Raw genomic sequence first — 115,343 nt, forward strand, 5'->3', positions numbered from 1 at the left:
ATGGCGCCCGTGACCTTGTCGGCGGTGTCGAGCCGCTTCACGCCTTTGCCGATCAGGGTCCAATCCTTCGGATCCTTCAGCTTGACGTCTGCCGGCGGCGAAAGCTTCGCGGCAGCTTCGGCGACCTTGCCGTAGGTCGTGCTCCTCTTTGAGGGCGTGTGGGAGATGATGCTGTTGGCGGCGGCGCATTCGGAGGCCGGCACCTTCCATTCGTTTGCCGCGGCCTGGATCAGCATCATGCGTGCGGCGGCGCCGCCCTTGCGGACATAATCCTGCGAAGCGCGGATGCCGCGGCTGCCGCCGGTCGAGAAGTCGCCCCAGACCCGCTTGCGGGCGACGTTCTGTCCGGGCGTCGGATATTCGGTCGTCACCTTGCTCCAGTCGCAGGCGAGTTCTTCGGCGACGAGCTGCGCGAGGCCGGTCAAGGTGCCCTGGCCCATCTCGGAGCGGGCGATCCGGATCACGACGGTGTCGTCAGGCCGGATCACGACCCAGGCGTTGACCTCCGGCGCGCCGTCGGCGGCGCGTGCCATTTGAGGTCCCCCGAAGGGGATGTCGAGCCCGAGTGCGAAGCCACCGCCGAGTGCGGCCGTGCCGATCACGAAAGCGCGACGATTGAGCCGAGGCGTCACGTGCTGGTTCATGATCGCCTCCTTATGCGTTCGCCGCGGCATGGATCGCCTCGCGGACTTGCTGGAAGGTGCCGCAGCGGCAGATGTTGGTGATGTTGTCGTTGATGTCCTGGTCGGTCGGCTTCGGATTGTCCTTGAGCAGCGCCGCCACCGCCATGATCATGCCGGTCTGGCAATAGCCGCATTGCGGCACGTCGTTGTCGAGCCAAGCCTGCTGCACCCGGTGCAGGGCGCCCTCGCTCGCCAGACCTTCGATGGTGGTGATCTGTTTGCCATCCGCTTCTGAAACGGTGACTCCACAGGAGCGCACCGCGGCGCCATCCAGATGCACGGTGCAGGCGCCGCATTGTGCGATGCCGCAGCCATATTTGGTTCCGGTCAGTCCGGCGTTCTCGCGGATCGCCCAGAGCAGCGGCGTATCGGGCTCGACATCGAGCGTGTAGGATTTTCCATTGATCGTGAGGTTTGCCATCGCATGTCCCCGGTTCGTTCAACGCGCCCGTTGAACTAATGGCGGCACTGTGGCCCGAAGCCTGGAATCCTTCAAATCAAGAATACGCGTTTGAGTCGCGGAAGAGACGTGATCGTGCGGTGTTCGCAATCACGTTGAGCCGTTGTGTGCGTGCGAGCAGCGACCGCCTATGCGTTCCGCGGCGGTGTCACGGCAAGCCGCAGGAAGCTCATGGCGCTGCCGAGCGCGGCAAATCCGGCGCCCAGCGCCAGGGCCAGCGTTGCGCCTTGGTGGCCCGCCAGGCTGAAGCAGAGCGCAGCGAGCGCCGCCCCTGTGGTCTGGCCAGTGAGCCGGGCGGTTGCGACGATGCTGCTTGCGCTGCCGCTGCGGTGCGGCGGTGCGCTCGACATGATGGCCTTCATGTTGGGAGCCTGGAAGAAGCCGAAACCGATGCCGCAGATCAGCATGCGCCAGACGATGTTTGGGATGCTTGGGTTCTCAGGTAAGAGCGCGAGCAGCGCCATGCCAAGGCCGAGCAGGACGAGGCCGATGCCGCCGAGCAGACCGGCCGGGAAGCGGTCGGAGAGCCGGCCGGCGATCGGCGCCATGATCGCAACCGCCAGCGGCCACGGCGTCATGAAGAAGCCGGTCTCGACCTGCGAGCGATGCAGGATGTCCTCGAAATAGAAGGGCAGCGACACGAAGCCGAGACCCTGGACCGAGAACGAGCAGACCGCGGTTGCCGCCGACAGCGCGAACATCCCGCGGCGGAACAGATCGATCGGCAGCATCGGCGCCGGATGCTCGGCATGGCGCCGGTTCAGGATCAAGCCGAGCACGACCGCGCCGGCGAGTTCGATCACGACCGCGAGCGGAGCCGCGCCGTGAGCGGCGCTGCCGATGGCGGTGATGAAGAGGCCAAGGCAGCCGGCCGCCAAGGCGGCGCCAAGAAAATCGAAGCCGTGCGCGGCGCGCGGCGTCCGCGGTAGCATCCTCAAGCCGATGATGATGGCGACCAGGCCGAACGGCAGGTTGACCGCGAACAGCCAGGGCCAGGAGCCGAGCGCGAGAATGCCTGAAGCGATCGTCGGCCCGAAGGTGAAGGCGATCCCGACCACCAGCGCATTATGGCCGAGGCCGCGCCCCAGCATCTTGCCGGGATAGACATAGCGCACCAGCGCCGTGTTCACGCTCATGATGCCGCTGGCCCCCAAGCCCTGCAGCGCGCGGGCCACGACCAGGCTCGGCAATGACCAGGCGAGTGCGCAGCCGACCGACGCCAGGGTGAACAGCACCAGCCCGCCCAGATAGATGCGTTGATGGCCGACGATCTCGCCGAGTGCACCCAACGGCAGCAGGGTTGCGACCAGCGCGATCTGATAGATATTGACCACCCAGACGACATCAGCAGCGCTGACGCGCAGGTCCGACGAGATGGCGGGCAGGGCGATATTGGCGATCGCGGTGTCGAGCGAGGCCATTGCCAGCGCGGTGAAGATGGCGGCGATCGCCCAGCGCCTCCGTCCTTCCGGCAAGCCGTCGGAGGCCGTCTCGCCGGTCGCGGCATGCTTTGGGGCGTGGTGGCGGTTGGACATGCAAGAGCCCTGGGGTATGCCGGCGGCGGATGTGGCGATGTACTACGGAGCCGTCGGTTTCCCCAGCGGTCCCAGCGCATGGCCGTATGCGCGGATGTCGCTCTACCGGCGGTGGCGCGGCAGCGATCCCCATGTTCAAACAACGCGAATTCCAGACATGGAGAGGTGAGCGATGCGGATCGTGGTTCTGCCCGGAGATGGCATCGGGCCGGAAATTGCAGTGGCGACCAGCCAGGTGCTGCGCGCGGCCTCCGAACAATTTCAGCTTGGCCTGGTGCTCGAGGAGCACGCGGTCGGCCATGCAAGCCTCGCACAATTCGGCACCACCGTGCGGCCTGACCTGCTCGACATTGTCCGCGGCGCCGACGGCCTGATCCTGGGGCCGAGCGCGACTTTCGATTTCAAGGACGAGGCGCGCGGCGAGATCAACCCGTCGCGCTATTTCCGCAAGAACCTCGATCTGTTCGCCAATATTCGCCCGGCCCGGACCTATCCCGGCCGTCCCGGCCGCGTCGGCGAATTCGATCTGGTGGTGGTGCGCGAAAATACCGAAGGGTTCTACGCCGACCGCAACATGGAGGAAGGCAATGCCGAGCTGCGGGTCACGGCTGACGTCGTGGTCTCGCTGCGGCGGATCACGCGGCAATGCTGCGAGCGCATCGCGAAGGTTGCCTGCGATCTCGCCATGGCAAGGCGCAAGCGGCTCACGATCGTCCACAAGGCCAACGTCCTTAGAATGGGCGATGGAATGTTTCTCGACGTCTGCCGGGAGATGGCGCTCGGCTATCGGGGCCTCGTGGTGGAGGAGGTGCTCGTCGACGCCGTCATGGCGCATGTGGTGCGCGAGCCGGGCCGCTTCGATGTGCTGGTCACCACCAACATGTTCGGCGACATCCTGTCCGATCTCACCGCCGAGCTATCCGGCAGTCTAGGGCTCGGGGGCTCGCTCAACAGGGGCGCGGATCATGCCATGGCGCAGGCCGCCCACGGCTCGGCGCCCGATATCGCCGGGCAGGACGTCGCCAACCCGGTCTCACTTATTCTTTCGTCCGCTCTGCTGTTGGCTTGGCACGGCGACCGTATCGGCGCACCTCGCTTCGTCTCCGCAGGCGCCGCGATCGAACGCGCCGTGGCGAAGGCGATCGCGGACGGGCAGGCGACCCGCGACATCGGCGGCACGCTCGGCACCGCGGCGGCGGGCGCTGCGATCGCCGCACGATTGACGTAACGCGAAGGGCCGGACCGTGAATTGATCCGGCCCTGCCATTACGTATGTGGTGTGCTATTCGGCACTGCTGACGAGCTTGATGCGCGGCTCCGCCTCATTCATCAGGCTGCGATAGGCGGCGAGATAGTCCAGCGCCATGCGCCGAGCCGTGAAACGGCGCTCGAACTGCGCGCGCACACGGGCGCGGCTGAGATCGGCAAGCCGGCCGACGGCTGCGACCGCGCTGAGTTCGTCCTCGACAATGAAGCCGGTGATGCCGTCGTCGATCACCTCCGGCACCGAGCCGCGGTTGTAGGCGATTACAGGTGTGCCGCAGGCCATCGACTCGATCATGACCAGGCCGAACGGTTCGGGCCAGTCGATCGGCAGCAACAGCCCGAGGGCACCGGAGAGGAATTCCGCCTTTTCGTTGTCGCTGATCTCGCCGATATAGTCGACCAGCGGATTGCCGTTGATCAGGGGATAGATGAGCTGATCGTAATAATCCTGGTCGGCGCGGTCGACCTTGGCCGCAATCTTGAGCGGAATGCCACAGCGCATTGCGATCTTGATCGCGCGGTCGACGCCCTTTTCCGGTGCGATGCGGCCGAGTACGGCAAGATAGCTCGGCGTCGCGGCCTTCGGTTTCAGCAGCATCTCCGGCAGGCCATGCAGCACGGTGCGGACCCAGTTCGCGTTCGGCACGGGGCGGCGCTGCGCATCCGAGATCGAAACCACCGGAACGTCTTTGAACGCGGAGAACACCGGCTGATGCTCGGGCAGGTCAAGCCTGCCATGCAGCGTCGTCAGGAACGGTGTCGGCTGGCGATAGAACAGCGACCACGGATAATAGTCGAGATGGAAGTGCAGTATGTCGAATTCCTCCTCGTCGCATCGCTGCCGCACGTTTTCCAACATCACCATGTGAAGGGCATTGGGGTCGCGGACCGAGCCGTCGAGGCGCAGCGCCCGCGGCCATGTCGCACACAGCTTCGCCGACGTCTGTGAATCCCCGCTTGCAAACAGGGTGACGTCATGGCCGAGCGCGACCAGCTCTTCGGTCAACCAATGAACCACCCGCTCGGTGCCGCCATAGAGCTTCGGAGGCACAGCCTCCGTCAATGGAGCAATCTGCGCAATGCGCATCTCACCGTCTCCCGTCTCTGATCATGGATGAAGATCCCCCGATTGGCACCGGCGTCGACGAAAGCGAGAACGTATTCGCATCTGCGAAGTTCCCTTCAACAATCATTGTTTCTCCGCCACAACGTTTCCACCCGAGGTCTCATTGATGCCATCTCGTCCGCCGAAGCTAGTCGGCCGCGTGCGTGGGACGCCGCTTCGATGGAGATGCAAGTGTCACGGTTCTGACGTTCGTATCATTTCGTGGCGCGCTCATTGACGAGCGTCAGGATCGAAGAACACTAGCAGATTCAAGATTATAGTTTGGCTTTGGATCTGACATTCGCTATCAGAACTCGCCTCCCTACTGTCGCGAATGTCCGATCCGCCACGCGAGTGGAACCGAACAAATGAGTTCGTCGTTGATCTGCTCGGGGCCCGGGCTAGTTCCTCATCAGCCCAAAACGGACATCACATGGACCAGCTTTCAGGTTACGCGCATCGACCCTTTCCCTTCGTCATGCGCTATCTGCGCCAGCGCCCTGTCTCACACCTCACGATCCTGTCGGCCGTTGTCGGGGCAGTTGCCTGCTCGGTGGGAACGCAATATGGCGTCAAATTTCTAGTCGACAGCCTGTCCGCGGGACCTGGGGGCGTGGGGCAGGTTTGGACCGCCTTTGCCGTCCTGATGGCACTGATTGCGACCGACAACATCTTGTGGCGCGTGGCGAGCTGGATCGCGAGTTTCACGTTTGTCCGCGTCACCGGCGATTTGCGCCGTGACATCTTTCGCCATCTCACAGGACATTCCCCGAGCTATTTCGGTGACCGGCTTCCCGGCATGTTGTCGAGCCGTATCACCGCAACGTCCAATGCCGTGTTCACGGTGGAAAACATGTTCATGTGGAATGTGTTGCCGCCGTGCCTCGCGACGATCGCGGCCATCATATTGATTGGAACCGTGAGCGGAGCCATGGCTGCGGGGATGCTCCTGATCGCCGCCGCCATGGTGTTCGCGATGTTCCGCCTCGCTGCCGCGGGCAAGCCGCTGCACGACGACTTCGCCGACAAGGCGGCGATTGTCGACGGCGAAATGGTGGATGTGATCTCCAACATGCCGCTGGTTCGGGCGTTCTGTGGTCTGCGTCACGAGCATGACCGCTTTGACGCCACCGTGGACAAAGAACTGATCGCGCGCGGCCGCAGCCTTCGTTATCTGGAGAAGCTGCGCGTCCTGCACGCGACCGTCACGATCGTACTTACGATCGCCCTGATGGCCTGGGCGATCTCGCTGTGGCAGAAGGGTGGCGCGACCACGGGCGACGTCGTGCTGGTGTGCACGCTAGGTCTCTGCATTCTGAACGCGACTCGTGATCTCGCGGTGGCTCTCGTCGATGTCACCCAGCACGTCGCGCGCATGAGCGAGGCGATTGCCACTCTTCTGCAGCCGCACGAACTGCGCGATCATCCCGACGCCGAGCCGCTGGCCAAGAGCGGGGCCGCGATCGCCTTCAACAACATCACGTTCCAGTATCCCGGCGGCCAGAAGATCTTCGAGAACTTCACGCTGCGGCTGCAGCCGGGACAGCGGGTGGGCCTGGTCGGCCAATCCGGCGGCGGCAAGTCCAGCCTGTTCACGCTGCTGCAGCGGTTCTACGATCCGCAAGGCGGCAATATCACGATCGATGGTCAGGACATCGCGAAGGTTACGCAGCTGAGCCTGCGCGAGGCGATCTCGGTGGTGCCGCAGGACATTTCGCTGTTCCACCGCTCGATTCTGGAGAACATCCGCTACGGCCGCCCGAATGCGACCAACGACGAGGTGCTGCGGGCCGCCATCGCTGCGCGCTGCGACTTCGTCGACAGCCTGCCCGAGGGTCTGCAGACGATGGTGGGCGACCGCGGCGTCAAGCTGTCCGGCGGCCAGCGCCAGCGGATCGCGATCGCGCGCGCCTTCCTCAAGGACGCTCCGATCCTGCTGCTCGACGAGGCCACCGCCGCGCTCGACAGCGAATCCGAAGAAGCGGTCCGCGAGGCGCTGAACCGCCTGATGCGCGGACGGACCGTGGTCGCGATCGCGCACCGGCTCACCACCCTGCGGAACTTCGATCGCGTGGTGGTGCTGAAGGCCGGCAGGATTCTCGAGGACGGTCCGCCGGACCGCCTGATGCAGGGCGAGGGGCCTTATCGCGAGCTTGTGACCCAGGAAATGAGCCGGCTCGCCAAATTCGCGGCCTGACCGATGCACGACACATGAGCGTGGTGTAGAAGGGGACACCTCGCTCATCCGTTTTGCGTTCATTGCCTCCACTCAAAGCGCAATCCAACAACGCACGAGGTCAAGATGTCGGCCGAAGTGGCAAGCAAGCTTTCATCGACGGCGCGCACCGACGAGGCTGTGGCCGAGCAGCCCTTCTATATTCCGATGATGGGGCCCGCGGCGAGGCCGCGGCGCTCGCTCAAGCATGACGACACCTTCATCGTGCTGGACGACCATGGCGACATCGGCGCGTCGGCCGGCGGCCCCGACGGACTCTTCAATGCCGACACGCGCTATCTGGCACGGCTCGAACTGATGCTGGACGAGGTCCAGCCGCTGTTGTTGGGATCGAGCCTGCGTGACGACAATTCGGCATTCACCGTCGATCTGACCAATCCCGATGTCTACAACCAGGGCCGCCTGGTGATGTCGAAGGACATGCTGCACATCGTGCGCACGATCTTCCTCTGGCGCGGCACGGCCTACCAGCGGATTGGGATACAAAACCACGGTGACCGCCGCGCCTCCTTCGATTTGAAGCTGACCTTCGACAACGACTTCGCCGACCTGTTTGAGGTCCGCGGCACCACTCGGCGGCGTCGCGGGACGAGTTCGAGCAAACTGGACGGGCCGGCGGGCGTGCGGCTCGAATATCGTGGGCTCGACGGCGTCACGCGGACGACGGCTCTCAATTTCGACCCGCGCCCGACGCGGCTTTTGGTCAATATGGCAACCTATCATCTGGAGCTGGCGCCGCACGAAACGACCTCTCTCTTCGTAGCGGTCTCCTGCAATACACCGGCCGGCGAGCGGTCGGGACGGTTCTTCCGCAGTCTGCTCGCCCATCGTCGCGAAATGCGCCGCTGCAGCTCTGGCGCGACCTGCATCGAGACCTCCAATGACATCTTCAACGAGGTCCTATGCCAGGCCATGGCCGACCTCAACATGCTGATGACCGATACGCCGCAGGGCCGTTACCCCTACGCCGGCATTCCCTGGTACTCGACCACGTTCGGCCGCGATGGGCTGATTACGGCGATGCAGATGCTGTGGGTGGATCCGCGGATCGCCCGTGGCGTTTTGCGCCGGCTCGCCTTCTATCAGGCCAAGGAGACCGACCCGCTTGCCGACGCAGAGCCCGGTAAGATCCTGCATGAGATGCGGGGGGGCGAGATGGCAGCGCTGCGCGAGGTGCCGTTCGCGTGCTATTATGGCAGCGTCGATTCTACGCCATTGTTCGTCCTGCTCGCCGGGCTCTATTACGAGCGGACCGGCGATATTGATACGCTCCGCGAGCTATGGCCGGCGATCGAGGCGGGCCTACGATGGATCGATGGACCTGGCGATCCCGATCGCGACGGCTTCGTCGAATATCAGCGCGCCTCCGAGCAGGGCCTCGCCAACCAAGGCTGGAAGGATTCCTACGACGCGGTCTTTCATGCGGACGGCAGGCTCGCGGAAGGTTACATCGCGCTTGCAGAAGTGCAGGGCTATGTGTTCGCCGGCAAGCTGCTGGCGGCGCGCACCGCGCGGCATCTCGGCAAATCGGAGTTTGCCGACGGGCTCGAAGCCCAGGCGGCGCGTCTTGCCGTCCGTTTTGAGGACGCCTTCTGGTGCGATGAACTCAACACTTACGCCCTCGCTCTCGACGGCGAAAAGAAGCCATGTCGCGTGCGCAGCTCGAATGCAGGTCAGCTCCTGTTTAGCGGCATGGCGCGCGACGATCGCGCCCGTAAAGTCGCTGCAGATCTGATGCGGCCGCATTTCTTCTCGGGCTGGGGCATTCGCACCGTGGCCTATGGTGAGACGCGTTACAATCCGATGTCCTATCACAACGGCTCGATCTGGCCGCACGACAATGCCCTGATCGCGCTTGGGCTGGCGCGCTACGGTTTCAAACATGCGGTCGAGCGGGTGTTCAAGGGCCTGTTCGACGCCGCAGCCTATATGGACCTGCGCCGGTTGCCGGAATTGTTCTGCGGTTTCCGCCGGGAGAGAAACCGCGGGCCGACGCTGTACCCGGTCGCCTGTGTGCCGCAGGCCTGGGCCAGCGCAACCCCGCTCACCTTGCTGGAAGCCTCGCTCGGATTGGAGTTCGATGCGGTCAGAGGTGAGATCCGGCTGCGTAACCCGCGGCTGCCGGCGTTTCTGGATTGGGTCGTGCTGCGTGATCTGCAACTCGGATCCTCGATGGTGGATCTGCGCCTGCGCCGTCACGGCGAGGATGTCTCCCTGGAGGTGTTGCGCCGGCGCGGACAGATCCAGGTTTCGATCGTGCTTGCGCATTGACGGTTGACAGGAGCCCGGGAGATCGCATGCGCCGCTGTCACATCGCCTTTGTCACATCGCTGCTCGCAATGCTGGCGAACGGACTGACGCGAGCAGATGAGCTGCCGGCTGCGACACCGTCGCCTGCTCCGACGGAGACGCCAGCGCCGGCTGCAAAGGAACCGGTGCCGCCACCATCGGTCACGATTCTCGGCGCGCGCGACGCGCACAGCATCCTTGGCCGCGACGTGCGCAGCTCCAGCGGTGAGGACATGGGCCACATCGTCGACGTCATCGTGGACCTCACGGGCACGGTCCGGGCGGCCGTGATCGACTTCGGCGGCTTCCTCGGAGTCGGCAGCCGCAAGATCGTGGTCGATTGGACTGCGCTCAATTTCGCGCATCTCGCCGACAAGAGCGATCACATCACCCTCGATCTGAACAAAGAGCAGGTCAAGGCGGCGCCGGAATACAAGGAAGACAAACCCGTTGTCGTGTTGGGGGCGGCGGGCAAGTTGTCACCTTGGCTTTTTGATCATTGAGTTCGTTCTGAGATTCCGGGTCTGACGTGGTGCTTGCGCCGGCCTGGAGGACAGGGTGTCTGCGCCCACCGATCGAGACTCTATATTGAGACACGGAGAGCCATGCTGATTGCGCGGCCGTCCAGATCGATTGACCGAGGCAGTCCCGATCGCCGCGATGACGCGGACAAGCGCGCTCGCCCCAACGCCGGGCTGAGCCCGAGCCCGCCGCCGCCGCGACAGCCGCAGCCTTCTCGGCAGAGCCGGCGTGGTCTCGACTGGTTCATCTTCTTCCTCGCCGATGTGCAGACCGGGTTCGGACCGTTCATTGCGGTTTATCTGACCACCCAGAAATGGACACAGGCTCAGATCGGCCTGGTGCTCTCGATCGGCGGCATCGTCGGCCTGATTGGCCAGATGCCGGGAGGAGCGATCATCGATGCCGCGAAATCGGAGCGACTGGTTGCGGGCCTTGCCGTCGGGACGATCGGCTGCGCGGCGCTCGCCTATGCTGCTTGGCCGATCTTTCCCGTGGTGGCGGCGGCGGCAACGTTGCATGCTGCAGCCAGCTGCGTCTTGGGGCCGGCGATCGCGGCGATCAGCCTCGGGCTGGTCGGACCGCGTGGCATGGCCCGGCGGCTGGGCCGCAATGCCCGCTTCGCCTCGCTTGGCAATGGCGTGGCTGCCGCCGTGATGGGGACCTGCGGCTATCTGCTCTCCAGCCGCTCGGTGTTCCTGGTTACCTTCGTCCTGGCGTTTCCGACGCTCATTGCGCTGTCGCGGATTCGGGATAACGAGATCGATATCGCGCGAGCGCATGGCGAGGCGGGCCCGCGCGACCAGGAAGACGCTTGGTTTGCAAGCCTTTTGAACTTGCTGGGGAAACGGGCACTCGTGATCTTCGCCTGTGGCGTGTTCCTGCTGCAGATGGCCAATGCCGCGATGCTGCCCTTGATGGCGGGCGTGGTGACGACGCGCTCCAGCGAATGGGCCACGGTTTTGATCGCTTTCTGCATCGTGGTCCCGCAGGCTATCGTGGCTTTGACTTCGCCGTCGGTGGGGGCCGCGGCGCAGTCCTGGGGCAGGCGTCCGCTTCTGCTGCTGGGGTTCGGAGCGCTGGTGATTCGCGGGCTATTGTTTGCGGTGGTGCACGATCCCTATCTGCTGGTCGCAGTGCAGATCTTCGACGGCATCACCGCGGCCGTCTTCAGCGTGATGGTGCCGCTGATCGTGGCGGACGTTGCCTTCGGCAGCGGTCACTTCAATCTGGCGCAGGGCATCGTCGGAACCGCGACAGGCATCGGCGCATCGCTGTCGACCGTGCTTGCCGGCTATGTCAGTGACAAATTCGGCAGTCCCACCGCCTTTGCCGGCCTTTCGGGGGTGGCGATGCTTGGCCTCTTGCTGATCGCGCTGCTGATGCCGGAGACACGGCAGCGCCACAACAGAGGGCGTCCTTGAGCGACGGGGGGGGGGCAGAGGCGGCTTCAGGCGTCCATGCTGCACAGGCGCTGGCGGTTGCGCAGCACGATCTGGCGGGCGCCCGAGAAGCCGAGAATGCCCTGGCTGTGCAGCTGCGACAGCGCCCGCGACACGGTCTCGAGCGTGAGGCCGAGATAGTCGCCGATATCGCGGCGGCACATCGGCAACGCCATCATGCCGGCGACCGCGAGGCGGCGATCCATTTCCAACAGGAAGGTCGCGACCCGCTCCATCGCGGTTTTGCGTCCCAGGAGCAGCATGTGGTCTTCGGCGTGGCGCAGATCATTGGCCGTCATGGTCCAGAGCTTGCGAGCCACGTTGACGTCGACGGTCGCGGAATGCTCAAGGCTACGGCGCTTCACGAGGCGCACCGTGGTATCGATGATTGCCTCGGCTGCGAGGCGGTGCACGGTCCCGGATTCAAGCCCGAACGCGTCGCCGGGGAGGTGGAAGGCGCCGATCTGGCGGCGGCCATCGGATAGCAACTTGTAGCTGCGGACAGCGCCTGAAATCACCTGATAGACGTATTCGGCCGGCTCGTCCTCGCCATAGATCTCCTCGTCCTTCTTGTAGGAGAATTCGGTGGCGATCAGCCCGGCATGGCCGGTGATCTCGGCAAATTGGTTGACGACAGGAGCTGGAGCAGGCTGGCCGATATTCGTGCTGATGAGCGAACCGGTGAGCGACTGATTGAGCATAACCATCTCCTTTGCGGCGGATGGTGAATGGCTACAGTGCGGCACCCGTTCAGGAAATCTAGCGCGATATCTTAAGGGGGTTCCCTTACGTAGATCTACGTAGGTGGTCAGGCGGCCGGGCCGGGATCGGTATCGATCTGCCGCTCATTGATCGCATTCCGTACCCGTTTGACCAGGTTCTCGTCCAACAGCGGCTTCAGCAGGAAATCGTAGACGCCCGCGGCGGCGGCGCGCGTGGCGAGCTTGTCGTCATAATGGCCCGTGATCAAAACAACCGGTGCCGTGGCGCCGCGCCTGCGCAAGTCGTTGGTCAAGTCCACCCCATTCATATCGGGCATCTTGTAATCGATCACGAAACAGTCGATCGGGGCATGGTCGAGCGCATTCAACAACGCCGTGCCGCTGCGAAAGGTCCGCACGTCGAAGCCGTCGGTCTCCAGCAGGAATTGGAGCGAGCTGAGCACGCCAACGTCATCGTCGGCGACATAGACCTTGGGTTTCGGGATAGCCGACATTGCGAGTGCCGCGCACGTGCATGTTGAAAGGATAATTTTCAACATGCATCCGAATCCAAAAGATCTGCTTGATCTGGCTCAATCCTTCAGTGCACCGGCGCGCATCGCAAGTCGCACCAGCTCGGACAGGCTGTTTGCGCCCATCTTGGTCATGACGTTGGCGCGATAGACCTCGATGGTGCGCGGGCTGATGTCGTATTCGCGGGCGATCAACTTGTTGGACATGCCCGCCATCAATCCATCCATCACCTGACGCTCGCGCGGGCTCAGCGTCGCAATCCGCACGAGAATGTCCTGCGCGGCAGCTTCATTCTTGGCGGCGGGCTCGGCCCGGCGAATGGCCGACTCAATCATGGCGACCAGGCGCTCGTCCTCGAAGGGCTTCTCCAGGAAATCGAGCGCACCGAGCTTCATCGCCTCGACGGCGAGCGGGACATCGCCATGCCCGGTCATGACCACGATCGGGAAGCTGGAATGCTCGACCTTCATCCGCTTCAGGAGTTCGATCCCGTCAATGCCGGGCATCCGCACGTCCGAGACGACGCAGCCGAAGGATAGTTTCGGGAGGGTATCGAGAAAGCTTTGGGCGTTCTCGAACAAGGTGACCTCGAATCCCGAGGAGTCGAGCAGGAAGTTGAGCGAATCCCGCATCGCCTCGTCGTCGTCGATCACATAGACTCTCGCCTTTTCCGCCATTTTGGCTCAACCTTCGTGGGACGCAGCCGGGAGCGTGAAGCGGAACGTGGCGCCGCCCGCATCATTGTTTTCGGCCCACATGCGTCCGCCATGGGCCTCGATGATCGAACGGCTGATGGACAGGCCTACTCCCATTCCACTGTCCTTGGTGGTGAAAAAGGTCTTGAACAGGTTGGGCATGACGTCTTCATGGAACCCTGTTCCGGTATCCGAGACCGCGACCTCGATCAAGTCGTCACTGAACTTGCGGTTGGTGGCCACTAGCTCCCGCCGGCTTGACTGCGCCATCGCCTCCAATGCGTTACGGAACAGGTTCACAAGCACCTGCTGAATCTGCACCCGATCGGCGAGCACCAGGTCGGCCTCCGGGTTGAGGTTGAAGCGGAGCTGGACGTTCTGCTCGCGCGCGCCGGCGAGCCCCAGCGCGCCGGCTTCCTCGATCAGCTTGGACAGGCTTTCGACACGCTTTTCCGACTCCCCGCGCGAGACGAAGTCGCGTAGCCGCCGGATGATCTGTCCGGCGCGAATCGCCTGCTCGGCGGCGCGATCCATCGCACTCTCGACTTTGGCCGTGTTCGGATCGGTGCTGCCGGCGAGCAGCCGCCGCGAGCCTTTCATATAGTTGCTGATGGCAGCCAGGGGCTGATTCAACTCGTGCGCGAGTGCGGATGCCATCTCGCCCATTGCGGTCAGGCGCGACACGTGAACCAGCTCGGATTGCAGCTCCCGCAGCCGCGCCTGGGTTTGCTGGTGCTCGGTCAGGTCATGGGCGAAGCCGGTGAAATAGGGCTGGCCGCCCGACTGCATTTCGCCGATCGACAGATGCATCGGGAAGGTCGTGCCGTCCCGGCGCCGTCCGGTCACGATTCGCCCGATACCGATGATGTGGCGCTCATGGCTCGCGTGATAACGCGCCAGATAGCTGTCATGCCGCGATCGGTCCGGCTCGGGCATCAGCTCGCTGACGTTCATCCCGATCGCCTCCGGCTCGCTATAGCCGAACATCCGCTCTGCAGCAGTGCTGAAGAACTGGATAATTCCATGGCCGTCGATCACGATCATCGCATCGGGCACCGTGTCCAGGATCGAGCGGAAATGCCGTTCTCGGATCCGCAGCGCGTCTTCGAGTTGCTTCTCCTGGCTGATGTCGAGCGCAATGCCGCGAAGATAGCGCGCCTCCCCGGTAGGGCCGGCCGCAATTCCGGCCAGCAGGCGAACCCATTGTCCGCTCGTGGCCGCGCCGGGTACCTTGAACGCTATGTCGAAGCCGGCGCCCCGGAGGCGAGCCTGTTCGATCGCCGTTGTCACGGAGGCGCGGTCGCCCTCATTCAGCAGCGACAGGAACGAGGCGAGCGTCACCGGCTGGTCGGCTGCAACCCCGAACAGCTTCCGGGTGGTTTCCGACCAGTACATTTCCTGGGTTACGAGATCGAGGTCCCAGGCCCCGAAGCCCAGGGAGCGGGCATTTTCGGGACGTATGGCTGCGTCGGGAAAGGGTTGGGTTACGCCGCGCACGTTCAGTCGTTCGCCCCATAATTTGTTGCCACCGGTGTTCCCGGTGGGATCTCCATCCTACACCAAATTATACCGTTGGAAGTGTCGCATCGTCCAAAGTTTGGCCATTGATTCAAGGCTTGCCCGGAAGAAATCTCGTCCGCCGTCCGGACGAACCGGTCCGGCTGACCGCCGGTTACATTGATCTATCTCATCACGTTCTCGGATTTCATCCCTAAGAAGGCATGGAAGCAATGTGTGGAGGGATGGGATGACATTCGCAACGGTGATGGTGAGCCTTGCGCTCGACCAGCCGAACGAGGCCCGCCTCCATGTTGCGGGTGATATTGCGGAACGTTTTGGTGCTGAGGTGATCGGGGTGGCGGCGGGGCAGTTCAGTCCGCCGCTGTATTTTACGACCGGCGAACAGGCGCAGGACCTGATCTGGCAGGGCGAAGCGGCGGTGAAGCGCAAGCTCGCAGAGCTGGAAACGGTCTTTCGCGAGAGCCTCAAGACCCGTGCCGGCACCGTGAGCTGGCGCAGCGCGCTCGATTTCCCGACCCGCTACGTGCTGGCCCAGGCGCGCGCCGCCGACATCCTGGTCTGCGGCGGCCAGAGCGCGGCCTTTTCCGATGCCTTCACATCCGCAAGCCCGAAGGACCTGGTGATGGAGTCGGGCCGTCCGTTGTTGCTCGTACCCGACAGCGCCGGCTGGCTCGATCTGCGTAGCGTGCTGGTGGCCTGGAAGGACAGCCCGGAATCGCGCCGTGCGGCGGCAGATGCCCTGCCGCTGCTCAGCAAGGCCAAGAACGTGGTGGTGGCCGAGATCCTCGAAGACAACGGGGAGCGCGATGCGTGCGAATCGCGTCTTGGGGACGTGGTCTCCTGGCTGGGGCGGCACGGCGTGATCGCTTCGGCCAGAGTGGTCGAGCGGACCGGGGGGCGGGATGTGGCCGCCGCGATCGATGCGGTGGCTGACGACGTCACGGCAAGCCTCGTGGTCGCGGGCGCCTACGGCCATTCGCGATTTCGCGAACTCGTGCTCGGCGGGGTCACGGAACATCTCGTGACCCAGGCGCGACGTTGCGTGTTGCTGTCACATTGATGCGACGAATTTGAACAGGATAGCACCTTGTACAGATTTCTCGAAGAGACCGCCGGCAATTACATGATGCGGGGAGTGAAGACGGTCACCCGCGACACGACCGTGCGCGAATTGAGCGAAATGCTCGACCGCGACGATTTCAACTCCTATCCGGTCGTCGAAAACGGCGCGGTGATCGGCATCGTCACCAAGTTCGACATGCTGAAGTGCTTCGCATTCACGCCGAATCAGATGTTGCCGCGTTACAGCGACCTGATGAACCGTGCGGTCGCGGACATCATGACGACGGAGTTCATCTACGTCCGGCCGGATACCAAGCTGACGCGCGTGCTGCAGCTCATGGTCGAGCATCGCATCCGCAGCGTGCCGGTGACGGACGGCCAGAATCATCTGGTCGGCATCATCGCCCGCGAGGACATCGTGCGTGCGCTTGCCGCGGCGGCAGGCGACTAGCGCGGCGAATTTGAAGCCCGGTCAGGTCGTTCGCAGCTCGTCATCGGAAGTTCAAATTCAAAGCCGCCGTGGATAGGGGCGGGATCTCGGACGTCGTGCGAGCTTTACCGTCGATCGGCTCCGAAAGGCTCGGGGGCGAGCGACAACGCGTGCTGCGCCCGCGATCGCGCAACGCGGCTTGACGTTGCCCGTATCGATACGGGCGATCTCGTCATGGACGATCTATCCTGGTCGTTCCGCTGAATACATCGAGAGCAGAGCGTGCATTAGCAGCCTATCTTGATTTCGATCAATTCCCCGTGTGCGCGATTATGGTTGCTGGTCTCGTCTTCTTTCAGCGAGATTCCGCATGAGCGCGTCCTCAACAGCAAAATCAATGACCATCGGCGAAAGTGGGCTCTCGCTCATATTCGCCGTCACCGCTTTCCTGTGCGTCTTCGCCGCGGCGAAAGCGCTGGATCCGGCTTTCGCGTTCCACGCCTCGCTCGGGGCGGCGGCGAGCGCGGCGGCCGTGTTCGTGATTCTCAACCGCTACTTCGAGCGGCCGGCCGAACTGCCCGCCCAGGAGATCAACGGCCGTCCGAACTACAACCTCGGCCCGGTCAAGTTCGCGTCCTTCATGGCGATGTTCTGGGGCATCGCGGGTTTCACGGTCGGTCTGCTGATCGCATCCCAGCTCGCTTGGCCCTGGCTCAATTTCGATCTGCCATGGACCAGCTTCGGGCGCTTGCGTCCGCTGCACACCTCGGCGGTGATCTTCGCGTTCGGCGGCAATGTGCTGCTTGCGACCTCGTTCTACGTGGTGCAGCGGACCTGCCGCACGCGCCTGGCCGGCGATCTCGCGCCCTGGTTCGTTGTGGTCGGCTACAACTTCTTCATCCTGATCGCGGGCACGGGCTATCTGCTCGGCGTGACGCAGTCGAAGGAATACGCGGAGCCGGAGTGGTACTCCGATCTGTGGCTGACGATCGTCTGGGTCACTTATCTGCTCGTGTTCCTGGTGACGGTCATCAAGCGCAAGGAACCGCACATCTTTGTTGCGAACTGGTTCTATCTTGCCTTCATCGTCACCATCGCCGTCCTGCACCTCGGCAACAACCCGGCGCTGCCGGTCTCGCTGCTCGGCTCGAAGTCCTACATCGCGTGGGGCGGCGTGCAGGACGCGATGTTCCAGTGGTGGTACGGTCACAACGCGGTCGGCTTCTTCCTGACCGCCGGCTTCCTCGCCATCATGTACTACTTCATCCCGAAGCGGGCGGAGCGGCCGATCTATTCCTACCGGCTGTCGATCATCCACTTCTGGGCGCTGATCTTCCTCTACATCTGGGCCGGTCCGCACCACCTGCATTACACGGCGCTGCCGGACTGGGCGCAGACGCTCGGCATGACCTTCTCCATCATGCTGTGGATGCCCTCCTGGGGCGGCATGATCAACGGCCTGATGACCCTGTCGGGAGCCTGGGACAAGCTGCGGACTGACCCGGTGCTGCGCATGCTGGTCGTCTCGGTCGCCTTCTACGGCATGTCGACCTTCGAAGGGCCGATGATGTCGATCAAGGTGGTCAACTCGCTCAGCCACTATACCGACTGGACCATCGGCCACGTGCATTCCGGTGCGCTCGGCTGGGTCGGCTTCGTCTCCTTTGGCGCGCTGTACTGCCTGGTGCCGTGGGCCTGGAATCGTCGCGGTCTCTACAGCCTCAAGCTCGTGAACTGGCACTTCTGGACGGCGACGCTCGGCATCGTGCTCTACATCTCCGCGATGTGGGTCTCGGGCATCCTGCAGGGCCTGATGTGGCGGTCCTACACCTCGTTGGGCTTCCTCGAATATTCCTTCATCGAGACCGTCGAGGCGATGCATCCCTTCTACATCATCCGTGCCGCCGGCGGCGCGCTGTTCCTGATCGGCTCGCTGATCATGGCCTACAATCTCTGGATGACGGTGCGTGTCGGTGAGGCGGAAGTCGAATCGCCCGTCGCGCTTCAGCCGGCGGAATGAGGAGCGGTTACACCATGTCTTTCTGGCAACGACACCAAGTCATCGAGAAGAACTCGATCATCCTGGTCATCGGCATCCTGCTGGTGATCGCGATCGGCGGCCTCGTCGAGATCACCCCGTTGTTCTACCTGAAGAGCACGATCGAGGCGGTCGATGGGGTGCGTCCCTACACGCCGCTGGAATTGGCCGGCCGCAACATCTACGTCCGCGAGGGCTGCTACCTCTGCCACTCGCAGATGATCCGTCCCCTGCGCGACGAGGTGGAACGTTACGGCCACTTCTCGCTCGCGGCGGAGAGCATGTACGACCATCCATTCCAATGGGGGTCGAAGCGCACAGGTCCTGACCTCGCCCGCGTCGGCGCCAAATATTCCGACGATTGGCACGTCACTCACTTGACCAATCCGCGCGCGATCGTGCCGCAATCCGTCATGCCCGGCTATCCGTTCCTGAAGGAGACCGAGCTCGACGCCAGCAATATCGCGGATCATCTGAAGACGCTGCGTGAGGTCGGTGTGCCCTATACGGAAGAGCAGATCGCCAACGCCGCGGCCGATCTCAAGGCCCAGGTCGATCCGGACAGCGCCGACGCGGAAGCGCTTATCAAGCGTTATCCGAAGGCGGTGGTCCGCAATTTCGACGGCAAGCCGGGAGCTCCGACTGAGATGGACGCGCTGATCGCCTACCTGCAGATGCTTGGAACGTTGGTCGACTTCAAGCTCTACAACGAAAAAGCCAACCTCCGCTGAGCTTGGGAAGGCAAGAATCATGAAGCCCATCCTTGTGATTGAGAATATCGCGTCGTCCCTGGTGACGACGCTGTGGACCCCGATCTTCGTCGCGATCTTCATCGCGATCGTGACCTATGCCCTCTGGCCTCGCAACCAGGCCGCTTTCGACGAGGCGGCGCGCATGCCGTTGCGGGAGGATTAATCATCATGGCTGACCATAACGAAATCGACACTGTCTCCGGCACCGCCACAACCGGCCATGCATGGGACGGCATCAAGGAGCTCAACACGCCGCTGCCGCGGTGGTGGTTGATCACCTTCTATCTTACCATCGTCTGGGCGATCGGTTACTGGGTCGTCTATCCGGCCTGGCCGCTGATCTCCACCAACACCAAGGGCCTGCTCGGCTACTCCTCCCGTGCGGAGGTTGCGGTCGAACTCGCCAATCTGGAGAAGATCCGCGGGGAGAAGATGGCGGCGCTCGCGACCGCCCCGCTCGCCGACATCGAGAAGGACCCGGCGCTGCTCGCGCTGGCCCGCGCCCGCGGCAAGACCGTGTTCGGCGACAATTGCGCTCCGTGCCATGGCACCGGCGCGACCGGCTCGAAGGGCTTCCCGAATCTGAACGACGACGATTGGCTGTGGGGCGGTACGCTGGACCAGATCGAACAGACGATCCGTTACGGCGCACGTTCCGGCAATGCGAAAGCGCATGAAGGCCAGATGCTCGCCTTCGGCAAGGACGGAGTCCTGAAGCCGGCGGAGATCATTGCGGTTGCCAATTATGTGCGGTCACTCTCGGGCCTGCCCACCCGGCAGGGCTACGACGCTGCCGCGGGCGCCAAGATCTTCGCGGAGAACTGCGCCGCCTGTCACGGCGACAATGCCAAGGGCAATCCGGAGCTCGGCGCGCCAAATCTGACCGACAAGATCTGGCTGTACGGCTCGGATGAGGCGACGTTGATCGAGACCATCACCAATGGTCGGGCCGGTGTCATGCCTGCCTGGGAAGGGCGGCTCGATCCCGCGACCATCAAGGCCATGGCGGTGTATGTCCACTCCCTGGGTGGTGGAAAGTAGCGGAATTCCAACGGAAATTTCGCTTCGATTGAGCTGGATCAAACGCGCGGCCGGAGGCGAGCATACCTTCGGCCGCAAATGCGAGATGTATCCCAGCCATGAACAAGACGGTAAGACCGGAAGACCTGCAGCCGGTTGACGATTCCGGCCCGCTCTACGCGGCGCACAAGAAAGTCTACCCACAGAGCGTCTCCGGGACCTTTCGCCGGATCAAATGGACACTGATGGCGCTCTGCCTCGGCGTCTATTATTTCCTGCCGTTCGTGCGCTGGAATCGCGGTCTCGGCGCGCCTGACCAGGCGGTGCTGATCGATTTCCCGAACCGCCGCTTCTACTTCTTCTTCATCGAGCTGTGGCCGCAGGAGGTCTATTATTTCACCGGGCTTCTGATCATCGCTGCGGTCGCGCTGTTCTTGATGAACGCGATCGGCGGCCGCATCTGGTGCGGCTATCTTTGCCCGCAGACGGTCTGGACCGACCTGTTCTATGCGGTGGAGCGGCTGATCGAGGGCGACCGGCGCGAGCGCATGAAGAAGGACGCCTCGAACGATCCGATGAAGCTTGAGCGCGTCTCCGAAATCGTGCTCAAGCACTCGATCTGGCTTTTGATCGCGTGGTGGACCGGCGGCGCCTGGGTCCTCTATTTCAGCGATGCGCCGACCCTGGTGAAGGATCTCGTCACCTTCCAGGGACCGGTGCTCGCCTATGTCTGGATCGCGATCCTGACCGCGACCACTTACCTGCTTGCGGGCTTCATGCGCGAGCAGGTGTGCGTCTACATGTGCCCGTGGCCCCGCATCCAGGCTTCGCTCACCGACGAATGGGCGCTTAACGTCACCTATCGCTATGATCGTGGCGAGAAGCGGATGTCGGTCAAGAAGGCCGCCGAGCTGCGGGCCCTGGGCGTGAAGGCCGGCGACTGCATTGATTGCCGGCAATGCGTCGCAGTATGCCCGACCGGCATCGATATCCGCAACGGCGCGCAGATGGATTGCATCCAATGCGGCCTGTGCATCGATGCCTGCGACACCGTGATGGCCAAGATCGGCCGTCCAACCCGACTGATCGGTTACGACAACGACATCAACATCCACCGCCGCCAGGAAGGCAAGCCGCCGATCTATCGGCCGGTGCGTCCGCGCACCCTGGTCTATGGCGCGATCATTGCCGGGGTAGGCGGCTTCATGGTCTACACGCTGGCGACCCGCTCGTTGCTCGACGTCAACGTCCTGCATGACCGCAATCCGCTGGCGGTGAAGCTGTCCGACGGCTCGATCCGCAACGCCTATACGATGCGCGTGCTCAACAAGCACGGTTTTGATCGCGTCATCGCCATCGATATCGAGGGGCCGGCGAACGCGACTGTCCACGTCGTCGGCGCCGATTCCGTCACACCGGACCGGCCGATGATCGTGGTCGGACGCGACCAGACCGAAGAGCTGCGGCTTCTGGTCACCGCGCCGGCCGAGAATAATCCGGAAAAGTCGATCCCGGTGAAGTTCCACATCACCGATATCGGGCTCGGCGTAGTCGCCTCCGCCACTGACAATTTCGTCAATCCTTGAGCTTTGAGGATCTTAGGTCATGAGCCGTCATTCCAAGCCATCGAAGCCGCTGACCGGCCGCATGGTGCTTCTGATGCTGATCGCCTTCTTCGGCACCGTGATCGGCGTCAATGTCACCATGATGCGGTTGGCGATCTCCACGCTGCCCGGCACCGAGGTGGACAGCGCCTACAGCGCGAGCCTTGGTTATGAGAAGGAAATCGCGGCAGCGCGAGCGCAGGCCGCGCGCGGCTGGAAGGTCGACGCCCATATCGAGCGTGGCCAGGATGGAGTGGCCGTCGTGCGGGTCGCGGCCCATGACCGCAGTGGCAAGCCGGTGACCGGGCTCGCATTCCAAGGCCGGCTGGAGCGGCCGGCCGACAAGCGTGCCGACCAGGCGGTCGAACTCGATGAAGTCGGCACGGGGGTCTATCGCGGCAGCGCCGGGCAGATCGCGCCGGGCCAGTGGGATCTGGTGCTGGAAGGCGACGCCCGCGGAGAGCGGATGTTCCTGTCCAAGAATCGCGTGCTGTTGAACTGAGAGGGGACTCGTCATGCAGGTGACGCGCGATTTCTCCCATTACGTCAAGGATCTCGGTTCGGGCCTGAAGCATATCGATCTGGCGGTTGAGGGTGTCAGCTGCGCCGGCTGCATGGCCAAGATCGAGCGCGGGCTGTCGGCGCTTCCGGACGTGACCTTGGCGCGCGTTAACCTGACCGACCGCCGCGTGGCGCTGGAGTGGAAGCAGGGCACGCTCGATCCCGCCAAGTTCATCGACCGCCTCGCCGAGCTCGGCTACAAGGCCTATCCGTTCGAGAAGGCCAGCGCGGAGGCGACCGAGGCCGAGGAGTCGCGCTTCCTGCTGCGCTGCCTGGGTGTCGCGGCCTTCGCCACCATGAACGTGATGATGCTGTCGATCCCGGTATGGTCGGGCAATGTCAGCGACATGCTGCCGGAGCAGCGTGACTTCTTCCATTGGTTGTCGGCCGTCATCGCGTTGCCGGCCGCTGCCTATGCCGGTCAGCCGTTCTTTCGCTCGGCGTGGCGCGCCCTCAAAACCGGCAACGTCAACATGGATGTGCCGATCTGCATCGGCGTGATCCTGGCGCTCGGCATGTCCGTGGTGGAAACGTTCCATCACGCCGAACATGCCTATTTCGACGCTGCCATCATGCTGCTGACCTTCCTCCTGGTCGGCCGCTATCTCGACCAGAACATGCGGCGGCGGACGCGTGCGGTCGCCGGAAACCTGGCGGCACTGAAAGCCGAGACCGCGACCAAGTTCGTCGGCGCCGACGAGATCTCCGAGGTGCCCGTGGCGGCGATCCGTGCCGGCGACATCGTGCTGCTGCGGCCCGGCGAACGCTGCGCCGTCGACGGTGTTGTCATCGAAGGACGTTCGGAGATCGACCAGAGCCTGATCACCGGCGAAACGCTCTACGTGCCGGCGGAGCAGGGCACCGCGGTGTATGCCGGCTCGCTCAACATATCCGGGACGCTGCGCGTGAAGGTCTCAGCGGCGGCCGAAGGCACGCTGCTGGCCGAGATCTCGCGCCTGCTCGACAACGCGCTGCAAGCACGCTCGCGCTACATGCGCCTCGCCGACCGTGCCTCGCGGCTGTATGCGCCGGTGGTGCATGCGACCGCGCTGCTCACCGTTCTCGGCTGGGTGCTCGCAGGCGCAAGCTGGCATGACGCCGTCGTCACCGGCATTGCCGTGCTGATCATTACCTGCCCCTGCGCGCTCGGGCTCGCGATCCCGACGGTGCAGACGGTCGCCTCGGGTGCGATGTTCAAGTCCGGCGTGCTGCTCAATGCAGGCGATGCGATCGAGCGTCTCGCAGAAGCCGATCACGTGATCTTTGACAAGACCGGCACGTTGACGCTGCCGGAACTCGAAGTGGTCAACGCGGCCGACATTCCGCCGGATGTGTTTGCGCTCGCGGGTCAGCTCGCGCTGTCGAGCCATCATCCAGTGGCGGCGGCAGTCGCGCAGGCCGCCAATGCCAAGGCGCCGCTGGTCGGCGCGGTGGAAGAACCCGGGCAGGGCGTGCGGGCGACGGTGCAGGGTGTGGAAATCAGGCTGGGGCGGCCCTCCTTCTGCGGCGCTGACGGCCTTGCCGCCGGAAAAACCGATATCGATCCCGAAGCGTCGATCGTGGCCTTCAGCCGTGGCGAGGAGAAATTCCTGTTCTCGGTCCGCCAGGGACTGCGGCCGGATGCAGCCAGGATCATTGCCGGATTGAAGCGCCGTGGTATCGCGGTGGAAATTCTGTCGGGCGATCGCCAAGCGGCGGTCAAAGCGGCCGCCGAAGCCCTCGGCATCCGCGAATGGCGCGCCGGTGTCACGCCGGCCGACAAGATCGCCCGCATCGAGGAATTGAAGCGGCAGGGCGTCAAGGTGATGATGGTCGGCGACGGCATGAACGATGCGCCATCGCTTGCGGCCGCTCACGTCTCGATGTCGCCGATCTCGGCCGCGCATCTCAGTCAGGCCACCGCCGACCTGGTGTTCTTGGGCCGGCCGCTGGCACCCGTGCTCGCGGCGATCGATTATGCCCGCAAGGCGCTGCAGCTGATGCGGCAGAACCTCTGGCTCGCGGTGGGCTATAATCTGCTCGCGGTGCCGATCGCGATCAGCGGCGTGGTGACTCCGCTGATCGCGGCCGCGGCCATGTCCGGCTCGTCGATCCTCGTAATGTTGAATGCGCTACGTGCCCGCAACGTGAGGGAGGAGCAGACGTCATGGAAGTCATGATCATTCTCGTGCCGCTGGCGCTTGCCCTCGGCCTTATGGGACTATGTGCGTTCTTATGGTCGCTCAAGAGCGGTCAGTATGACGATCTCGAGGGCGCTGCGTGGCGCGCGATTGCCGACGACGATGAGCCGACGGAGCTGCCCCGGCAGGCCTCCTCCAGGGGCCGCTGACCGCCGCTACCGGTCCGCCTCAGGCGCGGTTCTATAATCAGCGAATGTTGCTCCGTGCCGCCGCTTGTTTGCAGCGAGCTGATAAGCCAGACATCTGCGAGTTATTTGTTGCCGCTGGTATGCGAAAACCACGCGGTTAAGAGATCGGTTGCAGTTTGCGAGCTAGTTTCACTTCAGTTTCCGAGCCGGTGTCATTGCATCGCCTGCCGTAGCGGCCAGGCGACGATCCCTCGCGGGCAGCCGGCCGACTTTGGTGGCGAAGGCGAAACACCATGCTCGAAGATGGCTCGTTCACGTCCAGGACTGGCGGGGCCAGCCTGAAATGGAGAGTGCTCGCCGGTAATTTGGTGACGGCTCTTCTGGCTCTCACATTCGCCGGGCTGGTCGCGTGGACAGGCTGGACGGATCTGCGCGAACGCGAGCAGTCGGCGCGGGTCCTGACCGCCTTCGAATCGGTGATGAAGGTCAACAGCCAGATTCCGCTCGAGCGCAGCGCCTGGAACCTGCTTGCCGGCGCGGCAGCGGCTTCGACCAGCGAAGTCGCCGGGCTGGACAAGTTGATTGCCGCTACCGATGCGGGCATCCTCAAGGCCAAGGCCGATCTTCAGAAGGCCGGCCTATCGACCAACAATGTCGAGGCCGCCGAGCGCATCTTGAAGCAGCTCCGTGGGGCGGCGCGCGCTGCCGTCGTGCTGCCATTGGCCCAGCGCCCGCAGAACATCCAGGCGACGACCATCGACAGTCTCGGGCGTGCGGTCGATGCCCTGACGGCCGGCACGGACGAAACGCTGATCGAAATATCGCGCACGGCCGGTGACATCGAGAATGTCCTGCCGTCGGTTCAGGTCGCGCAGCTGGCGCAGGCGATGCGAACGGTCGGCGGTGCCAGGTCCGCCGTTCTGCGCTTCTTCATTCAGAACCTGTCCTGGACCCCAGCGCGCCTTGCCGAAGTCACGGAGCAGACCGGACAGGTCGCATTGCTCTGGCAGCAGATCGAGTTGGCGGTCAGGAACGTTCGCGATGCGCCGGAGCTGACGGCCGCTCTCGAGCATGTGCGCTCGACCATGATGAGCGAGGGCGAGCGGCGCTATCGGGACGTCGTCAACGCTGCGCGGGATGGTCGCCCATCGCCGGTCGATGGCGCGCAGTGGGGCCCCTGGACCTCGCCGATGCTGAACAACATTCTGGTGCTCCGCGATGCCGCGTTGAAGTTCGCCCACCAGGCCAATGATCGGGCGATCGAGGCCGCGCGTATGCGCCTGTTCGGCGCGTTCGCGGCGTTCCTGCTCGTCGCCGCTGCCTCGGCCGGCGTAATGATCGCGGTGATTCGCCAGGTGATCCGGCCGCTCAGCGGCCTCACCGCTGTGACGCATCGTCTCGCCAATGGCGAGCTGAGTGCGGAGATTCCGGACGAGACCCGCAAGGACGAGATTGGCGCGATGGCGCGGGCGTTGAAGATCTTCAAAGATGCCTTGATCTCCAAGAAGGAGGCGGACGAGGCTGGTGCGCGCGAGGCGCAGGCGCAGATCGATCGTGCGCGTCGGCTCGACAGCATTACCCGCGGCTTCGAGGCGGCGATTGCCGAGATCGTGGAGACGGTGTCCTCGGCGGCGACCGGGCTCGAAGCCTCCGCCGACCGGCTGACTGCCACAGCCAACCACTCGCAACAGCTCACGACGATGGTTGCGTCCGCATCGGAAGAAGCCTCGGCCAATGTCCAGTCGGTGGCTTCGGCGACCGAGGAGCTCTCGTCCTCGGTGAACGAGATCAGCCGCCAAGTGCAGAATTCGGCTCAGATCGCCGGAGAGGCGGTCGAGCAGGTGCGCCAGACCACCAGCCGGGTCGGGGAGCTCTCGCAGGCGGCGGCCCGGATCGGCGACGTCGTCGAGCTCATCAACACCATCGCCGGGCAAACCAACTTGTTGGCGCTGAACGCGACGATCGAGGCCGCCCGCGCCGGCGATGCCGGCCGAGGGTTTGCGGTGGTTGCCACCGAGGTGAAAGCTTTGGCCGAGCAGACCGCCAAGGCGACCGATGAGATCACCCAGCAGATCTCGAGCGTTCAGGCGGCCACACAGGAGTCGGTCAGCGCGATTCGGCAGATCAGCGAGACCATCGAACGCGTCTCGGAGATTGCCGCAACGATTGCATCCGCAGTGGAGGAGCAGGGCGCCGCGACCCAGGAGATTTCCCGCAACGTTCAACAGGCTGCGCAGGGCACGCACCAAGTCTCGGCGAACATCACCGATGTGCAACGGGGAGCGAGCGAGACCGGCTCCGCCTCGGCGGAGGTGCTTTCATCGGCTAAATCGCTGGCCGGGGATTCCAGCCGTCTGAAGCGTGAAGTAGGGAATTTCCTCAAGGCGCTGCGCACGGCGTGAGGACGGCGGAGCTCGCCAGATCGTCTCGCCAGGCCGTAACGGCGATCCCATTGCGGTGTTCGCATGAAAAAGCTCGAATCGCATCCGGGCTTTTGTTTGCAGCTGTGCTGGAGCTGAGCGCCGGCTACGACGCCACCGTCTTCTGATACAGCGCGCTGTAGCAGGCAGCCGACAGATTCCAGCTGAACGAGCGCCCCATCGCCGAGAGCCGCATCGCGTTCAGTCGCTCGGCGCTCATGAAGGCCGAGAAGGCGCGGCGGACGCCGCCGAGGAAGGATTCCGCCGACGGCTTCGGAAACAGGAATCCGGTTTCGCCGTCGGTGATGGTCTCGGCCAGACCGCCGGTCTGGTGACCGATCGGCAGCGAGCCGAACCGCTGGGCATACATCTGGCTGAGGCCGCAGGGCTCGAAGCGTGACGGCATCAAGGTGAAGTCGCTGCCGGCAAAGATGCGTCGCGCCTGCGCTTCATTGAAGCCGATCGCGACTCCGATGGCATCGGGGCGGCGGCGATGCGCCTCGAGCAGCGCCCATTCGATCGCCGGCTCGCCCGAGCCCGTGACCACGATTTGACCGCCCGCCTCGACGATCTGGTCCGCCGCCTCGAGGACGAGATCGATGCCCTTCTGGTGGACCAGACGAGCGACCAGGCCGAACATCGGCCCGCGCGAGACCGCAAGCCCGAACTGCCTGCGGACGTAAGCGGCATTGGCGCGCTTGCCTTCCCAGTCGCCGGCGCCGAACTGCTGCGCCAGTTGCGTGCAGTAGCGGGGATCCCAGCTCTCGTCGATGCCGTTGAGGATGCCGGTGAGCTCATGCGCATCGGAGCGCTGGCGCAACAGGCCTTCGAGGCCGCAGCCGAGCTCCTCCGTCGTGATCTCCTTGGCGTAGGTGGCGCTGACGGTGGTCAGGTGGGACGCATAGACCAGCCCGCCCTTGAGGAAGGAGAGCTTGTCGTAGAATTCCAGCCCGTCGATATGGAACGAGGACTCCGGTGCGCCGATCCGCCGCAGCGACTCCCGCGGAAACAGGCCCTGGTAGGCAAGGTTATGGATGGTGAGGATCGAGGGTACGTCGACGCCGCGCCAGGCGAGATAGGCGGGCACCAGTGCCGCCTGCCAGTCGTTGGCATGAACGAGGTCGGCTGCCCAGTTCTTGTCCAAGGTGCCTGCAGCTAATTCAGCAGCGGCCGCGGCGAGACGACCGAAGCGGATATCATTGTCCGGCCAATCCTGACCGTTCTCGTCGCCATAGGGATTGCCAGGGCGATCGTAGAGTTGGTCGCAAAGAAGCACGTAGACCGGCAGCCCGTCGCGTGTCGACGATCGCCCGAGCGCGCAGGCCGGCATCTCCGCGAGCGCCTCGCATTGGCCAACGATGTCGATATGGGTGAGTTGTTCGATCACGTCCCGATAGCCGGGCAGCATGATCCTGACGTCGGTATGTGAGCGAAGTGCTCTGGGAAGAGCAGCGGAAACGGCGGCCAGTCCGCCCACCCGGACGAAGTCGTCCATCTCGGTCGTAACGAACAGAACCCTCAAGAGATGCCCTCGATCAAGCCCCATGGAATGCCTATGCAAGAAAAGGTCCAAAGTAACCATCAGCCGGAAAGCGAAGGACCGTGAGAACCGTAAGGGCGAAACGCTTTCGGCGAACTACGGTTCGATTTAGGGTGCCACCGCGCCGTGCGCCATGACTGATAATCCGTAAATCCAATACGGACGCGAGGTCGATCTCGCCGGGACGCTGCTGCGCGAATGAGGAAACTCCGGGAATCAGGGAGCTGTGCGTGACGATAGGCGAAAACGATGAGGGGAATTTGACAGGAGCCTTCGCAGGCCTTCGGGTGCTCGACTTTTCGACCACCATTGCCGGTCCACATTGTACGCGGATGCTCGCGGACATGGGCGCCGAGGTGATTAAGATCGAGTCAGGTGAAGGTGAAACGATGCGCACCCGGCCGCCGGTTCGCAGCGGCTGCTCCTCTACCTTCGGCCAGCTCAATGTCGGCAAGAGGAGCGTGGTGCTCGATCTGAAATCGCCGGCCGGTCTCGAGGCGGTGCGTCGGCTGGCGGCCACGGCCGATATCCTGGTCGAGAATTTCCGCCCGGGCGTGATGCCGCGCCTGAAGCTGGATTACGCGGCGCTCGCGGGCCTCAATCCGCGATTGATCTACTGCTCGATCTCCGGCTACGGCCAGACCGGTCCATCCGCCGAATTGCCGGCCTATGCGCCGGTGATCCACGCGGCTTCCGGCTACGACATGGCGCATCTGGCCTATCAGCCCGGGCGCGACCGGCCCGATTACTGCGGCATCTACCACGCGGACGTGGTGACCGGCGCTTATGCCTTTGGCGCGATCGCCTCCGCACTTTACCAGAGGGAGAGGACCGGGCGCGGCCAGCACATCGACTGCTCGATGCTGGAATCGATGCTGACGCTGACCTTGAATGAGATCCAATTGTCGCAGTTTCCCGTTCCGCTCCCGCCGCGACCAACCTTCGGGCCGGTCGAGAGCCGCGACGGCTTTGTCATGATCGCCGTTGCCAGCGAAAAGACCTTTCAGAACCTGATGAAGGTGATCGGCCGTCCCGAATGGGTCGAAGATGTCCGCTTCGCGAAATATGCCGATCGCCGCGCGAACTGGGGCGCGCTGATGGATGGCGTCGAGGCCTGGTCGCGCGAGCTGACCAATGCGGAATGCCTGGCGGCGCTGAGCGCCGGTGGCGTGCCCAGCTCGGCCTATCGCACCGTCGCCGAGGCACTGAACGATCCCCAACTCGCCCATCGCGATGCCCTGGCGGAGGTCGAAGATGACGGCGGCACATTCAAGGTCGTCAATCTGCCGTTCCGCATGTCGGAAGCGAAGGTCGCGGCCGGTCGCCGTGCCGCGTCTCTGGGCGAGCATACCGATGCGGTGTTGAAGGAGGTCGGCCTCGCGTCGATGCGCGTTGAGCAATCGCGCGAGTGATGCGTTCTGATCCGGATAGGCATGAGCGCGGCGTTCAGCGGCGGCCTTGCCGCTCAACAGATTTCCGTCCAATGTCCGCGAACGGTATCAACCAGGTCCGGAACAACCGGACGTGCGGCAGGAGGAAACACCGCAGGGCCCGCCGATGGCTCTCCCCGCGGCCACGTGTCTTCTCCGGCCATCTGTCAGCCTGCGCTCGTCTCCCATGCGCAGCGCGACCGGAGGGAACATGAAGAGTTTTAAGGTCACCGATTTCAACGCGCCGCTGCACGAGATCGACGAGCCGACCCCGCAGCCCTCGGGCACGCAGGTGCTGGTCAAGGTCAAGGCAGCCGGCGTCTGCCACAGCGATCTGCACATCTGGGAAGGCGGCTACGATCTCGGCCACGGCCGCAAGCCGCTGTCCCTGAAAGACCGCGGCGTGTCGCTGCCGCGGATCATGGGCCACGAGAGCGCGGGCGAGGTCCTGGCCTTCGGCCCGGAGGTGACCGAGGCCGACAAGGGTGGGCTCAAGATCGGCGATGTCGTGCTGGTCTATCCATGGATCGGCTGCGGCAAATGCGCGACCTGTCTCGCCGGCGACGAGAATATGTGCCTGAAGCCGGCCTCGCTGGGCGTCTATTGCGACGGCGGCTATGCCGACCACATGACGGTGCCGCACCCGCGCTACCTGCTCGACCTCAAGGGACTCGATCCGGTCACGACGGCGCCATACGCCTGTTCGGGCGTCACCACCTACAGCGCGCTGAAGAAGGTCGAGAAGGATTTCGGCACGCCGATCGTGATCTTCGGCGCCGGCGGACTTGGCCTGATGGCGTTGTCGCTGCTGAAGGCGATGGGCGGCAAGGGCGCGATCGTGGTCGATATCGATGCCAAGAAGCGCGAGGCGGCGGAGGCGGCCGGCGCGCTCGCGACCGTCGACGGCAAGGCGCCCGATGCGTTGGAGCAACTGGTCAAGAAGGCTGGCGAGCCGATCCGCGCCGCGATCGATCTGGTCGGCAATGCCGCCACTGCGCAGCTCGGCTTCGACTGTCTGACCAAGGGCGGCAAGCTCGTGATGGTCGGCCTGTTCGGCGGCGGCGCGCCGTGGGCGTTGCCGCTGATTCCGATCAAGGCCATCACCATTCAGGGCAGTTACGTCGGCAACCTCCGGGAGACCCAGGAGCTGCTCGATCTTGTCAGGACGAAGAAGATCGCGCCGATCCCGGTGACGCCGATGCCGCTCGCCAGGGCCAATGACGCGCTTCGCGAACTGCAAGCGGGCCGTTTGGTCGGCCGCGCCGTGCTGACGCCGTAGTACTCACCCGCTCTTTCGTCATTGCGAGGAGCGAAGCGACGAAGCAATCCAGAGTCTCAACCTGGGCCCTGGATTGCTTCGCTTCGCTCGCAATGACGACCCTAACTCACTCGGATCGCGAAGAAACCATGCCCACCACCAATGCACTCCACATCGCAGTCCTCCCCGGCGACGGCATCGGCCCGGAGGTCATGGCGCCCGCGCTCGAAGTGCTGCGCAAGGTCGAAACCAGGGCGGGTCTTTCGTTCCGTTTCAAGGAAGCCCAGGCCGGCGCCAACAACTATCTCGCCACCGGCGTGTCGATCGCCGACTCCACGATCCGGCTGTGCGAGCAGGCGGACGCGATCCTCCTTGGCGCCTGCGGGCTGCCGTCGGTGCGCTACCCCGACAACACCGAGATCGCGCCGCAGATCGAGCTGCGCTTCCACTTCGACCTCTATGCCGGCGTACGGCCGGCGCGGCTGATCCCGGGCGTGCCGAGCCCGATCGTCGGCGCCGCCGAGCGCGGCATCGACTTCGTCGTGATCCGCGAGTCGACCGAGGGGCTGTTCGCCTCGATGGGGAAAGGCGTGGTCACGCATGAGGATGCGCGCGAGACGCTCGTCATCACCCGCAAGACATCGGAGCGGCTGTTCAACTTCTCCTTCAAGCTTGCCGCCCGCCGCAAGGCGCGCGGCCGCTCCGGCACCTTGGCTTGCGTCGACAAAGCCAATGTATTCAAGGCCTTCGCCTACTTTCGCAAGATTTTCGATGAGCTCGCTCACCTTCATCCGGATGTGAAGACGGACCGTCTCTACGTCGACGCCTGCGCTCTCATGCTGGTGAAGCGGCCCTGGGACTTCGACGTCCTCGTCACCGAGAACATGTTCGGCGACATCCTGTCCGATCTCGCCGCCGGTCTCGTCGGCGGCATGGGCATGGCGCCCTCAGCCGACATCGGCGATCGTCACGCCGTGTTCCAGCCGTGCCACGGCACCGCGCCCGATATCATGGGGCAGGGCAAGGCCAATCCGACCGCCATGATCCTGTCGGCCGCGATGATGCTGGATTGGCTCGCCGACGTCAGCGGCATCGAAAGAGCCGCTGAAGCGGCCCAGCGGATCGAGCAGGCGGTCGACAAGGTCTATGCGTCCGGCCTCAAGCCGATCGAGTTCGGCGGCAGTGCCGGCACCGCCGAGGTGACCCGGGCCGTGCTCGATGCGCTGTGAATCCCTTTAGCCGTCCTCGTCAGAAGATCTGGGCGGTGACGACGGCATAGGCGATGAAGACGACGCTGAGGCCCCACACCATTCCCGGGATCCGGCCGCCCCGGCCGAAGGCGAGTTCGAGCGCGACATAGCTGAGGGTGCCCAGCGCCATGCCATTGATCAGATTATTGGTCAGCACGGTGACGAGCAGCATCAGGACAATTGGCACCGCGGTCGCGAGGTCGGTCATGTCGACGCGCGCAAACCCCTGCATCATCAGGACGCCGACCATGATCAGGGCCGGCGCGGTAGCCTGCGGCGGGATGATCACGAAGATCGGCCAGAAGAACAATGCCAGGCAGAAGAAGGCGGCCACCGTCAGCGAGGTCAGCCCGGTGCGGCCGCCGGCCTGCACGCCGGTGATCGACTCGATATAGGCGGTCACCACCGAGGCGCCGAGCAGGGGGCCCACGATCGAGGCCGTCGCGTCGGTCGCGAACACCGCCGTCGCGTTGGGGATCGACCCATCCGGGCGCCGCAGATTGGCGGCACCGGTCACACCGATCAGCGTGCCGAGCGTGGAGAAGAACTCGGCGCACAGGAAATAGAAGAGCAGTGGCAGGGCAATGAGGAAATGGCTGACGAGATAGCCGACGTCCATCGCCATGAACGTGCTTGCCGGCCAGCGCGGCCACGACAGCAGCGTCTGCGGCATCGAGGTGACCATCTTTCCGTTGGCACCGGGCACGACCAGCCCGACCAGGGTCAGAACCGCGATCGAGATGATCAGCGCGCCCGGCACGCGGCGGGCCACCAACACCGGCGTCAGCAGCAGGCCCGCCAATGTCAGCACGACCGGCGGACTGCGCAGCGAGCCCATCGCGACATAGGTCGACTGGCTCGCCACGATGAAGCCGGCCCCGCGCAGCGCAATGAACACGATCAGCGTGCCGACCGCAGCCTGGATACCGATCTTCAGGGTCTCAGGAACGTCCCTGGCGGCACGCTCACGCAATCTCGTCAGGCTGAGGATCAGGAACAGGACGCCGGTGAAGGCGACCATGGCAAGCGCTCCCTGCCAGGGCATGCCCATCTGCTTGACGATGACATAGGTGAAAATGATGTTGGAGCCCATGGCGGGGGCGACCGCGAGCGGCAGGTTGGCCGACAGGCCCATCAGCACCGAGCCGAAGATCGCCGCGAGCGCAGTGGCGCTCACGAGGTCGGCGCGATCCATCCCGGCATTGGACATGATGGCTGGATTGACTGCGATGATGTAGGCCATCGCGGCGAAGGTGGTGGCGCCCGCCATGATCTCGCGGCCGATCGTGGTGCCGCGCGCGGTCAGCTTGAAGAAGCGGTCGAGCACGCCGCCGTCTTGAGCCGATGATCCTCCCGAAGCCGCTGCCACGGATGCCGCAGCGGGTTGCGCCTTCGTCATGTCCTGCATCGCGGTCTCCGTCCTTGCGCGGTCTTTCGACGCCTGATCACCACACCACCGGGTGGGTCTTGCCGGTCTGCACGTTGATGAAGCCGAGCGGTGCCTGCTCGCAGGGGGCGACCAGGACCCAGCTCCAGGGCGCGCAGGTCAGGGTCGCGAACATCAGCCGCTCGGGAAAGCCGGGATACCAGCGCGGCCGGAACGTCGGCTCGTACATCCAGTCGACCTTGCGGCCTTCGGCGTAGAGAGCTTGCATCTCCGCATCGAGCGCCTCGGCGGAACGGCAGCTCATGAGACCGCCGACCTCGAAGCGGACGGTAGCCGCGAGTTCGCCTTCGCGCACGAGCGCCCAACCGCCCTGCTGGGCGACGAGCGCGTTGACGGCCTTGGCCATCGCTGCATCCGACGAGCCGACCACCCAGATGTTGTGCTTGTCATGGGCGACCGAGCAGGCCAGCGCCGTCTCCGGCGTGCGCGGGCCGCAGCCCTTCCAGAACATCTTCGACACCCGGCCATCGCCCGAGAAGCGATCGACAATGGCGAATTTGGTGATGGCGAGGTTCTCGTCGCGCTGTACGGCGCCGTCACGCACGGGCAATTCGAACGAGTAGAAATCGGGATGCCAATGGAATGGGCGGATCACGGCCGCCTGCATCGTCGTGCGCCCGGCGGCAGCCGGCAGCGCGAAATCCTCCGGCATGATTTCGCGCTTGATGTTGATCGTCTTGGTGGCCCAGTCCGGCCAGGCGATGCGGGGCACCTCGCCGAGATAGCGCGTCCCTTCTGAGACCTGGCGGCCGTCGGCCCAGACCTCCGCGATCGTGAGGTTCTCGACGTCCGACAACAGCACGACGTCACCGAATCGGCCGGGCGCGAGGCTGCCGACGAACGGTGTCAGCCGCATATGCCGTGCGGGGTTGATGGTGAGGCATTGGATCGCGATTTCCGGAGCAAGACCGGCCTCGATCGCGACGCGCGCATTGTGATCGCTGGCGCCGAGCGCCAGCGTGTGGCTGGCGCTGCGGTCGTCCGTGGTGAATGCGATCTGCGACCAGTCCTTAAGGCCCTTCTTCAGCAGCCAGGCGACGATCTCGGGCATCGCGTAGATGCGCAGCTCGATGAAGAGACCGCGGGTCAGCTTGTCCCAGGTTTCCTCCGGCGTCTGCACCTCATGGTCGGAGGCAAGGCCGGCGGCGGCGAAGGCGTTGATCTCCGGCAGCTCGCGCAAGCCCGAGGCATGGCCCTCGACGACCCCTCGCGCCGCGAAGGTCGCGCCGATCATGCTCCAGAGCCGCTCATAGGAGGGATTGTCCGGATTCCAGACTGCCGGCCAGTCCATCACCTCGTCGAGGCCGGTGACCATCAGGCTCTCGCGCATGAAGCGCGCCTGCTCCGCGCCGCCATACCAGCCGCCACCCCACTCATAGGCGGTGGGCGGCACTGCTGAGCCCGGCTGCGGAAAGATCTTCAGCGGCGAACCACGGCGGCGCGCTTCGAACCAGAACTCGAGATTGCGTACCCCATTGACGTTCGAGAATTCGTGGCTCGCCTCGCAGGTCCAGGTATTGCCGCGCGGCAGGACCAGGGCTGCCTCCCATTCGGGGGTCAGATGCGAGCTCTCGATGTGCTTGTGCACCTCCCCGAAGCCGGGCACAGCTGCGAGGTCCGGCCGATGCACGCGTTCACCCACCTCGCCCGGAAAGCTTCCGGCCGGGCCGACCCAGGCGATACGCCGTCCCTTGAAGACGATCTCCTGGTCCTCGCTCCAAGTGCGGCTGTGCACGTCGAGCAGGCGGCCGACCTGCAGCGCGCGGCAGGCGGGACGACGGCCCAGCGCGGTCAGGACCAGATCCTGGCGGAGCCGGACCTCTTGCGTGGCATCGATCAGAAGGTCGTCTGCAGTGTCCGGCACGAGCACCATACCAATCGTCCTTGCTATGCCTATGGCTTGGCCGCCCGGCCTTTGCGCGATGATGCGTCGGCGGCAGGCGTCGCCTGCTTCGCAGCAGCCGCATCCCGCCGGCGAACGTCCTTCAGGAGTGTCGTTGTCGCCCATTCGATCGCGTCGGCGATCTCGGCGCTCGACATGCCGAAGTCCTCGCGCAGCGCATTCCAGGCCAGCGTATTGTTGAGATAGGCGGCGAGGGCCTCGGCCTGCCGGGCCTCCTTCGGCGTCAAATTCCTGACGAGCGGGGCCATCGCCTTGCGATGCTGCCGGATCAGGCGGCGGCGGAATTCCGCGCGCATGGAGCGGCCGGCACGTGTCAGCGCCAGGGCGCGCGCGAGCTGCGGATGTCGGTCGTAGCGCCGGCACAGCTCACGGAAGGTCGTCGGCAGTTCGTCCGGCGTGCTGAACGGGATGTAGCCGAACACGCTGTTCTCGATCCATTCGGCGGCTGCTTCCATCAGCTCGGCGCGGTTCTTGAAGTGACGGTAGATGGTCCGCTCGGCGATGCCGGCGCGCCTTGCGACGGCGGCCATGGACGTATCGTCGGCAGCCTCGTCCTCGAGAGTCTCGACGAACGCCGCGACGATGCGTTGCCGTGTCATGGCGGCGTATTCGTCCCGGACATTGGTCGGATGTCGCTGAACTGCACTCATGTCAGAAGACTGACATCTGTGCCCGCAGGGCGGCAAGACGATTTTGCGGGCACGGGCGCCGCAAAATGAAGCGCCGCTTTTGCGTCAGGAGCGGCGCGCGGGGGAGCGGCTCACTCCCCTTGGACTGCGGCTTGCGCTTTCCTGCGAAAGCGAGGTGGCCCGTCGCGGTGGTCTTCGGAATCAATGAAAGCGTCGCCCGTGAGCTTGATCGCCCATGGCGCGCCGGCTCTCATCCCTCGGCAACTTGGCGTCGCCATCTCGGCGCCCGAGCGGCGCGATCGATATCGCGAAGGGAGTGATCGGGCGCTTTGAGGTCGATGGAGCTCGGCGCGCCGGTAGCGCCGATTCATCTCGCGTTACCATCAATCATGAGGCGTAAGCGGTCACACGGGGGGCCAAGCGCCGGACTCCGCAAAATGGTCGCCGCAGCAGCAAAGTCCGCCGGACCGCCGAATGGGCGTCAGGCGAATGACTCCGATGAAACCTAGGGGACGTGACGCCAAAGCTGGCCATTGCGGCCGATAAGGCCGGGGGAGCCCGGCCACTATGGCTTGTCGTCTTGTCAAATGGCTCATCCCGCCGGATGGCCTGTCTTATCGACACCGATGCAGTGAACTCGCTCGAGTTAGCATCATGCTCGGCGCCCCCAAGTCGCGCCCTCGAGCGAAACTACTTCACTGGCATGAGGTGGTCGTATCTGACGACGTCAGATACGGCTCTATTCTATTCCTCGTTGGCCGCGATCGATTCCATCAGGGCCACCAGCTGACGCTGCACGGTCTGGTCCTTGATCTTGCTGTAGGCGCGTAGCAACCGCAGGCTGAAAGCGCTGTCCAGAAACAGGAGGCTCTCGACCTCACGCGCCTTGCCGTCGCCGTCATAGAAGAAGGTGACGGGCACATCGAGCGCGTTGGCAATCTGCTGCAGACGCGCAGCGCCGACGCGATTGACGCCCTTCTCGTACTTCTGAACCTGCTGGAAGCTCACCCCGAGCTTTTCGCCGAGTTCAGCCTGCGAGATCTTTTGTTCCACGCGCCGCAGCCGAATGCGCTTACCGAGTTCAATGTCAGGTTTGCCGGCACTGCGCTGTTTCATTTTTTTTGCCGCTGATTTGTTCATTCGAGTGTTACCGTCCTTCAGTTGAAAATCCCCCGAACAGATGGGTCAGGGGTTCACCCATATATACTGTTTTAAGTTGTTGTGGATGGATGAATTCGTCCTTGAACCACGGGTATTTGCCGGGGTTAAAGGCCTCCACAAGCCAGTCGATCATGTGCCGCACCCTAGGGATGCGGCCGCTTGTCGCATGATACGTCAGCCAGATATCGTAAGACCAGCGCAAATCAACCTCAAGAGGTATAATCTTCCCGCCTAGCGCACAGGCATAGGTCGGAAATACCCCGATTCCGGCCCCATGGGCGACGGCCCAGTAGTTTGCACTCGAGACATTCGTCCTCATCCCTATCAGGTCACGCTGATCATGACCGGGAAACAGGCTCACGAAGGCTTCGTTCGCAGCGGCTTCATCCGCGACCTGCAACACCATGCGGTGTTTGGCGAGATCGTCAACCGTCTTGGGCGAGCCGTGTGTTTCCAGATATTTCCGGCTCGCAAAGAACATCAGGTGCATGCGGCCGAGCCTGACCAGCTTGACGTCGAGCGCAGCAGGCCGTGACAGATGAATGGCGACGTCGGCCTCATGCCGCGACACGTCGGCAGATCGCATCGCGCAGTGGAGATCGATCGAGATATTGGGAAACGATTGTTGAAATTCGACCAGGCGCGGCGCGAGCCAGAATGTGCCGAGTCCTTCGGTCACGGCGACCCTGACCTCGCCGGAGGCCGCGTTGGCGACGCTGTCGCCGGCGCGCAGGAGCTCGAAGGCGGCCGCCTCCATGCGTTCGACCGCGGACACCACCAGGGCGCCCTCATCGGTCAGTCTGGCGCCATGCACGTCCCGGGTGAATAGTGTCGCGCCGACCTGACGCTCGAAATCATCGATGCGACGGCGCACCGCATTGATGGAGAGGCTGAGCCGCTCGGCGGCCGAGCGGAAGCTCCCTGCGCGCACGACCTCCAGGAAAATGCGTGCGGCGTCCCAGTCGTGCAAGCTGGGAAGTGGCAGCTTGCCGATCGCGACCTTAGGTGGTCCGGATTTGCCCGCCAGGCCGCGCAGTGGCGGTCTGCCCAGGGCGGGTCCTCCGCCGCTATCAGCGATAGTCGAATCGCCCGGCACAAGCCCCGGTCCCGCAGCCTCTGCAAAGCCCGCCGCATCCAGCGCGGGCTGGTCTGGACCATCGGTCCGGTGTTCCTCCTGAGGAACGCCCCGTTCCCTTGCAAAGCGCATACAAGCCGTCTCCGCCTGATAGACTGATAGACGCCAAAATACGGACATGGTTGGTTCCGCGCCATGGATTTTGAGGCCGATGTTGGCCGATCTGCCATGCCGGAACGAGAGGTGTGTGATCTTCGCCGTACCGTCATACCGGTCTCGGCCAGCCTGCCGGTGTGGCGAATGACGGGATCTTCCGCTGGTTTTGACCACGGATGCATTTTATCGAGCTGCAACGAAATGGTATTCGAAGGAGATGGCGCGACATGCTATCGTGCTGAACGGTTTGTCAGGTCGACCGACTTGAAGTCGATCGACTTGGGCCGCGAGGCTTTGCACCGAGCGTTCGATCCGTGCGCCCATGGGATGGTGGGCCTGTGGTGCGCGGGCAGGGAGAGGGTGACGCAAAGGTCGGAAGGGGCAGATATGCTGCGTCCGCGGGCCGTGCGCACCAACGGGATCAACCCACTTGTACTTCGTTATTGGCAAAAAACGGAATATGGCTGTGGTTAATTCAGACGAACAGATGCTTGCTGTGCTTGCCACGCTTGAGCAGTGCCGCGCAGCGCTGGCCGCAGCAGGTCAGCGGGATACGGCGCATTTGGTTTCGGTTGCGGTTCTCGACCTCCGGATGAAGCTGAATGATCTCAGCGAGGAGGATTTGCAGGCCCTGTGCGACGAGATGGTCCAGGCTGACAATCCGAACAAGCTGCGCGATCCGAAACTTCAGCCGGGCCAGCGCCGGCGGCCGCTCCTGAGGCTCGTCAAGTAGACCACCACCATGTCTTGGACGCGTTGAATGGCGCGTTTGTGATCGGCGCAACCGGTCCCTTTGGCTGAAGCCCGGTTGAAATGGCTGATAACTCGGTTCACAGGGGCGATGTGGCCGGCCCAACTGTCCGCGCATTCTCTTGCGTATTTCCTGCATCGGCTGCATGACGCGGCGTAGCGCCGGCTGCTGGCGTTCGGCCCCGGCGAGGACTTTGCAGGTACCGCATGATTCAAAACGTGTCGATTCCGGCTGCGCTGATCGCGGGCCTCGTCAGCTTCCTCTCGCCCTGCGTGCTGCCTCTGGTCCCGCCCTATCTGGTCTATCTGACCGGTGCAACGATCGAGCATATCGAGAGCGACGAGCCCCCGGCAGTTTCACAACGCGCCGTGATGATTTCGGCCGCGCTGTTCGTGCTCGGCTTCTCCACCGTCTTCGTCATGCTGGGCGCGAGCGCCTCGCTGATCGGAGAATTGATCCGGACCTGGTCGCAGGAGCTTTCGATCCTGGCCGGTATCGTCATCGTGGTGATGGGCCTGCACTTCCTGGGGCTCACCCGCATCAGCCTGCTGATGCGTGAGGGACGCTTGCCGATTCCAAAGCCTGTCGGACTCTGGGGGGCCTATGTGATGGGGCTTGCCTTCGCTTTCGGCTGGACGCCCTGCATCGGCCCGATCCTGGCCGCGATCCTGTCGATTGCGGCAGCCGAAGCCACCGTCGCGAAGGGCGCCGGCCTGCTCGCGGTCTATTCGGCGGGGCTCGGAATTCCGTTCCTGATCGCAGCCTTCATGATCGAGCAATTCTCCACGCTGCTCGCGCGGATGCGCGGCCACCTCGTCAATATCGAACGCGCGATGGGCGTCTTGATGATCGTCACCGGCATCGGCTTTTTGACCGGCGCGGTGTCGAGCTTCAGCATCTGGCTCCTGGAGACTTTTCCGGCCCTGCAGAGGTTCGGCTGAGACCGCTCACTGCTCCCCGGGGCACTGCTCCAAATCACTGCTCCAGGGCGCAAGTGATGGTGTAGACCACGCCGCGCGGCAGGAAGTCGACGGTGGCCTCGCCGCCGAGCTGGTCGCGGGCGCTGCGCTCGATCAGCCGCGAGCCGAATCCGCGCCGGATCGGCGCGGCCACCACGGGGCCGCCGGATTCGCGCCATACCACCCTGAGCTTCGGGGCTTGCAACTTGGTCACATCCTTGTCGAGAAGCAGATCCCAGGAGAGATCGACCGTCCCGCTGTCGTTGGAGAGCGCGCCATATTTGGCGGCGTTGGTCGCGATCTCGTGCACGATCATCGACAGCACGAGGGCGAGCCGCGGCGACAGCGGCACCTGAGGGCCGGACATCCTGATGCGATCGGGGCTGCTCAGCTGGTAGGGCTTCAGCACGCGCCTGATCACGTCGTCGAGTTCGGAGCCCTGCCATTTCTCTTTGCTGAGCAGGTTGTGCGCCTCGGCGAGCGCACCGAGCCGTCCCTCGAATTTCTCGCGCTCCGTGCGGCTCGCACTGCGGAAGGTCTGCACGGCGATCGCCTGCAGGATCGCCAGCGTATTCTTGACCCGGTGATTGAGCTCCTCGATCAGGAGGTCGTGCAGCATTTCGCCGCGTGCGATCGTGGTCGCCATCCGCACCGCGAAGGCGAGCCCGATGGCGAGCAGCACGCCGCCGATCAGGCTGGTGACGGCGAGGTTACGCCACAGCGGCGCAACCAGCGAGTGTTCGGCAACCCCAGCGCCGATGATCCAGCCGGTGAGTGCGGAATGGGTAAAGCTCGACATCAGCGGCACGCCGTCGAGCGAGACGCTCGACAGCGTTGCTTCCTGCCGTTGCATCATCGCTTCGTATACGGAGTCGGACGCGCGCTTGCCGATCGTATCAGCGGGATTGGGAACGCGGGCGAAGACGATGCCGTCACGGTCGAGCAGTGACAGCGTCCAATCGGTGCTCGGTTGCTGCTTTTCCAGCATGGTCTGGAACATCGCGATCGGCGGACTGAAGGAGATCTCGTAGATCACCTCGCCGTCGCGAAACACCGGCACCTCCACTGTTACTACCTGTTGTCTCTTCATGGCGCCGAAGAACAGGTTCGAATATTGCGGCTGCCGCGTCCTGAAGACCTGTTCGACGATCTCCCGGTTGTTGCGCGCAGGCAGGCTTGCCGTATCGGTCGTTGCGGAGGAGAACAGCTGATGTCCGTCGCGGTCGCAGACGAGGATGGTGCCGTCCTTGCCGTACTGCTCGAGGAAGCCCATCGCGATCGGGCGGAAGCGTTCGAAGTCGCCAGACTTCAAAGCATCGGTGAGCGCGAGGACCTGCACTCCTCCGGTCATCCTCTGCATCTCGGCATCGAGCGTCAAACGGATGCTGTGCACCGTGTCCAGCACGCGTTGCCGGGCCTCGTTGCGGTCCTGTACGTAGTTGTGGAAGACGATGCCACCTGCGAACACGATCAAGGGTAGCGTGGTCCCTGCGACCAGGAGGGCAAGCCGGACGGGCAGGGAGAGCTTCGGCAACGGTGTTCCGTTTCTAATTGCCCCCGATGCGCCCATGGGTGCGGCGACAGGAGACCTTGAGGCATCAGGTCCAGCACGCGCTGGTCTCAAGAAGGCTGCAGGATATCATGCCGGCGCGGCTGCCTCAGCAACACATGTTGCGGCGGGCAGCCGTTCACATCATCGTCAGCATAGGAGGGGCGATCACCATTCGCCAAGCGCTTTACCGCGCAGATGGCAGGTTCCGCGCGCGCCGCCGTTGCAACATTTCTGGTGCTGTCGATCAAAGATTGCTATCTGTGATCGCGGCGTAGACCATGGTACGCAGCTCGCGCCGGATCGGATAGGCGCTCGACGGCAGGACCTGGGTCATGAAGATCGTGATCAGCTCCTCGGCGGGATCGATCCAGAATGCGGTGGAGGCCGCGCCGCCCCAGGCATATTCGCCGGCGCTGCCCGGGATCAGTGTCTTTGCTGGGTCCATCGTGACCGAGAAGCCGAGTCCGAAACCGATGCCGTTATAGGCTGCCTCCGCGAACATCGAGCGCGACATCGCCGGCAGGTCGACGCCACCGGGCAGGTGGTTGGACGTCATCAGCTGCAGCGTTTTCGGTCCCAGGAGGCGCACGCCGCCCAGCTCGCCGCCCTTGATCAGCGCGCGGCAGAAGGTGAGATAGTCAGACGAGGTGGAGCAGAGGCCGCCGCCGCCCGAGATGAAATCCGGCGGTGACAGGAACGTGCTGGTGGCCGGGTCGTCCTGCAGCGTGAGGCCGCCTTTGCGCTCGGCGGCATGGAAGCTCAGTCCGCCGCCCGCATCGGCCGAATAGCATGCGGCGAGCCGGTGCGCCTTGGCGGCCGGTACGTGGAAATCGGTGTCGCTCATCCCGAGCGGATCGAAGATGCGTTCTTTCAGGAATTGCTCGAACGGCTGGTCGGCGATCTTGCCAATCAGGTAGCCGATCACGTCGGTCGAGACCGAGTAGTTCCAGGCTTCGCCCGGGGAGAATTCCAACGGGATTTTTGCGAGGTCTGCGATCATCGACTGCATCGTACCGGCCTTTTCCACCGCGCCGATCTTCGCCTCCCGATAGGCTGCGTCCACGTTGGAGCGCTGCTGGAAGCCGTAGGTGAGGCCCGATGTGTGCCGCAACAGATCGACGATCTGCATCGGCCGGGCCGGCGGCCGGGTCACGAAGGCGGGCGCGGTGCCCGCGACGAACACGCCGAGGTTTTTCCATTCCGGAATATATTTGGCGACGGAGTCGTCGAGCGCGACCTTGCCTTCCTCGAACAGCATCATGAAGGCGACCGAGGTGATCGGCTTTGTCATCGAGTAGATGCGGTAGATCGTATCGTCCTTGACGGGCACGTTGCGCTCGACATCGGCAAGCCCGATCGAACTCATATGCACCACGTGGCCGCGTCGATAGACCAGCAGCTGGGTGCCCGGGAAGCGGCCGCTGTCGACATAACGGGCCTTCAGATGTGCATCGATCCGCTCGAGTGCAGCCTTGGACATGCCAGCGGATTCGGGGACGGCGGTCGTGGGGGCAAGCATCAGGGCATCTCCATCCGTCGTGCGGGTTTCGTTGGGGTCTCTTCTTCGCGACATGATCTTGATAGCCGAAAACCGGCTACCATTCCAAGGGAGCCAGCTTACAGAGGTAGCATGCCTGGTGTAGCCTTGACGCAAGGGAGGACTGCCAATGACCCAATTCAACGAAGCCCAGCTCACTGAGGCCGTCGTCGCCAGCTTCGAGCGCACGCCGGATGCGCGGACGAAATTCCTGCTGCAGGAATTGGTGAAGTCGCTGCACGACTATGTCCGCAAGACCAATCCTACCTTCGACGAATGGGCGAGTGCGGTCGATTTCCTGACCCGCACCGGGCAGAAATGCACCGCGAGCCGGCAGGAGTTCATCCTGCTGTCCGACGTGCTCGGCGTGTCCATGCTGGTCGATGCGGTCAATCATCGCGAGCGCGGAGGAGCCACCGAGACCACCGTGCTCGGCCCGTTCTATGTCGGCGAGCACAAGGTCATGGCTCATGGCACGGATATCTCTGGAACGAGCGTGGGTGAGAAGATGTTCGTGCAGGGCCGGGTCACGGATCCCGCCGGTGCGCCGGTCGCGGGCGCGGCGGTCGACGTATGGCACGCCGACGACGAAGGCTTCTACGATTCGCAGCGGCCGGCCTATGAGACGGAGGGGCCATCCTTGCGGGCTCGCTTCATCACCGACTCCGACGGCCGCTTTTTCTTCCGTACCATCCTGCCATGCAGCTATCCGATCCCGACCGATGGTCCTGTCGGTGGAATGATCCTCTATGCGCAGCGCCATCCGATGCGGCCGGCGCATGTGCATTTTCTGGTCGATGCCAAGGGTTACGAGCCTCTCATCACCCACGTCTTCATCGGGGGCGACAAATATCTCGACAGTGACGTCGTGTTCGGCGTGAAGGACGAACTCATCGCGCAGGTCGAGCGACGCACGGATCCGGTGATGCCGGACGGCGAATCCGTCGCCGCGCCTTGGCATTTGATGACCTATGAATTCCGCATGAAGGCCGGGGCCGGGATTGCGCCGAAACCGTTGGGCGCAACGGCTGCCGAGGCGGCGGAATAGCCGGCGAGTTAACTGCCCACTTCTTGTGCGTTGCACAGGAGGTGGGCGAATCGCAAAATTTGGGGGCGCCTCTGATCGGCTGACCTGTTTTTAGGCAGCTGTAAGTAATTGATTTCTTTTAAAGACCTCTCTCCGTGGTCGCTGGCACGAAGCTTGAATGAAAGAGCTTGCAGACGCCACCGACGCCGTCGCTGAGCTCACATCACCCGACATTTGAAATCGCCAGCCTGGGGCCTCCCCAGAGCGTGCACCCGTGCGTGCGCGCGTGTGAAGGACATCTCGCATGAGCCAACAGAACCCGACCTGGATCTCGGATTGGAATCCGGAGGATGAGACGTTTTGGAATAAGACGGGCAAGATCATCGCCCGGCGCAATCTGATCTGGTCGATCGTCGCCGAGCATATCGGCTTCTCGGTGTGGCTGATCTGGTCGATCGTCGCGACCAAGCTGCCGCAGGCGGGCTTTCATTATTCGACCGACGAGTTGTTTCAACTGGTCGCGCTGCCCGGCTTGATCGGGTCTCTGATGCGCTTCCCCTATACGTTTGCGGTGACCACGTTCGGCGGCCGCAACTGGACCATCTTCTCCGCCTCGATCCTGTTCATCCCGACACTGGCGCTTGCGTATTTCGTCAGCCATCCGGAAACGCCGTTCTGGCTGATGCTGCTGGTCGCTTCGACCGCCGGCCTCGGCGGCGGCAACTTCGCCTCGTCGATGACCAACATCTCCTTCTTCTATCCCGACCGCATGAAGGGCTGGGCGCTCGGGCTGAATGCGGCCGGCGGCAATATCGGCGTATCCAGCGTGCAGCTGCTGACCCCGATCCTGATGGGCCTCGGCCTCATCAATCTGTACCAGGCCAGTCCCGTCAGCGGCGTCTACCTGCAGAATGCCGGCCTGATGTGGGTGCTGCCGATTGCGATCGCGGTGTTCGGCGCCACCTTCTTCATGAACAACCTGACCTCAGCCAAGGCCTCGATCAAGAACCAGCTTGCGATCGTCAAGCGCAAGCACACCTGGATCATGTCGTTCATCTATATCGGCACGTTCGGGTCCTTCATCGGCTATTCGGCGGCGTTTCCGCTGCTCATCAAGACGCAGTTTCCGGCGGTGACCATCGCAATCGCCTTCCTCGGCCCGCTGGTCGGCTCGCTGTCGCGTCCGCTCGGCGGCCTGCTGGCCGACCGCATCGGCGGTGCCATCATCACCTTCTGGAACTTCATCGCGATGGTGGCCGCGACGATCGGCGTGCTCTACTTCGTCGGCGTCAAGGACTTCACCGGCTTCCTGGTCTCGTTCCTGGTTCTGTTCGTCACCACCGGCATCGGCAACGGTTCGACCTACCGCATGATCCCGTCGATCTTCCGCGAGGAAAATCTGCACAAGGTGAAGGGCCAGGGCGATGCCGCACGTCTTGCGGCGTTGAAGACCGCGAGCATCGAGAGCGGTGCGGCGGTCGGCTTCATCGGCGCGATCGGTGCGGTCGGCGGTTATTTCATCCCGAGCGGCTTCGGCAAGTCGATCGCGGCGACCGGCGGCCCGCAGACTGCGCTCATCGTCTACCTCTCCTTCTACGCAGTCTGCCTGGCGCTCACCTGGTGGTTCTACCTGCGCCGCGCGCCGGAAACCGCCGGCGCGCCGAGCCTTGCGGAAGCCCGCATCTGACGCTGCGGGGCGGATGGTGGCTCGACCACCATCCGCTTCGTCTGACGAATGGCCTTTCCTCAAACCATTGGATCGCCCAGATGACGCCTTCACAGATCACGCTGCTCCAAGACAGCTTCGCCAAGGTCGCGCCGATCTCCGATCAGGCCGCCATGATCTTCTACGACCGGCTCTTCGAAGTCGCCCCGCAGGTGCGGGCCCTGTTTCCCGACGATCTCACCGAGCAGCGCAAGAAGCTGATGGCGACGCTTGCGGTGGTCGTCAACGGTCTCACCAATCTCGAAGCCATCCTGCCGGCGGCAAGCGCGCTCGCCATCCGTCACGTCGACTACGGCGCCAAGCCGGAGCACTATCCGGTGGTCGGTGCGGCCTTGCTCTGGACGCTGGAGAAGGGCTTGGGCGATGCCTGGACGCCGGAGGTCGCGGACGCCTGGACCGCGGCTTACGGCACACTGTCGAACTACATGATTGCGGAAGCCTACGGCAACAAGCAGGCCGCGGAGTAAGAGCTTTGAGCGAACCGCTTGTCATCGTCGGCAACGGCATGGCCGCAGCCAGGCTGGTCGAGGAGTTGTCGAAGACTGCGCTCGGCCGCTATGCGGTCGCCGTGATCGGCGAAGAGCCGAGACTCGCCTATAATCGCGTGCTGCTGTCGTCGGTGCTCGCGGGCGAGGTCGGCTCGCACGAGATCGAGCTGAAGCCGGCGGCATGGTGGCGCGAGCGCGGCGTGACCCTGAAATATGGTGCGCGCGCCACCGAGATCGATGTCGGCCGGCGCGAGCTGAAGGTGGAGAATGACGAGAGCATCGCGTTCTCCAAATTGGTGCTGGCGACCGGCTCGTTGCCGATCCGGCTCAACGTTCCGGGCGCGGATCTGACCGGCGTGCACACGTTTCGCGACAGCCGCGACGCCGATATTCTTCTGGCCCTCGCGGCGCAGAAGAAGCGCGTGGTCGTGATCGGCGGCGGCCTGCTCGGGCTGGAAGCGGCCTACGGGCTCGCTCGTGCCGGGACACCGGTGACGCTGCTGCATCTGATGGACCGGCTGATGGAGCGGCAGCTCGACCAGCCCGCGGCGGCCCTTTTGAAGTCGTTGGTCGAACGCAAGGGCATCGAGGTGCTGCTCGAGGCCAATACTGCGCGCATCGAAGGCGACGGCAGAGTGGAGGGCGTCGAGCTCGCTGACGGCCGCCGGATCGCGGCCGCGGCCGTGATCTTCGCCGCCGGCATCCGGCCGAACGTCGCGCTGGCCAAGGAAGCAGGTCTTGCCGTCAATCGCGGCATCGTCGTCGACGACCAGATGCAGAGCAGCGCGCCGGACATCTTCGCGCTCGGCGAATGCGCCGAGCATCGCGGTACCTGTTACGGCCTTGTCGAGCCCGCCCATGACCAGGCCCGCGTGTTGGCGCGGCATCTGGCCGGCGCAAGCGCCGCCTATGAGGGCAGCGTCGTCGCGACCAACCTCAAGGTCTCCGGCGTCTCGGTGTTCTCGGCCGGCGACTACGTCGGCGCCGACGGCAGCGAGGCCATCGTGCTCAACGATTTCAGGCGCGGCATCTACAAGAAGCTGGTGATCGCCGAGGGGCGGCTGACGGGCGCGGTGCTGATCGGTGATACCAGGGATGCGCTCTGGTATCGCGACCTGATCCGCGCCCGCGAGCCGGTCGCGCCGATCAGGACCGAGATGATGTTCGGCCGCGCGACGGCGCGGCCGCGCGCCGCGTGAAGAGGGACCACGCACGACCATGAACGCTGTCAATCCGAACCTGCGCGCGGTGCGCACCACCTGTCCTTATTGCGGCGTCGGCTGCGGCGTGCTCGCCAAGCCGGACGGCCAGGGTGGTGCCGCCATTGCCGGCGATCCGGCGCATCCGGCCAACCTCGGCCGGCTCTGTTCCAAGGGCTCGGCGCTCGGCGAGACGCTCACACAGGACGGCCGGCTGCTTTATCCGATGATCCGCTGCAAGGGTGTGATGGAGCGGGTCGCCTGGAGCGACGCGCTCGACCATGTCGCGCACCGGCTCAAGCACATCATTGCCCGCGACGGCGCGGATGCGGTGGCGTTCTATCTCTCCGGCCAGATGCTGACCGAGGATTACTACGTCGCCAACAAGCTGATGAAGGGGTTCATCGGCTCCGCCAATGTCGATACCAATTCTCGGCTGTGCATGGCGTCGTCCGTCGCCGGCCATCGCCGCGCCTTCGGCGCCGATACCGTGCCGGGCGCTTACGAGGATCTCGAGCTTGCCGATCTCCTGGTGTTCGTCGGCTCGAATGCGGCCTGGTGCCATCCGGTGCTGTACCAGCGCATGCTCGCCAACAAGCAGAGCCGTGGCGCCAAATTCGTCGTGATCGATCCGCGCCGCACCGACACCTCAAGCGAAGCCGACCTTTTCCTCGGCGTGAAGCCCGGCACCGACACCGCATTGTTCTCCGGCCTGCTCGTGCACCTCGCCGATCACGGCGCGCTCGACCGTGACTATATCGAGCGGCACACCAGCGGGTTCGATGATGCGCTCGCGCGGGCCCGCAGCATTGCCGGCAGCATTGGCGCCACCGCGCTGGCGACCGGCCTGTCGGAGCCGGACGTCGCGGCCTTCTTCAAGCTGTTCCGCGACACGCCCCGCGTCGTCACGCTGTATTCGCAAGGCGTCAACCAGTCGGCGCAGGGGACCGACAAGGTCAATGCGATCATCAATTGTCACCTTGCGACGGGACGCATCGGCAAGCCGGGCGCTTCCCCGTTCTCCTTGACCGGCCAGCCCAATGCGATGGGCGGCCGCGAGGTCGGCGGCCTCGCCAACCAGCTCGCCGCGCATATGGCCTTCACGCCGCCGGACATCGACCGTGTCAGGCGGTTCTGGAAGGCGCCCGATATCGCCACCCATGAGGGGCTGAAGGCGGTCGCGATGTTCGAGGCGATCGCGCGCGGCGAGATCAAGGCGCTGTGGGTGATCGGCACCAATCCGGCGGTGTCGCTGCCGGACGCAGACCTCGTCCGATCCGCGCTGAAGAAGCTCGAGCTGTTCGTGGTCTCTGAGAACGTGCGTTCGAACGACACCGTGAATGCCGGGCCGCATGTGCTGCTGCCGGCGCAGGCCTGGGGCGAGAAAAGCGGCACGGTGACCAATTCGGAGCGGCGCATCTCGCGCCAGCGTGCCTTCCTGGACGCTCCCGGCGAGGCCAAGCCGGACTGGTGGATGCTGAGCGAGGTCGCCAGGCGCTTGGGCTTCGGTGCTGCGTTCAACTACAGCTCCGCCGCGGATGTGTTCCGCGAGCATGCTGCGTTGTCGGCCTTCGAGAACGACGGCGCGCGCGATTTCGATATCGGCGCGCTGCGCTCGCTGTCGGACGAGGACTACGACGCGCTGGCGCCGGTGCAGTGGCCCGCGCGCGAAGGCACGCCGCCCTGGTCGCGCTTCTTCGCCGATGGCGGCTTCTTCACCAACGACCGCAAGGCGCGCTTCATCGCGCCGGAAGTGCCGGCACTGCGCACCGAGACCACGCCGGCGCGGCCGCTGCGCCTCAATACCGGGCGCATCCGCGACCAGTGGCACACGATGACGCGCACGGGCTTGAGCCCGCGGTTGGGCGCGCATCTGCCGGAGCCATTCGTCGAGGTGCATCCCGATGATGCGCTGAAATACGGCCTCGTGCACGACGGTTTTGCCCGCATCACCACCGATCACGGCCAATGTATCCTGAAGGTCGTCGTTAGCGAGCGTCAGCAGCGTGGCATGCTGTTCGCGCCGATTCATTGGAACGAGACCAACGCATCCCATGCCCGCGTCGGCGCGCTGGTGGGCTCCACGACCGACCCGTTCTCTGGGCAGCCGGAGTCCAAGGCGACGCCGGCGGCGGTCGCGCCTTACGAATATGTCTTCCGCGGCTTCGTGCTGTCGCGCACCGAACTCGCGCTGCCGCAGCACCTGTGGTGGGCGCGCGCGGCCGTCGCCGGAGGCTTCGGTTATCTGTTCGCCGACAATGGCGACCTCGCGCGCTGGCCAGCCTGGCTGAAGGCGCGCGCGAGCGAGGACCTCGCCGAATACATGGATTTCGGCGGCGGGGTCTATCGCGCGGCCTCCTTTACCGGCGGGCGCATCGAGACCTGCGTGTTCGTCGGGCCGGCGCACGACGCCGGCGATTGGAACGTCGTGAAGGAGATGTTCGCGGCGGCTTCGCTCGATGACGAGCAGCGCCGCATGCTATTGTCGGGACGGGCGCCCGAGGGAGCGGCGAGCGGCGGCCCGATCGTCTGCGCGTGTTTCGGCGTCGGCCGCAACACGATCTGCGACGCCATCGCTGCCGGCGCCAGGACGCCGGCTGCGCTCGGCGCTGCACTGAAGGCCGGCACCAATTGCGGCTCGTGCATTCCCGAGATGAAGCGGCTGATCGCGCAGGTGCCGGCGCAACCGCCGGGTCTTGCCGCGACGGGCTAGAACCTTGCCCGTCATTCCGGGCTCGATGGCAAAGCCATCGAGCCCGGAATCTCGACAGTGGCTTGCATCCATTTCTACAAGCTCGAGATTCCTGTATCTGACCGGGTGTCACTGTCATAGTGGCGGCGGGTAGAGACAGCTCGTTGGATTCCCGGTTGCCTCGGCGACCGTAACCCGGCTTGGGCGTCTCCGCTTGCCTTGTCTGATCGAACAGTCGCATGAGCGCCGATTTCCGGTAGCTCGCATACAGGTCTGATCCCCATGACAGCTCAGTCTCTTGCGCTCGCGGCCGGCATCGATGTCGGTCAGCGCTTTCTTGATGTCGGCCTTGCTCCCTCGGGCAAGACTTTCCGGGTTGCCAACGCTGCCGAAGGCGTCGCCGCCGTGGTCGAGCGGTTGACCCAGGCCGGCGTCGGCCGTGTCGTGCTGGAGGCGATCGGCCCCTATGCCCGGCAACTCGTCAGCGCTCTCGGCGCGGCCGGGTTCGAGGTCGGTCTCGTCAATCCGCGCCGCATCAAGGCATTCCGTGAGTTTGAAGGGCGCCGTGCCAAGACCGACAGGCTGGACGCGCGGCTGATTGCGCGCTTCGCTCTCGCCATGACCGACGCCATTCGCCCATTGCCATCCGCCGAGCAGCTGACGCTCAAGGCCCTCACCACACGTCGTCGCCAGCTCACGGAAATGATCGCCATGGAGAAGACACGGCTGAAACAAACCGCCGAGCCACTCCTATTGGACAATCACCGTGCCACCATCTCTGTTCTGACGACCCAGTGCCGCCAGATCGAGACCGAACTCGACCGCCGGATCGCCGCCGATCCGCAGCTTGCCTGCAGCTTCGAGATCCTCACCTCGATCCCCGGGATCGGCGAGCGCGTGGCCACTGTGCTGATCACCGAACTGCCTGAGATTGGCCGCGTCGATCGCAAGGCTGTCGCCAGCCTGGCCGGCCTCGCGCCGCATGTCAGCCAGTCCGGCAATGCGCCGCCCCGTGCCGCCATCTCGGGCGGCCGCCCTTGCGTGCGCACGGCGCTCTACATGGCCGCCCTCGTCGCCAGCCGTCACAATCCCCGAATGAAAGCCGCCTACCAAGCCCTGCGAGAACAGGGCAAGCCCGCCAAGCTCGCCCTCATTGCCATCGCCCGAAAGCTGTTGGTCACCGCAAACACCATGGTCAAAAACAACACCCGATATACCCAGCAATCGCTTGACAGCTAAGACAGTCGCCGGGTTCACGCTTCGCGTGCCCCGGTGACGTCGCTTTGATATCGCTGCAATCGACCTCGCGCAGCCTCTCCGCTATACGTTGGCCATGAAGCACAAAACTTTCGGCAGCGGCGGACCCGACGTCTCCGTCATCGGGCAGGGCACCTGGTATCTCGACCACGGCGATCGCAAGCGCGCCATCGCCGCCCTGCAACGCGGGCTCGATCTCGGCATGAGCCATATCGACACAGCGGAGATGTATGGCGATGCCGAGCTCGTCATCGCCGACGCCATTGCCGGTCGGCGCGACGAGGTGTTCCTGGTCTCCAAGGTGCTGCCGAGCAACGCCTCGCGCCGCGGCACCATTACGGCCTGTGAGCGCTCGCTGAAGCGGCTGAACACCGACCGGCTCGATTGTTACCTGTTGCACTGGCGCGGCTCCTATCCGCTCGCGGAGACGGTTGCCGCTTTCGATGAGTTGACACGCGCGGGCAAGATCCGCTCATGGGGCGTCAGCAATTTCGATGCCGACGATCTCGATGAACTGCTCGAGGTCGCAGGTCCCGGCCAGATCGCCTGTAACCAGGTGCTCTATCATTTGCAGGAGCGCGCGATCGAGCACGCAGTGATCCCCTGGTGCGGGGAGCATGGTGTCGCCGTGGTCGCCTATTCGCCGTTCGGTCATGACGATTTTCCGACGACGACGAGCCCGGGTGGGCAGGTGCTGCAGCGCATTGCGCAGGCGCATGCCGCGACGCCGCGCCAGGTGGCGCTCGCTTTCCTGACCCGGGCCTCCGGGCTGTTCGCGATTCCGAAAGCCGGCTCGCCCGAGCATGCAGCGGAAAATGCTGCGGCGGGAAGCCTCGATCTGACGGCTGCCGAGATCGCTGCGCTCGATCGCGCGTTTCCGCGCGGGCCGAAGCCGCGCGGATTACCGGTGCTGTAGTGCAGCATCGCTCACAGATTGTTACCGCCTGTTGCGCGGAGCAAACGCGCATATCGGCTGCCCGATTTCTACGGGTTGCCGCCGGCGTCCGATTGACGTCTTGTCGGGCCTTGCCCGAGTCGTTCACGTCACTGCAGTCAGAGGTTGATCGTGTCTCCGCCCCACGGCGCAGCCGCGAGGCGCGATAGCGCAGCGCTCCCCTTGCCCGAGAAGAAGCCGCAGCCGCGACGGCGCGCACCCGCGCGGGCCGACCGACCGTTCCGCGGCATCGCGCTGATCCTGCTCTCGACGCTGTTCCTCGCCACCTCGGACGTCACGGCGAAATATCTCACCAAGACGCTGCCGCCGATCGAGATCACCTGGATGCGCTTCGTCGTATTCGCTGCGATCATGATTCCGGCGATGCTGCCCGGCTCGCCGCTCTTTGCGCTGCGGACCACGCGTGTTCGGTTCCAGTTGCTGCGCGGCTTGGCGCTGCTCGGCTCCTCGATCCTGTTCATCAGCGGCTTGCGTTACCTGCCGATCGCGGAGGCCTCAGCCACCAGCTTCGTTGCGCCCCTGTTCGTCACGGCGCTGTCGATCGTCTTTCTCAGCGAGAAGGTCGGACTGCGGCGCTGGATCGCGACCATGGTCGGGCTCGCGGGCGTCGTCATCATCCTGCGTCCCGGCACCGGCGCGTTTCGGATGGCGGCGCTGTTTCCGATCGCATCCGCTTTCGCCTGGGCCTGCACGCTGGTGATGACGCGCGTGATGAGCGGGCGCGAGCATGTCATGACCACGATGACCTATTCGTCGATCGCCGGCGTCTGCGTGCTATCGGCCCTGGTGCCGCTGGTCTGGGTGGCGCCGACCTGGCACGACGTTCTGTTCGGGCTATTGGTCGGCGTTGCGTCGACCACGGGACAGTGGATCGTGGTGCTGGCGTTCCGTTATGCGGACGCCTCGGTGCTGGCGCCGTTCTCCTACATCCAGTTGCTGTGGGCCAGCATTTTCGGCTTCGTCGTCTTTGGCGAGGTGCCGGATGCCTGGACCATCACCGGTGCGGTCTTCATCGTTTCCAGCGGTCTTTATACCGCCCATCGCGAGCGCGTCCGGCGCTCGCAGCTCTTGACCGTGGTTGGCGAGACTTCGCCCAATCCGTGAAGCCTGGAATGACTGCAAGCGGTTCGAGCTTGGATCGCTTTCGCTCCAATGCTACCTCTCGCCGGACAACAAGCCTCACGGGAGAACGCCGCCATGATCGCCTTGACGCCTGAAGCCGTGTTGCCGGACGACGGCACCAAGGGGACGTTGGTCGGCCGCGTGTGGCGGCCAGATGTCGAAGGCCCCGCTGTCGTTGCGGTGCGCGGCGACGGCGTATTCGACGTCACCGCCGCTTTCCCGACTGTGAGCACGTTGTGCGAACAGGGCGATCCGGCCGCTGCGCTGCGCGCCGCCAAGGGCGAGCGTATCGGCGATCTCGCCGCCATCCTTGCCAATACGCCGCCCGACAGGCGCGATTCCACCAAGCCGTGGCTGCTGGCGCCGGTCGATCTGCAGGTGCTCAAGGCCGCCGGCGTCACCTTTGCGATCTCGATGCTGGAACGCGTGATCGAGGAGCGGGCGCGCGGCAATCCGGCCTCGGCGGAGGCGATCCGCAAAGAGGTCGTGCGCCTCGTGGGAGACGATTTCTCCAAGCTCAAGCCAGGCTCAGATCAGGCAATGCACCTGAAGCAGGTGCTGATCGAGCAGGGCGCCTGGAGCCAGTATCTCGAGGTCGGCATCGGGCCGGACGCGGAAGTCTTCACCAAGGCGCCCGTGCTGTCGTCGGTCGGCACCGGCATGGATGCCGGGCTGCATCCGAAATCGACCTGGAACAATCCGGAGCCGGAGGTCGTGCTCGCGGTCTCGAGCGAGGGCAAGATCGTCGGCGCCACGCTCGGCAACGACGTCAACCTGCGCGACTTCGAAGGCCGCTCGGCGCTGCTGTTGTCGAAGGCCAAGGACAACAACGCCTCTTGCGCCATTGGCCCGCTACTGCGCCTGTTCGACGCGACGTTCTCGCTCGATGACGTCAGACAGATGGAGGTCGCGCTCGAGGTGAAGGGCGCCGACGGCTTCGTGCTCGACGGCCATTCATCCATCAGCAAGATCAGCCGCGATCCGACCGATCTCGTCGGCCAGACGGTCGGCCGGGTGCATCAATACCCGGACGGTTTTGCGCTGTTCCTTGGCACGATGTTCGCGCCGGTGAAGGACCGCGACGCGCCGGGGCAGGGCTTCACCCACAAACGCGACGACATCGTCACCATCGCAGCGCCTCAGCTCGGCAAGCTCGTCAACCGCATGCGCCCCAGCGACGAATGCGAGCCCTGGACTTTCGGCGTTGGCGCATTGATGCGCAGCCTGGCACGGCGCAAGCTGATTTGACCGCCTCAAGCACGACCTGACGCGAGTTGGCTCAGGCGAATTGTCCTGCGCCCTTGCGCAGCCGGCCCTGCTGATTTGCCTGATCCGCGAGAACGGCACGCTGCGGCATGCGCGAAGGTGAATGCTCGCGATCGGTAGCAAGTGCGCCGCGCCGCGGTTCGTGCGGCCGCTGGGTGCGCATCTCCTCGTCAGCGGACTGTGTCGGCACCAGCGAAAGCACCTTCTCGAAAGGATCGATCGGCGTCTCGCTGCTGCTTTGTGGCTGAGGTCGCCGCGCCACCAGCGTCTTGAGCTTGCCGAGCAGGCCGGCCGGCTCCTCCGCAGGCGCCGACTCGAACGGATCGGCGTAGAAGGTCGCGCCGGCCTTCTCGACGAGACCGGCCAGTGCGCTCACCATGCGCGGCGAGCCGCAGGCATAGACCACATCGGATGCGGTCAGTGTCGGCATATGGGCCTCGATCCGACCGCTGCGAATGGACGGGTGATTGGCAGGTCCTTCCTCCACCGTCGGAATCACCGTGACGTTCGGCAATCGGGCCAGCTGCGCCAGCACCGGAGTCATGTAGAGCGCAGGCAGCCGGCGCGCGCCCGCGATCACGACGATCGGGCGCTCTCTGGATTCGCGCAAGGCAACGGAAGCGATGGCCCAGATCGGCGCGAAGCCGGTGCCGCTCCCGGCCAAGATCAGCCGGCCGGAGCCGCCGGGACGCAGGAACGCATGACCATAAGGACCCTGGATGCGCAGCCGATGGCCGGGCCTGATGCTGGTGCCGAGCGCCGACGTCAGCCGCCCGCCACGTACACGCTTGATGTTGAGATGGATGACGCGTCCGCCGATGCGGCCGTCGAAGGATGCGGTAGGGCTGTAGGCCCGTGCCGGAAAGCCGTTGAAGGTGAAACGGAAATACTGTCCCGGCAGATAGCTGATGCTCTTTTCCGGCGCGATCATGAGCTCCATGATGTCGGGTGCGAGCTCGCGCAAGCCGACGAGCCGAGCCCGGGCAGTGTCGATCTCGGGCACATCCTCCATTTCGACCTCGAGGTCGGAGACGACGCGCGCCTGACAGGCATGAACCATGCCCTGTGTATGCGTTTCGCCGCACACGGTCTGGCCCTTGGCGACGTGCACCATGCAGGTGCCGCAGGTCCCGGCGCGGCAGTCGTATGGAATCTCGACGCCGTTCGCCAGCGCTCCGTCGAGCAAGACATCGCCGGCACGGACCCGAAAGGTGCGGCCCTTGACCGAAACAGTCCTGAAATTGCTCATGGTTCACTCCTCAAATCGGGCGCAAGGACACGGCGTGGTCTGGGGCGTGCCTGCCGCGGCCCCGGATCACGCGACCTCGCGCGAGACGTCACGCTTTGCCTGGTGCTACACGAATGAGATTCTTGTTCGCCGTCGTCTCGAACCGGCCGGACCAGTAGGTCGACGCCATCACCGGGCGCTTCAACCAGCTCACCTTGGGCGCGCGGAGCACGATGAACCAGAAGAAGAACGGCGTGGTCACTAGATGTGAGACGAGCGGAAACCAGTCCGGCAGCAGAGAGGCCGGGCCGGGGAGACGGTACCAATAATAGGTGCTGACCGCGGCGGCCGCGAAAATGCGGTGCAGGGTGGCGCGCGCGTCGGGCTTGTGGCGCAGGACGTACTCGCAGCACTTGAAGACGAGATAGGTCACGACGCACGCAATCAGCGGCCAGGCGTAGGTGATCATGACCGCGTGGTTGTCCACCTCGTCCGGGGCATAATCCCTGACCTGGTACCAGCCCCAGACGAAGCCGGGAAAGCTCCCGACCAGGAAATTCCCGAGGAATTGCTGGAGCCTGTTGCCGCTGGTCACGGTCGGCGACAATTCGGGCGTCGAATCCGGGCACGGATTGCTGCATCCCTCGCACAGATTGCAGCGCGCATTCTTGAAGGTGAGCGCGGGGTTGGTGCCGTACAGCCGCTCCACCGGGTGGATGGGGCATAGCGAGGTGCACCAGCCGGATCGCATCTCGAACAGCGATCCCATCGTGAAGGCGATGACCGCCGCGGATAGCAGCATGATCGCCGTCAGCGGGCCGTCCACGTTCAAGCCGATGCGCCGCATGGGGACGACGACGAACAGCAGGATGACGCTGATCAGGCCGAGCCCGGCCGCACCCCATTCGGGCATCCTGATGTTGCGCGAGATGCCGAGCTTCTGCGGCAGCATGTGCATCGTCGCCATCGGGCAGACATTGCGCCACAGGCCGGGCGAGATCGTCACCAGCGCCGGCGCGATGGGGATCAGGAAATTCCACATCAGCGCGATGCCCGCGGCCGGCCAGAACAGTAGCAAGCCGACCAGGACCACGCCCACGGTGAACATGACGGATTGAAGCGCGACCCAGACGCGCCGGCTCTTGGGGCTTACCGTGCGACTGCTGGAAGCTGATTTCGGGCAATATCTCGTGGGTGCGACGCGCACGGCCATGTTGGCCTGTGAGAATGATCCTCGGCGCTGCCGCGGAGACTCGAATTTGGCTGACTGACGGGCGCTGTTGTTCTGCATTGCTGTCCAGGCGCGGGGTTTGACATCAAGAGCGCGCGACGGATCCGACACCGATAGCCTGCGGCTGATGGCCGCGCACACTCAACTGTGAAGCTAGTAGGAAGATGTGGCCGTTTTGGATGGCCATTATGAACATCCCGGGGCCTTGCTGCGGTCGGCCTGCGGCGGGTTGATCTGGATCAAACGGTCATCGATTTTTGATCCAGATCAATGCGCCGACGCGACGGAGCCGGCGGGCACATTGTCAGTGCCGCGCTCCCCATGGTCGCTCCCGTCGGATCTTGGTGATCCGGGTGCTGGCTGCGTGAGCGGGCCAAGCCTACGTCGACGGTGCATAGGCGCATGCACAATTTGCCCGTCGTGCCAGTTTGCCGCATAGCTGCGGCCTTGCCGTGTCGGGCAAATCACAACGATCATCTCGGTCATCCTGCTCGCGACGAAGAGGGCGTTTCGGCCAATCGTCACGAAACGTAGCGGCGGGGAGCGGTAGACGCGGATGGTGCGGAATGACGAGCGCGCCTGATGCGGACGGTCAAGTCGCGCGGTCCTGATACTCCGACGCTAGTATCCCGCGCAACGCGCGCAAGCGCGTTGTCGCGCACGGTGGCCAGAAAGCCCGGCGCACCGGGGAGAACGCGAAGCAGCCGTTAAAACTATCGCGCAGGGAAGGCCGGGATGTCTTGGCCGAACCTGTGGTGACTGCCGCCTGCTTTTTTTTCTGCAGGCGGGCCATGGGAGCGGCGAGCTCCCGGCCTTCCCTGTGCCCTCTCTTATGAGGGAGGGACAAACGAACTTGCAAAGCTCGGACGCAAATGCGCCGCGGGAATGAAAACGTATGTCTCGACGCCGTCATTGCGAGCGAAGCGAAGCAAGCCGGAGTGTTGCACAGCGGCTGGACTGGATTGCTTCGTCGCTTGCGCTCCTCGCAATGACGACAGCGGAGATCGTGGCCGGCACCTGCTCAGACCGGCAGCGCGATCGAGTACTTCACCTGGCTCAATGCGAAGCTGCTCTCGATCGAGGCGATGCCGTCGAGCTTGGTCAGCTTGGTTTTCAGAAAGGCTTCATAGGACGAGAGATCAGCCGCCACGACACGCAGCAGATAGTCGCGATTGCCCGTCATCAGATAGCACTCCAGCACTTCCGGCCATTTCGAGATCGCCCGCTCGAAACGCGCGAGGTCTTCCTCCTTCTGCCGCGCGAGCTTGATCGAGATGAAGACGGAAACGTGCAGCCCCAACGCCTTCTGGTCCACGGTGGCGATGTAGTTGGTGATCACGCCGCGCTCCTCCAACAGCTTCACCCGCCGGTGGCAGGGCGACACCGACAGCCCGACCTTGCCGGCGAGCTCCTGCATGGTGATGCGGCCGTCGGCCTGCAGAATGCCGAGGATTTTCCGGTCGATGGCGTCGAGGTCAGGCATTGGAACAAAATCCGAGATGCGCGGGTTACATTGGAAAACTGTACCAAAAATCAGGGTCGAAGCGCAAGAAATTGAGAATAATGGCCGTGCCGCCGGGATTAACATGCTCGAATCCGAAAGCCTCCGGGGAGGAGCACCATGGCGACGTCGTCTGCGCGGTCCGAACGTCTCGACCTTTTGAATGCGCTGGCCCGCAAAGTGCTGTGGCTGTCGTCCTGGACCATCCACCACGCCAACCACATCCGTCCCAATGTGGACGGGCTGAAGGTCGGCGGCCATCAGGCCTCGTCGGCCTCGCTCGCGACCATCATGTCGGCGTTGTATTTCGCGGTGCTGCGGCCCGAGGATCGCGTCGCGGTGAAGCCGCATGCCAGCCCGGTGTTCCACGCCATTCAATATCTGTTCGGCCGGCAGAGCCGCGAGAAGCTGGAGAATTTCCGCGGCTTCAAGGGCGCGCAGTCTTATCCATCACGCACCAAGGACACCGATGACGTCGACTTCTCGACCGGCTCGGTCGGCCTCGGCGTCGCGCAGACTTTGTTCTCCTCGCTGGTGCAGGACTACGTCAGCGCGCATGGCTGGATGAAGGACCGCCGCGAGGGCCGCATGATCGCGCTGGTCGGCGACGCCGAGATGGACGAGGGCAACATCTTCGAGGCCCTGGCGGAGGGCTGGAAGCATGGCCTGCGCAACACCTGGTGGATCGTCGACTACAACCGGCAGAGTCTCGACGCGGTGGTGCGCGAAGGTTTGTGGGAGAAGTTCGAGACCATGTTCCGCAATTTCGGTTGGGACGTGGTGATCGTCAAATATGGACGCCTGATGCGCGAGGCCTTCGCTGAGCCCGGCGGTGAAGCGTTGCGGCGCTGGATCGATAATTGCCCGAACGCGCTCTATGCGGCGCTGTGCTTCCAGGGCGGCGCGGCGTTTCGCAAGCATCTTTTGGACGACATCGGCGATCAGGGCGACGTTTCTCGCCTGATCAACAAGCGCGGCGACGACGAGTTGCTGGCGCTGATGTCCAACCTCGGCGGCCACGACATGGCGAGCATGCTGGAGGCATTCGAAGCCATCGACCACGACCGCCCGGTCTGCTTCATCGCCTACACCATCAAGGGCGTCGGCCTGCCGTTCCAGGGCCACAAGGACAATCACGCCGGGCTGATGACAGTGGCGCAGATGGAGACATGGCGCAGCAAGCAGGACATCCGGCCGGGCCACGAGTGGGATAAATTCGAGGGGGTACCGCAGGATCCGGCACAGCTCGAAGCCTTTCTCGCAAGCGTGCCGTTCAATCGCGGCGAGCGGCGGCTGAGCGATGCCGTGTTCGACGTGCCGGAGCGATTGACGTTCACGGCGTCGGCGCAGATGTCGACCCAGCAGGGCTTTGGCCTGATCCTCAACGATCTCGCCCGTGGCGACACGCCGCTGGCCTCGCGCATCGTCACCGCCTCGCCCGACGTGACTGTCTCGACCAATCTCGGCGCCTGGGTCAACCGCCGCGGCCTGTTCGCGCGTGCCGAGAAGGCGGACCTGTTTCGCAGCGAGAAGATCCCGTCGACCTATAACTGGGCTGCCTCGCCGAAAGGCCAGCATATCGAGCTCGGCATTGCCGAGATGAACCTGTTCATCCTGGCCTCCGCGCTCGGCCTCTCGCATGCGATCAATGGGGCGCGGCTGTTGCCGGTCGCCACTCTCTACGATCCCTTCATCGAGCGCGGCCTCGATGCACTGAACTACGCCTGCTACCAGGATGCGCGCTTCATGGTAGCGGCGACACCGTCGGGAGTCACGCTGGCGCCGGAAGGCGGCGCGCATCAGTCGATCGCTACCCCATTGATCGGCATCGCGCAGGATGGCCTTTCGTCGTTCGAGCCGGCCTTTGTCGACGAACTCGCCGCCATCATGAAATGGGGTTTTGCCCATATGCAGCGCGAGGCGGGCGAGGGCGGCTCGGTTTACTTGCGGCTGTCGACGCGAAGCATCGAGCAGCCGCAGCGGATCATGACCCCGGAGTTGGAGACCGGCATCACGGAGGGCGCCTATTGGCTGCGTAAGCCGGGTCCCAATGCGGAGGTGATCGTCGCCTATACCGGTGCGGTCGGACCGGAGGCGATCGAGGCGACCGGCCTGATCGGCGAGAGCCGGCGCGATGTCGGCCTGCTCGCGATCACGTCGGCCGACCGCCTGCACGCCGGATGGACCGCCGCGCGGAATATTCGGCGCGCCCGCCGCGGTGTGCAGCATTTGAGCCATATCGAAAAGCTGCTCGCGCCGCTGCCGCGCGACTGCGGCATCGTCACGGTGATCGACGGCCATCCGGCGACGCTCGGCTGGCTCGGCAGCGTGCGCGGCCATCGCGTCGAAGCGCTCGGCGTCGAACGCTTCGGCCAGACCGGTACGATCGACGACCTCTATCGTTTCAACGGCATCGACGCCAACGCGATCATCGATGCGGCCGAAAGCCTCACCGGTGCGCCCGTGCTGCATCGCAAAATGGCGGTGTGATCAAAACTTCGTTCAACACATACGCCAGTCGCATGCGGCTGTCGCCCCTGCGAAAGCAGGGCCCATAACCACAGGGAGAAATTGTTGATTAGCAGTTAAGGGATTACGGGCAGCGAGCCAACATTGTATCCTGCGGGATGGATCCCGGCTTTCGCCGGGATGACGGCGAGTACGTGGTTGCCGCCTTGCCAGCGTCACGCTCGCACCCTTATATCCTCGCCAGCCGCAACGCTGGCCCGCATATGGCGGGTTCATCCAAAAAGGCATTCGTGCAAGGATGCTGGCACGAAACGCCCCCTCCATTTGCTCTCCCGATTTGAAGAGGTTTTCCGATGGTCAACCGCATGCAATTCTACATCGACGGCGCCTGGGTCGATCCGGTCGTCAAGAAATCCACTCCTGTGGTCAATCCTGCGACCGAGGAGGCGATGTATGAGGTTGCGCTCGGCTCCAAAGCCGATGTCGACAAGGCCGTCGCCGCCGCCAAGCGTGCGTTCGAAACCTATTCCCAGACCTCGCGCGAGGAGCGCGTCGCGCTGCTCGAGAAGATCGTCGCGATCTACAAGAGCCGCATGAAGGAGATCGGCGCTGCGATCTCCGACGAGATGGGCGCACCGCTGCCGATGGCGGAGAAGCTGCAGTCCGGTGCCGGCCTCGGCCATTTCATGACCACGCTGGAAATCCTGAAGAACTATCACTTCGAGGAGCCCTGTGGCTCCGCGACCCTCCTGCGCGAGCCAGTCGGCGTGGTCGGCATGATCACGCCCTGGAATTGGCCGATGAACCAGATCGCCTGCAAGGTTGCGCCGGCGCTGGCGGCAGGCTGCACCATGATCTTGAAGCCGTCGGAGTTCACCCCGACATCGGCGCTGATCCTTGCCGAGATCATTCACGAGGCCGGCGTGCCGAAGGGAGTGTTCAACCTGGTCAACGGCCTCGGCCCGGAGGTCGGTGCTGCGATGAGCGAGCATCCCGACATCGACATGATCTCGTTTACCGGCTCGACCCGGGCCGGCATCGATGTCGCCAAGCGTGCCGCACCAACCGTTAAGCGTGTCAGCCAGGAGCTAGGCGGCAAGTCGCCGAACATCATCCTCGAGGGCGCCGATCTGACGAAGGCGGTGACCGGTGGCGTCATGCACATGTTCAACAATTCCGGGCAGTCCTGCAACGCGCCCTCGCGGATGATCGTGCCGCTGTCGAAGATGAAGGAAGTGTCCGCGATCGCGAAAGCCGCAGCCGACAAGACCAAGGCTGGTGATCCGCGCGGCGAAGGCACCACGATCGGTCCGGTGGTCAATCGCGGCCAGTGGGAGAAGATCCAGGCCCTGATCAACAAGGGCATCGAGGAGGGCGCGACCCTGGTAGCCGGCGGTCCCGGTCTGCCGGAGGGCGTAAACAAGGGCTACTACGTGCGCCCGACCATCTTTGCCGACGTCAAGCCAGAGATGACCATCTCCCGCGAGGAGATCTTCGGACCGGTGCTCGTGATCATCGGCGCGCAGGACGAGGCGGATGCGGTGCGGATCGCCAACGATACGCCCTATGGTCTCGCCGGCTATGTCTCGGCCGGGACGATCGAGAAGGCCCGCGAGATCGGCCGCAAGATCCGCGCCGGCAACGTCAATCTTCAGGGCGTGCCGAACGATCGCACCGCGCCATTCGGCGGCTACAAGCAGTCCGGCAACGGCCGCGAATGGGGCAAGTTCGGTCTGGAGGAATATCTCGAGGTCAAGGCGGTCGCGGGCTACAACGCGGCTTAACTGCGAGTGAAGAGGCGTAGGGTGGGCAAAGCGAGAGCGTGCCCACCCTTCACGTCGCGAAGAGAGATGGTGGGCACGGCACTGCGTGCCTTTGCCCCACCCTACGATGGCCAAGCTATCCGCCCAGCGCACCCTGCGTATTCACGTAGAGCGCGTAGATCGACTGGCTCGCCGCCATGAACAGCCGGTTGCGCTTGAGGCCGCCGAAGCAGACGTTGGCGCAGCGCTCCGGCAGCGCGATCCGGCCGATTGGGGCGCCGTCGGGCGCAAACACCATGACGCCGTCGAGCTCGGGCTTGCCCATGCCCCAGCCGCACCAGAGATTGCCGTCGACGTCGCAGCGCATGCCGTCCGGCGTACCGGGCCCGGCGTCGATGTGGACGCGCTTGTTGCGGAGCGTCGCGCCATCGGGCGAGACGTCATAGGCCAGGATCTTGCGATTGGGTTCCCCGCGGGACTCGACGACGTAGAGGATCTTTTCGTCGGGCGAGAAGCACAGCCCATTCGGCCCCAGCACGCCTTCGGCGACGATGCTGGCTCTGCCGGTTGCACCGTCGATGCGATAGACATTGGCGTCGATCTCGGACTCGGCCTTGTAGCCCTCGTAATTTCCGAGCAGGCCGAAGGTTGGATCAGTGAACCAGACCGAGCCGTCGGATTTCACCACGACGTCGTTGGGAGAGTTCAGCCGCTTGCCGTCGAAGGAGTCGATCAGCACCGTGATGGAACCGTCATACTCGGTGCGCACGACGCGCCGCCCGCCATGCTCGCAGGTGACGAGCCGGCCCTGACGGTCGCGGGTGTTGCCATTGGCAAAGTTCGATGGCTTGCGGAAGATGCTGACCGCGCCGGTTTCCTCCTCCCATTTGAGGATGCGCTGGTTGGGGATGTCGCTGCACAGGAGATAACGGCCGTCGCCGAACCATACCGGCCCTTCGGCCCAGCGCAGGCCGGTGGCGAGGCGTTCCACCGCCGAGAGTTTCAGCCAGTACGTCTCGAACCGCGGATCGAGCGCCTGGATTGCCGGATCGGGATAATAGGTCGCCGGGTGCCAGCCTTGGGACGGAGCATTCGCATCGGACATTTGCTGATCTCGTTGTTGCGTTCCCTCACTGAATGTCTGCTATCATTCTTGTGCAATGACCGCAAACGAGTGGTTGGAATCCAACCACGAGCGAAGCGAATACGAGGGACGAAATGCCACGCATCTTGATGACCGGCGCGAGCGGGGGAATCGGCACATCGCTGCGCAAGCTGCTGCCGCCGATCTATCCGGACCTTCTGCTCAGCGATTTGAAGCCGCCGGCCGATCTGTCCAGCCAGGAGACGTTCAAGGCAGCCAATCTGGCCGATCTCGCGCAGGTCGAGGCGCTGTGCGAAGGGATCGACGGCATCCTGCATTTCGGCGGCTACTCGGTCGAAGGCCCTTGGAACGATATCCTGCAGGCCAACATCGTCGGCGGCTACAACCTGTTCGAGGCCGCCCGCAAAAAGGGCGTGAAGCGGGTGGTCTTTGCCTCGTCCAACCACGCCGTTGGATTCTATCCGCGACATCGCAAGATCGACAACGATGTCCAGCCGCGTCCTGATGGCCGTTACGGCGTCAGCAAGGTTTTCGGCGAGGCGGTCGGGTCGCTTTATGCCGACAAGCATGGTCTCAAGGTGACCTGCATCCGTATCGGCAATTTCGGCGAAAGACCGCTCGATCGGCGCAGGCTTTCGATCTGGCTGAAGCCGGAAGACCTGGTGCAGCTCTGCCGGATCGGGCTCGAACACCCGGACATTCATTTCGAGGTTCTCTATGGCGCCTCGCTCAACGAACGCGCTTGGTGGGACAATCAGCGTGCCTATGATCTTGGCTACCGGCCGACCGGGCGCGCGGAGGATTTTCGCGAGCACGCGTTTGCCGAACAGGCCAAGCTGCCCGCCGATCCGATCGCCGACTACTACCAGGGCGGTTCGTTCTGCAGCGTCGAATTCGACGGGGACACAAGCGGGATGATCGACTGGGGGTAACAATTGCAATGTCATTCCAGGGCACGTCCGAAGGACGTGAACCCGGAATCTCGATATGGGAGCCACGAAAGACAAGCTCCAGATCCCGGTTTCATCCGGTGGCGCGGTTGCCCCCGGAATAACGGTTCAAACAGAAAACAAAAAGAGACCAAGCATGACCGACGGATTGCGGAAGGGATTGACCGCTTACGGCGACGCCGGATTTTCGCTGTTCCTGCGCAAGGCCTTCATCAAGGCGATGGGCTATTCGGACGATGCACTGGATCGCCCGATCGTGGGCATCACCAATACCTATAGCGACTACAATCCCTGCCACGGCAACGTGCCGCAGATCCTAGAGGCGGTGAAGCGCGGCGTGATGCTGTCCGGCGCAATGCCCTTCGTGTTCCCGACCATCTCCATCGCGGAAAGCTTTGCGCATCCGACCTCGATGTATCTGCGCAACCTGATGGCGATTGAAACCGAGGAGATGATCCGGGCCCAGCCGATGGATGCCGTGGTCGTGATCGGCGGCTGCGACAAGACACTGCCGGCGCAGATCATGGCGGCGGTTTCTGCCGATCTGCCGACTGTCGTCATTCCGGTCGGGCCGATGGTAGTCGGCCATCACAAGGGTGAGGTGCTGGGCGCCTGCACCGATTGTCGCAGGCTGTGGGCAAAATATCGTGCCGGCGAGATCGACGATCAGGAGATCGAGGCGGTCAATGGCCGGCTCGCGCCATCGGTCGGCACCTGTATGGTGATGGGGACGGCTTCCACCATGGCCTGCATCACCGAGGCGCTGGGTCTCTCCCTGCCGATGAGCGCGACCATCCCGGCACCGCACGCCGAGCGCTTCCGCTCGGCCGAAGCGAGCGGGCGCGTTGCAGCCGAGATGGCCAAGGCGAAGGGACCGCGGCCGACCGAGCTGTTGACCCCGGCGGCGTTCAAGAATGCGCAGGTGGTATTGCAGGCCATTGGCGGCTCGACCAACGGCCTCATTCACCTGACGGCGATTGCCGGCCGCACGCCACACACGATCGACCTCGACGCTTTCGACAGGCTCGGCCGCGAGGTGCCGGTGCTGGTCGATCTCAAGCCGTCGGGCGAGCATTACATGGAGCATTTCCATCATGCGGGCGGGGTGCCGAAACTGCTCAAGCAACTCGGGAATCTCATCGACCTCGATGCGAAGACCGTCACCGGCGAGACGCTGCGCGAGGTCGTCGCCAAGGCTGAGGACGTGCCAGGGCAGGATGTGATCAGGCCGCGGCAGGATCCGATCAAGCGCGAGGGCGGTCTGGCGGTGCTACGCGGCAATCTTGCGCCGCGCGGTGCCGTGATCAAGCATTCCGCGGCCAGCGAGAGGCTGCTGCAGCATACCGGACGCGCCGTCGTGTTCGAGTCGATCGAGGACATGACGCTGCGGATCGATGATCCCGGCCTCGACGTTTCGGCGGACGACGTCCTGGTGCTGCGCAATGCCGGGCCGAAAGGCGCGCCGGGCATGCCGGAGGCCGGCTATCTGCCGATCCCGAAGAAGCTGGCGCGCGGCGGCACCAAGGACATGGTGCGGATTTCGGACGCGCGCATGAGCGGGACAGCTTTCGGCACCATCGTGCTGCACATCACGCCCGAGTCCGCTGTCGGCGGGCCGTTGGCGCTGGTTCGGACGGGAGACAGGATCCGGCTCGATGTCGAACAGCGCAGCATCGATCTGCAGGTCGACGACGCCGAGCTTGCAACGCGCCGTGCCGCGTTGACGGCGGCGTCAACGCCGGATTGGGCCTCGCGCGGCTATGCGCATCTGTTCCACGAGACCATCCTGCAGGCCGACGAGGGCTGCGATTTCGACTTCATGCGGCGAACGGGGAAAGCGTGAGATCGGGCTCACTTCCCTTTGCTGGTAAAGCGCTTCACCGCAGCCTTGAATTCGTCCGTGTGCATGCAGGCGATGATCGCGTCGCGCTCGGCGTCAAGCTGCTGTTCGACAGTGCTCGTCGCTGCGCGACGGATCAGGGCCTTGGTCGCGGCCAGCCCCGCCGACATGTTCTGCGCCAGCCGCTGCGCAATCTCCCGCGTCGCGGCCATCAGTTCGAGGCCCGGCACCACCTTGGTGACGAGGCCCCATTCGTAAGCCTGCTGGGCCGTAAAGCTGTCTTCGGCGAGGAAGATCTGCAGCGCGCGGCGGATACCGACACTCGCCACCACGCCGACGGTGCCGCCGCCATCGGGCGAGACGCCGAGCTTGGCATAGGCCGGCGTGAAGCGCGCCTCTTCGGCCGCGATGCAGAGATCGGCGGCAAAGGCGAGCGACAGGCCGGCGCCCGCCGCCGAGCCGTGCACGCTGGCGAGCACGATCTTGGGCATCCGCCTGAGGCAGGCGATGAAGGCGTGATAATGGTGCAACAGCTCGCCGACGACGGGCGTGATGGTATCTGCCTCCGCTGCGGCGCCAATGGTCTGCAGGTCGCCGCCGGCGCAGAAAGCCCGGCCTTCGCCTCGCAGCACCAGCACCCGAATGTCCTTGTCCGCCTCGATCTGGAGAGCCAGGTGTTCCAAACTTTGCGCAATGGCCAGATTGATGGCGTTGAACGCGGCGGGCCGGTTGAGCGTGATGGTGGCGATCGGCCCATCGATCGACAGGAGCGCGGGCTCCTCGGATTGTGCAGGCTCCGGCATCGGATTCCTCCCCAGGTATCTATCGTTGGCGGCGATTTAAATCGCAGAGCCGGGGCGGTGACAATCCCAGAGAAGTTTGCGACAACCCGGCTCTGGCTGAGGCTGGTCGAAGGGCCGATCACAGGCCTTCATGTGAGGCTGTAGCGAGTAGGTGCGATGGGGCAGGGCGCGGTGGCAAAAGGGCCGGTGGTGATCGTGGGCGCGGGACATGCAGGCTTTCAGCTTGCAACGTCGCTGCGGCAGGCGGGCTTCGCCGATCCGATTCACCTGATCAACGACGAGGCGCATCTGCCATACCAGCGGCCGCCGCTCTCCAAGGCCTATCTGAAAGGCACAGGCGGGCCGGAGACACTGATGTTCCGGCCGTTGAAGTTCTATGCCGACCAGAACATCGACCTGGTCTATGACCGCGCGGTGACTGTCCAGCGTGACGCCCGCAAGGTGCTGCTCGCCTCCGGCGCCACGCTCGACTACGGCCACCTTGTGTTTGCCACCGGCGCGCGCAACCGGTTGCTTGATCTTCCGAACGCCAATCTCTCCGACGTGCGCTACCTGCGCATCCTCGACGACAGCGAGGCGTTGCGGAGCCTGCTTGCCAACGCCAAGCGGGTGGTCGTGATCGGAGCGGGCTTCATCGGACTGGAATTCGCAGCCACCGCGCGCATCAAGGGCCTCGATGTCGATGTGCTCGAACTCGGTGCCCGCGTGATGGCGCGGGCGGTGACGGCCGAGATCTCCGATTATTTCCAGAAGCAGCATGCCGATGCCGGCGTGCGCATCCATCTCGGCGTGCAGGCCACCAGCATCGAGGCCGACGGAGCCAGGGTGACGGGCGTGAGTTTGAGCGATGGCCGGCATATCCCGGCCGATCTCGTGGTGGTCGGGGTCGGCGTGCTGCCAAATGTCGAACTTGCCGCCGAGGCCGGGCTGCCGGTCGCATCCGGAATCGTCGTCGACGAATATCTGCTGACGTCTGATCCGCACATCTCCGCGATCGGCGATTGCGCGCTGTTTGTCAGCCCGCGCTTCGGCGGCACGTTGCGGCTGGAATCGGTGCAGAACGCCACCGATCATGCACGCTGCGTGGCGGCGCGGCTGACAGGCGATGTCAAGCCTTATGACGGGCAGCCCTGGTTCTGGAGCGACCAGGGCAACGACAAGCTGCAGATCGCAGGGCTCACCACGGGCTATGATCAGGTGGTGCTGCGCGGCGATCCCGCACAGAAGGCGTTTTCGGCCTTCTGCTACAAGGAGGGCAGGCTGGTCGGCATCGAATCGGTGAACCGCGCCGGTGACCACATGTTCGGCCGCAAGCTGCTTGCGGCGGGGGGCACGATCGATCCCGATCACGCGGCCGACCTGAATTTCGACCTCAAGAGCGCGCTCGGCTAGAGCAGCTTTTCCACCTCCTCCGCGGTCGGCATCGACGGCCCGGCGCCCATCCGCTGCACGCAGATCGACGCGGCGAGATTGGCGTAGCCTATCGCATCGACGATCGCCGCACCCTGGGACAGCCTGGCCGCGAGCGCGCCGACGAAGCAGTCGCCGGCGCCGGTGGTGTCGACGGCCGTGACGGGACGGCCCTCGATCCAGAACGTCTCCTCGCCGGTGATCGCGACGGCGCCACGAGCTCCCAGGGTGACGCAGACCGTCTGGTCCGGACGGGCCTTCAGCGATTGCGTGGCCTGAACGATACGCTCCTCCTCGGCATCCTCGCCGAGGTTCATGCCGGCAAGCAGGCTGAGTTCGGTCTCGTTCAGCACGAGGATGTCGACCAGTTCGAGCAGGTCGGCACTCAGGGGCCGGGCAGGCGCCGGATTGAGGATCGTCGTGGCTCCGGCCGCACGCGCGCGCTGGAAAAACGCGACGATCGTTGCGCGGGGAATCTCGAACTGGCTCACCGCGATGTCGCCTGTCGCCAGCGCAACGGCAGTTACATCGTCGATACCGACCTCGGCATTGGCCCCGGGAACGACGACGATGGTGTTCTCGGTATTGGCGAGCGTGATGATCGCCGTGCCGCTCTGCGCCGTTTCGCTGTCCTTTACGCCGGTGAGATCGATCCCTTGCGCCTCGAGAAAGCTGCGCAACTGCACACCGAACGCATCCCGGCCCAGACGGCCGATCAATGTGGTTGGTGCACCGAGCTTGGCAGCCGCCACCGCCTGATTGGCGCCCTTGCCGCCGGGGAAATACGTCACCGTGTGGCCGGCCACCGTCTCGCCGATGCGCGGGTGACGCTCGGCTGTCGCCACCACATCCATGTTGATGCTGCCGGCGACAACCACGCGGCCCATGCCAATACTCCCCCTTGCGTCCGGCTAGACGCGGACTTCGAATTCCTGCCTCACAGCGTCGATATCGGCCAGCGCGGGCAGCCCGGCTTCGTTGCCGAGGCGCTGGATCTTGAACGTCGAGGCCGCGCGCGCGAACTCGAAATGCTCCTGCCAGCTTTTGGCGGGATTGGCGAGATAGGAATAGATGTAGGCGCCATGGAACACGTCGCCGGCGCCGTTGGTGTCGATCACGCGCTCGCGCGGAATCGGATAGGCCGGCAACGATTGCACCGCGCTGGTCTCGTCATACCAGAGCAGGCCCCTCTCACCCATCGTGATGCCACCGACCCGGCAACCTCGGCTCTTGAGATAATCCAGCATCTTCTCCGGCGTCAGGTCCATCTGCTCGCACAACCGCTCGGCGACGATGGCGACGTCGATGAATTCCAGTAGCTCATGGGTGTTGGTCCGCAGGCCGCCGCCGTCGAGCGAGGTCAGGATGCCGGCCTCGCGGCACAGCTTGGCATAATGGATGGCAGCGTCCGGCTGATGGCCGTCGACATGCAGGGCGCGGCAATTGCCGAGATTGAGCAGCGGAAAAGGATGGATATGGGCGTCGTCCCGGCAGCGGACGATCGCCCGCTTGCCGTCCTTGGGCATGATGAAGGACAGCGACGAGGAGTTGACCTTCCGCGGATGCATCGAGATGCCGTATTTCGCGCACATGTCCTGGAACATGCGCCCCAGCCAGTCATTCGCCAGCGTGGCGATCAGGTCCGGCACGATCCCCAGCTTGGCGCAGCAAAATGCTGCCGTCACCGCATTGCCGCCGAACGAGACCGCGTAATCCGAAGCGACGTGTTTCTCGTCCCCGGTCGGCAGATGGTCGGTAATGAACGTGACGTCGATGTAGGTCTGTCCGATAAAGAGGGCCTGCATAAGATCTTCCGTCATCCGCTAAAGGGGGTGTTCCGGCACCGCCTTACCAGATTAGCAATCGGAGGAGACGGATCAACGCTGAAATTGTTGGCAGATTCGTCACGATTGCGCTTCGGATGGGCCGAGATACAACGGAGGCCCCCTGCCGGAGCGGAGGCATGCGCGCTATCCTGCAACGGGCGCAGATTCGAAACCAGGAGCGATCGATGACGGTCTATGCGGGTCCGGTGTTCGACATGGCAGCCAAGCAATTCAACGTGATCGCTGATCATCTCGATATCCCAGGCGACGAGCGCGACCGTCTGCTCCTGCCCAAGCGCGCCATCACGGTGTCTTGTCCGATCCACCGGGACGACGGCACCATCGCCGTGTTCGAAGGCTATCGGGTTCAGCACCTCCTGACGATGGGACCGACCAAGGGCGGCACGCGATTCGCGCCTACTGTCGATATCGGAGAGGTGGCGGCGCTCGCGATCTGGATGAGCTGGAAGTGCGCCCTGGTCGGGCTGCCTTACGGCGGCGCCAAGGGTGGGGTGAATGTCGACCTGAGCCAGCTGTCGAAGCGCGAGCTGGAGTCGCTCTCCCGCCGCTACATGCAGGAGATGATCCCGTTCGTCGGTCCGCACACCGACGTGATGGCGCCGGACATGGGTACCAACGAGCAGGTCATGGCCTGGTTCATGGACACTTATTCCATGTACCAGGGCCAGACCGTGATGGAGATCGTCACCGGAAAGCCGGTGTTTTCCGGAGGGACTTTGGGCCGCCGCGAGGCGACCGGGCGCGGGGTGGCCCATCTCGCCCGGCGCGTGATGGATGTCCTCTCGATCGAGCCGACCAAGGCCACCGCGGTCGTGCAGGGGTTCGGCAATGTCGGCTCCTATGCGGCGCTTGGGCTGCATCTGATGGGCATGAAGGTGATCGCGGTCAGCGACCATACCGGTGCGCTGCACGATCACCGCGGCCTCGACATCCCCGCGCTCATGGATCATGCGGTCAAGCACGGCAGCATCGCCGGTTTCGCGACCGAGCTTGCGTTCGATCCGGCCAAGATTCTGACGCTTGCTTGCGATGTGTTGGTTCCGGCCGCGGTCGAGCGCGTGATCGATGCGCGGGTTGCGGAAAATCTCAAATGCCGCGTGCTGGCGGAAGCGGCCAATGGCCCGACCACGCCCGATGCCGACCTGGTGCTCGAGCAGCGGCGCAAGGAGATTTTCCTGATCCCAGACATTCTCTGCAACTCCGGCGGCGTCGTGGTCAGCTATTTCGAATGGGTGCAGGATCTGCAGCAATTGTTCTGGGAGGAAGAGGAGGTGATGCGGCGGGAGTATCAGATCCTGGACCGCGCCTTCGAGCACATGCTTGCGCGCGTGCGCGCCGACAACGTCGCGCACCGGACCGCAGCGATGGCGATCGGCGTGGAAAAGGTCCGCGCAGCCAAGAACTCGCGAGGGCTGTTTCCGTGATCACGGGTCTCGACCATATCGTCGTTCTCATCGAGGACATCCAGGCGGCCACGACCGCGTACGAGACCTTGCTCGGCCGAAAGCCCTCATGGCAAAATGCCGACGATGGTGCCGAACGCGTGCTGTTCACGCTCGACAATATGACGCTCGAACTGATGGCGCCGTTGGGCAATAGCGTCGCCGCCGACCGCATCCGCAACGTCATCAAGATCTGGGGCGAGGGCCTCGCCAGCATCTGCTTTGCCACCAACGACGTCGCGAAAATGCATCGGAGACTGGAGCGGGTCGCGCTGAAGCCGGACCCGATTGTCGAGGTCAGCAACACCGACGCGCTGTCCGGCGCGAGCCTGCATTGGAAGCGCACCCGCGCCGCCACCGAGCTGACCCGCGGGGTCCGCATGTTCTTCCTCGAGCTTGCGGCCGAGCGGCCGCGTTCGGTCGCGACGGCGGATTCGCCGGTCCTCGGACTGGACCATGTGGTGATATCGACCGAGGATCCCGAACGCTCCGCCGCGCTCTATGGCGCGCGGCTCAGCCTCGACATGGCGCTCGACCGCACCCACCAGGAGTGGGGACAGCTGATGTTCTTCCGCTGCGGCGACCTGATCGTCGAGGTCGTGAAGCGTCCGGTGGCCGGCGGAGACGCGGCGCATGACAAATTGTGGGGCTTGAGCTGGCGCGTGGCCGATATCGATGCCGCGCGCGAGCGTCTGCTGGCGGCTGGCGTCCAGGTCTCGGAGCCGCGGGCGGGGCGCAAGCCGGGCACGCGCGTCATGAGCCTCTACAGCGGCACCTGCGGCATTCATACGCTGGTCCTGGAATGGACCGCCAAGACAGAGGTCTGACCGGGGCTTTCCGCAGCAGCAAGGGCCGAAGACGAAGACCGCCGTCACGCGACCTCCTGCATCAACGTCGCGCCGATCTGCTCCAGCGCCCACTCGACCTGATCCCTTGTGATGACGAGCGGCGGGGCGAAGCGGATGGTGTGCTCGTGGGTGTCCTTGGCAAGGATGCCGCGCGCCTGCAGCGCCTCGCAAATGCGGCGAGCAGGGCCGGCCTCCTTGTGCAGCTCGACCGCCAGCATCAATCCGCGTCCGCGCACCGCGCGGATGGTGTTGGCGCGGATGCTCCTCAACCCTTCGAGAAAGTGCGCGCCCTGCAAGGCGGCATTCTCGATCATGCCTTCCTCGACCAGCACCCGCAGCGCTGCGCGGGCCACCGCGCAGGCCAGCGGATTGCCGCCGAAGGTCGAGCCGTGCTGGCCGGGCTTCAAGGTGCCGAGCACGGCGTGGTTGGAAAGCACCGCCGAGACCGGATAGAAGCCGCCGGACAGGGCCTTGCCGAGCAAGGTGACGTCGGCCTCGATGCCGTCATGCTGTTCCGCCAGCAGCCGGCCGGTGCGGCCGAGCCCGGTCTGGATCTCGTCGAGGATCAGCATCACATTGTTGACGGTGCAGAGTTGTCGCACCTCGGCGAAATAGCCTGATGGCGGAATGATCACGCCGGCCTCGCCCTGGATCGGCTCGGCCAGGAAGGCGACGGTGTTCGGCCCGATCGCGGCTTCCAGCGCCCTGGCATCGCCGAACGGGATGATCCTGAATCCCGGCGCGAACGGGCCGAAATGATCGCGCGCCACAGGATCGGTGGAGAAGCCGATGATGCCGAGCGTGCGGCCGTGGAAATTGTCGGCACAGACGATGATCTCGGCCAACCCATCCGGCACGCCCTTGACCTCGTAGCCCCATTTGCGCACCGCCTTGATCGCGCTCTCCACCGCCTCGGCGCCGCTGTTCATCGGCAGCACCTTGTGGGCGCCGGTCAGGCTTGCGATCTCCTCATAGAACGGCGCGAGCTGGTCGTTGTGAAAGGCGCGCGACGTCAAGGTCAGCCGTCCCGCCTGTTCGATCATGGCGGCCAGGATCTTCGGGTGGCAGTGCCCCTGGTTGACGGCCGAATAGGCCGAGAGGCAATCGAGATAACGGTTGCCGTCGGTGTCCCATACGAACACCCCTTCGCCGCGCGAGAGCACGACGCCGAGCGGCTTGTAGTTCTGCGCGCCGAGCCGCGCCTCCGTCGCGATGAATGGATTGACCGGTGCAGACATGTTCGTCACCGCTGCTGTTGTTGGCTGCAGGCCGGGGGCGGGGAACGTCACGCCGCGCAGAGCCTGATGTCGTGAGCTTGCGGACATCGCTGCCGCAAAACCGAGCCTCGTCGTCGACCACTATAGGCCTGCGATGGTGTTCGGTCGATGATCGCGATGTTGCCGGGGGGCATTTCTGTCCGGTGCCCAGAGTTATCAAGCTGCCGCCGAGAATGCTGTGCGCTCCCTCTCCCGCTTGCGGGGGAGGGCTGGGGTGGGGGCGCCTGATCGGCAGTCTTTGTGATGTTACCCCGACCTCGAGAGCGCGCATCAGTGGACAGGTCCGGCCATGGCGGACAAGTCGTCGCTCGCGCGCCTCGCAATGACGGTGGTGAGACATAAGTTCACCTTCTCGCGGCGCTGTCGCGTCCGAGCTATGCTGCAAAACCTGCCCTCTTCAAGCAGAGGGCACGGGGAATGCCGGGCGCTGGCCGCACCCATGGCCCGCCTGCAGCAAAAAATGCAGGCGGCAGGTACCACAGGTTCAGCCGAGACATCCCGGCATTCCCCGCGCAATGGTTTTAACGGCTGCTTCGCGTTCTCCCCGGTGCGCCGGGCTTTTTGGCCACCGTGCCGCGACAACGCGCTGAAACGCGTTGCGCGGGTGATACCAGCGTCGGGGTATCAGGACCACGCGACTTGACCGTGCGCATCAACGTCGTTCGTCGGCGCGGATCAACCACGCTGCAACATCGACACGCCCACCGCATCCCGCCGCAACGTCCGTGACGATCGCGAAACGCCCCTCGTATCGAGACGGGATAACGACAGTCAATCACGATTTCTGATAAAACGAAAGAGGAATATTTCTCCGAAGCGGGCTGGATAGCGGGATGCGCTTGAAGCGGCTCGCGAAATGAGTTTTTCGGCGCGGGCTGTACGGACAGCGCAAGCAGGCCGGAGACTAGCAGGCGGCGCAGATGGACTGTATTGCGCCGTCCACCGAGTTGTCCGACAACGCACCTCTCATCAGAGTCCGGGAATGCCCGTTAAGGGCGATTATCGGACTCCAGATGCAAGCCTGCTTCGGGTATGCTTCACGCCGTCGGCGGGGGTCCAATGTCAAAACTGATAGAGTATCTCAGCGCGATCGCGCCCTTTTGGCAGTTCTGGGTGGCCGTGGCGTTCTTCGTCGAGCGCGCGCTAGATCGATATCTACCGACGCTTATCAGCGCGAAGCTCAACGAGATCATGCCGGCGGGCAGCCGACGTCTGCTATTTGTTTGGATTGCGGCGATCGCATTCTGCTACGCAAATTTCAGAGCATGGGACGTTGAGCGAGCAGCAAAAGAAGTCGCCCTCGCGTCCCAGGCAAAACTCAATCCGTTCAAGATCTACCAGGATGGTTTCGAAGTCGGTGACGTCGGAGAGCCAAAGATCGACGCCGGGAATCAAACGCTCGTTTTCCCGACGCTAGCCACCATCAGGCTCGATCCCAACAGAGAGATCGAATATTCGAACTGGAAGATTTTGTGCGCGCTCGACGAGAAGAACTTGAATAGCATATCTGGAACGCCAGCGGGCCCTACCAGGGTCTATGCAGGTATCTTGTGCAGGATCGAGGGCCACAGATAATCAGAGAAAATCTCCGCCGGGCGCTACCTCTCGCTTGCATTTGCCTAGGCGCCGGCGGATGCCGCGCATTGTGGCCCTGACACCCTCGAAATAGGTCGGCGGCCCGTGGCCGGCCGCCTTGTGCTCGGCTGCGATCGCAGACTTGCGCCGTTCGATGGTCGAGGCCTTCAGGCCGACGTCGGTGCGCCAAGCACCGGGCGACCATGGCTGGAAGAGCCGGGAGCGGATTTAGCGAAACTCTTCCACACCAGGCCGAAAAGTCAGCTCAGTCCGAGGCATAGGCCCGGCGCGTATTGGACGACTTTTCTCCAGCGCCAGCCCGAGCAAGAGCCGCTCGACGGTGACGAAACTGTCGCAGGCCTTTCCGCCTCGAGATGGGCGCGAACCGAGGCCATCGGATCGACGAGTCTCGGTGGATGACATGGGACCTTGCTGAATCTACCTTACTTTACGACTTTGGCTTGAGCCTTCGGGCCGAGATTCTCTCTGGAGTCAGCAATGCCGAAAATTCGTTTTGCCGGCCGCATTCTACCTGAAGCGATCAACCTTTCGGTTCAAGATCATCCAACGATTTCGTGGAAATCGGGGCTCTCAGGTACCGAGGGCCGCTTCGAGATCTCGATCGTAGCCAACGCAATCACTGTCGATTGCGAACTACACCGATTCGAATCCCAGCACTTTACCGAAGTCTATGCGCGCGCGTCGGATCTAGTCAGCGCCACGATCAATTTTCACGCCTTCTGCACGGGAGTTGGCTTTCAGGCGATTCTAGAGAAGGTGAGCATCGATGGTGGGGCAGAGCAGCCGGTTATTCCTCAAGATCAAGCGCTAGCGAGCCTCGTATCAGTTGTCCCAACAGAGCAGGAAGTCGCCCAGCTGCACCACATCGTTTTGACGGATCATGCACTTGCTCAAGCTTTGAGGGATCTGGCCGACGGACTTAGAACTTTCCATACCGGTCCAGTCGTTGCTCAGCGCGCAGTCGAAACGATCAGAAACTATTTCGTTCCGCCTGGGGCCGACTACAGCGCTGGCTGGCAACCAATGCGGGACGCGCTGAATCTCAGCCGTGATTACCTGCAGGTGATCACGGATCTGTCGATCGGTCCGCGGCATGGCGACAGGAGCCACATCCCGACTCCGCAATTGCGCGTCGGCGTAGAGCGTGCCTGGGTCGTCATGAACAGATTTCTGGCCTATCGACTCTTGGGGTCAACGAAGCTTCCGGAACGAGATTTCCCTCCGCTCTGAAAAACCCGGCCTCGATAATGTCGAACGTTGACGTCCGGTAAGGGCTGAAAGCGGAAGTTTGCGGAGCGCTAGCGGCGCCGCCGGCAGGATTACGGCTCGGGCGGATCGTGATCCGCCGTTCCGAGTCGCCTAGATGGCGGGTTACGCCTTCGGCTCCAACCCGCCCTACGCCATGCTATTCCTTGTCGGCACATCGCCCTCGACGAATCATTTCGTTAGCCATTTCTCGAAGTACAAATTGATCGGGTTGGAAACGTAAGGGCCATACGCCGGGCACGGAACGAACCCCTTCGCCCGATAGAGCCTCTGGGCATCGGGAAGAAATTCCGTGGTTTCCAGCCGCAGAACCGACAGCTTGGCGGTCAAGGCCGCTTCCACAACCCGCGTCAGGAGCCTGCTGCCTATGCCAGTCGTCCGAACCTCGGTGACGACATACATGCGCTTCACCTCCCCGGTGCCATCCGCAAACACCTGCAGCCCTGCACAGCCGACGGCTTGTCCGGCAATCCGCGCGATGAACATTTGCGTGTCGTCGTGCGCCAGCCGCTCAATTGGAGAGCCGTGATTCCTGTCCACCCCGCTGACCTTGTTCAAGAAATCGTCCAGCGCGGTGACGAGGTTGATCAGGTCCGGGGACCTTGCATCGGCCAGCTCAATTTCGACTCGATCGACAGTCATTCTCGTCCCTCTTCTTCGAAGAGAGGAGCGCATGACGCCGTGGTGGCTTGTCCCGTTTAGTTGCCGGACCGGCCACATCTTCTTCCGAAGGAAGAAAGCCACCTTGCTCGGGAGCAGGTTGGCGCTGGGCGTCGGCCCAACTCTTGATGTTGGAGTTGACGATAGCGGGCACTATCGAGCTTGGCAAGCACGCCGCCAGTTTGAGAAACAACGAGTGGCCGCTCCTGGCCCGAAACGTAAGTCCCGGAACGGAGGGGGTATTTCCGAAGCTGGGGGTAGACCGGCTGTGCCATCCGCCTGCCGGCCACGGCCGCCTTTGGCTTGAAGCGGAAGTGTGTCGCGCATGAGTGCTCGACAAGAAATAGCAGTGCATCATATTCTTGCTAAGATGCCAGTCAGGAAGCTTTGGTTATTTGGTGAATCGTGAAACTATTCCGGAGCCACGCCAAGACGTTTGTTGTCGCCGCCTGGGTCCTGCTTGTGGTGGCGATCCCGGTCTGCTTTGTTGTCGGCGCGGCGGCGGGCTTCGACAAGTTCTACTTCCCTGCGCATCCGCACGCGACACTGGATGCGTATGATCTCAACGCATCGAAACTAATCATGGCCGCTGCCGGCCTTGCCGCGGTGCTGTCTTCGGTTGCCTTCACCTTGGGGTTTCGCGCCACCGCGTCCTTGCTGGTCATTCTGATCTGGACCGCGACCATTGCCGGCAACCAGATTGCCCGTGCCCGCGTCGAACCGGGACCTGATTATTACGAGCGGCATATCGGCTCGGAGGTGTTCCTGGTACCCTGGAAATATGCGGATGCCGGCCCCGGCCGTCCTCCCCGCGACCCTCCCGGCGAGATCGGCTTCACCGTCGATCTCTGCCTGTCCAATCTCGGGGGGCGCACCGACATCGATTGTAGTTGGATTCAACAGGTCCGGATTCTTCCAGGTGATAAGGACGTTGCCGATCCGACCCTGGGTTCATGGCGCAAATACCGGTCGGAGATGACTCCCGGTCCCGATCACGACGGGTATCGATCGTTTGATCTGAGCTATCAGCTGCAGCCCGGCGCGCCTACGCGGATCCAGCATTATTTCGTGCGCCTGAATGCGATGGGAGAGCCGACACGGCTCGTGGCATGCCGACTGGACAACGGCAGGTTCTGCACCCACCAGCACGCTGGTCGGCGATTATTGGTTTGGCTACGAAGCAGATTTAGCTCAGGGCGACGAGACGTCGGACGCCAAGCTCGCTGCCTTAGTCGAATCCTGGCGACGCAAGTGAGTCGTTCATGGTGGTCAGACAGACGTCCGCTTCTGGCACACTACGGCCCAGCGCGCGGCCGATCGTACTTGAGGTCAGACGGGGCGGTTGATGCGCACCGTCGCAGTCTCGAATTCTCTATTGTCCAGCACAATGTTGGCATTTTGGATGGGTTGACTTAGCCGCTCATAAATCTCGAACGCCGGCGCGTACCGATCCCGGTACAGAGCCTCCGCCGCTTCACGGCCACCGAGTTGGTTGGCGTCGCGCAACGTCCCCCTTTCGCCAGCTGTCTTTACATCGACGTCAACAAATATGACGACTTCCCAAGCATCTCGCAGTTCTGATCGCTGCAAGAATGTCCCATCGACGATCAAGATGTCGCGTTGATTCGCCCTGTGGGTGGGCGCAACGATAGGCTCGTCCTTATCGAGGTCGAAGGAAGCGGTGCTATAGATTAGGCTTCCTCCGGGACCCAGCGGCTCGAGGAGTAACCGCCGCACGGCATCGAGGTCCCGGGCGTCAAAATAGTAACCTTCGGCCGAATGGCGACCACGCGCGTAACGTTCGCGCTTCGGTCGATGAAAGCCATCGATAGAGGTGCGAATGGTCGCTCGGCCGATACGGTCGAGTTCATGAGCCATTTCGTTGGCGACAGTTGTCTTACCCGATGCAGTTCGGCCGTCGATGGCTACCCGTACCGGATGTGGCCTGTCGACCGCAGCGGCAAACTCCGCGATGGTGATCAAGGCTGCGCGTCTCATGTGTCCCCCCCCTCCAAGATTGCAGGAAGAATTCAGAATGTCTTTTGGGACCACGATTCACAAATAGTATCCGGCTCTGCGACCGGGGCAGAAGGCCGGCCCGCACGCAGCGCCAATGGCAGCAATTGGCCCGAAACGTAAGTCCCGGAACCGCGGGTGTTATTCCGAAGTTGGGGTACACCGGCTGCGCCATCCGTCTGCCGGCCGCGGCGGCCCTTGACCCAAAGGCGCTTCCCATGCGGCCAATCGCTATGTTAACAACACACGATGACGCGCGTAATGGTGATCGGCAACGCTGGCGGCGGCAAATCCACGATGTGCAAGGCATTATGTCGTGCGCACTCGTTGCCTTACTTCGCCATCGATAATATTTTGTGGCGTCCGAACTGGGTGCGGGTTCCTGACGAAGAACTACGCGAGAGCCACGATGCCCTGCTGTCGCAGGAGCGCTGGTTGCTTGATGGATACGGGCCTTGGTTCTCTGTCCTCGACCGGATTGCCGCATGCGATACTGTTGTTTTCGTTGACCATCCGTTTTGGATTCATCTCTGGTGGGCGACCAAGCGCCAGGTGAAGTCGGTGTTCTTTGGGCGACCTGATGGCCCTCCGGGTTGTCCGATGCTGCCGGTCACGTTCCGCCTCTACAAGATGATGTGGGGGCTTCACCGTGAGATGAGGCCCCGGCTCATAGAGGCGATCTACGCAAAATCTGATCGGCTGCGGATCATCCACATCAGATCACCAAAAGAGCTGGTAGCATTCGCAGCCAATCCGACGTAACCGCCGAGTCCCGCGAGGCGGCGATCTCGTTTGCTCGCGTGAGACCTTCGCGATCGGCCCGAAACGCAAGTCCCGGAACGGAGGGGTTATTTCCGAAGCTGGGGGGACACTGGCTGCGCCATCAGCCGACCGGCCACCGCCGCCCTTGACCCGAAGCAAACGCTGAGGCCGTCCCAGCATCAATGAGCGAAAATCACGACTTGCCGGACAAGGTCGAGGAAGTCCGCCGTATGAATCCCCTTCTGGTATTGATCTAATTCAACCACCTGAACGACCACCAGGCGCTTCTCCGGCAATATGGCGATCTGTTGCCCTCCATAGCCCGAGGCAAGGATTGCATCTCTCCCCCATGCACCTGCATCCAGAACCCACCATAGATAGCCATATTTGCGATCTCTTCTATCTGTTTCCGAGTACGCTTTCGTCGAGTCAATAACCCACTGGGACGGAATGACAGGCGCTCCGTTCCATTCACCCTTTTTGAGGAATAGCAAGCCAAAGCGCGCAAGATCGCGCGCGCTCATGCTGAACACGTAGGCGGGGTAAAGAGAGGAACGATCCCCCACGAACATCCCATCATGGGCAGTGAAATCCTGCATCCCGATCGGGTGGGCGATGGCCTTTTCGAAGCTCTCAAAGGCGTTTGAGCCTGTCGCCTTCGCGTAGATTGCGCCAAGCGCATTGAAATCCCAGTTGTTGTAGTACCAGAACGTACCTGGCGGATGAGCGCCACGCGGAGGGCGTGTCGACTTCTGCTCCCCGGTCTCGTAAGCTGCTGGATGATAGACTCCGGAACGAGCCATGAGCAGCTCACGAACAGTCGCCTGCTTCTCCTCTCGCGTCAGCGATGGTGCACTATCGTCCACGCCCAGTTGCTCAAGCGTGTTCTCAATATTTATCTGGTTCCGTGAGACGGCGATTCCGAAAAGAGCACTTAGCAGGCTCTTGCGGACGGAGCGAACATTCACTTTCCGCGTGATGTCGCCCGACGTCGCAACAACGAGGTCGCCTTGCACAACCATGATCGATGTCGGCCTGTATTTCCGAGCGTAGTTTCGGACCGCGTTGTGAATGGGCGCCGCGTCGCCGGACTCGACGATTTTCCAGTCGATTCCTGGCTCGGCACTTGCCGGCTCCGAGCAGAGCAGCATGACTGCGAACAATGCCGAGCATCGCATGAGATTACCTGGAGATCTGGACGATTGGCGAAAGGACCGGCGCGATAGGAAATTGTTTAAGGTGTGACATACAGAATTATGTCGACGGCAGAATCAAGGTAGTCTGACCGGCACCATTACGATAATTGCGAGCTTCAGTTGTGCTCGCCCCACGTTCTTCGGCCTTTGACCCCAAGCGACTGTTCCGGTAGGACACTCTGACGGCCCACCGCTGCGCGAAAGGCAGACTTTGGCGGAGCCATCGAACCTGTGCAGTTAAACTGCGCTAACCGACCCAGGGAGATAGAATGCGGAGGTTTCTCGCGTTTTCCGTTATGTCTTTTTTCTTAGTTGCGCCGTCGGTCGCGTGGTCAGCCTGCACCCCGAAAACATTGGCAGGACAGTATATCTTTCTAGGAAGGGGGTTCATTGAGCCTCTTGCGCCAACCGCTCAGCGCGTACACTCGGGAGTATATGTATTTGATGGCGTCGCGGATGTGCTTGGAAAGGAGACGTCCAGCCGTCGCGGTATCGTTACCCGAGAACAGAAACTCACAGGCACTTACACTCTGAACCCGGACTGTACGGGATCGATGACTATGATCTCACTGGTCGATCCGAAGCTCCGGACGCACTACGATATTTTTGTGACGGACGACGGCAGAAAAGCGAACATGATCCGCACCGATCCGGGATCAATGGCCGTGCGTACTATTGAGCGCTAACGTCGGCTTCTGGCCCGAAACGTAAGTCCCCGAACGGAGGGGTTATTTCCGAAGCTGGGGGTACACCGGCTGCGCTATCTGCCGACCGCACAGCCGCCCTTGACCCGTAGCCCACGACCGTAAGGTGTTAACCTCTCGCAGTGGGCGCGGCACGCCGCTTGTGCTTAAGATCACGCCCACAATCTAGCCTTCCACCGCACAGGGCACGCTCAGAAATCCTCGAAACCGTACCCGTCCGCCCCGCACTGGTTCTCCATTCAGCGCATAGTTCGGAAACCGCTTCAGGAAGCGCGAGATTGCGATGGCGCCTTCCAGCCGCGCCAGCGCCATGCCGGCGCATTGGTGCGCGCCGGTGCCGAAAGCGAGGTGCTTGTTCGAGATGCGTGTCACATCGAAGCGTTCCGGGTCTTCGAACTGCGCGGGATCGCGGTTGGCGGCGCCGATGCATAGGGTGACGAAGGTGCCGGGCTCCAGCGTGATGCCGCCGAGCTCGACCCGCTCGGTCGTCATCCGGTTGCCGAGCTGGTTCGAGCTTTCATAGCGGAGGATTTCCTCCACCGCTGTGCGGATCAGCTCCGGCGCCTGCAGCAGCCGGCGCTTCTCGGCCGGGTGCTGCAACAGCGCGACCAGTCCGTTGCCGATCAGGTTGGTGGTGGTCTCATGGCCGGCATTGAGCAGGAAGATGCAGTTGTGCAGCAATTCCTTCTCGCTGAGCCGCTCGCCATTGCCTTCGCCATGTGTCTCGCCTTGGATCAGCCGGGTCAGCACGTCGCGCTCGGGGTTGCCGGGCCGGGCGCGGCGGCGCGCGACGAGATCTTCGAGATAGATCAGGAAATCCTTCACGGCCTCGTTGCCGCGCGAAAACTGCTCCGGCGACAGCACCGGCTCCAGGGCGCCGAGGATGGCGAGCGACCAGTCGCGCAGCGGCCCCCGTTCCTCATGGGGAACGTCGAGCAGATTGCCGATCACCTCGACGGGGATCGCGGAGGCGAAATCGCCGATCAGCTCGAACTTGCCTTTGGCTTCGATCGCATCGAGCAGGCGGTCGACCAGCGCGATCAGCGCCGGCTCCATCTCGGCGATCGCGCGCGGCGACAGCGCGCCCATGATCAGCCGACGCACGCGCGTATGCGCCGGCGGGTCGTTGAACACGAGGCTGGTCGTATGGTGCTCGTAGAGCAGGGACGGGCCGTATTTCGGCGCGAATTCCCGCTTCTTGTCGGAGGAGAACGCCTTGGTGTTCTTGTAGGCGGTGACGAGATCGTCATAACGCGTGAGAAAATAGCTGCCGTTGCGCAGGCGTTTCACCGGCTCGTGGTCGCGCAAGGCGCGGTAGGTCGGGTAGGGGTCGGCGTAGAAACCCGGCGTCAGGTCTTGCAGGTCGAAATTGGCTGCGAGCTCGCGCGCATCGGCGGCGTTCATGGTTGCGACGATCCTCCCGGCGGTTCTTTCTGATCGGCTGCGTTCGGCCGGCCCGGCGCGCATCATGCACGATGCCAGGCGAAAGAAAGACACCGGGCGAAAGAAAAACCCACGTGCTGGGCGCGCGGTTGTAAAATACCGATGGAGCCTATGGGGCTTTACAATCTTGTGTTGCGAGCGGAGGCACGCATTTCCAATGGCTTAGCGGGACGTGGCTGCCGCGTTGCGGTATATTTCTTGACAACGGTAAAGTGAGTATTTACTCACACCCGATGTCGACGTTGCGAATGACTAGCGATTTGCGGCGGCAGCTGATCCTTGGCGCGGCCAAGCGCTGCTTTGCCCGCTACGGTTACGCAGGCACCACGACCAAGAGCGTGGCGGCCGCGGCGGCGATCTCCGAGGCGCTGCTGTTCAAACATTTCCCGTCCAAAGCCGCACTTTACGCGGAAATCCTGGCCGAGGAGTGCGAGGCGGATCCGGATCTCGAGTTCCTGCTCGGTCAGGCGCCGTCGACGGCGACCTTGGTGAGGTTCACGGTCGCGATGGTCGAGCATTTCCTCGGGATCGCCAACCGGCCGAACGAGGAAGAAGAGCAAAGGCTGCGGCTGATGGTCACAAGCCACCTCGATGACGGCGAGTTCGCGCGCTTGCTATATGCCAAGGTCAGTGGTCTGATCGGCGGGAAGTTCGTTGCGTCGCTGGAGAGTGCCATTGCTGCCGGCGACGCCGTGCGGATGGATGCCGCGCCGCTCGATCTGTTCTGGTTCGCGCATCACACGGGCATGACCGCAGCGTTGACCCGGCTTCCAGCGACGCCCTGTCTCAATTATGAAACCGGGGCCGACAGGCTGGTGCGCCAGCTTTCCGAATTCATCCTGCGTGGTATCGGGCTTACCGATGCCGCGATTGCGTCCTATCTCGACCGCGAATTGGCACAGCCCTCCGTTCCACCGGTCACTGCAGAGAGTGCATGACATGAACATCGCGACCGAACCCAAATTGTCCGGTAAGCCGATCGACGACAAGCCCCGCAAGCGGACCCGATCCGTGCTGTGGTTCATCATCGTCGGCTCCTTGCTGGCGTTGCTGGTCGGCGGACTGGTCTGGTTCAACATGTTCCGCGCCAAGATGATCGCGCAGTTCCTGAGTGCGCCGAGGCCGCCGATCAGCATCAGCGCTGCGACCGCCAAGTCTGAGACCGTGCCTAATCTCCTGACCGCCGTCGGCGAGCTGGCGGCCGTGCATCAGGTGAACGTCACCACCGATGTCAGCGGACGCATCACCGACATCATGTTCACGCCCGGCTCGCATGTGAAGCAGGGGACCCCGCTGGTGCAACTGTACGATGCGCCGGACCAGGGCGACCTCGCCAATTACAAGGCGCAGGCCACCGTCGCGCAGCTCTCGCTCGATCGCGCCAAGCAGCTGGCCTCGCGCCAGTTCGGACCGCAGGCCACGGTCGATCAGGCGCAGGCGACGTTCGATCAGGCGCAGGCGATGATCGCCAAGACGGAAGCCTTGATCGCGCAGAAGCTGGTGCGGGCCCCGTTCGACGGCGAACTCGGCGTCCGCAAGGTCGAGGTCGGGCAATATCTCAGCGCCGGCACGCAGATCGTCTCGCTGACCGACCTGTCGCAGCTCTGGGCCAACTTCACCGTCACCGAAAAGGACAGTGGACAGCTCAAGGCGGGCCAGACCGTGCGCCTGGTGGTCGATGCCTATCCGGGCAGGACCTTCGAGGGCAAGATCACGACGATCGAGCCGCAGATCGCGACCGACACCCGCAACATCCGTGTGCAGGCCACGATCGCCAATCCCGAACATATCCTCAAGCCGGGCATGTTCGTGACCGCCACGGTCGTGCTGCCGGATAAGCCGCCGGTGGTCACCGTTCCGGAGACGGCCGTGGACTATACGCTCTACGGCGACTCCGTCTTCCTCATCAGCGAGAAGAAGACTGAGGACGGCAAGACCGTGCTGACCGCCACCCGCACCTATGTGCAGACGGGCGATCGTATCGAGGGCCGTGCCGTGATCCTGAAGGGCCTCAAGGACGGCGATCAGGTCGCCGCGGTCGGCCAGAACAAGCTGCAGTCCGGTGCTGCGGTCACGATCTCGACCGATCCTCTGCCGCCGATCCCGGCGACCCCGCCGCGCTATTGAGCGTGACCTGAACGCCAGGGCAGGACGCCGGCATCCGGCGGCCATCACGACCTGAACCGCTCCTTTGAGCTAACGAGATTGCCGAGATGAGTCTCACCGATATCTTCATCAAGCGTCCGGTCCTGTCGGTCGTGGTCAGCCTGCTGATCCTGCTGATCGGGCTGAGGGCGGCGACGGTGCTGCCGATCCGGCAATATCCGAAGCTCTCGAACACGGTGGTCAATGTCACCACCGTCTATCCCGGCGCGTCCGCCGACCTGATCCAGGGCTTCATCACGACGCCGATCGAGCAGGCGGTCGCCTCCGCCGAGGGCGTCGACTACATCACGTCGAGCTCGGTGCAGGGCACCTCGACGATCCAGGTCTACGTCAAGCTGAACTTCGATCCGAACCAGGCGCTGACCGAGGTGCTGGCCAAGGTCAATTCGGTCAAATACCTGATCCCGAAGGAATCGAACGATCCGGTCGTCACCAAGACCACCGGCCAGACCACGGCCGTGATGTATATCGGCTTTTCCAGCGACGAGCTGTCGGGATCGGCGATCTCGGACTACCTCACCCGCGTGGTCCAGCCCGTGCTCTCGACCGTGGATGGCGTCGCCTCCGCCGACATCCTCGGCGGCCAGACCTTCGCGATGCGCCTATGGCTCGACCCGGTCAGGATGGCCGGTCGCAACGTGTCGCCGGCCGACGTTGCCGCCGCGATTGCCGCCAACAACTTCCAGTCGGCGGCGGGCCAGTCCAAGGGCTATCTCACCGTCTCCAATATCAACACCAATACCGGCCTGACCGACGTCAACCAGTTCAAGAAGATGATCGTGAAATCCGCGAACGGTGGCTTCGTGCGGATGGGAGACATCGCGACCGTCGAACTGGCGGCGCAAAGCACCGATGCGAGTGTCGCCTTCAGCGGCGAGCGCGCCATCTTCATCGGCGTGCAGGCGACGCCGCAAGGTAATCCCCTCAACATCGTCCGCGGCGTGCGGGCGCTGTTCCCGGACATCGAGCGCAACCTGCCGCCCTCGATGAAGATGAAGGTGGCCTACGACTCCACCAAGTTCATCCAGTCCTCGATCGACGAGGTCGAGCATACGCTCGGCGAGGCGGTTCTCATCGTCATCGTCGTGATCTTCCTGTTCCTGGCCTCGCTGCGCTCCGTCATCATTCCGGTCGTCACCATCCCGCTGTCGCTGGTCGGCGTCTGCAGCCTGATGCTGGCGCTCGGCTTCAGCATCAACCTGTTGACCCTGCTGGCGATGGTGCTCGCGATCGGCCTCGTGGTGGACGACGCCATCGTGGTGGTCGAAAACATCCACCGCCATCTGGAGGAGGGGAAGACGCCGGTGCAGGCCGCGCTGCAGGGCGCGCGCGAGATCGTCGGCCCCGTGATCTCGATGACGATCACGCTCGCCGCCGTGTACGCGCCGATCGGCTTCCTCGGCGGCCTGACGGGATCGCTGTTCCGCGAATTCGCGTTCACGCTGGCGGGCTCCGTCATCGTGTCCGGCATCATCGCGCTGACGCTGTCGCCGATGATGTGCTCGATGCTCCTGAAGAGCGCCGAGGAGGGCAGGTTCTCGCGGCTCGTCAACCGCGTGTTCGGCGCCATCACGCGCTGGTACGGCCGCAAGCTCGACCGTTCGCTGGACTATCGTCCGGTCACCGCGCTGTTCGCTGTCACGATGCTCGGTCTCGTCGGCTACCTCTATATGCACACCTCCAGGGAGCTGGCGCCCGAAGAGGATCAGGGCATCGTGTTCTCGATCACCAAGGCGCCCAAATACGCCAATATCGACTACATCAATTTCTACGGCGACAAGCTCAACAAGGCGTTCCAACAATTCCCGGAGACCGACCTGACGTTCGTGCTGAACGGCATCAACGGCCCGCAGGGCGGCATCGCCGGCATGCTGCTGAAGCCGTGGGACGAGCGCAAGCGCTCGGCGATGCAGCTGAAATCGCTGGTGCAGGCGCAGCTGTCGAAGATCGAGGGCGTCAATGCCTTCGCCTTCAACCTGCCGGCGCTGCCGGGCGGCCCGGGCGGCCTGCCGGTGCAGATGGTGATCAACTCGACGGCCGGCTTCCAGCCGATCTATGAGCAGATGACGAAGCTGAAGGAGGCGGCGAACAAGAGCGGTCTGTTCATCGTCAGCGACAGCGACCTCGAGTTCAACCAGCCGTTGGTGCGGGTCTGGATCGACCGCAGCAAGGCAAGCGATCTCGGCATCACCATGCAGGCGCTCGGCAACACGCTCGCCGTGCTGCTCGGCGGCAACTACATCAACCGCTTCAATCTCGAAGGCCGTTCTTATCAGGTCATTCCTCAGGTGCCGCGCGACAAGCGGCTGTCGCCGGAGGCGCTCGGCAGCTACTACGTCGCGACCTCGACCGGCCAGCAGGTGCCGCTTTCGACCGTCGTCAAGATCGAGACCGCGACCGATCCGAATGCGCTGACCCATTACAACCAGCTCAATTCGGCGACGTTCTCGGCGGTGCCGATGCCCGGCGTCACCATGGGCCAGGCGGTCGACTTCCTGGAGGGCCTGGCGAAGAAGCTGCCCGCCGGCTTCAGCCACGATTACCTTGCGGACTCCCGCCAATACGTCCAGGAAGGCAACCAGCTTGCGATCACCTTCGCGTTCGCCCTCGTGATCATCTTCCTGGTGCTGGCGGCGCAGTTCGAGAGTCTGCGCGACCCGCTCGTGATCATGATCTCGGTGCCGATGGCGATCGTCGGCGCCATGATCCCGCTGTTCTTCGGCATGGCGACGATGAACATCTATTCGCAGGTCGGACTGTTGACGCTGGTCGGGCTGATCACCAAGCACGGCATTCTGATGGTGGAGTTCGCCAACGAACTGCAGCTCAATGAGGGCCTGGATCGCCGCTCCGCGATCGAGATGTCGGCTCGGATCCGGCTGCGCCCGATCCTGATGACCACGGCGGCGATGGTCACCGGCCTGATCCCGTTGTTGACGGCATCCGGCGCTGGCGCGGCGAGCCGCTTCTCGATCGGCCTCGTGGTGGTCGCCGGCATGTCGATCGGCACGCTGTTCACTCTGTTCGTGCTGCCGGCCGTCTATACGGTGCTGGCGACCAATCACCAGGCCAAGGCCAACTCGCAGCGTGCCAAGGAGATCGCGGAGTTCGACGCCGAACCTTCGCATGCGCTGAAGGCGACCTGAGCGGTCGGCGATAAAGGTTCACATCGACGGTGGCTGCCGATGGCAGCCGCCGTTTTCGTTTGGTGTGATCGCGATGGCTTCCCGAGTTCCGAATCTCACTTCGCGGCCATCCTTCGAGACGCATCGCTCCGCGATGCTCTTCAGGACGAGGTCGTGTTCGTGAAGAGATCCTTGCCCTTACAGTGAGGAGCGGGCACCGCGTCTCGAACCACGATGCCTCTGCTTCGCAGCGCCCGTCACCGCTCCCTTGGATCCAGCGCGTCGCGCAGGCCGTCGCCGACCAGGTTGAGCGAGAGCACGACCAGGAAGATTGCAAGCCCCGGCCAGACCGCCATCCACGGCGCGTTGGTGAGGAAACGCTGCGCGGCGTTGAGCATGCTGCCCCAGGACGGGTAGGGCGGCTGCTGGCCGAGGCCGAGGAAAGAGAGCGCGGCTTCGGCGATGATGGCGGCAGCAACCGACAGCGTCGCCTGCACCAGCAGCGGCGGCAGGATGTTGGGCAGTATGTGCACAAGCGCAATCCGCAGATCGGAGTCGCCGACGCTGCGCGCTGCCTCGATATACTCTTCGACCTTGACGTTCATCACCTGGCCGCGGGTCAGGCGAACGAAGATCGGCGTGGTGGAGATGCCGATCGCGATCATCGCATTGGCGAGGCTCGGGCCTAAGAAGGCGGCGAGCGCGATCGCCAGGATCAGGAACGGGCAGGCCAGCATCGCATCCGTGATCCGGCTGATCAGCGCGTCGAGCGCGCCGCCGATGTAACCCGAGAGCAGCCCCAGCGGGACGCCGATCGCGAGCGCGATGCTGACCGACACTGCGCCGGCGGAAAGCGAGGCGCGGGCGCCATAGATGACGCGCGCCAGCACGTCGCGGCCGAGATCGTCGGTGCCGAACCAGTGTTGTGCCGCCGGCGCCTTGCGGACCAGCGCCCAGCTGGTCTTGACGGGATCGTAGGGCGCGATCAGCGGGGCAAACACCGCAAGCAGGATAAACAGCGTGATGGTGATCAGGCCGACGATCGCGCCCTTGCGTTCGAGCAGCCGCCGGAGGGCGCGGCGCGCCGGGCTCTCCAGCCCGTCCTGGCTTCCCGCGGCGCCGGTGGTGATTGCGACGTCCGCCATTGTCAGCCCCTCAACCGCGGATTGACCAGGACATAGGCGAGGTCGGCCAAGAGGTTCAGCATGATGTAGACGGTCGCCGTGACCAGGACCACTCCTTGCACCACGGCATAATCGCGGTTGAACACCGCATCCACGATCAGCTTGCCGAAGCCCGGGATGGAGAAGATCTGCTCCGTGAGCACCGCGCCCGACAGCAGCGTGCCGAGCTCGAGCGCGCCCAGCGTGATCACCGGCGTCAGCGCGTTGCGCAGCGCGTGGTTCAGGATCACGCTGCTTTCGGAGATGCCCTTCGCGCGCGCGGTGCGGACATAATCGCTTTCCAGCACCTGCAGCATCGCGCTTCGGGTGTGGCGCATCAGGATGGCCGCGATCGCATTGCCCAGCACGAAGGCCGGCATGATGGTGGAGGCAAGACTCGCGCGCCAATTCTCGGTCAGCGGCACATAGCCGGACGCGGGCAGCCAGCCGAGCTTGATGGAGAACAGGAAGATCAGCATGATGCCGAGCCAGAAATTCGGTGTCGAGATGCCCCACAACGCAAACAGGTTGGCGCCATAATCCCACGCTGTGCCCTGCTTGACGGCCGAGACGATGCCGGCGGGAATTCCGATCAGGAAGGCGATCACGATCGCCATCGAGGCGAGCTGCAGCGTGACCGGCAGCTTCTGTGCGATCAGCTCGCGCACCGGCACTTTCACCCGTAGCGATTCGCCGAGGTTGCCCGTGAGCACACCCTTCACCCAATAGGCGTATTGCACCGGGATCGGCTGATCGAGCCGGTACTGCTTGCGGATCTGTTCGATGACGGCCGGATCGCGCTCCTCGCCGGCCATCACCAGCGCCGGATCGCCCGGCAGCAATTGTTGCAGCGAGAAGATCAGGATCGAGACGAAGAACAGCGTCGGCACGATCTGCAGGAGGCGGCGGAAGAGGAAGGTCAGCATGGCCGGTGCCTCGCGTGCCGCAGGCTCGAACTATGCTTGTTTTCAGGTCTAGGCCCCACCGTTCCCTCCCCCCTTGTGGGGGAGGGACAGGGAGGGGGGTAACCCAAGTGGAAGTCTCGCTTGTGGCATCCCCCACCCCAACCCTCCCCCACAAGGGGGGAGGGAGCCCTAGCAGGGTGACCGACGCCAGAATGCATGATCGTTCTCACTTTGCGGACATGCTCACTTCAGCTTCAGGCCGATCACGCGCACCAGCCCGTCAGGCATCTGCTTGTAGCCTTCGAGCTTCTTGGTGTGCGCGAACAGCAGCTTGCGGTGATAGATATAGATGATCGGCTCGTCGTTCAGGATCACCTTGGTCAGCTTCTCATAGAGCGCCTTGCGCTGCGCAGGATCGGTGACGGCGCGAGCATCTTCCATCAGCTTGTCGGCCGCTGCGCTGGAATAGCCGCCGTCGTTCTGCGGCGCGCCTGTGTGCAGGAAGACGTAGGAGTTGCCGTCGGGATCGATCCGGCCGCTCCAGTTGATCTGGAAGATCTGGAATTCGCCGGCCTGCGCCTGCTTGAAAGAGGTTGCGAACTCGATGACGCGGATCTTGATGTCGAAGCCGGCTTCGGCGGCCATCGACTGCACGACCTGTGCCACGGCCTCGTTCTCGGCCCCCTTCTGCACCATGTAGTCCACCGAGACGGGCAGGGCGACACCCGCCTCCTTCAGCAGCGCCTTGGCCTTTTCGACATCACGTGGGCGGATCGGGAAGGCCTGCTGATAGAACGGATGCGTCGGCGGCACCCATTGATTGCCCGGTGTGAACTCGCCGTTGAACACGACCTGATTCAGCGCCTCGCGATCGATCGCAAGGTCGAGCGCCTGGCGCACCTTCTCCGACTGGCTCAGTCCCCCTTTCGCCTTGTCCTTGCTGACGTTGATGGTGAGGCCGTAGTAGCCGAGCTCCGAGGCGGTCGAGAGCACGAGGTTGGGATCGGCGCGCACGTCCTTGATGTCGGTTGCGAGCACGCGCTCGATCAGGTCGAGGCCGCCGGATTTCAAATTGGCGAGCCGCACCGTGGCGTCGACGATCGGCTGGAACACGATTCTGTCGATGAAGACATTGTTCTTGTTCCAATAGTCGGCGAACCTCTCGAACACCATGCGGTCCTGCTGCACGCGTTCGACGAATTTGTAGGGACCTGCGCAGACGGGATGCAGGCCGAATTTGTCGCCTTCCTCCTTCGCGGCTTTGGGCGAGACCATCATGCCGGCACGGTCGGTGAGCTGGGAGATCAGCGGGGCGAAGGGCGCCTTGAGAACGAGCTTGATGGTGAGGGGATCGACGACCTCGACATGATCGACGCTTGCAAGTTCCGATTTTCGGAACGAGCCCTGCATGTTCATGTGGCGTTCGATCGAGAACTTCGCGGCCTCTGCGTCGAGCGGCTCGCCGTCGTGGAATTTGACGCCTGGACGGAGCTTGATCGTGACAGCCTTGCCGTCGGCGGAAGTCTCGTGGGAGAGCGCGAGCTGCGGGACGATGTTCAGCTTCTCATCGATATCGAACAGCTTGTCGCAGAAGGCTGAGAACACGATGCGGCCGACATAGGTGCGGCCGAGCGACGGGTCGAGCATGTCGGGATCTTCGGCGAGCCCGATGCGCAAGGTGGTCTCGGCCTGCGCTGCGACAGCGAAGGACACTATGAACGCGGCCGCTGCAGCGGCCAGGCGAACATTTCTCATCGTACTCACTCCATGCTCGAGCTTCCGCCGGCCGTATTGCAACGGGGCCGTTGCAGCCGCGCTATTGCAGCGGCGGCGCGATTGCAGCAGCGCTATTGCACCATTCGTACCAACACCGGATGCGAACCATCCTTCCGTACGGTCGACCGCGGCGATCGGTTTGTCCAGTGGTGGCGATCAGCTCCCGCTCGGGCAAATGAGCGCATCCGCGGCAAGCCGTTCCGCATTGCGAGACCGGCGCGCCGCCCCAAGAGCCGTCTCAAGAGTTGCGTGATCCATGCGGTATCAATGTGCGCTGGACACTTCGAAGCGAACGAGCGGCGCGACGCCGACTGCCGGAGAAGGTGCGTGTACAGCGCGCCGAAATCTGTCGAGTAGCAAAACGCAGCTGTGGTTTGCCTGCGGCATGTGCACGGTGTGATCGACCGCGCGGCATCGCGAAAGCACTTCAATGCTTGATCATCGTCGCCGTACGACCGGTTCTTGAGGCTCGATCGACTTTGCTCAGGGCTGGTTCGCCACGATGGCTGAGATTCCGGCCTCTATGACGGCCCGATCAGTGACGCCGGCGGGGTTGGCGCGCGTGGGCAGGAACTCGCGGAACTTCGTCCAGTGCGCCCGGCTCACCTGCTCGAGACGTTCGAGCTCGGCGAGCGGATCGGGGTGGTCGTCAACCCTGAGGTCAAGGATCGACCATTCCTCTTCGCCATAGATCGACAGAGCGGCCGATTGCTTGCCGCGCTTGTCGCCGCCGGCCGCTTCGCCCGCCCGCAAGGCAGCGATCAGCCGTGGCGCGAAGGGCAGGGCCGCATTGGTCAGATAGGCGCTTGCAGTCTCCTTCAGCACCTCTGCGCCGGCAAGCATATTGCCCGCGATCGAAAAATCCTCGCCTTCGAGATGCCCGCACCAGGGGATGCAAGCCTTGCCCGTATGCGCAGCTATCCGCCCCGCGTGATCGAGGATGTGTAGTTGCCGGCTGTCGCGGCCGGGATCGGCCGATGTGAGGATCTGGATGATCTCTTGCGGGGACCTGCCTTCGCGCAGCAGCTTTGCGCCGTCGATGCCGTAATAGGGATTGACCAGCGCTTGGGTCGCGATGCCCCCGCGGCCGGCGACGATGAAGGGGACGCGAGCGCCGACGGCGAAGAAGCGCGTGGCGACGGCGATCCCGATCTGGCCGGTGGAGCGGTCCTTGGCGATGATCGACCAGGTCATGCAGGGCGACCTATCGTCCGGCTGCGTAGCCTTGCATGCCGCGCGGATTGGCGGCAGCGCGGCGGCGACAGCCGATCTTGGAGGCTGCGGTCAGGCGGCCTTCGGACCAGTCCGGTCCGATCTCGACGATGTGGCCGCGGCGGCGGAGCTCCTCGACCGTGGCCTTCGGCACCCGGTTTTCGAGCACCAGCACGCCGGGGCGCGCGGTGCGCGGCCAGAACGAGATCGGGAAATGCTCGGAGTGCCAGGCCGGCGCGTCGATCGACTCCTGCAGATTCATCTTTGCGTGGACGTGGCGCAGGAAGAACTGCGTGTTCCACTGGTCTTGCTGGTCGCCGCCAGGCGATCCCCAGGCCAGATACGGCTCCCCGTCGCGCAACGCCATGGTCGGCGACAGTGTGGTGCGCGGACGCTTGCCCGGCACCAGCGCCGCTGGATGGTTTTTTTCCAGCCAGAACATCTGCGCCCGTGTCCCCAAGCAGAAGCCGAGCTCGGGAATGACGGGGGACGACTGCAACCACCCGCCCGAGGGCGTGGCCGAGATCATGTTGCCGTCGCGGTCGATAATGTCGAAATGCACGGTGTCACCGCGCACCTCACCGAAGCGGCCGACGGTCGGCTCGCCGGTGCCCATGGCACCGACCGCCTCGCGTGCGCCCTCGGCATGGCGCAGCTTGACCAGCGCGCCAAAACCTTCGACCGAGCCGGGCCGCAGTTCGAGCGAGGCCTTGTCCGAAATCAACTTGCGGCGTTCGTCGTTGTAGGTGTCGGACAGCAGCGTCGCGATCGGGATTTCGGTGAAATTGGGATCGCCATAGAACGCCTCGCGGTCGGCGTAGGCGAGCTTGGCGGCTTCGATCTGCAAATGGATGAAGTCGGGTCCGGTCGGATCGAGCCCGTCGAGCGAAAAGCCTTTCAACAGCGCGAGCTGCTGCAGCAGCACCGGTCCCTGGCTCCAGACGCCGGCCTTGCAGACGGTGTAGCGGCCGTACTCATAAGTGAGCGGCTCCTCAACGGTCGGCTGCCAGCGCGCCATGTCGTCGCCGGACAGCACGCCGCGATGCCGCGAACCCGAGACGTCCATGATCTCCTGCGACCGGCAGAAGCGATCGATGGCTTCGGCGACGAAGCCCTGCGACCACGTCGTTCGCGCGCGTTCGATCTGCGCTTCGCGATTTTCGCCCGCACTTTCTGCCTCCTGCAGGATGCGCGCATAGGTCGCCGCCAACTGCGGGTTGGTGAACAGCGTCCCGGGTTTCGGGACATCGTTGTTGGGCAGATAGACCGCCGCCGACGTCGGCCAGTGTGCGCGGAACAACTCCTCCACGGTCCGGATCGTCGCCGAGATGCGTTCGACCAGCGGATAGCCGTCGCGCGCATAAGCGATTGCAGGCTCCAGCACGTCGCGCAGCCGCATCGTGCCGTAGTCGCGCAGCAGCAGCATCCAGGACTCGAACGTGCCGGGCACGCAGGCCGCGAGAAGCCCGGTGCCGGGCACCATATCGAGACCCTCGCTCCGGTAATGCGCGATGGTGGCGCGTGCGGGCGCGGGCCCCTGGCCGCAGATCACTTCGGTCCGGCCGCGCCTCGCATCATGCAGGATGATCGGCACGTCGCCGCCGGGGCCGTTGAGATGCGGCTCGACCACTTGAAGCGTGAAAGCCGCCGCGACGCCCGCATCGAAGGCGTTGCCGCCTTTCTCCAGCATGGCCATGCCGACCGCAGTCGCGAGCCAGTGCGTGGAGGTCACGACGCCGAATGTGCCCTCGATCTCGGGGCGGGTGGTGAAGGGATCGGGATTGATGAAGCTCATGTGCATTCCATCTGGCAGCGCGGCGGTGACGCGTGGAGTTGATCATGGCTCCGCTGGCATGCCAACCACCGCGGCCACAGACCTCGTGTGCATTTGGGTGATTACGCCGGCACGGCCGTCGCTGCGGTCTGATTGACGGCATGGCAGGCCACCCCGTCGATCAGAGCCGGCGCCTCAAGACGGCAGCGGTCGAACGCCAGCGGGCAGCGCGGATTGAAGCTGCAGCCGGGCGGCGGATTGATCGGGTTCGGAATCTCGCCCTTGACCGGAATGCGCTGGCGACCGGACATCGAGAGGTCCGGCACCGCACCCAGCAGCATCTTGGTGTAGGGCATGCGCGGATTGCTGAACAGCGCGCGTCCTTCCGCGATCTCGACGATGCGGCCGAGATACATCACGCCGATGCGGCTCGCCATGTGGCGCACGACCGCGAGGTTGTGGCTGATGAAGAGGTAGGTGAGGCCGAGCCGGTCCTGCAGGTCGCGCATCAGATTGAGGATCTGCGCCTGCACCGACACGTCGAGCGCGGAGGTCGGCTCGTCGCACACGATGAACTCGGCCTCGGAGGCGAGCGCGCGTGCGATCGCGATGCGCTGGCGCTGGCCGCCGGAAAACTCATGCGGGAATTTCTGACCATCGTCGGGATGCAGGCCGACCAGGGTCAACAATTCGCCGACACGATCCTTGATCTGTCGCTCACCGTCGATCACACTGAACGCGCGGATCGGCTCGGCGATGATGGCCTGGACGCGGAAACGCGAATTGAGGCTCGCATAGGGGTCCTGAAACACCATTTGAATGCGGCGGCGCAGTTTCCGGCGCACCAGAGCCTGGCGTGGATCGGTCATCGACACGCCGTCGATGATGACCTCGCCCGACGTCGGCGGCAGCAGGCCGACCACCATCCGCGCCACCGTCGTCTTGCCCGAGCCGGATTCGCCGACGAGGGCGAAAGTCTCGCCGCGTCTGATGTTGAAGCTGACGCCATCGACAGCCTTCAGGAATTCCTGCTGCCCGCCCTCGAGCACGCGGTTGAGCCAGGGCTTCGACACGTCGAAGACCTGGCGCAGATTCCTGACCTCGACGAAATCAGTCATGCTGCGCTCTCCGTGGCCCGATCATAGAGGTGGCAGGCGACGGCCTGGGCTCCCTGGCGCAGCGGTTCAGGCCGCTCGATCCGGCAGCGATCGAACGCAAAGTCGCAGCGCGGATTGAAGGCGCAGCCGGCCGGTATGGCGGAGAGCCGTGGCATCGAACCTGGGATCTGCACCAGCCGTTTGTCCTCGCCTGCGAGCGTCGGGATCGCGCCCATCAAACCCTTGGCGTAAGGATGCAGCGGATTCTTGATCACCTCCTGCACCGGGCCGATCTCGGCAATGCGGCCGGCATACATGACGGCGACGCGGTCGCAGGTCTCGGCGATCACGCCCATGTCGTGCGTCACCAGCATCACCGCCGTGCCATGATCGCGGCCGAGCCGCTTGATCAGCGCGATGATCTGCGCCTGCACCGAGACGTCGAGCGCGGTGGTCGGCTCGTCTGCGATGATCAGTTCGGGCTCGGCGCAGAGCGCGAGCGCAATGACGACGCGCTGGCGCATGCCGCCGGAGAATTCGTGCGGATAGCCGTCGATGCGCTTCTCCGGCGCGGGAATGCCGACTTCGGCCAGCAGATCGATCGCGCGCCGGCGGGCCTGCTGGTCGGTGAGACTGGTATGGGTCTTGATGGTTTCGACGATCTGATCGCCGATCCGGTAGAGCGGGTTCAGCGAGGTCAGCGGATCCTGGAAGATCATGCCGATCCGCTTTCCGCGCACCTGGCGCATCGCTTCCGCCTCGAGATTGTCGATCCGCAAGCCGGACAAATAGATTTCGCCGCCGGCGATGCGGCCGGGCCGGTCGATCAGGCCGATCACGGCCAGCCCGGTGACGGATTTGCCGGCGCCGGATTCGCCGACCACCCCGAGCACCTCGCCCTTGGCGATGTCGAAAGAGATGCCGTCGATCGCGTGCAGGATGCCGCGGCGACTGGCGAACTCGACCTGCAGATTGCGCACGGACAGAACGGGGACAGACATCAACTGATACCTTCAGATCGCGACGGGCGGTTCACCGCAGCTTCGGATTGAGTGCGTCGCGCAGCCAGTCGCCGAGCAGGTTGATCGCAAGAATGAGCAGAGCCAGCGTCAGGCCCGGGAACGCCACGATCCACCACTCGCCGGCAAACAGATAATTGTTGCCGATACGGATCAGGGTGCCGAGCGAGGGCATGGTTTCGGGCATGCCGGAGCCGAGAAAGGACAGCGTCGCCTCGGTGATGATGGCGAGCGCGAGGTTGATGGTCGCAATCACCAGCACCGGCCCGGTGGTGTTGGGCAGCACATGGCGCAGCAGGATCACTGGCGCCGGCAGGCCGATCAGCTGTGCTGCCGCGACGTAGTCCTTGTTCTTCTCGATCATGACCGAGCCGCGCACCGTGCGCGCATATTGCACCCAGAAGCTCAAGCCGATCGCGATCACCAGCACGGCGAGCATGCTCGCGGAATCGAGGCGGTCGCCGAACACGGACTTGACGACGCCGTTGACCAGAAGCGCGATCAGGATCGCGGGGAAGGTCAGCTGCACGTCGGCAATGCGCATGATGATGGTGTCGACCACGCCGCCGAAATAGCCGGCGACCAACCCGAGCCCGACGCCCAGCACTCCCGACAGCACGACGCCGAGCACGCCGACGACGAGCGATATCCGCAAGCCATAAAGGATCGCCGACAGCACGTCGCGGCCCTGCTCGTCGGTGCCGAGCAGGAACGGGCTTTGGCCGTCGGCAGTCCACAGCGGGGCAATGCGCGAGTTCATCAGCTGCAGTTGCGCCGGATCGAACGGATTTTGCACCGCGAGCAGGGGAGCGAAGACCGCCAGCAGGAACAGCGCAAGCGTCACGATGGCTGCCACCATCGTGAGCTTCGAGCGACGGAAGGAATAAAGCAGGTCGCTCGCGAGCGCGCGCTTCAGCCAGCTGTCGGAGCCGCCCGGGGCCGGCGCGCTTGCCTCGGCGTTGTGGGGGACGACGGTGTCGCTCATGACGAGGCCGGCCGGCTGATGGTCGCGCGCAGGCGCGGATCGACCACGGTGTAGAGGATATCGACGATCAGGTTGATGGTGACGAACATCAAGGAAACCATGACGAGGTAGGCGGCCATGATCGGGATGTCGACATTCTGCACCGCCTGGACGAATAGCAGGCCCATTCCCGGCCACTGGAACACCGTTTCGGTGATGATTGAGAAGGCAATAACCGAGCCAAATTGCAGGCCCACCACGGTGATGACGGGAACCAGCGTGTTGCGCAGCGCATGCCCGAAATGGATCGCGCGCGTGGTCAGCCCGCGGGCACGTGCGAAGCGGATGTAGTCGGTGCGCAGCACTTCCAGCATTTCAGCCCGCACCAGCCGCATGATCAGCGTCATCTGAAACAGCGCGAGCGTCACCGAAGGCATGATCAGGGCTTTCAGCCCGGAGGCGGTGAGAAGGCCGGTGCTCCACCAGCCGAGCTTCACCGTGTCGCCGCGGCCGAATGATGGCAGCCAGCCGAGCGTCACCGAGAACAGGTAGATCAGCAGAATCCCGATCAGGAAAGTCGGCAGCGAAATGCCGATCAACGAGACCGCCTGCAGAAGCTTCGCCGAGAGCGAGTCGCGCCGCAGCGCGGAATAGACGCCCATCAGGATGCCAAAGACCAGGGCGAGGATCGTGGCGCAGATCGCAAGCTCCAGCGTGGCGGGCATCCGCTCCTTGAGGAGGTCGGCCACCGGCTGGCGGAACTGATAAGACACGCCGAAATTGAATTGCGCTGCATTGATCAGGTAGTGCGCGAACTGCACGATTACGGGATCATCGAGACCGAGCGATTTGCGGATGTTGGCGCGCTCGGCCGCGGATGTATCCAGCGCCACGATCTGGCTGACGGGATCGCCGGCGAAGCGGAACATCGCGAAGGCGATCACACCGACCACAATCATGACGCCGATGGCCTGGATGACCCGGCGAAGCGTGAAGGCGAGCATCTTGTCTCTAACTTCCTCCAGAAAGCGTGGCGGGTAGCATCGCGCGCCGCAAATGAAAAGCCCCGAAAGCGACACAAGCTTCCGGGGCTCTGAGGCTTGCCGCTTATTCGGACTTGGTGGCCAAGTACAGCAGCACCATGTTGTCCGCGCGCAGCGGAATCTTCACTTTTTTCGAGACACCCCAGGCGACCGCCTGCTGGTGCAGCGGGATGTAGCCGTAATCCTTGATGCCGATCTGAAACGCCTGCTTGATCAGTTGATCGCGCTTGGCGGTGTCAGTCTCGACCAGGATCTTGTCCGTCAGGGCGTCGAGGTCCTTGTTGCAGTAATTGCCGAGATTGGCCTCGCCGCGGGTCGGGTCCTTGGCGTCGTCGCGGCAGCCCATGATGTCATGCAGCACGTTGTGCGAGTCCATCGAGGAGGGGGTCCAGCCCAGAAGGAAGAACGACGTGTTGTAGCCGCCGGGCTTCAGGACCTTGGCGAAATACTGCGCCTTGGGCTGGGCCAGCAGGTTCACCTTGACGCCGATGCGGGCCAGCATGCCGACCACGGCCTGGCAGATCGCGGCGTCGTTGACGTAGCGATCGTTCGGGCAATCCAGCGTGACTTCGAAGCCGTCGGGATAGCCGGCTTCGGTCAAGAGCTTCTTCGCGGCGTCAGGATCGGCCTTCTCCCGGGTGAAGTCTTTCGACAGGTCGAACAGCTGCGGCGCGATCATCAGCGCCGTCGGCGTCGACATGCCGCGCATGACGCGGGTCTTGATCAGGTCGACGTCGATCGCCTTGTAGAAGGCCTCGCGGACGCGGACGTCCTTGAACGGGTTCTTGCCCTTGACGTTGGAGAACAGGAGCTCGTCCCTGCTCTCGTCCATGCCGAGGAAGATGGTGCGCAGCTCCGGACCGGTCAGCACCGTGGCCGTGCCGCTCGAATTGACCCGCTGGATGTCCTGCACCGGCACCGGCTCGATGATGTCGACCTCGCCGGAGAGCAGCGCCGCTACCCGCGTCGCATCGGAGGCGATGGTCGTGAACACGATCTCCTTCAGATTGTGCTCGGGCTTGCCCCACCAGTTCGGGTTCGCCTTGAACACGGTCTTGACGCCGGGCTGGTGGCTTTCGACCATGAACGGGCCGGTGCCGTTCTCATGCAGCGAGGCATAGCTCGGCGTTGTCGCCGAGACCGGCGTCGGCGCGACCGAGTTGTTCTCCTCGCACCACTTCTTGTCCATGATGTACCAGGTATCCCATTGCGAGATCAGAATGGGATTGGGCGCAGCCAGCTTCACGTCCACCGTGTAGTCGTCGACCTTGATGAACTTCGCATCGGGCGGGACGTTGGACAGGAAGTTCGAGCCGTTGGCGCGGACGCGTTCGGCCGAGAAGATCACATCGTCTGCGGTGAAGGGATCGCCGTTGTGAAACTTGACGCCCTTGCGCAGGTGGAAGCGCCAGCGGGTCGGCTCCGGCGTTTCCCAGCTTTCGGCCAGTCCCGGAACGATCTTGAGATCCTTGTCGCGCGCCGTGAGGCCTTCATAGATATGGGCGTGGTGCGCGATCGTGGTCGATTCCTTGAAGGAATAGGGGTCGAGCGATTTCAAGGTCCCCTGGTTGGCATAGCGCAAGCTCTGGCTCGATGCCGGCCCCGTCACGAAGGCGAGGAGCGCGAGGGTGAGCGCTGAGATAAGCGAGTGGCGTATCGCCATATGTTCAAATTCTCCGCTTTAAGCCGCTAGTCTTTTCGGCAGTCTGATGAGCTGGCGCCCATTCGTGTTTGACCTGATGATCGTCGCAACGCGTCCCGAGTGGACTTCGGAAGGCAACAGGCAGCGCGCGCACTTGAGATGCCGCAAGATGCCGGTCGCTTGCAAGACTGGTGCCGGGCCAAAGCGGCCGTTTCAGGTGCAAGGCGTTTGCCAGCAGTTCAGGCCGGACGTCCTCCGACGGCCGGCATGTTGCAGAGTTCTCCTGCCGCGGACAAGCCCGCCCCGATTACCCATTGGGGTATGGTTAGCCGCCGCCCCCGACATCGCAGTGCACCAGGGTGGATCAGGGAGCGACTGTCCGGGGCACAGCCTCGCTCTACTCCCCGGTTGACCATATTGCAGGAATCGCGTGCGCTGCAGCGCGGCTCGCTTGCGAGAGAGACTTGGTGCGGTGATACTCTTCTCATCGCTTCTGAACTGAAACGGTCCCGGCGACTTGTTGGCTGGGGGCAGGGCTCTTCAGGTCGGCGGCACGAGGGCGGTTCGAACAGCGCGGAGCGCGACATGAAAGTCAATATCGAGATCGATTGCACGCCGTTGGAGGCGCGGCAATTCTTCGGACTGCCTGACGTCGGCCCGATGCAGACCGCCGTCATGGACAAGCTGCAGCAACAGATGATGAGCAACATCGACAAGATGGCCCCGGAGGCCCTGCTGCAGAGCTGGTTCAGCTTCGATCCCAAGCTGGCGGAGAAGTTTCAGGATCTGTTCGTGACCATGACCGGCCTCGGTGGCCCCCGGTCGAACGACCGGAAATCTGCCTGATCGCCTGCTTGGCATGTCGTCTGAGGCGGCGCCGTCGGCGGCCGCTTGCGTTGGCTTGAGCTGACCTGCACGATCATGGCGGGCGGCTCAACTGCTGCGCCGCCCGATAACAAAGCACACGAACGGGAGGAGCTATGAGCGAGGCCACGGCCATGCCGCCGCTGCAGTTTGCCGAAACCAACGGCATCCGCATGGGCTATTACGAGGCGGGACCGGCTACCGACCGGCCTCCCATGGTGCTGTGCCATGGCTGGCCGGAACTGGCTTTCTCCTGGCGGCATCAGATCAGGGCGCTCGGCGAAGCCGGCATCCGGGTGATCGCACCCGACCAGCGCGGCTATGGGGCGACCGATCGGCCGGAGCCGGTCGAGGCTTATGACCTCGAGAATCTGACCGCCGATCTGGTCGGCCTGCTCGATCATCTGAAGATCGACAAGGCGATCTTTGTCGGTCACGACTGGGGCGGCTTCGTCGTCTGGCAGATGCCCTTGCGCTATCCCGACCGCGTCGCCGGCGTGGTCGGCATCAACACGCCGCATCTTCCCCGCGCGCCCGCCGACCCGATCGATATCATGCGCAAGCGCTTTGGCGAGACGATGTATATCGTCCAGTTCCAGGATCCGGGACGCGAGCCGGACCGGATATTTGGAAGCAGGGTCGAACAGACCTTCGACGCCTTCATGCGCAAGCCGCTGCCGCGCAACGATGCCGATGCGAAGGAGCCGCCGGTCGGCGGCATCGGCGCGGCGAGAACGGTCAACTTGGCCTTTCCGCAGATGGTGGCTGCCTATGACGCCAGTCGCGACAACCGACAGCCGATCCTCTCGGACGATGAAAAGCGGGTGTTTGTCGAGACGTTCAAAAAGACCGGCTTCACCGGCGGGATCAACTGGTACCGCAACATGTCCCGCAATTGGCGGCGATCCGAGGGGCTGGATCACACCGTCCGCGTGCCGTCCCTGATGATCATGGCCGAGAACGATGCCGTGCTGCCGCCGTCTGCTGCGGACGGCATGGAAAGGCTGGTGCCTGACCTCGAGAAATATCTGGTGCGCGACAGCGGCCATTGGACGCAGCAGGAACAGCCGGCGGAGGTCAGCGCCAAGCTGATCGAATGGCGTAGGCGGCGGTTCGGGTGATCTGAAGAGATAAGACGTTCCGCCAGTTAGCCAGACAGGCGGTGTCGTCCCTGGTTCGCAGGGACGACACCTTTCTTTTCCTTGCGGCAACCGCTCGTGCCCAAATGCGTCACGCCGCCTCGGCGCTGGCGCCGTGCGCATGCGCTGCGATCGCATCGATGATCTGCGGCCATGTCCGGATCGTCAGCGCATGGCCCATGCCGTCGATCATCAGCAGCTTGGCATTCGGAATCGACTCAGCCGTGTCCCGCCCGCCGGCGGGATGCACCAGCGGATCCCGGGTGCCGTGAATGACCAAGGTCGGCACCTCCACCAAATGCAGCCGTGGTTTGCGGCTGCCGGAGGCCAGGATCGCCCGGAGTTGCCGGGCGACGCCGGCTGCATTGATGCCGCGGGCAAAGCAGCGTTCGGCCAGCGCACGGTCGCGTGCTTCGTCTTCCGGGAAGGAACCGGCGCGCAGCATCTTCCAGGTGAGGGCGAAGCGTTCGATATATTGCTCCTTGGTTTTGGGTGCCGGCATCATCAGCATCATCGCGGCCTCCCGGCTCGGCGGCGGAATCCGCGGATTGCCGGTGGTCGACATGATCGAGGTCAATGACCTCACGCGGTCGGGGAAGGAGAGCGCGAGCTCCTGGGCGATCATGCCACCCATCGAGGCGCCGACCAGATGCGCGGACTTGATACCGAGCACCTCCATCAGCCCGACCGTATCCTTGGCCATGTCGATGAGCTTGTAGGGCGCGGACACCGGAATATGGAAGAAGCGCAGCTTGAGCAGCTCGAACGGCGTGAGCCGCTTGCCGCCGTGCATCTTGCCGGATTGGCCGATATCGCGATTGTCGAAGCGGATGACGCGAAAGCCGCGGGCAGCGAGTTGCGCGCAGAACTCATCGTCCCAGATCAGCATCTGGCCGCCAAGCCCCATGATCAGCAGCAGCGGCTCCGCGCTGGGATCGCCGAAGATCTCGTAGCAGATGTCGATTCCGTTGGCGCGCGCGATTTGCGGAGGCTGACGAGCAATGGCGGTCACAACTGGGTTCCTCGTTGCAAAGCGGGGGGAACTGTATCGCATGTTGCCGAAACCGGGAGAAGGCGGTGCGCAGGCCGCCTCATTCGCCGCATGTCTCGATCGGCTCATGAAGGCTGGCCCATGATATGGTGGCCACCAAGGTTTGAGTCTCGTGATCTCGCTCGGCGACAAGGAGGATGCCGATGGTGGACAAGACGGGTGATGCGATTGCGTTGTGGCAGCAAATGGTCGGCGAGATGCAGAAGAGCTTTGCCGCCTTCGCCAAGCAAGGCTTGGGCTCATCGCCAATGGGACGCCAAGCGGACAACCGGGGAGCGTCCGCTCCGGGAGCGCAGCAACAGATCGCCGATCTGATGGAAAACTATTTCATCGGCATGAACCTGCCCAGCCGCGGCCAGCTCAACGAGATGGTCGAGCGGCTCCGGTCGATCGAGCTCGAATTAAGCGAGATCAAGGTGCTGCTACAGCAGGCGGTCAAGACTGCTCCTTCCAAGCAAACCGCCCCTCGAGCCGGCAAACGCAGCTCTAGGCGTGCAGCCGCGGATGCAGAAGCCCCGGACTCGGTGAAACGGCCCGATTAAGCGCTTGGCGTTCTCTATCCCGCATCCCGCATAAACGATAGTTCATGTTGCATTGCAATATTTATGTTGCAATGCAACATGGGGCGTGGCATGACTATGAAACCCCGGGTCCATGTGGGCGGGGGAGAAGCCATAGCTCAGCAGAGGATGGAGAAATCAATGACCACTGAAACCAACACTGGGTTCGACAGCGTCAAGCAGGCCTTCGGGCCGATGACCGACGCCCTGAAGAACCTGCAAACGATGGAAATGCCGGAATCCGCGCGCGAGTTCTTCAAGAAGGCCACGTCGACGGCCAAGGAGCGCGTCGCCGATGCTTTCGCCGGCTCGGAAAAGGTGACCGCAGTGATCGAGACCGCTGTTGCTGAGGGTGTCAGCGAAGCGACCAAGATCACCCGCAACATCCAGCAGGCGATCCATCAGGATACCGAGGCGTTCTTTGACGGGCTGGACAAGCTGGCGTCCGCCAAGACCTTCAGCGAGGCGGTCCAGATCCAGTCGGAACTCGCGCGGGCGCGCGGTGAAGCGCTCATCTCGCGGGCGAAGTCGAGCACCGAGTATTTCGGCAAGCTGGTGGCCGATGGCGCCAAGACCATCCAGGACAACCTGTCCAAGGCCTACACCAAGTCGGCCTGATCGCCGTCGGGCCCTCAACGTACTGAATGCCGCCTGGGCCCGCGCTTTGCGGGCCTTCTTTTTTGATCCGTTTGGACCTGCGGTGTCGGAGTGCGACAAAACACGCTATGCGTGGTCACCATGCCGCAGCCGCTCTCCCACATCATCGATCAGCTCAAGCGCGAGCCCTCGCGCACCGGCTCGCTCATCATCACTGTGTTCGGCGACGCCATCGTGCCGCGCGGCGGGACGGTGTGGCTTGGAACGCTGTTGGAATTCTTCGCCGGCCTCGATATCGACGGCAGCGTCGTGCGCACGGCGATGTCGCGCCTCACCGCCGAAGGCTGGTTCGAGCGCGGTAAGGTCGGCCGTAACAGCTTCTATCGCCTGGTGAAGCAGGGACAGCAGAGCTTTGCCGCCGCGACCCGCCACATCTACGACCCGCCGCCGACGGAATGGACCGGGAGCTTCGAGCTGCTCCTGATCAGCGGCGCCGATCAGCGCGAGGCGGCGCGCGATGCGCTCAAGAATGCGGGCTTCGGCAGTCCGCTGCCGGGCGTGTTTGTCGCGCCGGCGGGCACCGTCGTACCGGAGGAGGCCCGGGAGGCGCTGCGTCTCGATGCGTCCGCCGCCCCCGACATGGCCCGGCGCCTCTTGGCCGAGAGCTGGACACTGGACCGCACGGCGGAGGCCTATCTGAAGTTCATTGCCACCTTCACGCCGCTGCAGATTTGCCTGCACAAGCAGCAGGCTTTGTCCGAGGGTGACGCCTTCACCGCGCGCATCCTCTTGATCCACCATTACCGCCGCATCGTGCTGCGCGATCCGCTGCTGCCGGCGGAACTGTTGCCGAAGGACTGGCCGGGAGGTCGGGCGCGGAGGCTGTGTGGCGAGATCTATCGCGCCCTGCTGCCTGGTTCCGAGCGCTGGCTCGACCGGCACGCAACCGACGAGAATGGCCCGCTACCGCCAGCCGGGGAGGCGCTCGGCCGCCGTTTCGGCGATTGATGATCTGCGCTGATATATTACAAAAATGGATTGCATAGATTAGATTGTGTTATATATTGCCGGCAACCAAGTCCTGGGAGGACACGTCGCCGCATGTATACGCAGGCGCTCAATACGCCCGAGGAGGGCTCCCTTGCGGAGGACATGGCACAGGCGGCGCGCTTCCAGGCGCGTATCGACGCCGAGGAACGCATCGAGCCCAACGATTGGATGCCGGTCGCCTATCGCAAGACGCTGATCCGGCAGATTTCCCAGCACGCCCATTCCGAGATCGTCGGCATGTTGCCGGAAGGCAATTGGATCACGCGTGCGCCGAGCCTGCGCCGCAAGGCCGCGCTGCTCGCCAAGGTGCAGGACGAGTGTGGCCACGGCCTCTACCTCTACGCCGCCGCCGAAACGCTCGGAGCGTCCCGCGAGGAACTGGTCGACGCGATGCTGGCCGGCAAGGCCAAATATTCCTCGATCTTCAATTATCCGACGCTGACCTGGGCGGACATCGGCGTGATCGGCTGGCTGGTCGATGGCGCTGCGATCATGAACCAGATTCCGCTCTGTCGCTGCTCCTATGGCCCCTATGCGCGCGCGATGATCCGCGTCTGCAAGGAGGAATCCTTCCACCAGCGCCAGGGCTACGAGATCATGCTGACGCTGTGCCGCGGTACGACCGAGCAGAAGGCGATGGCGCAGGATGCGCTGAACCGCTGGTGGTGGCCGGTGCTCATGATGTTCGGTCCGCCCGATCAGGTGAGCCAGCACAGCGACGCTTCCACGAAGTGGAAGATCAAGCGCTTCTCTAACGATGAGCTGAGGCAGAAATTCATCGATGCCACGGTGCCGCAGGCGCAATATCTCGGGCTCGCCATTCCCGATCCCGAGATGACGCAGGACGATAATGGGCATTGGATTCACGGCACGATCGATTGGAATGAGTTCAAGCAGGTGCTCGCCGGCAACGGTCCCTGCAACCGCGACCGCATGGCCGCACGTCGCAAGGCTCACGAAGACGGTGCTTGGGTCCGCGAGGCAGCGGCCGCCTATGCGCGCAAGCGCCGCTATCGCGACACCGCGCAGGCTGCCGAATAGATCGAAGGGAGATCGCCATGGCAACTCCGGACACCCCGCTATGGGAGGTCTTCATCCGCAGCCGCAACGGCCTCGCCCACAAGCATTGCGGCTCGCTCCACGCGCCTGATGCCACCATGGCGTTGCAGGCGGCGCGCGACATCTACACCCGCCGCGGCGAGGGGCTGTCGATCTGGGTGGTGCCGTCGAGCGCGATCACTGCTTCCGACCCCGCCGACAAGGGCATGATGTTCGAGCCAGCTGAGTCGAAGATCTATCGCCACCCGACCTTTTACGAAGTGCCCGATGAGGTCGGGCATATGTGATTGCCGACGGACGTTCAGCCATCCGTCATTGCGAGCGCAGCGAAGCAATCCAGGCTGTGTGCGCGGAGATAGTCTGGATTGCTTCGTCGCGTTGCTCCTCGCAATGACGTCGAGTATGCCGCAGGTATCGAGCATGGCCGCCGCTTCGATCGAAGTCACCGAAACCCCGCTAGTGCTTTACACGCTGCGCCGCGCCGACGATGCGCTGATCCTCGGTCATCGGCTGTCCGAATGGTGCGGCCACGCGCCCATGCTCGAAGAGGATATGGCGCTGTCGAACATGGCGCTCGACCTGATCGGCCAGGCGCGCGAACTTTATGGCTACGCCGCGAAAGTCGAAGCTCGCGACAATGACGAGGACGCGCTCGCTTATCTCCGCGACGTGAGACAATACCGCAACCTGCTGCTGGTCGAGCGTCCCAATGGCGACTTCGCCTATACGATGGTGCGGCAATGGTTCTATTCGGCCTTCGCCGATCGCTATTGGCAGGCGATGATGCGCTCCAACGACGCGACACTTGCGGCGATCGCAGCGAAGTCGGAAAAAGAGAGCGCCTATCACCTGCGCCACGCGAGCGAATGGATCATCCGGCTCGGCGACGGCACCGATCAAAGCCATGCGCGGGCGCAGGCGGCCATCGACGACCTCTGGGCCTATACCGGCGAGATGTTCAGCATCGATGACAGCGAGCGCGGGTTGATCGACGCCGGGGTTGCGATCGATCCGACGACGCTGCTACCGGATTGGCTGGCGGCGGTGTCGCAGATCGCGCGCGAAGCCACGCTGGTTCTGCCGGAGAACGACTGGATGCAGCAGGGTGGCCGCGACGGACGCCACAGCGAGCATCTCGGCCACCTGCTGAGCGAGCTGCAATATATGCAGCGCAGTTTTCCGGGCGCTACATGGTAGCGACTGCGACCAGCGACGCCGATCTGCGCCAGCGCGCCTGGGAGGCTGCCGCGAGCGTGACCGATCCGGAAATTCCGGTATTGACGATCGATGATCTCGGCGTGCTGCGCGAGGTCGAGGTCAGCGGCGACCGCGTCGAGGTCGCTGTGACCCCGACCTATTCCGGTTGTCCCGCGATGAACATGATCGCGCTGGAGATCGAGCTTGCGCTCGAGCGCGCCGGCTTTCGTGAGATTCACGTGCGCACCGTATTGTCGCCGGCCTGGACGACGGATTGGATGAGCGAGGAGGGCCGCCGCAAGCTGAGGGAATACGGTATCGCGCCGCCACTAGCCGCAAATAGCCGCCGTGCGCTGTTCGGCCTCGAGCAGGTGAGCTGTCCGCAATGCGGTTCTGCGGAGACGGAGCTGTTGTCCGAATTTGGCTCGACCTCGTGCAAGGCGCTGTGGCGCTGCAAAGCCTGCCGCGAACCGTTCGATTATTTCAAGTGCCACTAGCTCATGAACATCCGTCATTGCGAGCGCAACGAGGCAATCCAGAATGCCCGGATGGCAAGAGCCTGGATTGCTTCGTCGCGTTGCTCCTCGCAATGACGGAGGGATAGGTTCGATGTCCACTCCGCGCTTCCATCATCTCGCTGTCAACGACCTGCGCCGCGAGGCGCCTGATGCGGTCTCGCTGACGTTTGCGATTCCCCGCGAGCTTGCCGGCGACTATCATTTCTCGCCCGGGCAATATCTCACCCTGCGCACCACGCTCGGCGGCGAGGAGGTGAGGCGGTCCTACTCGATCTGCTCAGGCCCCGATGACGGCGAGATCCGCATTGCGGTGAAGCGCGTCGATGGCGGCGCGTTCTCCAGTTTCGTGACCGATGAACTGAAGTGCGGCGATGAGCTCGACGTGATGACGCCGACCGGCCGCTTCGGCGTAGCACCCGAGCCGGATGCGGCACGCATCCATGTCGGCTTCGCGGCCGGCTCCGGGATCACGCCGATCCTGTCGATCATCAAGGGCGTGCTGGCGCGCGAGCCGAAGAGCCGATTCTTCCTGTTCTACGGCAACCGCGCCACCGCGGGTATGCTGTTTCGCGAAGAGCTGGAGGAGCTCAAGGACCGCTACCTCGATCGGTTGTCGATATTCCATGTCATCTCCGGCGAGGAGCAGGACATCCCGATCCTGCACGGTCGCCTCGATGCCGAGAAGGTGAGGGTGCTGTTGCGTTCGCTGGTGCCGGCCGAGAGCGTCGACCATGTCTTCATCTGCGGTCCCTCGGGCATGAGCGACGAGCTCGAGCCGACCTGCCGTGAGCTCGGCATCGCCGCAGACCGCATTCATGTCGAGCGCTTCGTCTCCGGGCTCGGCGGCAAGCCGCGGCCGAAAGCGGTCGTGCCAGCGTCGGCGCCGCCAAAGGCAATGGCGGCCCTGATCATCGACGGCAAGCGGCGCGAGGTGCCGGTCGCCGAGGGCGAGGCGATCCTCGACGCCGCATTGCGCGCCGGCGTCGATCTGCCCTTTGCCTGCAAGGGCGGCATGTGTTCGACCTGCCGCGCCCGGCTCGTCGAAGGCAAAGCGGAAATGGAACTGAACTATTCACTGGAGCCGTGGGAGCTCAAGGCCGGTTTCGTGCTCACCTGCCAGGCCAAACCGACGACGGAGCGCGTCGTCGTGGATTACGATCATATGTAACCGCGGCGTCATTGCGAGCGAAGCGAAGCAATCCAGTATGCGTCCGTCTTGAAAGTCTGGATTGCTTCGTCGCTTTGCTCCTCGCAATGACGACGGTGAGTGCGAACTTGATTAATCCTTCGGCCTACTGTCCTTCACGCGTTTGGCCTTGCCGGCCGAGCGCTCCAGCGTGTCGGGGGCCACCACCTTCACCTTCGCAGTCAGGCCGATCGTGTTCTTGATGTGCGTGGAGATGAAGTCGGCATGGCCAGTCAATCCGCTGCCGTCCCAGACCTCCTGCCGCGCCTCGGCGAAGATCGTCAGCTCGTCCATGCGGCCGTCGCGCGTCAGCTCCAGCATGAAGTGGCCGCCGCACCAGTCGGTCGCCAGCAAGATTTCCTCGATCTGGGTCGGGAACAGGTTGACGCCGCGCAGGATGATCATGTCGTCGGAGCGTCCCGTGACCTTCTCCATCCGTCGCATGCCGGGCCGCGCTGTGCCGGGTAACAAGCGCGTCAGGTCGCGGGTGCGATAGCGGATCACGGGAAAGGCTTCCTTGGTCAGCGAGGTGAACACCAGCTCGCCCATCTCGCCTTCCGGCAGCACCGCGCCGGTGTCGGGGTCGATGATCTCCGGATAGAAATGATCCTCCCAGATGTGCAGGCCGTCCTTGGTCTCCAGGCATTCCTGCGCGACGCCGGGACCGATCACCTCCGAGAGCCCGTAGATGTCGGTCGCGTCCATGGCGAAGGCGTCCTCGATCTCGGCACGCATCGCGTTGGTCCAGGGTTCGGCGCCGAAGATGCCGAGCTTGAGCGAGCTCTGCCGTGGATCGAGGTTCTGCCGCTTGAACTCATCAAGGATCGCCAGCATGTAGCTCGGCGTCACCGTGATGATCTCGGGCCGGAAGTCGTTGATCAGCTGCACCTGACGCTCGGTCATGCCGCCGGAGATCGGCACCACGGTGCAGCCGAGCTGCTCGGCGCCGTAATGCACGCCTAAGCCGCCCGTGAACAGGCCATAGCCATAGGCATTGTGGATGATCATGCCACGTCGGCCGCCGGCGGCGCGGATCGAGCGCGCCATTACGCTCGACCATGTCGCGATGTCGGCCCTGGTGTAGCCGACCACGGTCGGCTTGCCGGTGGTGCCGGAAGAGGCGTGGATACGGACCAGCTGCTCGCGCGGGACCGCGAACATGCCGAACGGGTAATTGTCGCGGAGGTCGGTCTTCGAGGTGAACGGAAACTTGGCGAGATCGGAGAGGTCGCGAAAGTCGGACGGGTGCGCGCCGATACGGTCGAACGCGCGCTTGTAATGCGCGACGTTGTCATAGGCGTGCTTGAGCGACCAGGCCAGCCGTTCGGTCTGCAGCGTCATGATCTGGTCGCGCGAGGCGCGCTCGGTCTCGTCCATCTCAGGCACGTAGCCGTCCGGCTGTGATTGGGATCTGGTGAGGGCCATGGCTCTTTGTTCTCCGGCGTCAGCTTGGGCCGTGGGCATCGCCGACGGTCACGAGCGTGCCGCCGATGCTGCGGGAGTGGCCGCGGAATTCTGCGATGACGACTTCGCCTGCAAAGACGCGAACGTCGTAGATGCCGGAGCGTCCGCTCCGCGAGATTTCGGTCGCACGCGCGATGAGACGGTCGCCGAGCTTGCCTGGGCGGATGAAGGTGATGCTGCCTTGCGCCGCCACGGTGCGCTCATTGTGGGTGTTGCAGGCAAAGGCGAAGGCAGAATCGGCGAGTGTGAAGATAAAACCGCCATGGGCGATGCCGTGACCGTTGACCATGTGCGGCTGAATCGTCATCTGCAGCGTTGCCCGGCCCGGGCCGATCTCGACGATCTCCATGCCGAGCCCCTGGCTCGCCCGGTCGTCCTTCCACATGGCCTCGGCGCAGGCTCGCGCCAGCGCCTCCGGCGAAGCTCGCTCGCCGGTCATCGCCATATCTCCAACCGCCGGCGAATCTCCGGTTGCGCAGCCACGGCGTTCTCTCCCAATGGTGCTTGTTGGAACAAGCTTTCTGAACTAGTTAAACACGCATCGTGGCAAAGATTCCGCGCGCGTCAAGCGAAAGCCGGTGATGCCCCGGCATCGCTGTCCCCGTTTCCGTGCTGCAAGAAGGATCCCGCCATTGCGCGAAGCCGCCGATCTGGCTGTCATCGCCGGTCTTGTGATCGGCCTCGTCTATGGCGCGGTGGGGCTCTTGAGCGGGTTTTGCATGATGAGCTCGTTGCGCGGCTGGTGGGCGGGCGGCGACAGTCGTCTGGTCCGCACCTACGCCCTGGCGATGGGCGTCGCCATCTTGGCCACGCAGATGTTGGCCATCGAGGGCTTCGTTGACCTTGGCAAGTCGATCTATCTGCAGCCGACCTTCTCCGTACCCGTGATGTTCGCCGGCGGCCTGCTGTTCGGCTATGGCATGGTGCTGGCGAACGGCTGCGGCTCGCGGGCCCTGGTGCTGCTCGGACGTGGCAATCTGCGCTCCTTCGTCGTGGTGGTTGTGCTCGGGATCGTGGCCGAGATGACCTTGAAGGGACTGATCGCGCCGGTGCGGATTGCGCTTGTGCAGGCTTCGCAGGCCACGACGACAGCGACGTCTTTGCCGGCCTTGCTGTCGAGCGGCGGGCTGCATGGCGCGTCGGCTCGGCTGTTGCCGGCACTTGTTCTGTCCGGTGCGCTTCTCAGCTTTGCCTTCGCACATCGCCGGTTTCGCCGCGCACCGGGCCAGATCGCCGCAGGGCTCCTGGTCGGGCTTCTGATCGCGGCCGGATGGTTCGCGACCGGATATCTCGGGGCCGACGATTTCAATCCGGTGCCGGTGGCATCGCTGACCTTCGTCGCGCCGATCGCCGACAGCCTGCAATACGTGATGCTCTCGACCGGCCTCACGGTCAATTTCGGTGTTGCCACGGTCGGTGGTGTTCTGGCCGGCAGCTTCGGGACGGCCCTGCTGACGAGGCGCTTCAAGCTCGAAGGCTTCCATTCGCCTCGTCATATGCTGCGGTCGGCCGGCGGAGCGGCGTTGATGGGCGTCGGCGGCGTGATGGCATTGGGCTGCTCGGTCGGGCAGGGGCTGACTGGCCTGTCGACCCTGGCGCTGGCCTCGTTCGTCGCCGTCGCCGGCATCTTTGCCGGCACGGCACTGGGCTTGCGCGGGGCGCTGCGGGTTCAGCCGCTGGCGCATGAGCCGGGACAGGCTCTCAAGAGCGAGCCCGCGCGCTGAGGCCCGTTCAGTCCGCTCGCCGCGTGAGAATACGGATCTCCGAGGTCAGGGTCCGATGCACCGGGCACTTGTCGGCGATCTCCATCAGCTTCGCACGCTGGGCCTCGTCGAGCGCGCCGTCCATGACGAT

Annotated in this window: 98 protein-coding genes and 1 riboswitch (2 of these 99 cut by a window edge); of the genes, 56 read left to right on the plus strand and 42 right to left on the minus strand. The window is 63.8% G+C overall.

Translation table 11 applies throughout. The features are described 5' to 3' along the window. From QX034_RS22865 to QX034_RS22875, 3 genes are all read right to left on the minus strand, one after another. On the minus strand, positions 1-644 hold the 5' end (the start) of the coding sequence (locus QX034_RS22865) for a xanthine dehydrogenase family protein molybdopterin-binding subunit (protein ID WP_315707033.1). The gene continues 1,540 nt to the left of window position 1, outside the view; 644 of the gene's 2,184 nt are visible here — the first part of the coding sequence; it begins with the start codon at positions 642-644; the stop codon falls past the left edge of the window. Between the two features lie 10 nt (positions 645-654). Further along, positions 655-1,104, minus strand: coding sequence for a (2Fe-2S)-binding protein (locus QX034_RS22870; RefSeq protein WP_315707032.1), 450 nt, complete (start codon positions 1,102-1,104; stop codon positions 655-657). A gap of 167 nt (positions 1,105-1,271) precedes the next feature. Then, positions 1,272-2,678, minus strand: a complete 1,407-nt coding sequence (locus QX034_RS22875; RefSeq protein ID WP_315707031.1) for an MFS transporter — start codon at positions 2,676-2,678, stop codon at positions 1,272-1,274. 172 nt (positions 2,679-2,850) lie between these two features. Between QX034_RS22875 and QX034_RS22880 the strand changes: the two genes are divergently transcribed. Beyond that, entirely contained in the window at positions 2,851-3,906 is a 1,056-nt protein-coding gene (locus tag QX034_RS22880) for an isocitrate/isopropylmalate dehydrogenase family protein (RefSeq protein WP_316195828.1), read from the plus strand. Positions 3,907-3,960: 54 nt separating this feature from the next. Here the strand turns inward: QX034_RS22880 and QX034_RS22885 are convergent, their stop codons facing one another. Then, positions 3,961-5,031, minus strand: coding sequence for a glycosyltransferase family 4 protein (locus tag QX034_RS22885; RefSeq protein WP_315707029.1), 1,071 nt, complete (start codon positions 5,029-5,031; stop codon positions 3,961-3,963). A gap of 451 nt (positions 5,032-5,482) precedes the next feature. Between QX034_RS22885 and QX034_RS22890 the strand changes: the two genes are divergently transcribed. From QX034_RS22890 to QX034_RS22905, 4 genes are all read left to right on the plus strand, one after another. Beyond that, positions 5,483-7,246 (plus strand): ABC transporter ATP-binding protein, encoded by a 1,764-nt coding sequence (locus QX034_RS22890; protein WP_316195830.1) that lies wholly within the window; start codon positions 5,483-5,485, stop codon positions 7,244-7,246. A gap of 105 nt (positions 7,247-7,351) precedes the next feature. Beyond that, positions 7,352-9,556, plus strand: a complete 2,205-nt coding sequence (locus tag QX034_RS22895) for an amylo-alpha-1,6-glucosidase (protein WP_315707027.1) — start codon at positions 7,352-7,354, stop codon at positions 9,554-9,556. 68 nt (positions 9,557-9,624) lie between these two features. Next, a complete protein-coding gene (locus tag QX034_RS22900; protein WP_315707096.1) occupies positions 9,625-10,077 on the plus strand; it encodes a PRC-barrel domain-containing protein in 453 nt (150 codons plus the stop codon). A gap of 102 nt (positions 10,078-10,179) precedes the next feature. Then, the gene (locus tag QX034_RS22905; protein WP_315707026.1) at positions 10,180-11,517 is read left to right on the plus strand and encodes an MFS transporter; all 1,338 of its coding nucleotides are present in this window, start codon (positions 10,180-10,182) and stop codon (positions 11,515-11,517) included. 26 nt (positions 11,518-11,543) lie between these two features. On the opposite strand, the gene QX034_RS22910 is transcribed toward QX034_RS22905, so the two are convergent. The 4 genes from QX034_RS22910 to fixL all read right to left on the minus strand — a co-directional run bounded on the left by QX034_RS22910 (position 11,544) and on the right by fixL (position 14,968). Next, positions 11,544-12,236 (minus strand): helix-turn-helix domain-containing protein, encoded by a 693-nt coding sequence (locus QX034_RS22910; protein ID WP_315707025.1) that lies wholly within the window; start codon positions 12,234-12,236, stop codon positions 11,544-11,546. 107 nt (positions 12,237-12,343) lie between these two features. Continuing rightward, positions 12,344-12,751 carry a response regulator gene (locus QX034_RS22915; RefSeq protein ID WP_315707024.1) on the minus strand — a complete coding sequence of 136 codons (408 nt, stop codon included), beginning with the start codon at positions 12,749-12,751 and terminating at the stop codon, positions 12,344-12,346. Positions 12,752-12,829: 78 nt separating this feature from the next. Next, positions 12,830-13,447 carry a response regulator FixJ gene (gene fixJ / locus QX034_RS22920; protein WP_315707023.1) on the minus strand — a complete coding sequence of 206 codons (618 nt, stop codon included), beginning with the start codon at positions 13,445-13,447 and terminating at the stop codon, positions 12,830-12,832. Positions 13,448-13,453: 6 nt separating this feature from the next. Beyond that, positions 13,454-14,968 carry a sensor protein FixL gene (fixL, locus tag QX034_RS22925; RefSeq protein WP_409977538.1) on the minus strand — a complete coding sequence of 505 codons (1,515 nt, stop codon included), beginning with the start codon at positions 14,966-14,968 and terminating at the stop codon, positions 13,454-13,456. 244 nt (positions 14,969-15,212) lie between these two features. Here fixL and QX034_RS22930 point away from each other — a divergent pair, with 244 nt between their 5' ends. The 11 genes from QX034_RS22930 to QX034_RS22980 all read left to right on the plus strand — a co-directional run bounded on the left by QX034_RS22930 (position 15,213) and on the right by QX034_RS22980 (position 27,163). Beyond that, a complete protein-coding gene (locus QX034_RS22930; RefSeq protein WP_315707021.1) occupies positions 15,213-16,046 on the plus strand; it encodes a universal stress protein in 834 nt (277 codons plus the stop codon). A gap of 27 nt (positions 16,047-16,073) precedes the next feature. Then, a complete protein-coding gene (locus QX034_RS22935) occupies positions 16,074-16,499 on the plus strand; it encodes an HPP family protein (RefSeq protein WP_315707020.1) in 426 nt (141 codons plus the stop codon). Between the two features lie 349 nt (positions 16,500-16,848). Then, positions 16,849-18,498 carry a cytochrome-c oxidase, cbb3-type subunit I gene (ccoN, locus tag QX034_RS22940; protein WP_315707019.1) on the plus strand — a complete coding sequence of 550 codons (1,650 nt, stop codon included), beginning with the start codon at positions 16,849-16,851 and terminating at the stop codon, positions 18,496-18,498. A 14-nt stretch (positions 18,499-18,512) separates the two neighbouring features. Further along, entirely contained in the window at positions 18,513-19,247 is a 735-nt protein-coding gene (gene ccoO / locus QX034_RS22945) for a cytochrome-c oxidase, cbb3-type subunit II (protein ID WP_315707018.1), read from the plus strand. Between the two features lie 19 nt (positions 19,248-19,266). Further along, positions 19,267-19,431: a cbb3-type cytochrome c oxidase subunit 3 gene (locus QX034_RS22950; protein WP_315707017.1), complete on the plus strand. Its 165-nt coding sequence runs from the start codon at positions 19,267-19,269 to the stop codon at positions 19,429-19,431. Positions 19,432-19,436: 5 nt separating this feature from the next. Beyond that, the gene (gene ccoP, locus QX034_RS22955) at positions 19,437-20,309 is read left to right on the plus strand and encodes a cytochrome-c oxidase, cbb3-type subunit III (RefSeq protein WP_315707016.1); all 873 of its coding nucleotides are present in this window, start codon (positions 19,437-19,439) and stop codon (positions 20,307-20,309) included. 98 nt (positions 20,310-20,407) lie between these two features. Continuing rightward, positions 20,408-21,874, plus strand: a complete 1,467-nt coding sequence (gene ccoG / locus QX034_RS22960; RefSeq protein ID WP_315707015.1) for a cytochrome c oxidase accessory protein CcoG — start codon at positions 20,408-20,410, stop codon at positions 21,872-21,874. 19 nt (positions 21,875-21,893) lie between these two features. Beyond that, entirely contained in the window at positions 21,894-22,394 is a 501-nt protein-coding gene (locus tag QX034_RS22965) for a FixH family protein (protein WP_315707014.1), read from the plus strand. A gap of 13 nt (positions 22,395-22,407) precedes the next feature. Beyond that, a complete protein-coding gene (locus QX034_RS22970) occupies positions 22,408-24,612 on the plus strand; it encodes a cation-translocating P-type ATPase (RefSeq protein WP_315707013.1) in 2,205 nt (734 codons plus the stop codon). After that, the gene (gene ccoS, locus QX034_RS22975) at positions 24,600-24,782 is read left to right on the plus strand and encodes a cbb3-type cytochrome oxidase assembly protein CcoS (protein WP_315707012.1); all 183 of its coding nucleotides are present in this window, start codon (positions 24,600-24,602) and stop codon (positions 24,780-24,782) included. The genes QX034_RS22970 and ccoS overlap by 13 nt, the downstream gene beginning before the upstream one ends. 272 nt (positions 24,783-25,054) lie before the next feature. Then, on the plus strand, positions 25,055-27,163 hold the full coding sequence (locus QX034_RS22980) for a HAMP domain-containing methyl-accepting chemotaxis protein (RefSeq protein ID WP_315741571.1): 2,109 nt from the start codon (positions 25,055-25,057) through the stop codon (positions 27,161-27,163). A gap of 124 nt (positions 27,164-27,287) precedes the next feature. On the opposite strand, the gene glgA is transcribed toward QX034_RS22980, so the two are convergent. Further along, complete coding sequence (gene glgA, locus QX034_RS22985) at positions 27,288-28,703, minus strand: glycogen synthase GlgA (protein WP_315707010.1); 1,416 nt, start codon at positions 28,701-28,703, stop codon at positions 27,288-27,290. Between the two features lie 248 nt (positions 28,704-28,951). On the opposite strand from glgA, the gene QX034_RS22990 reads away from it, so the two are divergent. The 3 genes from QX034_RS22990 (at position 28,952) to QX034_RS23000 (ending at position 32,638) form a co-directional block, all read left to right on the plus strand. After that, complete coding sequence (locus tag QX034_RS22990) at positions 28,952-30,133, plus strand: CaiB/BaiF CoA transferase family protein (protein WP_409977836.1); 1,182 nt, start codon at positions 28,952-28,954, stop codon at positions 30,131-30,133. Positions 30,134-30,362: 229 nt separating this feature from the next. Beyond that, positions 30,363-31,430: an alcohol dehydrogenase gene (locus QX034_RS22995; protein WP_315729084.1), complete on the plus strand. Its 1,068-nt coding sequence runs from the start codon at positions 30,363-30,365 to the stop codon at positions 31,428-31,430. Positions 31,431-31,558: 128 nt separating this feature from the next. After that, complete coding sequence (locus QX034_RS23000; RefSeq protein ID WP_315741570.1) at positions 31,559-32,638, plus strand: isocitrate/isopropylmalate dehydrogenase family protein; 1,080 nt, start codon at positions 31,559-31,561, stop codon at positions 32,636-32,638. Between the two features lie 19 nt (positions 32,639-32,657). Here QX034_RS23000 and QX034_RS23005 read toward each other — a convergent pair whose 3' ends face one another. From QX034_RS23005 to QX034_RS23025, 5 genes are all read right to left on the minus strand, one after another. Further along, complete coding sequence (locus tag QX034_RS23005; RefSeq protein ID WP_316195832.1) at positions 32,658-34,067, minus strand: NCS2 family permease; 1,410 nt, start codon at positions 34,065-34,067, stop codon at positions 32,658-32,660. Between the two features lie 37 nt (positions 34,068-34,104). Next, positions 34,105-35,979: an adenine deaminase gene (locus QX034_RS23010; RefSeq protein WP_315707006.1), complete on the minus strand. Its 1,875-nt coding sequence runs from the start codon at positions 35,977-35,979 to the stop codon at positions 34,105-34,107. Between the two features lie 20 nt (positions 35,980-35,999). Beyond that, complete coding sequence (locus QX034_RS23015; protein ID WP_315741568.1) at positions 36,000-36,608, minus strand: helix-turn-helix domain-containing protein; 609 nt, start codon at positions 36,606-36,608, stop codon at positions 36,000-36,002. Positions 36,609-37,382: 774 nt separating this feature from the next. Continuing rightward, on the minus strand, positions 37,383-37,778 hold the full coding sequence (locus tag QX034_RS23020; RefSeq protein ID WP_315707004.1) for a helix-turn-helix transcriptional regulator: 396 nt from the start codon (positions 37,776-37,778) through the stop codon (positions 37,383-37,385). Positions 37,779-37,785: 7 nt separating this feature from the next. After that, the gene (locus QX034_RS23025; RefSeq protein WP_409977531.1) at positions 37,786-39,054 is read right to left on the minus strand and encodes a LysR family transcriptional regulator; all 1,269 of its coding nucleotides are present in this window, start codon (positions 39,052-39,054) and stop codon (positions 37,786-37,788) included. Between the two features lie 406 nt (positions 39,055-39,460). Between QX034_RS23025 and QX034_RS23030 the strand changes: the two genes are divergently transcribed. After that, positions 39,461-39,763 carry a hypothetical protein gene (locus QX034_RS23030; protein ID WP_315707003.1) on the plus strand — a complete coding sequence of 101 codons (303 nt, stop codon included), beginning with the start codon at positions 39,461-39,463 and terminating at the stop codon, positions 39,761-39,763. A gap of 224 nt (positions 39,764-39,987) precedes the next feature. Then, positions 39,988-40,722, plus strand: coding sequence for a cytochrome c biogenesis CcdA family protein (locus tag QX034_RS23035; protein ID WP_315707002.1), 735 nt, complete (start codon positions 39,988-39,990; stop codon positions 40,720-40,722). A 34-nt stretch (positions 40,723-40,756) separates the two neighbouring features. Here the strand turns inward: QX034_RS23035 and QX034_RS23040 are convergent, their stop codons facing one another. Beyond that, a complete protein-coding gene (locus QX034_RS23040; protein ID WP_315707001.1) occupies positions 40,757-42,274 on the minus strand; it encodes a sensor histidine kinase in 1,518 nt (505 codons plus the stop codon). A gap of 262 nt (positions 42,275-42,536) precedes the next feature. Then, positions 42,537-43,811, minus strand: coding sequence for a serine hydrolase domain-containing protein (locus QX034_RS23045; protein WP_315707000.1), 1,275 nt, complete (start codon positions 43,809-43,811; stop codon positions 42,537-42,539). Positions 43,812-43,959: 148 nt separating this feature from the next. Here QX034_RS23045 and QX034_RS23050 point away from each other — a divergent pair, with 148 nt between their 5' ends. The 9 genes from QX034_RS23050 (at position 43,960) to QX034_RS23090 (ending at position 55,543) form a co-directional block, all read left to right on the plus strand. Next, on the plus strand, positions 43,960-44,877 hold the full coding sequence (locus tag QX034_RS23050) for a dioxygenase (protein ID WP_315706999.1): 918 nt from the start codon (positions 43,960-43,962) through the stop codon (positions 44,875-44,877). Between the two features lie 283 nt (positions 44,878-45,160). Beyond that, a complete protein-coding gene (locus tag QX034_RS23055) occupies positions 45,161-46,543 on the plus strand; it encodes an MFS transporter (protein WP_315741564.1) in 1,383 nt (460 codons plus the stop codon). Positions 46,544-46,623: 80 nt separating this feature from the next. Continuing rightward, positions 46,624-47,049 (plus strand): globin family protein, encoded by a 426-nt coding sequence (locus QX034_RS23060; RefSeq protein WP_315706997.1) that lies wholly within the window; start codon positions 46,624-46,626, stop codon positions 47,047-47,049. 5 nt (positions 47,050-47,054) lie between these two features. Beyond that, on the plus strand, positions 47,055-48,269 hold the full coding sequence (locus tag QX034_RS23065) for an NAD(P)/FAD-dependent oxidoreductase (RefSeq protein WP_315741563.1): 1,215 nt from the start codon (positions 47,055-47,057) through the stop codon (positions 48,267-48,269). 19 nt (positions 48,270-48,288) lie between these two features. Continuing rightward, a complete protein-coding gene (locus QX034_RS23070; RefSeq protein WP_315769238.1) occupies positions 48,289-50,982 on the plus strand; it encodes a molybdopterin-dependent oxidoreductase in 2,694 nt (897 codons plus the stop codon). Positions 50,983-51,243: 261 nt separating this feature from the next. Further along, complete coding sequence (locus QX034_RS23075) at positions 51,244-52,200, plus strand: IS110 family transposase (RefSeq protein WP_315701447.1); 957 nt, start codon at positions 51,244-51,246, stop codon at positions 52,198-52,200. A 94-nt stretch (positions 52,201-52,294) separates the two neighbouring features. Continuing rightward, on the plus strand, positions 52,295-53,134 hold the full coding sequence (locus QX034_RS23080; protein ID WP_315729759.1) for an aldo/keto reductase: 840 nt from the start codon (positions 52,295-52,297) through the stop codon (positions 53,132-53,134). Positions 53,135-53,335: 201 nt separating this feature from the next. Further along, entirely contained in the window at positions 53,336-54,277 is a 942-nt protein-coding gene (locus tag QX034_RS23085; protein WP_409977537.1) for a DMT family transporter, read from the plus strand. Positions 54,278-54,370: 93 nt separating this feature from the next. Next, positions 54,371-55,543: a fumarylacetoacetate hydrolase family protein gene (locus QX034_RS23090; RefSeq protein WP_315741560.1), complete on the plus strand. Its 1,173-nt coding sequence runs from the start codon at positions 54,371-54,373 to the stop codon at positions 55,541-55,543. A 31-nt stretch (positions 55,544-55,574) separates the two neighbouring features. On the opposite strand, the gene QX034_RS23095 is transcribed toward QX034_RS23090, so the two are convergent. From QX034_RS23095 to QX034_RS23105, 3 genes are all read right to left on the minus strand, one after another. Then, positions 55,575-56,810 carry a 2Fe-2S iron-sulfur cluster-binding protein gene (locus tag QX034_RS23095; protein WP_315729758.1) on the minus strand — a complete coding sequence of 412 codons (1,236 nt, stop codon included), beginning with the start codon at positions 56,808-56,810 and terminating at the stop codon, positions 55,575-55,577. An 88-nt stretch (positions 56,811-56,898) separates the two neighbouring features. Next, positions 56,899-58,002, minus strand: coding sequence for a ferredoxin (locus QX034_RS23100; protein WP_315729757.1), 1,104 nt, complete (start codon positions 58,000-58,002; stop codon positions 56,899-56,901). 1,039 nt (positions 58,003-59,041) lie between these two features. Then, positions 59,042-59,503 carry an Lrp/AsnC family transcriptional regulator gene (locus QX034_RS23105; protein ID WP_315706330.1) on the minus strand — a complete coding sequence of 154 codons (462 nt, stop codon included), beginning with the start codon at positions 59,501-59,503 and terminating at the stop codon, positions 59,042-59,044. A 138-nt stretch (positions 59,504-59,641) separates the two neighbouring features. Here QX034_RS23105 and QX034_RS23110 point away from each other — a divergent pair, with 138 nt between their 5' ends. Next, positions 59,642-62,011, plus strand: a complete 2,370-nt coding sequence (locus QX034_RS23110) for a transketolase (RefSeq protein ID WP_315706329.1) — start codon at positions 59,642-59,644, stop codon at positions 62,009-62,011. A 332-nt stretch (positions 62,012-62,343) separates the two neighbouring features. Beyond that, positions 62,344-63,774 (plus strand): aldehyde dehydrogenase family protein, encoded by a 1,431-nt coding sequence (locus QX034_RS23115; protein ID WP_315706328.1) that lies wholly within the window; start codon positions 62,344-62,346, stop codon positions 63,772-63,774. A 115-nt stretch (positions 63,775-63,889) separates the two neighbouring features. Here QX034_RS23115 and QX034_RS23120 read toward each other — a convergent pair whose 3' ends face one another. Further along, positions 63,890-64,858 carry an SMP-30/gluconolactonase/LRE family protein gene (locus QX034_RS23120; RefSeq protein ID WP_315706327.1) on the minus strand — a complete coding sequence of 323 codons (969 nt, stop codon included), beginning with the start codon at positions 64,856-64,858 and terminating at the stop codon, positions 63,890-63,892. Positions 64,859-64,971: 113 nt separating this feature from the next. Between QX034_RS23120 and QX034_RS23125 the strand changes: the two genes are divergently transcribed. Continuing rightward, entirely contained in the window at positions 64,972-65,790 is an 819-nt protein-coding gene (locus tag QX034_RS23125) for an NAD(P)-dependent oxidoreductase (RefSeq protein WP_315706326.1), read from the plus strand. A gap of 154 nt (positions 65,791-65,944) precedes the next feature. Beyond that, positions 65,945-67,651, plus strand: a complete 1,707-nt coding sequence (locus QX034_RS23130) for an IlvD/Edd family dehydratase (protein ID WP_315706325.1) — start codon at positions 65,945-65,947, stop codon at positions 67,649-67,651. 8 nt (positions 67,652-67,659) lie between these two features. Here the strand turns inward: QX034_RS23130 and QX034_RS23135 are convergent, their stop codons facing one another. Continuing rightward, the gene (locus QX034_RS23135; RefSeq protein ID WP_315706324.1) at positions 67,660-68,451 is read right to left on the minus strand and encodes an enoyl-CoA hydratase/isomerase family protein; all 792 of its coding nucleotides are present in this window, start codon (positions 68,449-68,451) and stop codon (positions 67,660-67,662) included. Positions 68,452-68,607: 156 nt separating this feature from the next. Here QX034_RS23135 and QX034_RS23140 point away from each other — a divergent pair, with 156 nt between their 5' ends. Beyond that, complete coding sequence (locus QX034_RS23140; RefSeq protein WP_315741556.1) at positions 68,608-69,843, plus strand: NAD(P)/FAD-dependent oxidoreductase; 1,236 nt, start codon at positions 68,608-68,610, stop codon at positions 69,841-69,843. Here the strand turns inward: QX034_RS23140 and rbsK are convergent. After that, positions 69,840-70,748, minus strand: a complete 909-nt coding sequence (gene rbsK, locus QX034_RS23145; protein WP_315706322.1) for a ribokinase — start codon at positions 70,746-70,748, stop codon at positions 69,840-69,842. The genes QX034_RS23140 and rbsK overlap by 4 nt on opposite strands. Before the next feature lie 24 nt (positions 70,749-70,772). Further along, entirely contained in the window at positions 70,773-71,666 is an 894-nt protein-coding gene (locus QX034_RS23150) for a sugar kinase (RefSeq protein WP_315706321.1), read from the minus strand. Between the two features lie 206 nt (positions 71,667-71,872). Here QX034_RS23150 and QX034_RS23155 point away from each other — a divergent pair, with 206 nt between their 5' ends. Both QX034_RS23155 and QX034_RS23160 read left to right on the plus strand, forming a co-directional pair. After that, the gene (locus tag QX034_RS23155) at positions 71,873-73,132 is read left to right on the plus strand and encodes a Glu/Leu/Phe/Val dehydrogenase (protein WP_315706320.1); all 1,260 of its coding nucleotides are present in this window, start codon (positions 71,873-71,875) and stop codon (positions 73,130-73,132) included. Continuing rightward, positions 73,129-73,977, plus strand: coding sequence for a VOC family protein (locus QX034_RS23160; RefSeq protein WP_316195835.1), 849 nt, complete (start codon positions 73,129-73,131; stop codon positions 73,975-73,977). Before QX034_RS23155 ends, QX034_RS23160 begins: the two co-directional genes overlap by 4 nt. 44 nt (positions 73,978-74,021) lie before the next feature. On the opposite strand, the gene rocD is transcribed toward QX034_RS23160, so the two are convergent. Then, complete coding sequence (rocD, locus tag QX034_RS23165; protein ID WP_316195836.1) at positions 74,022-75,236, minus strand: ornithine--oxo-acid transaminase; 1,215 nt, start codon at positions 75,234-75,236, stop codon at positions 74,022-74,024. 1,098 nt (positions 75,237-76,334) lie between these two features. Between rocD and QX034_RS23170 the strand changes: the two genes are divergently transcribed. Continuing rightward, a complete protein-coding gene (locus QX034_RS23170) occupies positions 76,335-76,850 on the plus strand; it encodes a hypothetical protein (protein ID WP_316195837.1) in 516 nt (171 codons plus the stop codon). 498 nt (positions 76,851-77,348) lie between these two features. After that, entirely contained in the window at positions 77,349-78,101 is a 753-nt protein-coding gene (locus tag QX034_RS23175) for a hypothetical protein (RefSeq protein ID WP_316195839.1), read from the plus strand. A 207-nt stretch (positions 78,102-78,308) separates the two neighbouring features. Here QX034_RS23175 and QX034_RS23180 read toward each other — a convergent pair whose 3' ends face one another. After that, a complete protein-coding gene (locus QX034_RS23180; protein WP_316195841.1) occupies positions 78,309-78,779 on the minus strand; it encodes a GNAT family N-acetyltransferase in 471 nt (156 codons plus the stop codon). A 46-nt stretch (positions 78,780-78,825) separates the two neighbouring features. After that, a riboswitch (SAM-I-IV-variant riboswitch) is annotated at positions 78,826-78,934 on the minus strand. A 268-nt stretch (positions 78,935-79,202) separates the two neighbouring features. Between QX034_RS23180 and QX034_RS23185 the strand changes: the two genes are divergently transcribed. Continuing rightward, the gene (locus tag QX034_RS23185) at positions 79,203-80,213 is read left to right on the plus strand and encodes a hypothetical protein (protein WP_316195842.1); all 1,011 of its coding nucleotides are present in this window, start codon (positions 79,203-79,205) and stop codon (positions 80,211-80,213) included. On the opposite strand, the gene QX034_RS23190 is transcribed toward QX034_RS23185, so the two are convergent. Then, entirely contained in the window at positions 80,127-80,795 is a 669-nt protein-coding gene (locus QX034_RS23190) for a uridylate kinase (protein WP_315741549.1), read from the minus strand. The genes QX034_RS23185 and QX034_RS23190 overlap by 87 nt on opposite strands. A gap of 279 nt (positions 80,796-81,074) precedes the next feature. Between QX034_RS23190 and QX034_RS23195 the strand changes: the two genes are divergently transcribed. After that, on the plus strand, positions 81,075-81,575 hold the full coding sequence (locus tag QX034_RS23195) for a flagellar protein FlaR (RefSeq protein WP_316167946.1): 501 nt from the start codon (positions 81,075-81,077) through the stop codon (positions 81,573-81,575). 179 nt (positions 81,576-81,754) lie between these two features. Here QX034_RS23195 and QX034_RS23200 read toward each other — a convergent pair whose 3' ends face one another. After that, positions 81,755-82,738 (minus strand): serine hydrolase, encoded by a 984-nt coding sequence (locus QX034_RS23200; RefSeq protein WP_316195843.1) that lies wholly within the window; start codon positions 82,736-82,738, stop codon positions 81,755-81,757. A 593-nt stretch (positions 82,739-83,331) separates the two neighbouring features. Between QX034_RS23200 and QX034_RS23205 the strand changes: the two genes are divergently transcribed. Then, entirely contained in the window at positions 83,332-83,457 is a 126-nt protein-coding gene (locus QX034_RS23205) for a hypothetical protein (protein ID WP_315706310.1), read from the plus strand. Positions 83,458-83,640: 183 nt separating this feature from the next. Here QX034_RS23205 and QX034_RS23210 read toward each other — a convergent pair whose 3' ends face one another. Next, positions 83,641-84,879: a cytochrome P450 gene (locus QX034_RS23210; protein ID WP_316195844.1), complete on the minus strand. Its 1,239-nt coding sequence runs from the start codon at positions 84,877-84,879 to the stop codon at positions 83,641-83,643. A gap of 287 nt (positions 84,880-85,166) precedes the next feature. On the opposite strand from QX034_RS23210, the gene QX034_RS23215 reads away from it, so the two are divergent. The 3 genes from QX034_RS23215 to QX034_RS23225 all read left to right on the plus strand — a co-directional run bounded on the left by QX034_RS23215 (position 85,167) and on the right by QX034_RS23225 (position 90,230). Continuing rightward, entirely contained in the window at positions 85,167-85,856 is a 690-nt protein-coding gene (locus QX034_RS23215) for a helix-turn-helix domain-containing protein (protein ID WP_315806675.1), read from the plus strand. A gap of 1 nt (position 85,857) precedes the next feature. Then, positions 85,858-87,045, plus strand: a complete 1,188-nt coding sequence (locus QX034_RS23220) for an efflux RND transporter periplasmic adaptor subunit (protein ID WP_315706307.1) — start codon at positions 85,858-85,860, stop codon at positions 87,043-87,045. An 86-nt stretch (positions 87,046-87,131) separates the two neighbouring features. Then, the gene (locus QX034_RS23225) at positions 87,132-90,230 is read left to right on the plus strand and encodes a MexW/MexI family multidrug efflux RND transporter permease subunit (protein ID WP_315706306.1); all 3,099 of its coding nucleotides are present in this window, start codon (positions 87,132-87,134) and stop codon (positions 90,228-90,230) included. A gap of 236 nt (positions 90,231-90,466) precedes the next feature. Here QX034_RS23225 and QX034_RS23230 read toward each other — a convergent pair whose 3' ends face one another. The 10 genes from QX034_RS23230 to QX034_RS23275 form a co-directional block, all read right to left on the minus strand. Further along, a complete protein-coding gene (locus tag QX034_RS23230) occupies positions 90,467-91,354 on the minus strand; it encodes an ABC transporter permease (protein ID WP_315706305.1) in 888 nt (295 codons plus the stop codon). Between the two features lie 2 nt (positions 91,355-91,356). After that, the gene (locus QX034_RS23235; RefSeq protein ID WP_315706304.1) at positions 91,357-92,298 is read right to left on the minus strand and encodes an ABC transporter permease; all 942 of its coding nucleotides are present in this window, start codon (positions 92,296-92,298) and stop codon (positions 91,357-91,359) included. Positions 92,299-92,520: 222 nt separating this feature from the next. Continuing rightward, complete coding sequence (locus QX034_RS23240) at positions 92,521-94,032, minus strand: ABC transporter substrate-binding protein (protein WP_315706303.1); 1,512 nt, start codon at positions 94,030-94,032, stop codon at positions 92,521-92,523. A gap of 504 nt (positions 94,033-94,536) precedes the next feature. After that, positions 94,537-95,247, minus strand: coding sequence for a DUF1028 domain-containing protein (locus QX034_RS23245; RefSeq protein WP_315706302.1), 711 nt, complete (start codon positions 95,245-95,247; stop codon positions 94,537-94,539). A gap of 10 nt (positions 95,248-95,257) precedes the next feature. Then, complete coding sequence (locus tag QX034_RS23250) at positions 95,258-97,060, minus strand: gamma-glutamyltransferase family protein (protein ID WP_315706301.1); 1,803 nt, start codon at positions 97,058-97,060, stop codon at positions 95,258-95,260. A 101-nt stretch (positions 97,061-97,161) separates the two neighbouring features. Next, positions 97,162-98,157 (minus strand): oligopeptide/dipeptide ABC transporter ATP-binding protein, encoded by a 996-nt coding sequence (locus QX034_RS23255; RefSeq protein ID WP_315706300.1) that lies wholly within the window; start codon positions 98,155-98,157, stop codon positions 97,162-97,164. Beyond that, entirely contained in the window at positions 98,154-99,137 is a 984-nt protein-coding gene (locus QX034_RS23260; RefSeq protein WP_315706299.1) for an ABC transporter ATP-binding protein, read from the minus strand. Before QX034_RS23260 ends, QX034_RS23255 begins: the two co-directional genes overlap by 4 nt. Positions 99,138-99,168: 31 nt before the next feature. Further along, on the minus strand, positions 99,169-100,140 hold the full coding sequence (locus tag QX034_RS23265) for an ABC transporter permease (RefSeq protein ID WP_315706298.1): 972 nt from the start codon (positions 100,138-100,140) through the stop codon (positions 99,169-99,171). Continuing rightward, positions 100,137-101,123, minus strand: a complete 987-nt coding sequence (locus QX034_RS23270; protein WP_316173669.1) for an ABC transporter permease — start codon at positions 101,121-101,123, stop codon at positions 100,137-100,139. The genes QX034_RS23265 and QX034_RS23270 overlap by 4 nt, the downstream gene beginning before the upstream one ends. 103 nt (positions 101,124-101,226) lie before the next feature. After that, positions 101,227-102,825, minus strand: a complete 1,599-nt coding sequence (locus tag QX034_RS23275) for an ABC transporter substrate-binding protein (protein ID WP_315729754.1) — start codon at positions 102,823-102,825, stop codon at positions 101,227-101,229. Positions 102,826-103,389: 564 nt separating this feature from the next. On the opposite strand from QX034_RS23275, the gene QX034_RS23280 reads away from it, so the two are divergent. After that, complete coding sequence (locus tag QX034_RS23280; protein WP_315706295.1) at positions 103,390-103,650, plus strand: DUF6489 family protein; 261 nt, start codon at positions 103,390-103,392, stop codon at positions 103,648-103,650. Positions 103,651-103,784: 134 nt separating this feature from the next. Then, entirely contained in the window at positions 103,785-104,789 is a 1,005-nt protein-coding gene (locus QX034_RS23285) for an alpha/beta hydrolase (RefSeq protein ID WP_316190669.1), read from the plus strand. A 109-nt stretch (positions 104,790-104,898) separates the two neighbouring features. Here the strand turns inward: QX034_RS23285 and QX034_RS23290 are convergent, their stop codons facing one another. Then, a complete protein-coding gene (locus QX034_RS23290; RefSeq protein WP_316195846.1) occupies positions 104,899-105,819 on the minus strand; it encodes an alpha/beta hydrolase in 921 nt (306 codons plus the stop codon). Between the two features lie 182 nt (positions 105,820-106,001). Here QX034_RS23290 and QX034_RS23295 point away from each other — a divergent pair, with 182 nt between their 5' ends. The 8 genes from QX034_RS23295 to paaE all read left to right on the plus strand — a co-directional run bounded on the left by QX034_RS23295 (position 106,002) and on the right by paaE (position 112,007). Further along, positions 106,002-106,400: a hypothetical protein gene (locus tag QX034_RS23295; protein ID WP_315769530.1), complete on the plus strand. Its 399-nt coding sequence runs from the start codon at positions 106,002-106,004 to the stop codon at positions 106,398-106,400. Between the two features lie 159 nt (positions 106,401-106,559). Beyond that, positions 106,560-107,036 carry a phasin family protein gene (locus QX034_RS23300; RefSeq protein ID WP_315764862.1) on the plus strand — a complete coding sequence of 159 codons (477 nt, stop codon included), beginning with the start codon at positions 106,560-106,562 and terminating at the stop codon, positions 107,034-107,036. Between the two features lie 120 nt (positions 107,037-107,156). Then, the gene (paaX, locus tag QX034_RS23305; protein WP_316195848.1) at positions 107,157-108,023 is read left to right on the plus strand and encodes a phenylacetic acid degradation operon negative regulatory protein PaaX; all 867 of its coding nucleotides are present in this window, start codon (positions 107,157-107,159) and stop codon (positions 108,021-108,023) included. A 93-nt stretch (positions 108,024-108,116) separates the two neighbouring features. Then, complete coding sequence (gene paaA, locus QX034_RS23310; RefSeq protein WP_315706290.1) at positions 108,117-109,106, plus strand: 1,2-phenylacetyl-CoA epoxidase subunit PaaA; 990 nt, start codon at positions 108,117-108,119, stop codon at positions 109,104-109,106. A gap of 17 nt (positions 109,107-109,123) precedes the next feature. Then, entirely contained in the window at positions 109,124-109,411 is a 288-nt protein-coding gene (gene paaB, locus QX034_RS23315; protein ID WP_315706289.1) for a 1,2-phenylacetyl-CoA epoxidase subunit PaaB, read from the plus strand. 133 nt (positions 109,412-109,544) lie between these two features. After that, entirely contained in the window at positions 109,545-110,321 is a 777-nt protein-coding gene (paaC, locus tag QX034_RS23320) for a 1,2-phenylacetyl-CoA epoxidase subunit PaaC (protein WP_315706288.1), read from the plus strand. Then, on the plus strand, positions 110,315-110,818 hold the full coding sequence (gene paaD / locus QX034_RS23325) for a 1,2-phenylacetyl-CoA epoxidase subunit PaaD (RefSeq protein WP_315706287.1): 504 nt from the start codon (positions 110,315-110,317) through the stop codon (positions 110,816-110,818). The genes paaC and paaD overlap by 7 nt, the downstream gene beginning before the upstream one ends. A gap of 112 nt (positions 110,819-110,930) precedes the next feature. Continuing rightward, positions 110,931-112,007: a 1,2-phenylacetyl-CoA epoxidase subunit PaaE gene (gene paaE / locus QX034_RS23330; RefSeq protein WP_315706286.1), complete on the plus strand. Its 1,077-nt coding sequence runs from the start codon at positions 110,931-110,933 to the stop codon at positions 112,005-112,007. A gap of 111 nt (positions 112,008-112,118) precedes the next feature. Here the strand turns inward: paaE and paaK are convergent, their stop codons facing one another. Next, positions 112,119-113,450, minus strand: a complete 1,332-nt coding sequence (paaK, locus tag QX034_RS23335; RefSeq protein WP_315706285.1) for a phenylacetate--CoA ligase PaaK — start codon at positions 113,448-113,450, stop codon at positions 112,119-112,121. A gap of 19 nt (positions 113,451-113,469) precedes the next feature. After that, entirely contained in the window at positions 113,470-113,928 is a 459-nt protein-coding gene (paaI, locus tag QX034_RS23340; protein ID WP_315706284.1) for a hydroxyphenylacetyl-CoA thioesterase PaaI, read from the minus strand. 220 nt (positions 113,929-114,148) lie between these two features. Between paaI and QX034_RS23345 the strand changes: the two genes are divergently transcribed. Continuing rightward, positions 114,149-115,213, plus strand: coding sequence for a YeeE/YedE family protein (locus QX034_RS23345; RefSeq protein WP_315706356.1), 1,065 nt, complete (start codon positions 114,149-114,151; stop codon positions 115,211-115,213). A gap of 7 nt (positions 115,214-115,220) precedes the next feature. Here QX034_RS23345 and QX034_RS23350 read toward each other — a convergent pair whose 3' ends face one another. After that, a protein-coding gene (locus QX034_RS23350; protein ID WP_315706283.1) for a bifunctional alpha/beta hydrolase/OsmC family protein crosses the window boundary here: on the minus strand, positions 115,221-115,343 show its 3' end. 1,104 nt of this gene lie beyond the right edge of the window; only the last 123 of its 1,227 coding nucleotides appear in the window; its start codon lies off the right edge, out of view; its stop codon occupies positions 115,221-115,223.

The organism is Bradyrhizobium sp. SZCCHNR3119, assembly GCF_032487775.1.
In the GTDB taxonomy this organism is placed as follows: domain Bacteria; phylum Pseudomonadota; class Alphaproteobacteria; order Rhizobiales; family Xanthobacteraceae; genus Bradyrhizobium.

What these genes read in the sequence shown, in the direction of transcription:
- QX034_RS22910 (WP_315707025.1), bottom strand. Translation starts at nt 12,236, where the DNA reads ATGCTCAATCAGTCGCTCACCGGTTCGCTCATCAGCACGAATATCGGC.
- QX034_RS23125 (WP_315706326.1), top strand. Translation starts at nt 64,972, where the DNA reads ATGCCACGCATCTTGATGACCGGCGCGAGCGGGGGAATCGGCACATCG.
- paaA (WP_315706290.1), top strand. Translation starts at nt 108,117, where the DNA reads ATGTATACGCAGGCGCTCAATACGCCCGAGGAGGGCTCCCTTGCGGAG.
- QX034_RS23265 (WP_315706298.1), bottom strand. Translation starts at nt 100,140, where the DNA reads ATGAGCGACACCGTCGTCCCCCACAACGCCGAGGCAAGCGCGCCGGCC.
- QX034_RS23275 (WP_315729754.1), bottom strand. Translation starts at nt 102,825, where the DNA reads ATGGCGATACGCCACTCGCTTATCTCAGCGCTCACCCTCGCGCTCCTC.
- rocD (WP_316195836.1), bottom strand. Translation starts at nt 75,236, where the DNA reads ATGTCTGCACCGGTCAATCCATTCATCGCGACGGAGGCGCGGCTCGGC.
- QX034_RS23240 (WP_315706303.1), bottom strand. Translation starts at nt 94,032, where the DNA reads ATGAGAAATGTTCGCCTGGCCGCTGCAGCGGCCGCGTTCATAGTGTCC.
- QX034_RS23205 (WP_315706310.1), top strand. Translation starts at nt 83,332, where the DNA reads ATGATCTCACTGGTCGATCCGAAGCTCCGGACGCACTACGATATTTTT.
- QX034_RS22950 (WP_315707017.1), top strand. Translation starts at nt 19,267, where the DNA reads ATGAAGCCCATCCTTGTGATTGAGAATATCGCGTCGTCCCTGGTGACG.
- QX034_RS22905 (WP_315707026.1), top strand. Translation starts at nt 10,180, where the DNA reads ATGCTGATTGCGCGGCCGTCCAGATCGATTGACCGAGGCAGTCCCGAT.
- paaD (WP_315706287.1), top strand. Translation starts at nt 110,315, where the DNA reads ATGGTAGCGACTGCGACCAGCGACGCCGATCTGCGCCAGCGCGCCTGG.
- QX034_RS23300 (WP_315764862.1), top strand. Translation starts at nt 106,560, where the DNA reads ATGACCACTGAAACCAACACTGGGTTCGACAGCGTCAAGCAGGCCTTC.
- paaE (WP_315706286.1), top strand. Translation starts at nt 110,931, where the DNA reads ATGTCCACTCCGCGCTTCCATCATCTCGCTGTCAACGACCTGCGCCGC.
- QX034_RS22885 (WP_315707029.1), bottom strand. Translation starts at nt 5,031, where the DNA reads ATGCGCATTGCGCAGATTGCTCCATTGACGGAGGCTGTGCCTCCGAAG.
- QX034_RS23180 (WP_316195841.1), bottom strand. Translation starts at nt 78,779, where the DNA reads ATGACTGTCGATCGAGTCGAAATTGAGCTGGCCGATGCAAGGTCCCCG.
- QX034_RS23075 (WP_315701447.1), top strand. Translation starts at nt 51,244, where the DNA reads ATGACAGCTCAGTCTCTTGCGCTCGCGGCCGGCATCGATGTCGGTCAG.
- QX034_RS22870 (WP_315707032.1), bottom strand. Translation starts at nt 1,104, where the DNA reads ATGGCAAACCTCACGATCAATGGAAAATCCTACACGCTCGATGTCGAG.
- QX034_RS23225 (WP_315706306.1), top strand. Translation starts at nt 87,132, where the DNA reads ATGAGTCTCACCGATATCTTCATCAAGCGTCCGGTCCTGTCGGTCGTG.
- QX034_RS22880 (WP_316195828.1), top strand. Translation starts at nt 2,851, where the DNA reads ATGCGGATCGTGGTTCTGCCCGGAGATGGCATCGGGCCGGAAATTGCA.
- QX034_RS23215 (WP_315806675.1), top strand. Translation starts at nt 85,167, where the DNA reads ATGACTAGCGATTTGCGGCGGCAGCTGATCCTTGGCGCGGCCAAGCGC.
- QX034_RS23005 (WP_316195832.1), bottom strand. Translation starts at nt 34,067, where the DNA reads ATGCAGGACATGACGAAGGCGCAACCCGCTGCGGCATCCGTGGCAGCG.
- QX034_RS23120 (WP_315706327.1), bottom strand. Translation starts at nt 64,858, where the DNA reads ATGTCCGATGCGAATGCTCCGTCCCAAGGCTGGCACCCGGCGACCTAT.
- QX034_RS22895 (WP_315707027.1), top strand. Translation starts at nt 7,352, where the DNA reads ATGTCGGCCGAAGTGGCAAGCAAGCTTTCATCGACGGCGCGCACCGAC.
- QX034_RS23130 (WP_315706325.1), top strand. Translation starts at nt 65,945, where the DNA reads ATGACCGACGGATTGCGGAAGGGATTGACCGCTTACGGCGACGCCGGA.
- paaI (WP_315706284.1), bottom strand. Translation starts at nt 113,928, where the DNA reads ATGACCGGCGAGCGAGCTTCGCCGGAGGCGCTGGCGCGAGCCTGCGCC.
- QX034_RS23285 (WP_316190669.1), top strand. Translation starts at nt 103,785, where the DNA reads ATGAGCGAGGCCACGGCCATGCCGCCGCTGCAGTTTGCCGAAACCAAC.
- ccoO (WP_315707018.1), top strand. Translation starts at nt 18,513, where the DNA reads ATGTCTTTCTGGCAACGACACCAAGTCATCGAGAAGAACTCGATCATC.
- QX034_RS23210 (WP_316195844.1), bottom strand. Translation starts at nt 84,879, where the DNA reads ATGAACGCCGCCGATGCGCGCGAGCTCGCAGCCAATTTCGACCTGCAA.
- QX034_RS23095 (WP_315729758.1), bottom strand. Translation starts at nt 56,810, where the DNA reads ATGAGCAATTTCAGGACTGTTTCGGTCAAGGGCCGCACCTTTCGGGTC.
- QX034_RS23260 (WP_315706299.1), bottom strand. Translation starts at nt 99,137, where the DNA reads ATGTCTGTCCCCGTTCTGTCCGTGCGCAATCTGCAGGTCGAGTTCGCC.
- QX034_RS23175 (WP_316195839.1), top strand. Translation starts at nt 77,349, where the DNA reads ATGCCGAAAATTCGTTTTGCCGGCCGCATTCTACCTGAAGCGATCAAC.
- QX034_RS23045 (WP_315707000.1), bottom strand. Translation starts at nt 43,811, where the DNA reads ATGCTTGCCCCCACGACCGCCGTCCCCGAATCCGCTGGCATGTCCAAG.
- QX034_RS23055 (WP_315741564.1), top strand. Translation starts at nt 45,161, where the DNA reads ATGAGCCAACAGAACCCGACCTGGATCTCGGATTGGAATCCGGAGGAT.
- QX034_RS23155 (WP_315706320.1), top strand. Translation starts at nt 71,873, where the DNA reads ATGACGGTCTATGCGGGTCCGGTGTTCGACATGGCAGCCAAGCAATTC.
- ccoG (WP_315707015.1), top strand. Translation starts at nt 20,408, where the DNA reads ATGAACAAGACGGTAAGACCGGAAGACCTGCAGCCGGTTGACGATTCC.
- paaK (WP_315706285.1), bottom strand. Translation starts at nt 113,450, where the DNA reads ATGGCCCTCACCAGATCCCAATCACAGCCGGACGGCTACGTGCCTGAG.
- QX034_RS23255 (WP_315706300.1), bottom strand. Translation starts at nt 98,157, where the DNA reads ATGACTGATTTCGTCGAGGTCAGGAATCTGCGCCAGGTCTTCGACGTG.
- QX034_RS23135 (WP_315706324.1), bottom strand. Translation starts at nt 68,451, where the DNA reads ATGCCGGAGCCTGCACAATCCGAGGAGCCCGCGCTCCTGTCGATCGAT.
- QX034_RS23295 (WP_315769530.1), top strand. Translation starts at nt 106,002, where the DNA reads ATGGTGGACAAGACGGGTGATGCGATTGCGTTGTGGCAGCAAATGGTC.
- fixJ (WP_315707023.1), bottom strand. Translation starts at nt 13,447, where the DNA reads ATGGCGGAAAAGGCGAGAGTCTATGTGATCGACGACGACGAGGCGATG.
- QX034_RS22995 (WP_315729084.1), top strand. Translation starts at nt 30,363, where the DNA reads ATGAAGAGTTTTAAGGTCACCGATTTCAACGCGCCGCTGCACGAGATC.
- QX034_RS23100 (WP_315729757.1), bottom strand. Translation starts at nt 58,002, where the DNA reads ATGGCCGTGCGCGTCGCACCCACGAGATATTGCCCGAAATCAGCTTCC.
- QX034_RS23070 (WP_315769238.1), top strand. Translation starts at nt 48,289, where the DNA reads ATGAACGCTGTCAATCCGAACCTGCGCGCGGTGCGCACCACCTGTCCT.
- QX034_RS23050 (WP_315706999.1), top strand. Translation starts at nt 43,960, where the DNA reads ATGACCCAATTCAACGAAGCCCAGCTCACTGAGGCCGTCGTCGCCAGC.
- QX034_RS22980 (WP_315741571.1), top strand. Translation starts at nt 25,055, where the DNA reads ATGCTCGAAGATGGCTCGTTCACGTCCAGGACTGGCGGGGCCAGCCTG.
- ccoN (WP_315707019.1), top strand. Translation starts at nt 16,849, where the DNA reads ATGAGCGCGTCCTCAACAGCAAAATCAATGACCATCGGCGAAAGTGGG.
- QX034_RS22900 (WP_315707096.1), top strand. Translation starts at nt 9,625, where the DNA reads ATGCTGGCGAACGGACTGACGCGAGCAGATGAGCTGCCGGCTGCGACA.
- QX034_RS22930 (WP_315707021.1), top strand. Translation starts at nt 15,213, where the DNA reads ATGACATTCGCAACGGTGATGGTGAGCCTTGCGCTCGACCAGCCGAAC.
- QX034_RS23245 (WP_315706302.1), bottom strand. Translation starts at nt 95,247, where the DNA reads ATGACCTGGTCGATCATCGCCAAGGACCGCTCCACCGGCCAGATCGGG.
- QX034_RS22915 (WP_315707024.1), bottom strand. Translation starts at nt 12,751, where the DNA reads ATGTCGGCTATCCCGAAACCCAAGGTCTATGTCGCCGACGATGACGTT.
- QX034_RS23110 (WP_315706329.1), top strand. Translation starts at nt 59,642, where the DNA reads ATGGCGACGTCGTCTGCGCGGTCCGAACGTCTCGACCTTTTGAATGCG.
- QX034_RS23220 (WP_315706307.1), top strand. Translation starts at nt 85,858, where the DNA reads ATGAACATCGCGACCGAACCCAAATTGTCCGGTAAGCCGATCGACGAC.
- QX034_RS23170 (WP_316195837.1), top strand. Translation starts at nt 76,335, where the DNA reads ATGTCAAAACTGATAGAGTATCTCAGCGCGATCGCGCCCTTTTGGCAG.
- rbsK (WP_315706322.1), bottom strand. Translation starts at nt 70,748, where the DNA reads ATGGGCCGCGTGGTTGTCGCCGGCAGCATCAACATGGATGTGGTGGCG.
- ccoS (WP_315707012.1), top strand. Translation starts at nt 24,600, where the DNA reads ATGGAAGTCATGATCATTCTCGTGCCGCTGGCGCTTGCCCTCGGCCTT.
- QX034_RS23000 (WP_315741570.1), top strand. Translation starts at nt 31,559, where the DNA reads ATGCCCACCACCAATGCACTCCACATCGCAGTCCTCCCCGGCGACGGC.
- QX034_RS23195 (WP_316167946.1), top strand. Translation starts at nt 81,075, where the DNA reads ATGGTGATCGGCAACGCTGGCGGCGGCAAATCCACGATGTGCAAGGCA.
- ccoP (WP_315707016.1), top strand. Translation starts at nt 19,437, where the DNA reads ATGGCTGACCATAACGAAATCGACACTGTCTCCGGCACCGCCACAACC.
- QX034_RS23025 (WP_409977531.1), bottom strand. Translation starts at nt 39,054, where the DNA reads ATGTCCGTATTTTGGCGTCTATCAGTCTATCAGGCGGAGACGGCTTGT.
- QX034_RS22890 (WP_316195830.1), top strand. Translation starts at nt 5,483, where the DNA reads ATGGACCAGCTTTCAGGTTACGCGCATCGACCCTTTCCCTTCGTCATG.
- QX034_RS23115 (WP_315706328.1), top strand. Translation starts at nt 62,344, where the DNA reads ATGGTCAACCGCATGCAATTCTACATCGACGGCGCCTGGGTCGATCCG.
- QX034_RS23140 (WP_315741556.1), top strand. Translation starts at nt 68,608, where the DNA reads ATGGGGCAGGGCGCGGTGGCAAAAGGGCCGGTGGTGATCGTGGGCGCG.
- QX034_RS23250 (WP_315706301.1), bottom strand. Translation starts at nt 97,060, where the DNA reads ATGAGCTTCATCAATCCCGATCCCTTCACCACCCGCCCCGAGATCGAG.
- QX034_RS23090 (WP_315741560.1), top strand. Translation starts at nt 54,371, where the DNA reads ATGATCGCCTTGACGCCTGAAGCCGTGTTGCCGGACGACGGCACCAAG.
- QX034_RS23280 (WP_315706295.1), top strand. Translation starts at nt 103,390, where the DNA reads ATGAAAGTCAATATCGAGATCGATTGCACGCCGTTGGAGGCGCGGCAA.
- QX034_RS23235 (WP_315706304.1), bottom strand. Translation starts at nt 92,298, where the DNA reads ATGCTGACCTTCCTCTTCCGCCGCCTCCTGCAGATCGTGCCGACGCTG.
- QX034_RS23105 (WP_315706330.1), bottom strand. Translation starts at nt 59,503, where the DNA reads ATGCCTGACCTCGACGCCATCGACCGGAAAATCCTCGGCATTCTGCAG.
- QX034_RS23020 (WP_315707004.1), bottom strand. Translation starts at nt 37,778, where the DNA reads ATGAACAAATCAGCGGCAAAAAAAATGAAACAGCGCAGTGCCGGCAAA.
- QX034_RS22875 (WP_315707031.1), bottom strand. Translation starts at nt 2,678, where the DNA reads ATGTCCAACCGCCACCACGCCCCAAAGCATGCCGCGACCGGCGAGACG.
- paaX (WP_316195848.1), top strand. Translation starts at nt 107,157, where the DNA reads ATGCCGCAGCCGCTCTCCCACATCATCGATCAGCTCAAGCGCGAGCCC.
- paaC (WP_315706288.1), top strand. Translation starts at nt 109,545, where the DNA reads ATGGCCGCCGCTTCGATCGAAGTCACCGAAACCCCGCTAGTGCTTTAC.
- QX034_RS23270 (WP_316173669.1), bottom strand. Translation starts at nt 101,123, where the DNA reads ATGCTCGCCTTCACGCTTCGCCGGGTCATCCAGGCCATCGGCGTCATG.
- QX034_RS23190 (WP_315741549.1), bottom strand. Translation starts at nt 80,795, where the DNA reads ATGAGACGCGCAGCCTTGATCACCATCGCGGAGTTTGCCGCTGCGGTC.
- QX034_RS22965 (WP_315707014.1), top strand. Translation starts at nt 21,894, where the DNA reads ATGAGCCGTCATTCCAAGCCATCGAAGCCGCTGACCGGCCGCATGGTG.
- QX034_RS23015 (WP_315741568.1), bottom strand. Translation starts at nt 36,608, where the DNA reads ATGACACGGCAACGCATCGTCGCGGCGTTCGTCGAGACTCTCGAGGAC.
- QX034_RS23230 (WP_315706305.1), bottom strand. Translation starts at nt 91,354, where the DNA reads ATGGCGGACGTCGCAATCACCACCGGCGCCGCGGGAAGCCAGGACGGG.
- QX034_RS23010 (WP_315707006.1), bottom strand. Translation starts at nt 35,979, where the DNA reads ATGGTGCTCGTGCCGGACACTGCAGACGACCTTCTGATCGATGCCACG.
- QX034_RS23060 (WP_315706997.1), top strand. Translation starts at nt 46,624, where the DNA reads ATGACGCCTTCACAGATCACGCTGCTCCAAGACAGCTTCGCCAAGGTC.
- QX034_RS23150 (WP_315706321.1), bottom strand. Translation starts at nt 71,666, where the DNA reads ATGCAGGCCCTCTTTATCGGACAGACCTACATCGACGTCACGTTCATT.
- QX034_RS22970 (WP_315707013.1), top strand. Translation starts at nt 22,408, where the DNA reads ATGCAGGTGACGCGCGATTTCTCCCATTACGTCAAGGATCTCGGTTCG.
- QX034_RS23080 (WP_315729759.1), top strand. Translation starts at nt 52,295, where the DNA reads ATGAAGCACAAAACTTTCGGCAGCGGCGGACCCGACGTCTCCGTCATC.
- paaB (WP_315706289.1), top strand. Translation starts at nt 109,124, where the DNA reads ATGGCAACTCCGGACACCCCGCTATGGGAGGTCTTCATCCGCAGCCGC.
- QX034_RS23035 (WP_315707002.1), top strand. Translation starts at nt 39,988, where the DNA reads ATGATTCAAAACGTGTCGATTCCGGCTGCGCTGATCGCGGGCCTCGTC.